97 protein-coding genes, 3 tRNA genes and 1 pseudogene (2 of these 101 cut by a window edge) are annotated in these 114,478 nt (G+C 69.5%); 48 read left to right on the top strand and 53 right to left on the bottom strand.

What is annotated here, in order from left to right; all coding sequences use genetic code 11:
• From ACSYGN_RS25765 to ACSYGN_RS25735, 7 genes are all read left to right on the top strand, one after another.
• On the top strand, positions 1–757 hold the 3' portion of the coding sequence (locus ACSYGN_RS25765) for a DUF5996 family protein (RefSeq protein WP_460403733.1). It extends 179 nt beyond the left edge of the window; only the last 757 of its 936 coding nucleotides appear in the window; its start codon lies beyond the left edge, outside the window; its stop codon occupies positions 755–757.
• A gap of 130 nt (positions 758–887) precedes the next feature.
• Entirely contained in the window at positions 888–1,418 is a 531-nt protein-coding gene (locus tag ACSYGN_RS25760) for a cbb3-type cytochrome c oxidase subunit I (RefSeq protein WP_460399546.1), read from the top strand.
• A 238-nt stretch (positions 1,419–1,656) separates the two neighbouring features.
• Complete coding sequence (locus ACSYGN_RS25755; protein ID WP_460399544.1) at positions 1,657–2,256, top strand: recombinase family protein; 600 nt, start codon at positions 1,657–1,659, stop codon at positions 2,254–2,256.
• A 4-nt stretch (positions 2,257–2,260) separates the two neighbouring features.
• Entirely contained in the window at positions 2,261–4,405 is a 2,145-nt protein-coding gene (locus tag ACSYGN_RS25750; protein ID WP_460399542.1) for a zinc ribbon domain-containing protein, read from the top strand.
• A gap of 56 nt (positions 4,406–4,461) precedes the next feature.
• Positions 4,462–5,526, top strand: a complete 1,065-nt coding sequence (locus ACSYGN_RS25745) for a cbb3-type cytochrome c oxidase subunit I (protein WP_460403731.1) — start codon at positions 4,462–4,464, stop codon at positions 5,524–5,526.
• Positions 5,523–5,936, top strand: a complete 414-nt coding sequence (locus tag ACSYGN_RS25740; protein WP_460399540.1) for a hypothetical protein — start codon at positions 5,523–5,525, stop codon at positions 5,934–5,936. Before ACSYGN_RS25745 ends, ACSYGN_RS25740 begins: the two co-directional genes overlap by 4 nt.
• A gap of 164 nt (positions 5,937–6,100) precedes the next feature.
• Positions 6,101–6,517 carry a hypothetical protein gene (locus tag ACSYGN_RS25735; protein WP_460399538.1) on the top strand — a complete coding sequence of 139 codons (417 nt, stop codon included), beginning with the start codon at positions 6,101–6,103 and terminating at the stop codon, positions 6,515–6,517.
• 169 nt (positions 6,518–6,686) lie between these two features.
• Here ACSYGN_RS25735 and ACSYGN_RS25730 read toward each other — a convergent pair whose 3' ends face one another.
• The 4 genes from ACSYGN_RS25730 to ACSYGN_RS25715 form a co-directional block, all read right to left on the bottom strand.
• Positions 6,687–7,376 carry a response regulator gene (locus tag ACSYGN_RS25730; protein ID WP_460399536.1) on the bottom strand — a complete coding sequence of 230 codons (690 nt, stop codon included), beginning with the start codon at positions 7,374–7,376 and terminating at the stop codon, positions 6,687–6,689.
• 43 nt (positions 7,377–7,419) lie between these two features.
• A complete protein-coding gene (locus tag ACSYGN_RS25725) occupies positions 7,420–8,607 on the bottom strand; it encodes a sensor histidine kinase (RefSeq protein ID WP_460399534.1) in 1,188 nt (395 codons plus the stop codon).
• A 52-nt stretch (positions 8,608–8,659) separates the two neighbouring features.
• On the bottom strand, positions 8,660–10,876 hold the full coding sequence (locus ACSYGN_RS25720) for an MMPL family transporter (RefSeq protein ID WP_460399531.1): 2,217 nt from the start codon (positions 10,874–10,876) through the stop codon (positions 8,660–8,662).
• A gap of 313 nt (positions 10,877–11,189) precedes the next feature.
• Positions 11,190–12,245: a LacI family DNA-binding transcriptional regulator gene (locus ACSYGN_RS25715; RefSeq protein WP_460399529.1), complete on the bottom strand. Its 1,056-nt coding sequence runs from the start codon at positions 12,243–12,245 to the stop codon at positions 11,190–11,192.
• 339 nt (positions 12,246–12,584) lie between these two features.
• Between ACSYGN_RS25715 and ACSYGN_RS25710 the strand changes: the two genes are divergently transcribed.
• The 4 genes from ACSYGN_RS25710 to ACSYGN_RS25695 all read left to right on the top strand — a co-directional run bounded on the left by ACSYGN_RS25710 (position 12,585) and on the right by ACSYGN_RS25695 (position 17,418).
• Positions 12,585–13,895, top strand: a complete 1,311-nt coding sequence (locus ACSYGN_RS25710) for an ABC transporter substrate-binding protein (RefSeq protein WP_460399527.1) — start codon at positions 12,585–12,587, stop codon at positions 13,893–13,895.
• Positions 13,892–14,920 (top strand): carbohydrate ABC transporter permease, encoded by a 1,029-nt coding sequence (locus ACSYGN_RS25705; RefSeq protein ID WP_460399525.1) that lies wholly within the window; start codon positions 13,892–13,894, stop codon positions 14,918–14,920. Before ACSYGN_RS25710 ends, ACSYGN_RS25705 begins: the two co-directional genes overlap by 4 nt.
• Complete coding sequence (locus ACSYGN_RS25700; RefSeq protein WP_460399523.1) at positions 14,917–15,834, top strand: carbohydrate ABC transporter permease; 918 nt, start codon at positions 14,917–14,919, stop codon at positions 15,832–15,834. Before ACSYGN_RS25705 ends, ACSYGN_RS25700 begins: the two co-directional genes overlap by 4 nt.
• Positions 15,835–15,960: 126 nt before the next feature.
• Entirely contained in the window at positions 15,961–17,418 is a 1,458-nt protein-coding gene (locus ACSYGN_RS25695; protein WP_460399521.1) for a glycoside hydrolase family 1 protein, read from the top strand.
• 340 nt (positions 17,419–17,758) lie between these two features.
• On the opposite strand, the gene ACSYGN_RS25690 is transcribed toward ACSYGN_RS25695, so the two are convergent.
• The 3 genes from ACSYGN_RS25690 to ACSYGN_RS25680 all read right to left on the bottom strand — a co-directional run bounded on the left by ACSYGN_RS25690 (position 17,759) and on the right by ACSYGN_RS25680 (position 21,447).
• Positions 17,759–19,225 carry a glycoside hydrolase family 18 protein gene (locus ACSYGN_RS25690; protein ID WP_460399519.1) on the bottom strand — a complete coding sequence of 489 codons (1,467 nt, stop codon included), beginning with the start codon at positions 19,223–19,225 and terminating at the stop codon, positions 17,759–17,761.
• Positions 19,226–19,336: 111 nt separating this feature from the next.
• Positions 19,337–20,743, bottom strand: coding sequence for a HAMP domain-containing sensor histidine kinase (locus ACSYGN_RS25685; RefSeq protein WP_460399517.1), 1,407 nt, complete (start codon positions 20,741–20,743; stop codon positions 19,337–19,339).
• Positions 20,740–21,447: a response regulator transcription factor gene (locus ACSYGN_RS25680; RefSeq protein WP_460399515.1), complete on the bottom strand. Its 708-nt coding sequence runs from the start codon at positions 21,445–21,447 to the stop codon at positions 20,740–20,742. Before ACSYGN_RS25680 ends, ACSYGN_RS25685 begins: the two co-directional genes overlap by 4 nt.
• 198 nt (positions 21,448–21,645) lie before the next feature.
• On the opposite strand from ACSYGN_RS25680, the gene ACSYGN_RS25675 reads away from it, so the two are divergent.
• Complete coding sequence (locus tag ACSYGN_RS25675; RefSeq protein WP_460399513.1) at positions 21,646–22,182, top strand: hypothetical protein; 537 nt, start codon at positions 21,646–21,648, stop codon at positions 22,180–22,182.
• Positions 22,183–22,206: 24 nt separating this feature from the next.
• Here the strand turns inward: ACSYGN_RS25675 and ACSYGN_RS25670 are convergent, their stop codons facing one another.
• Together ACSYGN_RS25670 and ACSYGN_RS25665 are read right to left on the bottom strand one after the other, a co-directional pair.
• Positions 22,207–23,082 (bottom strand): spermidine synthase, encoded by an 876-nt coding sequence (locus ACSYGN_RS25670; RefSeq protein ID WP_460399511.1) that lies wholly within the window; start codon positions 23,080–23,082, stop codon positions 22,207–22,209.
• Between the two features lie 153 nt (positions 23,083–23,235).
• A complete protein-coding gene (locus ACSYGN_RS25665) occupies positions 23,236–23,655 on the bottom strand; it encodes a hypothetical protein (protein WP_460399509.1) in 420 nt (139 codons plus the stop codon).
• Positions 23,656–23,910: 255 nt separating this feature from the next.
• Between ACSYGN_RS25665 and ACSYGN_RS25660 the strand changes: the two genes are divergently transcribed.
• A complete protein-coding gene (locus ACSYGN_RS25660; protein ID WP_460399507.1) occupies positions 23,911–25,389 on the top strand; it encodes a hypothetical protein in 1,479 nt (492 codons plus the stop codon).
• Positions 25,390–25,480: 91 nt separating this feature from the next.
• On the opposite strand, the gene ACSYGN_RS25655 is transcribed toward ACSYGN_RS25660, so the two are convergent.
• Complete coding sequence (locus ACSYGN_RS25655; RefSeq protein ID WP_460399505.1) at positions 25,481–26,077, bottom strand: histidine phosphatase family protein; 597 nt, start codon at positions 26,075–26,077, stop codon at positions 25,481–25,483.
• Positions 26,078–26,500: 423 nt separating this feature from the next.
• Here ACSYGN_RS25655 and ACSYGN_RS25650 point away from each other — a divergent pair, with 423 nt between their 5' ends.
• Genes ACSYGN_RS25650 through ACSYGN_RS25635 form a run of 4 tightly spaced genes read left to right on the top strand, consistent with a single transcriptional unit; the run spans position 26,501 to position 31,491 of the window.
• A complete protein-coding gene (locus ACSYGN_RS25650) occupies positions 26,501–27,445 on the top strand; it encodes a phosphatase PAP2 family protein (RefSeq protein ID WP_460399502.1) in 945 nt (314 codons plus the stop codon).
• Complete coding sequence (locus ACSYGN_RS25645) at positions 27,408–28,538, top strand: hypothetical protein (protein ID WP_460399500.1); 1,131 nt, start codon at positions 27,408–27,410, stop codon at positions 28,536–28,538. The genes ACSYGN_RS25650 and ACSYGN_RS25645 overlap by 38 nt, the downstream gene beginning before the upstream one ends.
• Positions 28,529–30,136 carry a hypothetical protein gene (locus ACSYGN_RS25640; RefSeq protein WP_460399498.1) on the top strand — a complete coding sequence of 536 codons (1,608 nt, stop codon included), beginning with the start codon at positions 28,529–28,531 and terminating at the stop codon, positions 30,134–30,136. The genes ACSYGN_RS25645 and ACSYGN_RS25640 overlap by 10 nt, the downstream gene beginning before the upstream one ends.
• Positions 30,133–31,491 (top strand): AAA domain-containing protein, encoded by a 1,359-nt coding sequence (locus ACSYGN_RS25635; protein WP_460399496.1) that lies wholly within the window; start codon positions 30,133–30,135, stop codon positions 31,489–31,491. Before ACSYGN_RS25640 ends, ACSYGN_RS25635 begins: the two co-directional genes overlap by 4 nt.
• A gap of 21 nt (positions 31,492–31,512) precedes the next feature.
• Here the strand turns inward: ACSYGN_RS25635 and ACSYGN_RS25630 are convergent, their stop codons facing one another.
• From ACSYGN_RS25630 to ACSYGN_RS25620, 3 genes are all read right to left on the bottom strand, one after another.
• On the bottom strand, positions 31,513–32,313 hold the full coding sequence (locus ACSYGN_RS25630; RefSeq protein ID WP_460399494.1) for a DUF5753 domain-containing protein: 801 nt from the start codon (positions 32,311–32,313) through the stop codon (positions 31,513–31,515).
• A 512-nt stretch (positions 32,314–32,825) separates the two neighbouring features.
• A complete protein-coding gene (locus tag ACSYGN_RS25625) occupies positions 32,826–33,281 on the bottom strand; it encodes an NUDIX hydrolase (protein WP_460399492.1) in 456 nt (151 codons plus the stop codon).
• A gap of 144 nt (positions 33,282–33,425) precedes the next feature.
• Positions 33,426–35,183 (bottom strand): recombinase family protein, encoded by a 1,758-nt coding sequence (locus ACSYGN_RS25620; protein ID WP_460399489.1) that lies wholly within the window; start codon positions 35,181–35,183, stop codon positions 33,426–33,428.
• A 517-nt stretch (positions 35,184–35,700) separates the two neighbouring features.
• Here ACSYGN_RS25620 and ACSYGN_RS25615 point away from each other — a divergent pair.
• The 3 genes from ACSYGN_RS25615 to ACSYGN_RS25605 all read left to right on the top strand — a co-directional run bounded on the left by ACSYGN_RS25615 (position 35,701) and on the right by ACSYGN_RS25605 (position 36,892).
• Positions 35,701–36,069 (top strand): hypothetical protein, encoded by a 369-nt coding sequence (locus ACSYGN_RS25615; RefSeq protein ID WP_460399487.1) that lies wholly within the window; start codon positions 35,701–35,703, stop codon positions 36,067–36,069.
• A gap of 138 nt (positions 36,070–36,207) precedes the next feature.
• On the top strand, positions 36,208–36,828 hold the full coding sequence (locus ACSYGN_RS25610; protein ID WP_460399485.1) for a bifunctional DNA primase/polymerase: 621 nt from the start codon (positions 36,208–36,210) through the stop codon (positions 36,826–36,828).
• A tRNA-Lys gene (locus ACSYGN_RS25605) sits at positions 36,819–36,892 on the top strand. Before ACSYGN_RS25610 ends, ACSYGN_RS25605 begins: the two co-directional genes overlap by 10 nt.
• A 185-nt stretch (positions 36,893–37,077) precedes the next feature.
• Here ACSYGN_RS25605 and ACSYGN_RS25600 read toward each other — a convergent pair.
• Positions 37,078–38,331 carry a M6 family metalloprotease domain-containing protein gene (locus tag ACSYGN_RS25600; RefSeq protein WP_460399483.1) on the bottom strand — a complete coding sequence of 418 codons (1,254 nt, stop codon included), beginning with the start codon at positions 38,329–38,331 and terminating at the stop codon, positions 37,078–37,080.
• A gap of 483 nt (positions 38,332–38,814) precedes the next feature.
• Between ACSYGN_RS25600 and ACSYGN_RS25595 the strand changes: the two genes are divergently transcribed.
• The gene (locus ACSYGN_RS25595) at positions 38,815–40,860 is read left to right on the top strand and encodes a putative bifunctional diguanylate cyclase/phosphodiesterase (protein WP_460399481.1); all 2,046 of its coding nucleotides are present in this window, start codon (positions 38,815–38,817) and stop codon (positions 40,858–40,860) included.
• Here ACSYGN_RS25595 and ACSYGN_RS25590 read toward each other — a convergent pair.
• Both ACSYGN_RS25590 and ACSYGN_RS25585 read right to left on the bottom strand, forming a co-directional pair.
• Positions 40,839–41,936, bottom strand: a complete 1,098-nt coding sequence (locus ACSYGN_RS25590) for an LLM class flavin-dependent oxidoreductase (protein WP_460399479.1) — start codon at positions 41,934–41,936, stop codon at positions 40,839–40,841. The two genes, ACSYGN_RS25595 and ACSYGN_RS25590, sit on opposite strands and share 22 nt — an antisense overlap.
• Positions 41,937–42,011: 75 nt before the next feature.
• The gene (locus ACSYGN_RS25585; protein WP_460399477.1) at positions 42,012–42,848 is read right to left on the bottom strand and encodes an aspartate racemase/maleate isomerase family protein; all 837 of its coding nucleotides are present in this window, start codon (positions 42,846–42,848) and stop codon (positions 42,012–42,014) included.
• Positions 42,849–43,273: 425 nt separating this feature from the next.
• Here ACSYGN_RS25585 and ACSYGN_RS25580 point away from each other — a divergent pair, with 425 nt between their 5' ends.
• Both ACSYGN_RS25580 and ACSYGN_RS25575 read left to right on the top strand, forming a co-directional pair.
• Positions 43,274–44,032, top strand: coding sequence for an IclR family transcriptional regulator (locus ACSYGN_RS25580; RefSeq protein WP_460399475.1), 759 nt, complete (start codon positions 43,274–43,276; stop codon positions 44,030–44,032).
• Positions 44,033–44,147: 115 nt separating this feature from the next.
• A tRNA-Lys gene (locus ACSYGN_RS25575) sits at positions 44,148–44,221 on the top strand.
• On the opposite strand, the gene ACSYGN_RS25570 is transcribed toward ACSYGN_RS25575, so the two are convergent.
• The 5 genes from ACSYGN_RS25570 to ACSYGN_RS25550 all read right to left on the bottom strand — a co-directional run bounded on the left by ACSYGN_RS25570 (position 44,187) and on the right by ACSYGN_RS25550 (position 50,098).
• Positions 44,187–45,986: an AMP-binding protein gene (locus ACSYGN_RS25570; RefSeq protein WP_460399473.1), complete on the bottom strand. Its 1,800-nt coding sequence runs from the start codon at positions 45,984–45,986 to the stop codon at positions 44,187–44,189. The genes ACSYGN_RS25575 and ACSYGN_RS25570 overlap by 35 nt on opposite strands.
• Positions 45,987–46,050: 64 nt before the next feature.
• Positions 46,051–46,518 carry a DUF3592 domain-containing protein gene (locus ACSYGN_RS25565; protein ID WP_460399471.1) on the bottom strand — a complete coding sequence of 156 codons (468 nt, stop codon included), beginning with the start codon at positions 46,516–46,518 and terminating at the stop codon, positions 46,051–46,053.
• Between the two features lie 96 nt (positions 46,519–46,614).
• Positions 46,615–47,220, bottom strand: coding sequence for a lytic polysaccharide monooxygenase auxiliary activity family 9 protein (locus ACSYGN_RS25560; protein ID WP_460399469.1), 606 nt, complete (start codon positions 47,218–47,220; stop codon positions 46,615–46,617).
• Positions 47,221–47,415: 195 nt separating this feature from the next.
• Complete coding sequence (locus ACSYGN_RS25555) at positions 47,416–48,612, bottom strand: SPFH domain-containing protein (protein WP_460399467.1); 1,197 nt, start codon at positions 48,610–48,612, stop codon at positions 47,416–47,418.
• Positions 48,613–48,688: 76 nt separating this feature from the next.
• Positions 48,689–50,098, bottom strand: a complete 1,410-nt coding sequence (locus tag ACSYGN_RS25550; RefSeq protein ID WP_460399466.1) for a peptidoglycan-binding protein — start codon at positions 50,096–50,098, stop codon at positions 48,689–48,691.
• Positions 50,099–50,436: 338 nt separating this feature from the next.
• Between ACSYGN_RS25550 and ACSYGN_RS25545 the strand changes: the two genes are divergently transcribed.
• Positions 50,437–50,510, top strand: a tRNA-Lys gene (locus ACSYGN_RS25545).
• 109 nt (positions 50,511–50,619) lie between these two features.
• On the top strand, positions 50,620–51,309 hold the full coding sequence (locus tag ACSYGN_RS25540) for a FadR/GntR family transcriptional regulator (protein ID WP_460399464.1): 690 nt from the start codon (positions 50,620–50,622) through the stop codon (positions 51,307–51,309).
• Between the two features lie 38 nt (positions 51,310–51,347).
• Here the strand turns inward: ACSYGN_RS25540 and ACSYGN_RS25535 are convergent, their stop codons facing one another.
• Both ACSYGN_RS25535 and ACSYGN_RS25530 read right to left on the bottom strand, forming a co-directional pair.
• A complete protein-coding gene (locus tag ACSYGN_RS25535) occupies positions 51,348–52,145 on the bottom strand; it encodes a class F sortase (protein ID WP_460399462.1) in 798 nt (265 codons plus the stop codon).
• Between the two features lie 4 nt (positions 52,146–52,149).
• Complete coding sequence (locus ACSYGN_RS25530) at positions 52,150–52,908, bottom strand: hypothetical protein (RefSeq protein WP_460399460.1); 759 nt, start codon at positions 52,906–52,908, stop codon at positions 52,150–52,152.
• 186 nt (positions 52,909–53,094) lie between these two features.
• Here ACSYGN_RS25530 and ACSYGN_RS25525 point away from each other — a divergent pair, with 186 nt between their 5' ends.
• On the top strand, positions 53,095–53,874 hold the full coding sequence (locus ACSYGN_RS25525; protein ID WP_460399458.1) for an HAD-IIA family hydrolase: 780 nt from the start codon (positions 53,095–53,097) through the stop codon (positions 53,872–53,874).
• Between the two features lie 86 nt (positions 53,875–53,960).
• Here the strand turns inward: ACSYGN_RS25525 and ACSYGN_RS25520 are convergent, their stop codons facing one another.
• The 4 genes from ACSYGN_RS25520 to ACSYGN_RS25505 all read right to left on the bottom strand — a co-directional run bounded on the left by ACSYGN_RS25520 (position 53,961) and on the right by ACSYGN_RS25505 (position 57,610).
• On the bottom strand, positions 53,961–54,776 hold the full coding sequence (locus ACSYGN_RS25520; RefSeq protein ID WP_460399456.1) for an LPXTG cell wall anchor domain-containing protein: 816 nt from the start codon (positions 54,774–54,776) through the stop codon (positions 53,961–53,963).
• Between the two features lie 145 nt (positions 54,777–54,921).
• Positions 54,922–55,530 carry a Fic family protein gene (locus tag ACSYGN_RS25515; RefSeq protein ID WP_460399454.1) on the bottom strand — a complete coding sequence of 203 codons (609 nt, stop codon included), beginning with the start codon at positions 55,528–55,530 and terminating at the stop codon, positions 54,922–54,924.
• A complete protein-coding gene (locus ACSYGN_RS25510; protein WP_460399452.1) occupies positions 55,517–56,239 on the bottom strand; it encodes a hypothetical protein in 723 nt (240 codons plus the stop codon). The genes ACSYGN_RS25515 and ACSYGN_RS25510 overlap by 14 nt, the downstream gene beginning before the upstream one ends.
• Positions 56,240–56,455: 216 nt before the next feature.
• Positions 56,456–57,610 (bottom strand): ROK family transcriptional regulator, encoded by a 1,155-nt coding sequence (locus tag ACSYGN_RS25505; RefSeq protein WP_460399450.1) that lies wholly within the window; start codon positions 57,608–57,610, stop codon positions 56,456–56,458.
• A 112-nt stretch (positions 57,611–57,722) separates the two neighbouring features.
• On the opposite strand from ACSYGN_RS25505, the gene ACSYGN_RS25500 reads away from it, so the two are divergent.
• Both ACSYGN_RS25500 and ACSYGN_RS25495 read left to right on the top strand, forming a co-directional pair.
• A complete protein-coding gene (locus ACSYGN_RS25500; RefSeq protein ID WP_460399447.1) occupies positions 57,723–58,823 on the top strand; it encodes a Gfo/Idh/MocA family oxidoreductase in 1,101 nt (366 codons plus the stop codon).
• Positions 58,824–58,925: 102 nt separating this feature from the next.
• The gene (locus ACSYGN_RS25495) at positions 58,926–59,411 is read left to right on the top strand and encodes a heme-degrading domain-containing protein (protein ID WP_460403729.1); all 486 of its coding nucleotides are present in this window, start codon (positions 58,926–58,928) and stop codon (positions 59,409–59,411) included.
• Between the two features lie 4 nt (positions 59,412–59,415).
• Here ACSYGN_RS25495 and ACSYGN_RS25490 read toward each other — a convergent pair whose 3' ends face one another.
• The 4 genes from ACSYGN_RS25490 to ACSYGN_RS25475 all read right to left on the bottom strand — a co-directional run bounded on the left by ACSYGN_RS25490 (position 59,416) and on the right by ACSYGN_RS25475 (position 62,536).
• A complete protein-coding gene (locus ACSYGN_RS25490) occupies positions 59,416–60,276 on the bottom strand; it encodes a fumarylacetoacetate hydrolase family protein (protein WP_460399445.1) in 861 nt (286 codons plus the stop codon).
• Positions 60,277–60,397: 121 nt separating this feature from the next.
• Positions 60,398–61,126 (bottom strand): YidC/Oxa1 family membrane protein insertase, encoded by a 729-nt coding sequence (locus ACSYGN_RS25485; protein WP_460399443.1) that lies wholly within the window; start codon positions 61,124–61,126, stop codon positions 60,398–60,400.
• A 173-nt stretch (positions 61,127–61,299) separates the two neighbouring features.
• A complete protein-coding gene (locus ACSYGN_RS25480; protein WP_460399441.1) occupies positions 61,300–61,626 on the bottom strand; it encodes a DUF6412 domain-containing protein in 327 nt (108 codons plus the stop codon).
• A gap of 91 nt (positions 61,627–61,717) precedes the next feature.
• On the bottom strand, positions 61,718–62,536 hold the full coding sequence (locus ACSYGN_RS25475; RefSeq protein ID WP_460399439.1) for a class E sortase: 819 nt from the start codon (positions 62,534–62,536) through the stop codon (positions 61,718–61,720).
• 318 nt (positions 62,537–62,854) lie between these two features.
• Between ACSYGN_RS25475 and ACSYGN_RS25470 the strand changes: the two genes are divergently transcribed.
• Positions 62,855–64,330 (top strand): glycoside hydrolase, encoded by a 1,476-nt coding sequence (locus tag ACSYGN_RS25470; RefSeq protein ID WP_460399437.1) that lies wholly within the window; start codon positions 62,855–62,857, stop codon positions 64,328–64,330.
• Positions 64,331–64,398: 68 nt separating this feature from the next.
• On the top strand, positions 64,399–64,956 hold the full coding sequence (locus ACSYGN_RS25465; protein ID WP_460399435.1) for a hypothetical protein: 558 nt from the start codon (positions 64,399–64,401) through the stop codon (positions 64,954–64,956).
• A gap of 53 nt (positions 64,957–65,009) precedes the next feature.
• Here ACSYGN_RS25465 and ACSYGN_RS25460 read toward each other — a convergent pair whose 3' ends face one another.
• Positions 65,010–66,683, bottom strand: a complete 1,674-nt coding sequence (locus tag ACSYGN_RS25460) for an RNA polymerase sigma factor (protein WP_460403727.1) — start codon at positions 66,681–66,683, stop codon at positions 65,010–65,012.
• Between the two features lie 23 nt (positions 66,684–66,706).
• Positions 66,707–67,981 carry an alginate lyase family protein gene (locus ACSYGN_RS25455; protein WP_460399433.1) on the bottom strand — a complete coding sequence of 425 codons (1,275 nt, stop codon included), beginning with the start codon at positions 67,979–67,981 and terminating at the stop codon, positions 66,707–66,709.
• Positions 67,982–68,428: 447 nt separating this feature from the next.
• Here ACSYGN_RS25455 and ACSYGN_RS25450 point away from each other — a divergent pair, with 447 nt between their 5' ends.
• From ACSYGN_RS25450 to ACSYGN_RS25435, 4 genes are all read left to right on the top strand, one after another.
• Entirely contained in the window at positions 68,429–69,448 is a 1,020-nt protein-coding gene (locus ACSYGN_RS25450; RefSeq protein ID WP_460399430.1) for a hypothetical protein, read from the top strand.
• Between the two features lie 96 nt (positions 69,449–69,544).
• Entirely contained in the window at positions 69,545–69,940 is a 396-nt protein-coding gene (locus tag ACSYGN_RS25445) for a very short patch repair endonuclease (protein WP_460399428.1), read from the top strand.
• A 15-nt stretch (positions 69,941–69,955) separates the two neighbouring features.
• Positions 69,956–70,927, top strand: coding sequence for a DNA cytosine methyltransferase (locus ACSYGN_RS25440; protein ID WP_460399426.1), 972 nt, complete (start codon positions 69,956–69,958; stop codon positions 70,925–70,927).
• Positions 70,928–71,022: 95 nt separating this feature from the next.
• Entirely contained in the window at positions 71,023–72,258 is a 1,236-nt protein-coding gene (locus ACSYGN_RS25435) for a DNA cytosine methyltransferase (protein ID WP_460399424.1), read from the top strand.
• Positions 72,259–72,285: 27 nt separating this feature from the next.
• Here ACSYGN_RS25435 and ACSYGN_RS25430 read toward each other — a convergent pair whose 3' ends face one another.
• From ACSYGN_RS25430 to ACSYGN_RS25420, 3 genes are read right to left on the bottom strand one after another with little or no spacing between them, the layout of a single operon-like run.
• Complete coding sequence (locus ACSYGN_RS25430) at positions 72,286–73,167, bottom strand: DUF6339 family protein (protein ID WP_460399422.1); 882 nt, start codon at positions 73,165–73,167, stop codon at positions 72,286–72,288.
• On the bottom strand, positions 73,164–74,156 hold the full coding sequence (locus ACSYGN_RS25425) for a hypothetical protein (protein ID WP_460399420.1): 993 nt from the start codon (positions 74,154–74,156) through the stop codon (positions 73,164–73,166). The genes ACSYGN_RS25430 and ACSYGN_RS25425 overlap by 4 nt, the downstream gene beginning before the upstream one ends.
• Entirely contained in the window at positions 74,153–76,264 is a 2,112-nt protein-coding gene (locus ACSYGN_RS25420) for a helix-turn-helix transcriptional regulator (RefSeq protein ID WP_460403725.1), read from the bottom strand. The genes ACSYGN_RS25425 and ACSYGN_RS25420 overlap by 4 nt, the downstream gene beginning before the upstream one ends.
• Positions 76,265–77,122: 858 nt before the next feature.
• Between ACSYGN_RS25420 and ACSYGN_RS25415 the strand changes: the two genes are divergently transcribed.
• The 5 genes from ACSYGN_RS25415 (at position 77,123) to drmB (ending at position 89,392) form a co-directional block, all read left to right on the top strand.
• Positions 77,123–77,482: a hypothetical protein gene (locus tag ACSYGN_RS25415; protein WP_460399418.1), complete on the top strand. Its 360-nt coding sequence runs from the start codon at positions 77,123–77,125 to the stop codon at positions 77,480–77,482.
• Between the two features lie 93 nt (positions 77,483–77,575).
• On the top strand, positions 77,576–82,363 hold the full coding sequence (locus tag ACSYGN_RS25410) for a DEAD/DEAH box helicase (RefSeq protein ID WP_460399416.1): 4,788 nt from the start codon (positions 77,576–77,578) through the stop codon (positions 82,361–82,363).
• Positions 82,360–84,297, top strand: coding sequence for a UvrD-helicase domain-containing protein (locus ACSYGN_RS25405; protein WP_460399414.1), 1,938 nt, complete (start codon positions 82,360–82,362; stop codon positions 84,295–84,297). Before ACSYGN_RS25410 ends, ACSYGN_RS25405 begins: the two co-directional genes overlap by 4 nt.
• The gene (locus ACSYGN_RS25400) at positions 84,294–87,533 is read left to right on the top strand and encodes a helicase-related protein (RefSeq protein WP_460399412.1); all 3,240 of its coding nucleotides are present in this window, start codon (positions 84,294–84,296) and stop codon (positions 87,531–87,533) included. The genes ACSYGN_RS25405 and ACSYGN_RS25400 overlap by 4 nt, the downstream gene beginning before the upstream one ends.
• Positions 87,534–87,535: 2 nt before the next feature.
• On the top strand, positions 87,536–89,392 hold the full coding sequence (gene drmB / locus ACSYGN_RS25395) for a DrmB family protein (protein WP_460399410.1): 1,857 nt from the start codon (positions 87,536–87,538) through the stop codon (positions 89,390–89,392).
• A gap of 157 nt (positions 89,393–89,549) precedes the next feature.
• On the opposite strand, the gene ACSYGN_RS25390 is transcribed toward drmB, so the two are convergent.
• Positions 89,550–90,176: an ATP-binding protein gene (locus ACSYGN_RS25390; RefSeq protein WP_460399408.1), complete on the bottom strand. Its 627-nt coding sequence runs from the start codon at positions 90,174–90,176 to the stop codon at positions 89,550–89,552.
• Between the two features lie 217 nt (positions 90,177–90,393).
• Between ACSYGN_RS25390 and ACSYGN_RS25385 the strand changes: the two genes are divergently transcribed.
• A complete protein-coding gene (locus ACSYGN_RS25385; protein WP_460399405.1) occupies positions 90,394–91,239 on the top strand; it encodes a helix-turn-helix domain-containing protein in 846 nt (281 codons plus the stop codon).
• Positions 91,240–91,455 carry a DUF397 domain-containing protein gene (locus ACSYGN_RS25380; RefSeq protein WP_460399403.1) on the top strand — a complete coding sequence of 72 codons (216 nt, stop codon included), beginning with the start codon at positions 91,240–91,242 and terminating at the stop codon, positions 91,453–91,455.
• Between the two features lie 42 nt (positions 91,456–91,497).
• On the opposite strand, the gene ACSYGN_RS25375 is transcribed toward ACSYGN_RS25380, so the two are convergent.
• Both ACSYGN_RS25375 and ACSYGN_RS25370 read right to left on the bottom strand, forming a co-directional pair.
• Positions 91,498–91,983, bottom strand: a complete 486-nt coding sequence (locus tag ACSYGN_RS25375; protein ID WP_460399401.1) for an ARID/BRIGHT DNA-binding domain-containing protein — start codon at positions 91,981–91,983, stop codon at positions 91,498–91,500.
• A 113-nt stretch (positions 91,984–92,096) separates the two neighbouring features.
• On the bottom strand, positions 92,097–94,031 hold the full coding sequence (locus ACSYGN_RS25370; protein WP_460399399.1) for an alpha/beta hydrolase: 1,935 nt from the start codon (positions 94,029–94,031) through the stop codon (positions 92,097–92,099).
• Positions 94,032–94,853: 822 nt separating this feature from the next.
• Here ACSYGN_RS25370 and ACSYGN_RS25365 point away from each other — a divergent pair.
• On the top strand, positions 94,854–97,529 hold the full coding sequence (locus ACSYGN_RS25365) for an ATP/GTP-binding protein (protein WP_460399397.1): 2,676 nt from the start codon (positions 94,854–94,856) through the stop codon (positions 97,527–97,529).
• A 250-nt stretch (positions 97,530–97,779) separates the two neighbouring features.
• On the opposite strand, the gene ACSYGN_RS25360 is transcribed toward ACSYGN_RS25365, so the two are convergent.
• From ACSYGN_RS25360 to ACSYGN_RS25340, 5 genes and pseudogenes are all read right to left on the bottom strand, one after another.
• Positions 97,780–98,247, bottom strand: a complete 468-nt coding sequence (locus ACSYGN_RS25360; RefSeq protein ID WP_460399395.1) for a hypothetical protein — start codon at positions 98,245–98,247, stop codon at positions 97,780–97,782.
• 79 nt (positions 98,248–98,326) lie between these two features.
• Positions 98,327–98,551 carry a DUF397 domain-containing protein gene (locus ACSYGN_RS25355; protein ID WP_460399393.1) on the bottom strand — a complete coding sequence of 75 codons (225 nt, stop codon included), beginning with the start codon at positions 98,549–98,551 and terminating at the stop codon, positions 98,327–98,329.
• Positions 98,552–99,119: 568 nt separating this feature from the next.
• Positions 99,120–99,950, bottom strand: a complete 831-nt coding sequence (locus tag ACSYGN_RS25350) for a helix-turn-helix domain-containing protein (protein WP_460399391.1) — start codon at positions 99,948–99,950, stop codon at positions 99,120–99,122.
• The gene (locus ACSYGN_RS25345; protein WP_460399389.1) at positions 99,947–100,468 is read right to left on the bottom strand and encodes a DUF6879 family protein; all 522 of its coding nucleotides are present in this window, start codon (positions 100,466–100,468) and stop codon (positions 99,947–99,949) included. The genes ACSYGN_RS25350 and ACSYGN_RS25345 overlap by 4 nt, the downstream gene beginning before the upstream one ends.
• Positions 100,452–100,661 (bottom strand): annotated as a pseudogene (locus ACSYGN_RS25340) (hypothetical protein). The gene ACSYGN_RS25345 and the pseudogene ACSYGN_RS25340 overlap by 17 nt, the downstream one beginning before the upstream one ends.
• Before the next feature lie 399 nt (positions 100,662–101,060).
• Between ACSYGN_RS25340 and ACSYGN_RS25335 the strand changes: the two are divergent.
• Complete coding sequence (locus ACSYGN_RS25335) at positions 101,061–101,498, top strand: YjdF family protein (RefSeq protein WP_460399387.1); 438 nt, start codon at positions 101,061–101,063, stop codon at positions 101,496–101,498.
• Between the two features lie 237 nt (positions 101,499–101,735).
• On the opposite strand, the gene ACSYGN_RS25330 is transcribed toward ACSYGN_RS25335, so the two are convergent.
• The 5 genes from ACSYGN_RS25330 to ACSYGN_RS25310 all read right to left on the bottom strand — a co-directional run bounded on the left by ACSYGN_RS25330 (position 101,736) and on the right by ACSYGN_RS25310 (position 105,567).
• Positions 101,736–101,885, bottom strand: a complete 150-nt coding sequence (locus ACSYGN_RS25330; RefSeq protein ID WP_460399385.1) for a hypothetical protein — start codon at positions 101,883–101,885, stop codon at positions 101,736–101,738.
• 93 nt (positions 101,886–101,978) lie between these two features.
• Positions 101,979–102,968 carry an ornithine cyclodeaminase family protein gene (locus ACSYGN_RS25325; protein WP_460399383.1) on the bottom strand — a complete coding sequence of 330 codons (990 nt, stop codon included), beginning with the start codon at positions 102,966–102,968 and terminating at the stop codon, positions 101,979–101,981.
• 191 nt (positions 102,969–103,159) lie between these two features.
• The gene (locus tag ACSYGN_RS25320) at positions 103,160–103,594 is read right to left on the bottom strand and encodes a cupin domain-containing protein (protein WP_460399381.1); all 435 of its coding nucleotides are present in this window, start codon (positions 103,592–103,594) and stop codon (positions 103,160–103,162) included.
• Between the two features lie 90 nt (positions 103,595–103,684).
• On the bottom strand, positions 103,685–104,671 hold the full coding sequence (locus ACSYGN_RS25315) for an aldo/keto reductase (protein ID WP_460399379.1): 987 nt from the start codon (positions 104,669–104,671) through the stop codon (positions 103,685–103,687).
• Between the two features lie 2 nt (positions 104,672–104,673).
• Positions 104,674–105,567: a helix-turn-helix transcriptional regulator gene (locus tag ACSYGN_RS25310; RefSeq protein WP_460399377.1), complete on the bottom strand. Its 894-nt coding sequence runs from the start codon at positions 105,565–105,567 to the stop codon at positions 104,674–104,676.
• Positions 105,568–105,719: 152 nt separating this feature from the next.
• Between ACSYGN_RS25310 and ACSYGN_RS25305 the strand changes: the two genes are divergently transcribed.
• From ACSYGN_RS25305 to ACSYGN_RS25290, 4 genes are all read left to right on the top strand, one after another.
• Positions 105,720–106,055, top strand: a complete 336-nt coding sequence (locus ACSYGN_RS25305; RefSeq protein WP_460399375.1) for a carboxymuconolactone decarboxylase family protein — start codon at positions 105,720–105,722, stop codon at positions 106,053–106,055.
• Positions 106,056–106,488: 433 nt separating this feature from the next.
• The gene (locus ACSYGN_RS25300; protein WP_460399373.1) at positions 106,489–107,280 is read left to right on the top strand and encodes an alpha/beta fold hydrolase; all 792 of its coding nucleotides are present in this window, start codon (positions 106,489–106,491) and stop codon (positions 107,278–107,280) included.
• 206 nt (positions 107,281–107,486) lie between these two features.
• The gene (locus ACSYGN_RS25295) at positions 107,487–108,734 is read left to right on the top strand and encodes an RICIN domain-containing protein (protein WP_460399370.1); all 1,248 of its coding nucleotides are present in this window, start codon (positions 107,487–107,489) and stop codon (positions 108,732–108,734) included.
• Between the two features lie 349 nt (positions 108,735–109,083).
• Positions 109,084–110,358, top strand: a complete 1,275-nt coding sequence (locus ACSYGN_RS25290) for an MFS transporter (RefSeq protein WP_460399368.1) — start codon at positions 109,084–109,086, stop codon at positions 110,356–110,358.
• A 221-nt stretch (positions 110,359–110,579) separates the two neighbouring features.
• On the opposite strand, the gene ACSYGN_RS25285 is transcribed toward ACSYGN_RS25290, so the two are convergent.
• Genes ACSYGN_RS25285 through ACSYGN_RS25275 form a run of 3 tightly spaced genes read right to left on the bottom strand, consistent with a single transcriptional unit; the run spans position 110,580 to position 112,456 of the window.
• The gene (locus tag ACSYGN_RS25285; RefSeq protein WP_460399366.1) at positions 110,580–111,170 is read right to left on the bottom strand and encodes a class E sortase; all 591 of its coding nucleotides are present in this window, start codon (positions 111,168–111,170) and stop codon (positions 110,580–110,582) included.
• Between the two features lie 14 nt (positions 111,171–111,184).
• Complete coding sequence (locus ACSYGN_RS25280) at positions 111,185–111,358, bottom strand: hypothetical protein (protein ID WP_460399364.1); 174 nt, start codon at positions 111,356–111,358, stop codon at positions 111,185–111,187.
• A gap of 48 nt (positions 111,359–111,406) precedes the next feature.
• Positions 111,407–112,456 carry a glycosyltransferase family 2 protein gene (locus tag ACSYGN_RS25275; protein WP_460399362.1) on the bottom strand — a complete coding sequence of 350 codons (1,050 nt, stop codon included), beginning with the start codon at positions 112,454–112,456 and terminating at the stop codon, positions 111,407–111,409.
• Between the two features lie 407 nt (positions 112,457–112,863).
• On the opposite strand from ACSYGN_RS25275, the gene ACSYGN_RS25270 reads away from it, so the two are divergent.
• On the top strand, positions 112,864–114,384 hold the full coding sequence (locus ACSYGN_RS25270; protein ID WP_460399360.1) for an AAA family ATPase: 1,521 nt from the start codon (positions 112,864–112,866) through the stop codon (positions 114,382–114,384).
• A 35-nt stretch (positions 114,385–114,419) separates the two neighbouring features.
• Here ACSYGN_RS25270 and ACSYGN_RS25265 read toward each other — a convergent pair whose 3' ends face one another.
• A protein-coding gene (locus ACSYGN_RS25265; protein ID WP_460399358.1) for an inositol monophosphatase family protein crosses the window boundary here: on the bottom strand, positions 114,420–114,478 show its 3' end. It continues 811 nt past the right edge of the window; 59 of the gene's 870 nt are visible here — the last part of the coding sequence; its start codon lies off the right edge, out of view; the stop codon is at positions 114,420–114,422.

The following is a 114,478-nucleotide window of genomic DNA, read 5'->3' as shown; positions in this document are numbered from 1 at the left end:
CGACGGGAATCCGATCTTCGCGATCGACTTCGACTTCGTCGACCACCGGCTCATCGTCACGACGCTGGACGGCGAAGAGCGGTCCTTCCCGCTTCCGGGCCAGTCCGTGGCGTCCTTCCACGACGCGACCCTGGCCGCTCTGAGCGCGCTGGGCGTCCAAGTGGACATCGCCGTTCCCAGGCCCTACGACCTGCCCGACGCCGACCGGCCGTTCGCCCAGGACACCGAGCACGCGACCTACGATCCGGTGGCCGCCAACCGCTACTGGCGGATCCTGAGCCAGGTGGCGTCCGTGCTGGAGGAGTTCGCGGCGGGGTACTCGGGAAAGACCAGCCCGGTGCACCACTTCTGGCACACCTTCGACATCGCCCACAGCCGGTTCTCCGGGCGGCAGATCGACCAGCCCCGGCAGGTCGACCCCGTCACCCGGGAGGCGTACTCCCGGGAACTGATCAGCTTCGGCTTCTGGTTCGGCGACGACACATTCACCGAGCCCGCCTTCTACTCCTACACCGCCCCCGAACCCGCCGGCCTGGCCGAGGAGCCGCTCAACCCCGCGTCCGCACGGTGGCTCACGCGCAGCGACAACCAGCTGGCCGTGCTGCCCTACGCCGCCGCCCGCATCGACCTCGATCCCCGCGCCGCCGTCCTCGCCTTCTACGAAAGCGCCTACCGGGCCGGGGCCGGACGCGCCGGATGGGACATCGCGGCGCTCGCATGCCCCGGAGGCATCACGGACCCGGTCCGGCAGGTCTGACACCCGGACCGGAAAATCGACGGCGGCTTGGGCGGGGCTGGTCAACTGGGCAGTAATCACTCGGCGTCCGCTTGCCCCCGGCCCCTTCCGGTGGAACTTCCTCGGCTGGCACCGCCGTGACCACCGGGAGTTGAGCTTCCGTTCCCCCGACACGGTCGTACTCACCACGGCGCAGCGCACCACCGCCTGGTACTTCTTCGCCATGGCCGGGCTGTTCGTCGTCCAGACACTGGTCGGCGCGGCCGCCCAGCACTACCGGGCGGATCTCGGCACCTTCTTCGGCATCCCGCTGGACAAGTGGCTTCCCTACGATCTGACCCGGACCTGGCATGTCCAGCTGTCCATCTTCTGGGTGGTCACCTCGTTCCTGGCCATCGGCATCTTCATCACCCCGCTCGTGGCCCGTGGCCGGGAGCCGGGCGGGCAGGCGCTGCTGTCCCGGCTGCTGCTCGGGGCCCCGGTCGTGGTGGTCGTCGGCAGCCTGGTGGGCGAACTGGCCAGCCAGCGCAACTGGTTCCACGGTGGCTGGAGCGTGTTCGGCAGTCAGTCGTGGGAGTACCTGGACCTGGGACGGTTGTGGCAGACCCTGCTGATCATCGGTCTGATCTTCTGGGTCGTGATCCTCTTCCGCGGGCTGCGCGGCAGGGTCTTCAACTGTTGAATGCTTTGCTTACGGATCCTTGTTGATGCTGCATAGCAGGGTTGGTGTGGATCTGTGGGTAATCCGGTGATCTGTCATGCGATTGTGTGGGGGTTCATGCTGGTCTGGGCTGTCCGGTGATGATGCGGCCGTAGGGTCCGTGGTCATGGAGCTTCTTCGTTTGGCGGTGGCCGCGCGCAGGGTGGGTGTGCACCCGGGGACGCTGCGGCTGTGAGCGAACGAGGGCAGGGTTGCGGTGGTGTGGGTGGGCCGGGAACGGCGTTTCTCCGTCGAGGCGTTGGACGCGTTGACGGGGAGTGCGGCGTCGGCTGAGCGGCGTGAGGCGTTGTATGTGCGGGTCTCGGGCACCAGTGGGCAGGAGTCGTCGCTGGCTGCGCAGGAGGCGGAGTTGCGGGGCTCGGCTTCGGGTGTGGTGGTCGCGGTGTTCCGGGACCGGGCTTCGGGGCTGCGGGAGTCGCGTCCGGGTCTTGACCGGTTGCTGAAGCGGGCGGCGGCGGGGGAGTTCACCCATGTGCGGGTCACGCATCGTGACCGTCTGGCCCGGTTCGGTGCGGGCTGGCTGATCGAGGTGCTGGCCCATCGCGAGGTGGCGGTCGAGGTCCTGCACGCCAAGGGCACGGCGGGGGGCAGGGAGGAACTGCTGGACGACTTCATGTTCCTGGTGGCCGCCTTCGCCGGACGGATGTACGGGATGCGCTCATGTGAAGCACGGCGACGGCTGCTGGCCGAGGCCGACGAGCGGATCGGCGATCCTGCTTCCGGCACCGGCAGCGGAGGTCCGGGGTGCTTCGCTGCTCCCGAAGCCGAAGCCGTGCGGGCGGAGGATGGCTGTGGCTAGGTTGATGGCGACGGCAACGTGTACCGCTTTTGGTGCCGTCCTGGAGGACGGCGGCCACAGGGTCGGGCAGCGGGTGCTGTGCGAACGGGTGGGTTTCCTGGCCGCCTTGTGCCAGGACCTCGCCGCCCGGCTGGTCGCGGCCCGGTGGGACGAGACAGCGCTGGATGTGCTGGCCGCCGGAGTCGATGAGCGGGGCGAGGCGCTGCCGTCCAAGGGCTGGATGGCCCTGCGCCGCCTGGGCTGGAACACTCCAGGCCCGGCTTCTGCCTGTGCCTGTGCCTGTGCCTGTGCCTCTGCCTCTGCCTCTGCCTCTGCCGAGTGTGGCGGTGTGGGCGGGAGTGTGGGGGTGTTTGTGTCGGACCGGGTACGGCGGGCGGGCCAGGAGCAGGCCGCCCGCGCGCTGCGCCTGGCCCTGCACCGCCGGGCTGTGGTCATGGCACTGCTGGCGACGTGGCCCGCCGATCCCTCCCGGCGCACCCGGGCGGAGTGGGCCGCTCTGCGGGAGGTACTGCCGGCCGGGACGAGTGCGGCTCAGATCCATAACCGGACCCGGCAGATCCGCGACTGGGCCCGCACCCGTGCCGGGCGGCTCCCGTCGGGGCTGTGCGAGCTGGAACAACCCCCTGCGGTGGCCGCTTCGGTGCTGCTGGCGGCGATGGACCGCCAGCAGACCACCCTGGAACGCCTGGATGCGGCCCGGGCCCGGCTGCGGGTGAAACTCCCCCTCACGGCCGCACCCGTCTCCCGCCTCGACTGGGCCTGGCACGTCATCGACCTGCGCCTGCCGCCTGCCGTCGGGCCGGACGCCGTCCTGCACGCCCCGACTCTGCGCCCGACCCCGGCCGGGCGTATCGCGGTGGATCTGCCGCACTCAAGGCCGCTGTCCACCGCCCCGGCCACCGGACACCAGGTGGCGGCAGGTTTCGACTGGGGCGTGAACACCCTGCTCACCGGCACGGTGGGCCGCCTGACCGGGCGGGGCGAGAGCAGGCGGGTGGTCACCGACGGCCGCCCCCTGATCTTCGACGCCACTGCGGTCAGCGCCAAGCTCCACCGGCTGCGCACCCACCGCGAACACCTCGCGGCCAAACGCGACCACTACCAGGCCCTCGCCAACCACCCCGGCGCCCCGCACCCGCACGGGGACGTCCTGCCGGACAAGGCGGCGGTGCTCCAGCGCGAACATGTCCGGGTGTGCGCCCGTATCCGGCACCTCAACGACGCGCTGGCCTGGTCGGCCGCCCGCTGGGCAGTCGACCAGACGCAGGCGCTCGGCGCCACCGTCATCTACCTCGAAGACCTCACCACCCTTCAGGCACGCGGCCGCAGGCGCGGTAACGCCCGGCTGGCGGGGCAGGTCCGCGGCACCGTCGTCGAGGCAATCCGGCACCTGGCCGCCAAGGCGCGCATCGCGGTGGTCACCGTCCCCGCGAGGGGCACCTCCGCCCGCTGCCCCGGCTGCCTCGGCCCGCTCACCCATCATCCCGCCCCCGACCGGCTGGGCGAGCGCGGCTGGAAATGGGCCCACTGCACCGGCTGCCACCTGTCGATGGACCGCGACCACGCAGCCGCCCGCCGCATCGTCTCGCGCGGCCTGCTCGCCCAATCCCACACCACCACCGACCGCGCCACCGGCACCCGCACCATCCGCACCACCGTGGACGGCACCGTCACCTGCGTGCGACGGCCGAAGAAGACCACCCGCCGCCTGCGCCGCGCCCGCAACGCGGCCACCCGGCCCGCCCACGCGCGCGGGCAGAAGACCACTCCCGGCAAGATGCGCCCCACACCGGCCCGGCCCACCCCGGCCCGCCGGTCAAAGACTTCCCGCCGTACGCCCGATGTGCGTACGGTCCCCGCCACCACCCCCACCGGGGTGGTCCAGCGTCCGGCGGGGCATGACACCCAGACCCCCACCCCCCTTTCGGGGCGGCGGGGGCCAGGTCATGAAGTACCCCTCTGCCTTGGGCCGGAAGAGCCCCTTCCGGCCCAAGGCAGACGGCTCTCCCGCGAAACCTGTCGACGGCGCACCCGCGCCGCCGAGCGGACCGGCTTCCACCACCTGCACGCCACCGAAGTCCACACCCTCACCCCGAGGTTCGGACCCCACGACGGCGGCAGACGGCCACGCCGCGCCCGAAAAGCCTGAGTCACCCAGGCACACACAGAGTTTCCGAGACGCTGAGACACGAGAACGTGGCCAACATGCCGTGGGTGTTCTTCCTGGCCGCGCTCGCCCTCCCGGTGTTCTATGCCGTGGGCCTGCTGGCCGGCCCCCGCACGGACTACGTCATCGCCGACTTCTGGCGGTTCATCGTGGTGCACCTGTGGGTCGAAGACTTCATGGAGTTGTTCACCACCGCCACGGTCGCCTATCTGTTCGTCCTGCTCGGCGTGGTGCGCGAGCGGGTGGCCCTCGCCGTGATCTTCCTCGACATCGTGCTGTACAGCACCGGCGGCGTGATCGGCACCATGCACCACCTGTACTTCTCGGGCGAGCCCGCCGAAGTCCTGGCGCTGGGTGCGATGTTCTCCGCGCTGGAAGTGGTGCCGCTGCTGTTCCTGACCGTGGAGGCGTGGACGTTCCTGCAGATCGGAGCGCGCAGGCAGAGCACATCCGTCACACCGTTCCCCCACCGCTGGGCGGTGATGTTCCTGGCCGCCGTGGGTTTCTGGAACTTCCTCGGCGCCGGTGTGTTCGGCTTCCTGATCAACCTGCCGATCGTGTCCTACTACGAGATCGGTACCGGTCTGACGGCCAACCACGCGCACGGCGCGATGATGGGCGTCTACGGCATGCTCGCGGTCGGGTTCTCCGTGTTCGCGCTGCGCTATCTGATTCCCGAGGACCAGTGGTCGGACCGCTGGCCGAAGATCTCGTTCTGGTCGCTCAACCTCGGTCTGCTGTGGATGAACTTCGCCACCCTGCTGCCCACCGGTGCCCTGCAGCTCTACAAGGTGGTGTCCAGCGGATATGCCGACGGCCGCAGTCTGGGCTATCTGCGCAGCGAGCCCAACGCGTTCCTGGAGTGGCTGCGGCTGCCCGGCGACCTGGTCTTCATCATCGGCGGTGCCCTGCCGCTGCTGTGGATGACCTGGCTGGGCGTGCGGCACCGGGTGGGCAGGACCAGACTGCCGGAAGCCCCCGAGGAGATGCTGCTGTTCACCGAGGTGGGGCCGGAAAGGCCGATGGAGTCGGCCGGTGGATCGGTCCACGGCGGGCCTCCCGGGGACACCTTCGGTCCGCCCTCCGGTCCGGTGATGCCATGAGCACCGCCATGAGCGCCGAGATCCTGATCGTCGCGGCGTACGTCCTGGTGCTGCTCGCGGTGGTGGCGGTGCTGGATCTCTACGGCCGCCAGCCCACCAGTGCCTGGGCGTCCCGGGTCTTCGCCGGGTACCGCCGTGCGGTGCCCGAGGCACCCGAGCCGGCCCACCCCGACGACTGGCCGCACTCGGAGGTGAGCCGCTTCCACCGGGTGATCTCGCTGGCCGTCTCGGGGGTGGCGGTCGTCCTGACGACGGCGGAGCTGGTCCGGCACCACAGGACGGCCGAGGCCGCCGTGCTCCTGGCGGTGGTGTTTCCGCACGTTCTGCTGGCCGCACGGCGGGTACGCGGACTGCGACGCAGCGTGCCGGTCCCGACGGCCGGAGCCCCGAGCGGGGGCCCCGGTGAGTGACGGGTTCGAGTCCCGTCACCCGCCCTCGCCGAAGCGACCGGTGACCTGAATATCACTCAGGTCACCGGCCCCTTTCCTGTACGTCACGAGACGGATACATTCCGTCCACGCAGTCTATACGGAGCGCATTATTCCCCCCATCAACCCACGTTCCTGGGGGGAACATGCACACCACCCGCATCGCCGTCACCGCCGCCGTCTCCGCAGCGCTCGCCGTCACCCTCGTCGGATGCAGCAGCAACGACAAGGCCGACAGTTCCAAGAGCAGCAGCACACCGGCCGCCGACAAGATGACGGGCGCCGCCAGCGCCGAGAAGACGTACGGCGTCCCGAGGGTGCCGACGGGGGCCGCGCGGGCCGAGCTGCTCAGCGCCCTCGCCGCCGTCAAACCGGACATCGTGAAGTACGAGGACAAGGCCATCGAGGCCGCGCGGAACCAGTGCGGCGTCATAGGCGACGACAGCGCGAAGTCCGACCAGGCCGCCGCCCAGCGCTTCACCTACAAGGACGTCACGATCACCGAGGCCCAGGGGAAGCAGATCAACACAGCCCTCAGAGACCTGGGCTTCTGCGAGGTCTGAGTCTGCAGAGTCTCCGGTCCGTCTCCGGTCCGTCTCCGGTCCCGGACGGGGCTGCCGCCGTGTCACCGGCCACCGGCGAGGAGCAGTCCCGCGTCGTCGTGCCCGCGGCCGGACCGGTCGGTGTCGTAGTGTCCGCGGCCGAACCGTGCAGTGTCCGCGGCCGGACCGTTCAGCGCGCGGCAGGCGGGGGTTCGGCGCGGACCAGGCCCGTCTGGTAGGCCAGTACCACCAGTTGGGCTCTGTCCCGGGCCTGGAGTTTGGTCATCGCCCGGTGGATGTGGCTGCGGATCGTCAGGGGGCTGACGACCAGGTGGTCGGCGATCTCGTCGTTGCTCTTGCCCAGCGCCGCCAGCGACATCACCTCGCGCTCGCGGTCGGTCAGGGAGGCCAGCTGTTCCGGGGAGTCCGGGCGGCTGGGTTCCGGGGTGGCCAGGAAGCGGGTGATCAGGGAGCGGGTGGCCGTCGGGGAGAGCAGGGTCTCGCCCTCGGCGATGGTGCGGATGCCCGCCAGGAGGCCCTCGGCGCTGACGTCCTTGCCCAGGAAGCCGCCGGCGCCCGCTCGCAGGGCCTTCGCGACGTTCTCGTCGTCCTCGAAGGTGGTCAGGATCAGGATGCGGGTCGCGGCCAGGCCGGGGTCCGCGGCGATCAGGGAGGTCGCCGTCAGGCCGTCGGTGCCCGGCATGCGGATGTCCATCACGATGACATCGGGGTGTTCGGCGCGGGCCAGTTCCAGTGCCTCCCTGCCGTTCGCCGCCTCGCCGACCACCGTCATGCCCGGGTCGGTGTCGATGAGGATGCGGAAGGTGGCCCGCAGCAAGGCCTGGTCGTCGGCGAGGAGGACGCGGATCGGGGTCGTCATGGGGCGCCTTGAATTCAGTTGGATCAGGTGGATTGAGGTGGATTCAGTCTGTGGGATGCAGGGGCAGGGTGCAGCGGACCTGGAATCCTCCCCCGGGGCGCGGGCCCGTGGTGAGGGTTCCGCCCACCGAGTGGGCCCGCTCCCTCATGCCGATCAGGCCGAAGCCCCGGCCGACCGGTTCCACCACCGCCGGGGACGGTGTGTCGTTGGTGATCGTCAGGGTCAGTGCGTGCGGGACGTAGGTCAGTCTCACGTCCGCCCGGCGGGTGCTCGCGTGCTTGGTGACGTTGGTCAGTGCCTCCTGGACGATCCTGAACGCCGTCAGGTCCGTGCCGGGTGAGAGCGGCTGGGGATCGCCTTCCACGGTGACCGTGACGGCCAGGCCGGCGCTGGCGCAGGACGCCGTCAGGTCGGGCAGTTGGGCCAGGCCGGGGGCCGGAGACCGGCCGTCGTCCGACTCCGGTTCGGTGTCCTGTCGTAGCACTCCCACCGTCGCCTTCAGTTCGCGCAGGGCTGCCGCCGTCGTCTCCGAGAGGGCCGTCAGCATCTCGTACGTCTCCGCCGGGTGCGAGTGGTAGAGGTGTACGGCCGTGCCCGCCTGGGCGTTGGCCAGGGCGAGGTGGTGGGCGACCACGTCGTGCAGTTCGCGGGCGATCCGTATGCGCTCCTGGACGACCCGGCGGCGTGCCTCGTCCTCACGGGCCTGCTCCTCCTGCCGGACGCGCTCGGCGGCGTAGGCGCGGCGCACGGCGACGTAGCTGCCCAGGAGCGTGGACAGCAGGACCCAGGCCGCGGGGTTGACCACGCCCAGCATGACCGGGTGGCCCTGGGGATCGAGGAACAGCGCGGTCAGTACCAGGGCCGTGGTCACGAGCAGGGCGGCGTTGCGCGAGGTGGTGCGGTCCGCGCGCAGGCCCAGCAGATACAGGACCGTCATCAACGGGCCCATGATCAGCGGGCTGAGAAGGTAGCCGATCGCGCCCTCGGCCATGGTCAGGGCGCCGACGACGGCCAGCACCGACAGGGGGTACCGGCGGCGCAGGAGCAGTGCCAGGCACGCGGCCGACGACAGCACCAGGCCTGGCCACAGCGGCAGCGGTTTCTCGCTGATCACCGCCGTCATCACGGTTCCCACCACGGTCACCGCGAACAGGAGCAGCAGCGCCACGGCCTCGGTGGCGCGCGGGTGCCGGGCGGCCCTGGCCTTCCAGCTCGTGCTGCTCATGTTCATGGCTCGGTCTCTCCACGCCGGATACGGACACCATTCTGACAAGGGCCGGGGCTCACGCCCGTACCGTCTCCCGCGGCTCGGCCGCGCTGGAGTCCTCGCCCCGCGCGCCGGTCAGTGCCGTGCCCTCGATGTCCACGCGGGGCAACAGGCGGTCGAGCCACCGGGGGAGCCACCACGCCTTGTCGCCGAGCAGGGCCAGGACGGCCGGAACGATGGCCATGCGGACGATGAACGCGTCGAACAGGACGGCGACGGCGAGGCCGAAGCCGACTGTCTTGATCATCGACTCGCCGGAGCCGATGAAGCCGGAGAAGACCGCGATCATGATGACCGCCGCCGCGACCACGACCCGCGCGTTGTGGCGGAAGCCCGAGACGACGGCCTGCTCGGACCGCTCCCCGTGGACGTACGCCTCGCGCATCCGGGCGACCAGGAACACCTCGTAGTCCATGGCCAGGCCGAAGACGATGCCCACCATCATGATCGGCATGAGGCTCATGATCGGACCGGTCTGCTCCACCCCCAGCAGGCTCGCGCCCCAGCCCCACTGGAAGATGGCGACCACCGCGCCCAGGGCGGCCAGCACCGACAACAGGTAGCCGAAGGCCGCCTTGACGGGGACCAGGACCGAGCGGAAGACCAGCATCAGCAGGACGAGGGCCAGGCCCACGATCACGATCAGGTACGGGAGCAGGGCGTCCTGGAGCTTGGTGGCGACGTCGATGTTCATCGCCGTGCTGCCGGTGACCTCGAAGGTGGCGCCGGTGGTCCGTTCCAGGACGGTGCGTTCCGCGCGGATGGTCTGGACGATGTCCTTGGTGTGCTGGTCGTTCGGGCCGGTGCTCGGCACGGCCGAGAGGAGGGCGGTGTCGCCCGCCGCGTTGAACCGGGCGGCGCTCACGGTCACCACTCCGGCCGTGTCCTTGATCCGCTCGGCGATCGTCTTGGCCGCCGCCTGCGGGTCGTCGGCCTTCCTGGCGTCCACGACCACGGTCAACGGCCCGTTGAACCCGGCACCGAAGCCCTCGGCGAGGGCGTCGTAGGCGCGGCGTTCCGTGGTCGACGTGGACTTGGCCTCGTCGCCCGGCATGCCCAGCTCAAGGCTGGTGGCGGGCAGCGCCAGCGCGCCGAGGGCGGTGACGCAGAGCAGGAGGACGGTCAGGGGGCGGCGTACGACGAAACGCGCCCACCGGGAGCCGCCGTTGGTCCCGCGTGCCTGCTTGCGCAGGGCCTTGGGCCGCTTCCTGCGGACCCCGCGCGCCAGCACCGCGTCCGGCCACAGGCCCAGCAGCGCCGGTACGAGGGTGAGGGCGACCAGCACTCCCACGGCGACCGCGCCCGCGGCGCACAGCCCCATCTTCGTCAGCATCGGCACGCCGATGACGGACATCCCGGCCAGCGCGATGATCACGGTGAGGCCCGCGAACACCACGGCGGAGCCCGCGGTGCCGACGGCCAGGCCGGCCGCCTCGCGCGGTGCGCGGCCGTGGGACCGCTCCTCGCGGTAGCGGGAGACCACGAACAGGGCATAGTCGATGCCCACGGCCAGGCCCAGCATGGAGGCCAGCGTGCCGGTGGTCATCGACAGGCCGAACGTGCTGCCCAGGGCCAGGACCGCCGCCATGGAGAGGCCGACGCCGACCAGGGCGGTGAGCAGCGGAAGCCCGGCCGCCGCGAGGGAGCCGAAGGTGATCAGGAGGACGATCGCGGCTATGACGACGCCGATCCCCTCGGCGGGGCCGCCCGCCTCCGGCTGGCTCGACACGGCGGTGCCGCCTGCCTCGACGGTGACGCCCGCGTCCCGGGCGTCGGCGATGGCGTGCTTGAGGGCGGATTTCGCGGAGTCGTTCAGGTCGCCGCTCGCCACGGTGTAGGTGACCGTCGCGTAGGCCGTCGAGGCGTCCTTGCTGACGGCCCCGGCCTTGAACGGGCTGACGACGCCCGCGACCTGCGCGCTCTTGCCGGCCTCGGTGACGAAGTCGTCGATGACCGTTCGCGTGTGCGACGCGGTGACCTTCTGGCCGTCGGGTGCGATGAACACCACGCGTGCGGTGGCGCCGTCCGCGTCGGCGCCGGGGAAGCGTCGGCCGATCAGGTCGAAGGCCTTCTGCGCCTCGATGCCCGGCATGAAGGATGTGCTGCTGTCGTCGGCGGCGGGCGCCTTGACGGCGCCGATGCCTACGGCGACGAGCGCCGCGGTCCACAGCAGGAGGACGGTCCAGCGTCGGCGGAACGCACTCCGGCCGAGTCGACTGAGGAAGGTAGCCACGGCAGTTGCCTCTCCAGGGGCCGGATTCGGGTAGCTCTCGGTGGTCTCTACCTTCGTCCGGGGACCCCGGCCGGGTCGTCGTGCGTACGCCGCGAATGTGCGCTGGTGCGAACAGCCCAGGGCGCGGCAGGTGTCGTACGCCTGTTGGAGATGCGCCTACTGCGCTGGGAGGAGGCCCCGCTTCATGACCCCCGGCTCACGCCCCCGGCTTACGACGCGGACTTACGACGCCAGCTCACGCCGCGCCGCGCGCCCCCGTCCCAAGCCCCCGGCCCCCGCCCCCCGCCTCACAACGCCCCCGCACGCCCCCGCCTCAAGACGACGCCCGCGCCACCAACTGCGTAGGCAGCACCGCATGCCGCCGCTCCAGACTCCGCGAAGTCGCCGGGCGGCTGTCGGCGATGTCGGAGAGGAGGAGGTCGATCATCGCGCGGCCCATCTCCTCTATGGGCTGCCGCACGCTGGTGAGCGCGGGCTCCATGTGGCGGGCGATGGCCGAGTCGTCGTAGCCGACGAGGGCCACGTCCTCCGGTATGCGGCGGCCCGCCTCGCGCAGCACCTGGCGGGCGCCGGCGGCGGTGACGTCGGAGCCCGCGAAGACCGCGTCCAGCGCCGGGCGGCGTTCCAGCAGGCGGGCCATGGCCCGGCGGCCGCCCTCCTCCGTGAAGTCGCCCGGTTCGATGAGGATTTCGTCGGCCTCGATCCCGGCGTCCCGGAGCGCGGCGCGGTAGCCGTCGACGCGGCACTGGGCGCCGTAGACGTCGAGGCGGCCGGTGATGTGGGCGATGGTGCGGCGGCCCCGGGAGAGCAGATGCTCCACCGCCTGCCTGCCGCCGCCGAAGTTGTCCGAGTCGACCGAGGTGAGGGACTCCAGGGCCGAACGCGGACCGCTGATCACCGCCGGGATCTCCAGCTGTTCCAGCAGATCGGGGAGCGGGTCGTCGGCGTGGACGGAGACCAGCAGCACCCCGTCCACACGGTGCGCGGCGAGGTACTGGGCCAGGCGTCGGCGCTCGCGGTCGCTGCCCGCGAAGATCAGCAGGAGCTGCATGTCGGTGTGGGTGATCTCGGCGCCGACGCCGCGCAGCATGTCCGAGAAGTACGGCTCCGCGAAGAACCTGGTCTCCGGCTCGGGCACGACCATCGCGATCGCGTTGGTGCGGTTGGCGGCCAGGGCGCGGGCGGCCGTGTTCGGGACGTAACCGAGCTCTGCGACCGCCGCCTCGACCGCGGCGCGGGTCGTCTCGCTCACCCTGGGCGACCCGTTGATCACCCGGGAGACCGTGCCCCGGCCGACACCGGCGCGCGCCGCGACCTCCTCCAGGGTGGGGCGACGGCTGCTCCGGCCCCGCGCACCGTGGCTTGCCATCAGCTCCGCCTCCCGTCGACCCTGCACTGAGCTGGAATCTAACAGCCCTGCCTGGGCACCGGCGGCTCCCGGTGGGCCACGGGGCGGCCGGTGCGGGGTGCACCGGTGCGGCGGCGGGCGTTAGTTAACAGCCAGATAACTGAACGCGCCTCTGCGCGCCCACTCCCTTGACACCCTCGCGGGAACCGGCGACTCTTCAACTCATCACCTGTGGGAGCGCTCCCACGGTACCTGACACATACACGTCCCGCACGTTCCCCGCCCGAGCCGCAGCGAGAGACAACGGGCCCAACAGTGCAGTTGGCCGGGGGGTCGGCACGTCAGGCAAATGGAGGAGCAATGCGCACGAGTACCCGGCTGGTGGCCTTCGCGGCCGTCGCCGCGTTGACTACGGGCCTGCTGGCCGGTTGTTCCAGCGACTCGAAGGACAGCTCGAACTCGAGCAGCGGCGGTGACGCCAAGGGCAAAACGACGCTGACCATAGGCACCTTCGGTGTCTTCGGCTACAAGCAGTCCGGTCTGTACGACGAGTACATGAAGCTGCACCCGAACATCAGCATCAAGGAGAACGTCACCACCCGGACCGACGTCTACTGGCCCAAGGTCCTCACGCGCCTCCAGGCCGGCTCCGGCACCGACGACATCCAGGCCATCGAGGTCGGCAACATCACCGAGGCCGTCCAGACCCAGGCGAACAAGTTCGTCGACCTCGGCAAGGAGGTCGACAAGTCGCAGTGGCTGGACTGGAAGACCGCCCAGGCCACCACCAAGGACGGCAAGACCATCGGTCTCGGTACCGACATCGGCCCGATGGCGATCTGCTACCGCAAGGACCTGTTCAAGAAGGCCGGCCTGGAGACGGACCGCACCAAGCTCGCCGCGCAGTGGAAGGGCGACTGGGCGAAGTACGTCGACGTCGGCAAGCAGTACATGAAGAAGGCGCCCTCGGGCACCAAGTTCGTGGACTCGGCCTCCTCCGTCTACAACGCGGCGATCAACGGCGCGAGCGAGCGGTACTACGACAAGGACGGCAACGTCATCTGGGACAAGTCCTCCGGCGTCAAGACCGCGTGGAACGTCGCGATGAGCGTGGCCACCAGCAATATGTCGGCCAAGCTCAAGCAGTTCGACAAGCCGTGGGACCAGGGCTTCGCCAACGCCGGCTTCGCCACCGTGGCATGCCCGGCGTGGATGATCGGCTACATCGAGCAGAAGTCCGGTGACTCCGGCAAGGGCAACTGGGACGTGGCGGCCGCGCCGACCGGCGCCAACTGGGGCGGCTCCTTCATCGGCGTGCCGTCGGCGGGCAAGCACCAGAAGGAGGCCATCGCCCTGGCGAAGTGGCTGACCGCACCCGAGCAGCAGGCCAAGGTCTTCGCCAAGCAGGCCAGCTTCCCGTCGACCCCGTCGGCGTACGCGAACCTGAAGCCCGCCGCCGACACCACGACGTACTTCTCGAACGCGCCGATCACGCAGATCTTCTCCGACTCGGCCAACGCCATCCCGACGCAGTACTTCGGGATCAAGGACCAGCCGATCAACACCGCGCTGACCGACGTCGGCATCCTCCAGGTCGAGCAGAAGGGCAAGTCCGCCTCGGACGGCTGGAACGCGGCCAAGGCAGAGATCAAGGACGTGCTCGGCCAGTGAGCAGCTCCAAAGAGGCCCTCGCGCATCCCGCGCAGAGCGCCGACGCCGCGCCCGGCTCCGTGCCGGGCGCGGCCCCGGGCGCTCACGGTCGCGGTACACCGCCGCCGGGTACCGGCTCGTGGCGCAGCCGGCTGTACCGCTGGGACATGAAGGCGGCTCCGTACGCGTTCATCTCCCCCTTCTTCCTGATCTTCGGGGCGTTCTCGCTCGTCCCTCTTCTCTACACCGCCTGGTACTCGCTGCACCATGTGCAGCTGTCGTCCCTGGACACCCAGACCTGGGCGGGCCTGGACAACTACAAGAACCTGCTGTCCTCCGAGTTCTTCTGGAACGCGCTGGAGAACACCCTCACGATCGGCATCATCTCCACGGTGCCGCAACTGCTGGCCGCGATCGGGCTCGCGCATCTGCTCAACTACAAACTGCGCGGCTCGACGGTGTGGCGGGTCATCATGCTCACCCCCTACGCCACCTCGGTGGCCGCGGCGACGCTGGTCTTCACGCTGCTGTACTCGTGGGACGGCGGCATGATCAACTGGCTGCTGCACTTCGTGGGCGTCGATCCGATCAACTGGCGTGAGGCGGACTGGGGTTCGCAGTTCGCGGTGTCGTCGATCGTGATCTGGCGGTGGACCGGCTACAACGCGCTGATCTATCTGGCGGCGATGCAGGCCATCCCGATCGACCTGTACGAGTCGGCGGCGCTCGACGGCGCCAACCGCTGGCAGCAGTTCCGCCATGTGACCATCCCGCAGCTGCGGCCGACGATCCTGTTCACCGTGGTCGTCTCCACCATCGGCGCGACCCAGCTCTTCGGCGAACCCCTGCTGTTCGGCGGGGTGAGCGGCACCAAGGGCGGCTCCGAGCACCAGTACCAGACGCTCGGTCTCTACATGTACGACCAGGGCTGGATCATCGGCAACCTCGGCAAGGCGTCCGCGATCGCGTGGACGATGTTCCTGATCTTGCTGATCATCGCCGCGGTCAATCTGCTGATCACCCGACGGCTGAGGAAGACCCAATGACCGCAACCGAACTGACTCGCCCTCAGCCGGAGGCGAAGCCGGCGAAGACCGGCGGCAGGGCCGATCGCAAGCGCCTGCGGATCATGGGCGCGGGCAAGCAGATGAACGCGGGCCCGGTCACCTACATCGTGCTGACGGTCTTCGCGCTGGTGTCGCTGGCCCCGCTGGTGTGGACGGCGATCGCGGCCTCCCGCACCGACCAGCGGCTCGCCCAGACCCCGCCCCCGCTGTGGTTCGGCGGGAACCTGTTCTCCAACCTGGAGAGCGCCTGGAACGAGGCCGGACTCGGCACCGCGATGGTCAACAGCACGATCGTCGCGGGCACCATCACCCTGGCCACCGTGCTGTTCTCGACGCTCGCCGGGTTCGCCTTCGCCAAGCTGAAGTTCAGATTCTCCAACGTGCTGCTGCTGCTCACCATCGGCACGATGATGATCCCGCCACAGCTCGCTGTCGTACCGCTGTATCTGTGGATGTCCGACCTCGGCTGGTCCAACCAGCTCCAGACGGTCATCCTGCCGACGCTGGTCACCGCCTTCGGCACGTTCTTCATGCGGCAGTATCTGCTCCAGGCACTGCCGACCGAGCTGATCGAGGCGGCCCGGGTGGACGGCGCGAGCAGTCTGCGCGTGGTGTGGCACGTGGTCTTCCCCGCGGCACGGCCCGCGATGGCCGTGCTCGGCCTGCTGACCTTCGTGTTCGCCTGGAACGACTTCCTGTGGCCGATCATCGCCCTCAACCAGCAGAACCCGACCGTCCAGGTCGCGCTGAACTCGCTGGGCACCGGTTATGTCCCCGACCAGTCCGTGATCATGGCGGGCGCGCTGCTCGGCACGCTTCCGCTGCTCATCGCCTTCCTGCTGTTCGGCAAGCAGATCGTGGGCGGCATCATGCAGGGCGCCGTCAAGGGCTGACGCGCCGCATCGCCGCCGGGCTGCCCCCGGGGGCCGGGTCACCGCCGCCCCGGCCCCGCCAGGCCCACCCCCTCTTCCTCCTCTACGACCCCAGGTCCTCACAGGACCCACTATGGGAGCGCTTCCATGCCTGAGTCCGCACAACCGGAGACCCCGGTGACCTTTCCTTCCGCCTTCCTCTGGGGTGCCGCGACCTCCGCGTACCAGATCGAGGGCGCGGTGCGGGAGGACGGCCGCACGCCCTCCATCTGGGACACCTTCAGCCACACCCCCGGCAAGACCGCCGCCGGCGAGACCGGTGACATCGCTGTCGACCACTACCACCGCTTCCGCGACGACGTGGCCCTGATGGCGGACCTGGGCCTGTCGGCGTACCGCTTCTCGGTCTCCTGGTCCCGGGTGCAGCCCACCGGCCGCGGCCCCGCCGTCCAGGTCGGCCTGGACTTCTACCGCCGGCTGGTCGACGAGTTGCTGGAGCACGGCATCAAGCCGGCCGTCACCCTCTACCACTGGGACCTCCCGCAGGAGCTGGAGGACGCGGGCGGCTGGCCCGAGCGCGACACGGCGTACCGTTTCGCCGAGTACGCGCAGATCGTCGGCGAGTCGCTCGGCGACCGCGTCGAGAACTGGATCACGCTCAACGAGCCCTGGTGCAGCGCCTTCCTCGGCTACGGCTCCGGTGTGCACGCCCCCGGCCGTACCGACCCGCCGGCCACGCTGCGCGCCGCCCACCACCTCAACCTGGCCCACGGCCTCGGCACGACAGCGCTCCGCTCGGTGATGCCGGCCCGCAACACGGTGGCCGTCAGCCTCAACTCGTCGGTGGTACGGCCCGTTTCGCAGACCCCCGCCGACCTGGCCGCCGCCCAGAAGATCGACGACCTCGCCAACGGCGTCTTCCACGGCCCGATCCTGCACGGCGCGTACCCGCAGTCGCTGTTCGAGGCGACGTCCTCGGTCACCGACTGGTCGTACGTCCTCGACGGCGACCTCCAGCTGATCCACCAGAAACTGGACGCGCTCGGCCTGAACTACTACACGCCCACCCTGGTCTCCGCGGCCGAGTCCGAAGTCTCCCGGGCGTCCGGGGGATCCGGCCCGCGCGCCGACGGCCACGGCGCCAGCGACCACTCCCCCTGGCCGGGCGCGGACGACGTCGTCTTCCACCAGACGCCGGGCGACCGTACGGCGATGGGCTGGACCATCGACCCGACGGGCCTGCACGACCTGCTCATGCGGTACAGCACCGAGGCGCCCGGCCTGCCGCTGTACATCACCGAGAACGGCGCGGCCTACGACGACAAGCCCGACCCCGACGGCCGCGTCCACGACCCCGAGCGCGTCGCCTACCTCCACGGCCACCTCTCGGCGGTCCGCCGCGCCATCACCGACGGCGCCGACGTGCGCGGCTACTACCTGTGGTCCCTGATGGACAACTTCGAGTGGGCCTACGGCTACGGCAAGCGCTTCGGCGCGGTGTACGTCGACTACACGACACTCACCCGCACCCCGAAGTCCAGCGCCCGCTGGTACAGCAAGGTCGCCCGCACCAACGCGCTGCCGTCTGTGGAGGACGTGGAGTAGGGCCTGGCGTATCCGGCATGATCCACGGGCCAGGCCCTGGCACCTGGCCCCACCGGACCGGGGGAAGCAGGGGGAAGGGCGCGGCACGCTGGGGGGCGTGCCGCGCCCCGCTGTCGTGGCGGTGCGCCTGGCCACCCGGCCACTGCCCGTGCTGGGCGCACCACGGAAAGAGGCGCACAGCCTGTGGCTGTGCGCCTCCTGAACCGACTCCGGCCGGGCTTGCGTCAGTTGACGACTACCAGTCGGTCACCTCGCCGGTCATCCGTGGGGGATCTGTGGGGGATCTGTGGGGGGAGACTGTGGTGGAGATCCGTGGGGAGATCTCCAGGAAACCCGCGGGTCAGTTGTAGGCGTTGAAGGCCTTGGAGAAGGCGCCCGCGTCCTGGACGATCGAGCTGCAGGTGGCGTCCGCGGAGCTCTTGGCGCCGCCGGAGCACTGCTTGTCGCGGGTCGCGGACCACATCGACAGCCAGCCGAGGCCCTTGGACTTGGCGAAGGTCACCAGCTGGCTGGCGTCGTCCACCTTGAAGATCTCGGTGGACTGGTCGTTGACACCGATCATCGGGGTCACCGCGACGGCCTTCCAGGCGGCGCTGTCGCTCAGGCCCAGGACGCTCTTGATCTGCGCCTGGGTGGCGGTGGCGGCCTGCTCGGCGTAGGTGCCCATGTCACCGCTGTACGAGGCGCCGTAGTCCATCGCCATGATGTTGACGGTGCTGATCTTCACGCCGTTGGACTTGGCGTTGGACAGCAGGTTCACGCCGTCCTGGGTCAGGCCCTCGGGCATCACCGGGAGGGTGAAGGAGACGTCCAGGTTGGGGTGCGAGGCCTGGAGCTTGGCGATCGCCTGGGCGCGGCGGGTGTTGGCCGCCGTGTTGGGCAGCGCGGAGCCCTCGATGTCGAAGTCGACCTTGGTGAGCTTGAACTGGTCGATGGCCTTGCCGTACGCCGTCGCCAGCGCGTCGGCCGAGGAGCAGGTCAGGCCCAGCTCGGAGCCGGAGGCGCCGCCGAAGGAGACGCGCACGTCGCCGCCCTTGCTGCGCAGGGTGCCGATCTGCGCGGCCACGGCGTCGCTCGCCACGTCGGTGACGCCGCCCCACTTGGGGGTGCAGCTGCCGCCGTCGGTGATGAAGGCGAGGTTGTAGTTCTTCACCCCGGTCGCGTTGGAGTGCGCGATCAGGTCGAAGGCCGGGTAGAGGGAGGTGTCGACGTACGGCGCGAAGCCGGCCGAGGTGGTGTTGCCGGAGCCGGAGGTCTGGGTGGGGCTCGCGGTGGGGGTGGAGGTGGCCGACTTCGTCGGCGTGGGGGTCGCCGACTGGGTGGGGGTGGCCGTGGGGGTGGCGCTCTGGGTCGGGCGCCCGCTGGGCTCCGGGGTGGCGGTGCTGTCGGTGGAGCACTTCACGTTGTCGATCAGGCAACCGGTCGGGTTGCTGCCGCCGTTGACGACGAAGCCGACGGTGACCGACTTGCCCGTGGCGAGACCCTCGGTGTCCCACTTGGCGTGCTTAACGGTGACGTGCTGGCCGCTGACGCTGTACTCGGCGTTCCACAGCGAGCTGATCTTGTTGCCGGAGGGGAGGTCGAACTCCAGCGTCCAGTCCTTCTCGGTGGAGCTGCTGTTGTTCGTGACGACGTACTGCGCGGTGTAACCGGTGCCCCAGTCGCTGGTCTTGGTGTACGCGGCGCCGATCCCGGCGGCGTTCGCCGTCCCGGTGAGCAGCAGGGCGCCGCCGCCGACGACGGCCGCGGCCACCACGCTGCCGATCACCTTGTTCCTGCCACTGATAATGCGCCGGTGCGTGCTCATCGGGTGCCTGCCTTCGCTCTTCGCTTGGGGGGTGCGACGCGGAGCACGCTAGCGCCCTGGAATCCGGCAAAACGCCTGTTCCAGGCGGTGGTTGAGGATCTTAGGGTGCGCTTAAGGAAGGGATCGGGAACGATTAAAGGTCGAGACCAGTCCTCCCGCCCGGCGCTTCCGTACCGCCCCCCGATGCCCCCTTCGGGCGGGTTTGCGCCCGTCGAGCTGGATCCAGATCCGCACCTCGGTGCCGCCCAGCACGGAGGAGCCGATCCGTACGTCGCCGCCGGTCTGCTCGGCGAGCCTGCGCACGATGTCGAGGCCGAGGCCGGTCGATCCGGCGTGCCCGGAGCCGCTGCCGCGGGCCATGGCCGCCGCCGGGTCGGGTATGCCCTGTCCGGCGTCGGAGACCAGCACGATCACCGCGTCGTCGGCGTTGTGGACGTCGACCGCGAAGGCGGTGCCCTCGGGGGTGTGGCGGAAGACATTGCCGAGCAGCGCGTCGAGCGAGGCGGCGAGATCGGCGCGGGCCACGGGGACCCTGACCGGCCGGTCGACTCCGGCCAGCCGCCATTTGCGGCCCTCGTCCTCGGCGAGCGCCGACCAGAACTCCATGCGCTGGCGCACCACTTCGGCGGCGTCGCAGCCGGCGCCCGGTCCTACGGCGGTGGTCTGCGGTTTGGCCTCGCGGGCGGTGCGGATGATGGTGTCGACCTCGCCCTCCAGCTTGGCGACCGCGGCCCGGGTCTGTTCGGCCGCGGGGGTGTCACCGAGCGAGGCCGCGTTGAGGCGCAGCACGGTCAGCGGGGTGCGCAGCCGGTGGGACAGATCGGCCGCCAGCTCCCGCTCGTTCGCGAGGAGTTGTACGACCTGGTCGGCCATCGAGTTGAACGCCTCGGCCGCCAGCCGCAGTTCCTTCGGCCCCTCCTCGGGCACCCGGGACCCGAGCTTCCCCTCCCCCAGTTCGTGCGCGCCCTCGACGAGCCGCTGGGCGGGCTGCACCATTCGCACCCCGAGCCGGTCGGCGACGGCCACCGAGCCGAGGATCAGCGCGACACCGACGCCGGCGAGCACCGCCCAGGCCGTGCCTACGCCGTTGCTGACCTCGGCCTCCGGGACGTACACCTCGACGACGGCGACGCCGCTGCTCAGCGCGACCGGCTGGAGCAGGGTGAAGCCGCCGGCCACCTCGGTGGTGGAGGCGCGGCCCAACCGCCGTACGGTCGCGATGTCCTTGGCGGCGGCGCGCCGCTTGCCGATCTCGACGGCGGCCACGAGGCCGTCGTCGGTCGCGGGTATGTGCACCGACATACCGGCGTTCGAGCCCGCCGCGGCGACCACCCGGTCCAGTTGGTCGCGGTCGGTGGTGATGGACAGCCCGGGCGCGACCGCCGCGGCCTGCCGCTCCGCGTTGGAGAACGCGCGGTCGCGGGCCATCTCCTTGACGACGAGTCCGAGGGGGACCGCGAAGGCGACCACGACCATCGTGGTGACGGCCAGGCAGACCTTGACCAGTGCCCATCTCATCGGGTGGGCTCCAGTCCGCCGGGCGGCTCCAGCTTCACACCGACACCGCGCAGGGTGTGCAGATAGCGCGGCCGGGCCGCGGTCTCGCCGAGTTTGCGGCGCAGCCATGACAGATGGACGTCGATGGTCTGGTCGTCGCCGTACGACTGCTGCCACACCTCGGCGAGCAGCTCCCGGCGGGCGACGACCACGCCGGGCCGTCCGGCCAGGAAGGCGAGCAGATCGAACTCACGGCGGGTCAGATCCAGTCGGCTGCCGTCCAGTTCGGCCTGGCGGCGCAGCGGGTCGACGGTGAGTCCGCCGACGCGTATCACCGTGGACGGCGGGTCGTCCCCGGCGGTGGCGCGGGAGCGGCGTAGCACGGCCGCCATGCGCGCGGACAGATGCTCGACGGAGAACGGCTTGGTGAGATAGTCGTCCGCACCGGCGTTGAGCAGCCGCACGATCTCCGTCTCGTCGTCCCGCGCGGTGGCGATGATGACGGGGACGTCGGTGATCCCGCGCAGCATCTTCAGCGCCTCGGAGCCATCGAGATCGGGCAGACCGAGGTCCAGAATGACCACGTCGAATCGGAAATGGGCGACCTCGCGCAGCGCTTCGAGCGCGGTGCCGACACTGCGCACCGTGTGGGCGGCGTCGGTGAGATGCCTGATGAGCGCCGAGCGTACGAACTGGTCGTCCTCGACCACGAGCACACTTGCCATGCGCCGCACCGTACGCCATGCAGGCAGCGGGCATTCGCGGGCTGTGGACAACTCGGGGCATGTGCATATGGAGTCGGCGCGGCCCGCTCACGGTCGGCCAACGGCAGGCTCACGCACAGCTTGTGATCGTCTCACGATCGGCTCCGGCCGTGTGCGGTCGTGTGCGATCGATGGTGCGCGTGAGGCAGTATGGCCGCGATGCACAGAGGACTCGTACATGTACTCGCATGGTCGCTCGCCACGGGCGCGGCGGTCACGCTGTCGTGGTGGGGCGTGCACACGGTGATGGCGGGTACGGCCTACGACCCGCCGCGCGCCCTGCCCATCGCGGCGGCCGAGGCGAACACGCCGGTGCCGCTGGTCTCCGCGACGGCGCGGGCGCGCCCGTCGCAGACCCCGAAGCCGACCCGCACCGCGAGCCGCACCCCCAGCCACCCCGCGACGAGTTCGTCCCCCACGGCCACCAAGTCGGCGTCGGTCAGCCCGAGTCCGAAGCCGTCCACGACCGGCTCGGGCCAGGTGAAGGGCTACGACACCGACGGCGGCCATGTGGTCTTCGACATCGGCACGAAGACCGCGACCCTGGTGTCGGCGTCGCCGAAGCCGGGGTGGTCGATGCAGGTGTGGAAGACGGAGTCGTACATCCGGGTGGAGTTCACCTCCGGCGCCGACAACGTCTCGGTCTTCTGCACCTGGCACGACGGCCCGCCGCACGTCGAGATCGGCAACTACTAAGACTTGGGCAGCCGGCGGCATTCGCTAACGGAACACGGAGGGCGGCGGGGCCGGTGAGGCCACCGCCGCCTCGTCCGTGACGGGCCGGGCACCACCGGTGAAGTCGGCGAGCGGCCTGCCGTGCTCGACCCGGGCGGGGTGAGCGCCGGAGGCTGCGCGGCGGGTGAGTTCGGCGAGCGGCAGGGGCAGGTCGGAGGCGATCAGCAAGGCGTTGCCGAAGCGCTTGCCGCGCAGCACGGCGGGGTCGGCGATCAGGGCGAGTTCCGCGAAGCGGGCGGCGGCGGTGGCGACCTGGCCGCGCAGATGGGCCAGCGGCGGTCCGTCGGCGAGGTTGGCCGCGTGGACACCGCCCGGCCTCAGCGCCCTGCGGACCTCGTCGAGGAACTCGGTCGAGGTGAGGTGGGCGGGGGTGCGGGCCCCGCTGAACACATCGGTGACGACGAGATCGGCCCAGCCGTCGGAAACCTTGGCGAGCCCCTCCCGGGCGTCGACCGACCGCACTCTGATCCTGGCCCCCGGGTCCAGCGGCAGCTCCCGCCGCACCAGCCGCACCAGCGCGGCGTCCCGCTCGACGACCTGCTGGCTGGAGCGCGGCCGGGTGGCGGCGACGTACCGGGCAAGGGTGAGGGCACCGCCCCCGAGATGCACGACATGCAGCGCCCTGCCGGGCGGCGCGACGAGATCGACAACATGCCCGAGCCCACGCTGGTACTCGAAGACAAGACGACCCGGATCATCGAGATCGACGTAGGACTGCGGCGCCCCGTCGACGAACAACGTCCACCCCCGAGCCCGATCCCGATCAGGCATCAGCTCGGCAAGCCCCCCGTCAACCTCTTCGACAACGGCCCCCACGGCCCCCTGCCCCCCACGCCGACCACGACCCCTGGACTTACCCACCACGCCATTTTCGCAGCACAGGCCGTGGGTCGCGCGACACGGGAGGCCCCGGCCGCCGGGCGCACTGGGGGTGCAAGGGGCGGAGCCCCTGGGGACGGGAAAGGGTAGGGGCGGCGGGGGCGGAATCCCGTGCGGCCGACCCGGCCGGACGGCTCAGCGGCAGCTGTCCGCCGCAGCGATCAGGCGCGCCGCCTCCCCCAGGGCCCGCCGGAGGTCCGCCGGGTCGGTGGCCGGGTCCGCCGCATCGGGAGGCAGCAGCCAGCCCGAGCCCTCCGCCGGCGCCTCGGGGGCGGCAATCCGCAGGCCCCGGCCGTCGGTCCCGGTGCAGGTGGACCCCGGCAGGTCCCACGCCGCCGCCGTACCCGCCGGCACCACGAAGCCGAGCGTGTCGCAGCCGTCGTCGTGCAGCACCGGCCCCACCGCCTCGGCGCTGCCGCGGCGCAGGATGTCCACCGCCTCCAGGCCCTGCCGCGCGGGCACCGTCACCAGGTCGCACTCAGGCGGCGGCGCCGTGCCAGGCACCGTGCTCGGTGACGTACTCGGCTGTGTACAAGGATCGTTGCTGGTATCCATCCCGGCCTCCACCGCGGAGTCCCTCTTCGGTCCACGGGGTCCAACGCATCAGCCCGTCAACAGCAACGGCGCGCGTCAGCCACAAAGGATGGCACTTCATGGCAGATCCCGGCCGAGATATCCGTTTTGTAGCTAAACCTCGCATGCCGCGCCGTACGCACCGGGTACGTTCTTGCCCGCCGTAAACACGGGACCACACGGACAACTCACCACCGTTCCGGCATGGTTCTACGGTTCGCACGAGAGGACCTGGCCATGGCGTCGTCAACGGAGACCTCGTCACAGCCTTACCGTCCGGCCCGGCCGAATCTCGCCTTCCGGCAGGCGCGCGGACAGCGCTCACCGGCCGAGTTCGCCGCGCTGGTGCGGCGGGCGGCGCGTGAGATCGGCGAGCAGGTCAGCTGTGACGCCCGCTATATCGGCCGGGTCGAGGCGGGTGAGATCCGCTGCCCCAACTACGCGTACGAACGGGTGTTCCTGCACATGTTCCCTGGTAGGACACTCACCGACCTCGGCTTCGCACCCCGCTCGTCGGTCCGCGGCCGCCCGGCGCAACCGGCACGCCAGGCACGACCGACACGACCGGCACAACCAGCGCATCAGGCCGGAGGGCCGTCCGTCTCCGGTACGGGTGAGACACCAGAGGCGTACGAGCCGTATGACACACCGGAGCAGCACCCACCCGACCCCCACGAGAGCCACGAGGAGAGCGACGTGCTGCGTCGCGCATTCATGACCGGCGGTGGCGCCACGGTGGCCACCGCGCTGGGCCCCCTGGGCGGCCCGGGCGGCCTCGCCCACCACGCCGCCGCGGTGGACCGTCCGCCGCGGCCCGGGACGAGCGAGGCCGCGGCCGTCGAGGAGGCCGTCCGCAGAATCCGGCTGCTCGACGACCGGCATGGCGCCGACGGCCTCTACCGGCGCGCGGCCGCCCCGCTGCGCGCCGCCTACGCGCTGCTGGACGCGGGCGCGACCCGGCGCACCACCGCGGACCGGCTCCACTCGGGCGCCGGTGAACTCGCCCTCTCGGTCGGCTGGCTGGCACACGACTCGGGCCGCTTCGGCGACGCCCGCTCGCACTACGCCGAGGCCCTCGCCACCGCCCGGATGACCGGGGACGACGCCCTGGAGGCACACGCGTTCTGCAACACCGCGTTCCTCGCGCGCGACGCGGGCCGCCCCCGGGAGGCGGTGCGGGCGGCCCAGGCCGCGCAGCGGATCGCGCGCCCGCTGGGCTCCGCGCGCCTGCTGTCGCTGCTGGCGCTGCGCGAGGCGGGCGGCTGGGCGGGACTCGCCGACCGCACCGCCTGCGAACAGTGCCTCACGCGCGCGAAGGCGCTCTTCGAGCGGGGTCCCTCGGACGCCGACCCCGAGTGGATGAGCTTCTACGGCGAGGCGGAACTGGCGGGCCTGGAGGCGCAGTGCTGGTCCACCCTGGGCGACTGGCCGCGCGCGGCCCGGCACGCACGGCGCGCCGCCGGGCTCCAGGACCCGCACTTCGCCCGTAACACCGCCCTCTACACGGCCGAGCTGGCCGACGACCTCGCGCGCGCGGGACGCCCCGACGAGGCGGCGGCGGCCGGTCTGCGGGTCATCGGGCTGATGGACCAGGTCCAGTCGTCACGCATCCACACGATGCTCGCGGGCACCGCCCGGGTGCTGCTGCCGCACCGCCGTGCCTCGGGCGTGCCGGGGTTCTTGGAACAGCACGCCACGCTGCCGCTCCCGGCATGAGCGAGCCCCGAGGACACCCCGCGCATCACCGTGCGAAATACCGCACGAAACGCCGTGAGCAACACAACAAAACTGGCTCAGGTAACCCGCGTCACAGGTCCAGATGACCGAGGTCGTTCCAGCTCTCGATGGCCGGCTCGCCGTAGGCCCACCCGAGCACCGACAGGGACGTCGGATTGAGCCGGATCCGGGCGGCGAAATCCAGCGGAAGACCCAGCCAGCGGGCGCCGATGGAGCGCAGGATGTGGCCGTGGGCGAAGACCAGCACGTCACGGTCGGCGGAGCGGGCCCAGGAGACCACCTCGTCGGCGCGGGCGGTCATGTCCCTGAGGCCCTCGCCGCCGGGGACACCGTCGCGCCATATGAACCAGCCGGGGCGGATGTCCTGGATGGCGCCGGGGGTCATGCCCTCGTAGGAGCCGTAGTCCCATTCCATCAGCGAGTCCCACTCGGTGGCGCGGTCGCCGAACCCGGCGAGCGAGCAGGTCTCCCGCGCGCGGGAGAGCGGGCTGGTGCGCACGGCGGCGCCGGGCAGACCGTCGAAGGGCGCCCGGTGCAGCCGCTCTCCCAGCAGTTTCGCGCCGTGCCGGCCTTCGTCGAGCAGAGGGATGTCGGTCCTGCCGGTGTGCTTGCCGGACATCGACCAGGAGGTCTGTCCGTGCCGTGCCAGCAGGATGCGGGGAGCCATGGGAGGGGCCTTTCCGGGAGAGAAGGGGGACGGATGGGGGGCGGAGGGGGCTGGGGGGAGGGGATAAATCGGAAGCGGTGCACCTCCATTCTCGCCCACCCTGGAGAGGGGCAATTCCGCTCACACCGGCGGGGCAACCCCATGGCCGGTCCCGGCGTCTCCAGTGCCGGAGCACGGCACAGGCTCGTGCGCCGACCGCATAGGGTGACACGACCGGCCGTAGGGGCAGGACGAACACGTAAGAGCCCCGAACAAAATGGGCGCCCGGCTCGCGACGCCTGGCACGCACGCTCGCCGCGTTGCCGGAAGGCCCTGGTAGCTCCGCTACGAGGACCTTCCGGCGCCTTGCGATCGCACGCACCAGACGCCGCGAGCTGATCGGACTCCCATTTTGTTCGGGGCTCCAAGGGGGAGGAAGACGGGATGCCGCAGACCGAGACACCGGGCACCGAGGTGGCCCAGCGGACCCGGCTGCGTTGGTGGACCGAGCTTCCGCTGATACTCCTGGTGTACGCCTCCTACTCGGCGGGCCGTCTGCTCGCGCGGGGCGACGTCACCAGCGCCGTCGACCACGGCCTGGCGATCCTGCGCATCGAGAAGGCCCTGCACCTCAATGCCGAGCACCCCCTCAACCGCCTGTTCACGCGCGAGGCGTGGCTCGGCGTCCCGGCGGACTTCTGGTACGCGTCGCTGCACTACCTGATAACCCCCGTGGTCCTGGTCTGGCTGTTCAGGTACCGGACGACGGCCTACCGCGCGGCCCGCACCTGGTTGATGACGTCCACGTTCATGGGCCTGATCGGCTTCAGCCTGCTGCCGACCTGCCCGCCCCGGCTGCTCGACGCGGGCTACGGATTCGTCGACACGATGGCGCAGTACAGCTCGTACGGCTGGTGGGGCGGCCAGGCCAGCGCCCCGCGCGGCCTCGGCGGTATGACGAACCAGTACGCGGCCATGCCGAGCCTGCATGTGGGCTGGGCGCTGTGGTGCGGCGTCATGTTGTGGCGCCACGGCGGCACACGCCTCATGAAGGCGGCGGGTGTGGTGTATCCGCTGCTCACCGCGATCGTGGTGATGGGCACCGCCAACCACTACCTCCTCGACGCGGTAGCGGGCGTGGCCGTGATGGGCGCCGGATTCCTGCTGGCGCCGTCCGTGATGCGGGCCGCGGACGCGGTGCGCGGACACCTCGTCGCACGGTTCAAACCCGCCTCGTCCGGCGCAGGTTCCCCGATTGTCAGTGACGGATGCCAGACTTCCACGGGTGAACGCATTCCACGGCAGCGCGACTCCAGGACCGGTCCCCCGGCCGAGCCCGGAACCGCACCCCATGACGCGGGGGACGAGGCTCCGGCAGCAGCTCGCTGAGCTGCGCGGCCCCGAGGTACCGGCCAGGGCGCTGGACGCGCGTGCCCTCGCGGCGCTCGCCGCGAACCCGGGCTGCCGGCGGCGCGCCCTCCTGGACGGCGCCGGGGTGGACAAGGGCAGACTCGCCCACGCGCTGGGCTCACCGGCCGCCTTCGGGCAGTCCCAGTTCGCCATCACGCGCGGCAATGCGTTCGAGGCCAAGGTCAAGGCGGACGGCGGCACCGAACTGCTGCGCTTGGTGCACCAGCGGCTGGACCCGGCCGCCGAGCCGCCGGGGCGGTCGTACGTACCCGATCTGACCGCCGCGGGCCCCGAGGGCCGTACGAAGCGGACGGCGCTGGCGCTGCGCGAGGCCGTGGAGACCGGCGACTGGACCCTGCTCGACCACCCGATGCTCGCCCTGGACGTGGCGGGCTCCCCGGCCTTCCTGGAGCCGGACGCGGTGGTGGTGCACCCGGACGGCAGCTGGACGGTCGTCGAGATCAAGTCGTTCCCGATGCTGGACGGCTCCGCCGACCCGGCGAAGGTCGGCGCGGCCGCCCGGCAGGCGGCGGTGTACGTGCTGGCGCTGGAGCAGGTCGCCGCGCACATGGACCCGGCCCCCCGGGTCCGCCCGCGGGTGCTGCTGGTGTGCCCCAAGGACTTCTCCAACCTGCCCACCGCGTCCGCCGTCGATGTGCGCAAGCAGCGCGCGGTCACCGCCCGCCAGCTCGCCCGCCTCACGCGCGTGCAGGACATCGCCGACGCCCTGCCCGAGGGCACCTGCTTCTCCCCCGACCTGCCCGCCGACCGGCTGGACGCCGCGGTCGAATCGGTCCCGGCGGCGTACGCGCCCGACTGCCTGGCCGCCTGCGAGCTGGCCTTCCACTGCCGCACCCGCTCCCGCGCGGCCGGAGCGGTCACCGCCCTGGGGCGGTCGGTGCGCGCCGAACTCGGCGGCCTGACGACGGTCGACGACGTCCTGGCCGCCGCGCACGGCACGGCGGGCGACCCGGACGACCCGGCGGTCGCGGCCCTGCGCCGCGCGGCCGCCCTGCGCGCCGAGGCGCTGGCGTACGCCCCGAGCGGCGGCGAGGTGGCCGCGTGTCGCTGATCGCCGCCCTGGGCCGCATGGAAGCCGTCCGCACCGGCCGTGCGCATGCCGGCGCGACCGTCCGGCACCGGCACCTGTCCTTGCGGCCCCTGGTGTTCGTGCCGCTCACCACCGCGGGCGAGGCCGGTGCCCCGCTGGGCGCCCTCGTCGGCACCGACCGGGACGCGCCGCGGCTGCTCGTCGTACCGCAGCCGCGCGACCGCGACCAGCGGTTCGCGTTCCTCGCCGAACTCGCCGACATCGTCCTGCCGTACATCGACGACTTCGCCACGTCCGTGGAGGCGGCCGAGCGCACCGAGGCCGACCCGGAGACCGGCAAGCGGGTCAAGGTCGAGGTCGAGCTGTGCTCCGACGCCCCGCAGCTGATCGTGCCGAGCCGCTCGGGCGCCGATCTCGTACGGCTGCTGGGCCGCTCCATGCGTTTCCGCCGCACCGCCGAACAGGACCCCGAGACGCCGTACCCGGCACCGCCCCGGGTGCCGCTGCTCGGGCGCTGGCTGACCCACTTCGGCGAGCGGGCCCGGGTGCCGGGCTCGTCGCTGCTGCTCGCCCTCACGGACGTGCTGGGCCGGCACTGGACCACCGGGCAGTCCAGCCTGGAGGACCAGCATCTGGGCGCCCTGCTCGCCTGGATCGACCCGCCCGAGGGCAGCACCGGCGCGGCGGCCGCCCTGCGCGCGGAGCTCGAACGGGACACCGACGGCCAGCTGACCTGCCCGCCCGCGGGCCCGGCCACCGACCCGGCGTTCGACAACAAGCTCCTCGCCCCGGCGATCGAGCGCTACGACCGTGCCCGCACCGCCCTCGCCGCCGCCGAGGACGGCCTGGCCGCCGACCACCGCCTCGCCGCACTCACCGCCGCCGAGCGCGACATCCGCGATCTCGTCGAGAGCCGCACCCTGCCCACCTGGCGGGCGGTGTGGCACGGCGTGGACCTGCTGCACGCGCTGCCTGAGGGCGCGCATGTCGCCGACCGGTGGACCCGGGACCGCTGGTCGTTCACCGCGCACCGCGACCGCGTGCTGGCGGGCGAGCCCCCGCAGCCGCGCCGCGACGACGCGGTCACCGCGGCCAACAAGCTGGCCGCACGCGAGCGCGAACAGGCCCGGCTGGACGCCCAGGAGGCGCTGGACGACCCGCTGGTGATGGCGGGGCGGCGGCTGGCCGGGGAGGCGTTCGCGGGCGAGGTCATCGACGCCGTCATGGCATACAGCGAGGGCAAGCGCCCCAGCCCGCGCCCGCTGGTCACCGTCCGCACCGACGACCGGCCGCATCTCGGGGAGCGGGTGAAGGTGTACCGCTCGCTGGGCGGCAAGCCGCAGTCGGCGGAGTTCGTCGGCCAGGCGGGCGAGGGCGGGGGCGAGGGGCTGGTCGTGCTGCGGATCCTCGACAAGATGGGCCGCGGCAAGGAGCCCGAGGCCGGGTCCGTCCCGGAGAAGGGCGACCGGGTCTGCTTCACCCTCTTCGAGCACGAGCAGCGCGGCGGCGCCAAGCTGCCCGACCCGGAGAACACCCCGTGGACGCATGGCGGGCCGCCCGGTGAGGCGGCGGCGGTGGCGGAGGCGGCCGATCCGCTGACCGAGGAGGATGTGCTGTGACGACGACGGCCGAGGCTGATGCCGCTGCCGCTCTCGACCCCGGTGCCGCGGCGGCTCGGGCGACGGCCGGGATCCTCCGCGACACCCTGCACGGCTCGGCTCGCGGGGTGGTCGTCGATTCCCCGCCCGGCGCCGGCAAGTCCACCCTCGTGGTGCACACCGCGCTCGAACTGGCCGGTGCGGGCCGCCCGCTGATGGTGGTCGCGCAGACCAACGCGCAGGTCGACGACCTGGTCGTACGCCTCGCCGAGAAGGAACCCGACCTGCCCGTCGGCCGTCTGCACAGCAGCGACGCCGACCCGTACGACAAGGCGCTGGACGAGCTGCCGCAGGTCCGGACGTCGCCGAAGGCGGCCGACCTCGCCGGGCTCCCGGTGGTGGTGTCCACCGCCGCGAAGTGGGCGCATGCCACGGTGGACGAGCCGTGGCGGCACGCGATCGTCGACGAGGCGTACCAGATGCGGTCCGATGCGCTGCTGGCCGTGGCGGGGCTGTTCGAGCGGGCGCTGTTCGTGGGCGACCCGGGCCAGCTCGACCCGTTCTCGATCGTGGGCGGCGAGCAGTGGGCGGGCCTGTCCTACGACCCCTCGGCGTCCGCCGTGTCGACGCTGCTGGCGCACAACCCCAGCCTGCCGCAGCACCGGCTGCCGGTGTCCTGGCGTCTGCCTGCATCGGCGGCGCCGCTGGTCTCCGACGCGTTCTACCCGTACACCCCGTTCCGCAGCGGCACCGCCGAAGGTGACCGGCGGCTCGCCTTCTCCGCCGCCTCGGACGGCTCCGGTCCTGACCGGGTGATCGACGAGGCCGCCGCGTCGGGGTGGGGGCTGCTGGAACTCCCCGCCCGCCACACCCCTCGCACCGACCCGGAGGCGGTACGGGCGGTGGCGGTGGTGGTACGGCGCCTGCTGGACCGGCGGGGTTCTACGACGTCGGAGCGGGGTCCGCTGGCCGCTCCTCTGACGGCGGACCGTATCGCCGTGGGTACGGCGCACCGGGATCAGGCGGCGGCGATCCGGGCTGCGCTGGCTGAGCTGGGCGTCACTTCGGTCACCGTCGACACGGCCAACCGGCTTCAGGGGCGGGAGTACGACGTGACGGTCGTGCTCCATCCGCTGTCCGGGCGGCCCGATGCGACGGCGTTCCACTTGGAGACCGGGCGCCTGTGTGTCCTGACCTCGCGGCACCGGCACGCGTGCATCGTCGTCTGCCGGGCGGGCGTTCCGGAACTCCTGGACGACCATCCTTCGGCGGAGCCCGTGCCGCTTGGGGTGACGGTGAAGTTCCCTGACGGCTGGGATGCAATGTTTACCACATACCTTCACCTCCTGGAGCACCGTGTGTCCTGGGGTCCCTGAGCTGCGATAACGCGCAGGCAGTCAGTCCAGGGACGCCAACGCGCCCGCTATGAGAGCACGTGCAGCCGCTCCCCTCACGGCTTCCTGTGACAGCCGTTCAAAGGCTCGGCTGTACAGCTCCGCCTGGCTGGGCTGCATGAGGGTGGCGGCAGCGTCCAGGGTGTCCGCGTGCACCCTGGCGTCGTCGAAGATCGTGAAGGTGGGTATGGGCCACACGGCTCGTTGAGCTGAGAACGGAATGAGCCCTACAGCAACGTTCTGGAGATCCATAACCCCGAGCAGGTGACCAAGCTGTGCCGCCATCGTCTCGGCGCTGCACAGCCGGTACCGCAACACCGACTCCTCCAGTACGAACGAGAACCGGCGTACGCCGTTGCTCAGCACCTCGTTACGCCTCATACGGGCCGCCACGGCATCGCTCACGTCGTCCGGAGTCCCCCGGAAGTGTGCGATGGAGGACAGCAGGGCAGCGGCGTATCCAGGTGTCTGGAGGAATCCGGGGATCACGTCGGAGACGTAGACCCTGAATATCTTTGTTTGTTGGTACAGATCCCCAGTGGACTCCTGCAAACGGCGGAGACCGCTTCGCTGGAGTCGCCTCCACTGCACATGAGCATCTGCGGACTGTCTATTGGCAGCGATCAAGTCGGGGGCCTGGTCATCGGCGGCGCAGGCTCGGCACCACGCTTTGATATCCGCGTCGGAGGGAGGGGTCTTGGCGTTCTCGATACGGGAAGACTTCGACTCCGACCAACCGCACTTGACGGCGGCCCTCCATGACCTCGGCCTCGATCTGCGGACGCCTGGCCAGCACGTAGTCACAGACCGTGGAGTAGGACACCAGGTCGAAGCCATGCTCCTGGGCGAGACGCTGATGGATCCGGCGGGCTGTGTGCTTCTGCTTGCGCGGCGCACTCGCGTCCTCCCGCAGCATCTCGTCGATCCACGGCTTCGCCGGATCGAGGACCGCGGCCCGGGGCACCGGTTTCTTCCGCGGCGGCGGAACCGCAGACAGCAGGGCCTGCCTCACCGTCCGGCGGTGGACCCCGTACTTCTCTGCCAGAGCCCGCTGCGACAGCTCCGGATCAAGACGCTTGTCCCTCCGGATCACAGCAAACAGCGCCGCCCGCGACAAACCCATCCCGGCCTCCCGGCACGACCGTGATCAAGCACCACGGCCTCCGACATGACCGTGATCGACGCACAAACCCTGCCGTCGCCGGGCGGACGGACCAGTGCATTCACTCCAAAGAGGGCACGTCGCGGACCTGTCGGCCGATCCACCGGCGAACAGCGCCGCCTGCCGGGCAGCCGGTTCGGATGTTGATCGCGCCTCAGTGCTGGATCAGGCCGCCGACCGGGACGGCAGCGACGTGGCCGGTCGCCGGAAACGTCTGAGCCAGGGCGAGGCCGACATCGACCAGCGATGACCGGCGCAGGCTGGCGACCTCGGAGACCGGAGTCCAGACCGACTCGACGGTTTCGCCGTTCGGCTCAGGCCGGAGCTGGCCGCCAGTGATACGGACCTGGTAGAAGACACCGACATTCTGGTGCTCGATTCCCGCACGCGCGACGGCTGCGGGGATCACCCTGGAGTCCACGCCCAGCAGGCGCTCGACCACCGCTGAGCAGCCGGTCTCCTCAGCAACCTCCCGGACCACCGTGTCAAACGGATCCTCCGCGTGCTCGACCCTGCCGCCCGGAAGAGTCCAGTTGTCCGACGCGTGATGGGCGAGCAGTACCCGCCCGCCCTCGATGCACACGGCGTACGCCGCCAACCGGAAACTCATTCCCCTCGCACCTCCCACCGGACCCTATCCCGCCATCCAAGATCGATGCGGCGTCATAAGCGCAGAGTGGAGCCAGATCAACTTCTTACGCCTGGGACCACTTCAGTTCCGTGTGGTGGAGCCCAAAGAAGTGCTTACAGACACCTACGGCTCGGGGTCGAAGCCATCCCTGTACTTCTCGTGCTTCAGTTCCTCCAGGTCAGTCAGTTCGCCGATCAGCTCATCGAGCATGGTGCAGAAAGCCGCGTAGGCGCCCTGCTCGTACTCTTCGTCGTCGCTCGACGCCCAGTTGCCCTGCAGAGCACCACTCGCCCGCTCTTGCAGGTCCTTCGGGGTGATGAGGCCGATGGAGAGCCCCATCTTGGGGCTACCTACGAGGAAGATCCGGAAACCGGCTTTGCGGAGGAACGGGCCACGCTCCTTCCATTCGGCCATCTGCCCCCACTTCGCGCGGTAGGTCTGGCCCGTGCTCGTCTCCTCCCAGCGGCCCGGGACGAAGGGTTCTTCCTGAAGCGTCGCCAGGTTCGTGGCGTGACGCTCCAGCGTCGTCGTGAGCGCCGTGACGGCGGCTGCCGAGGAGGCTTGGGCGATGGCCTGGGAAAGGTTCTCCATCGCCGCCTCCAGCTCCTTGATCTGAGCCCTGTTGTCCTTGCCGGGGACGTACGAGCGCTCAGTGATGTACTGGTCTCCCAGCTTGGAGAGGAATGACTCCTCTACAGCCCGATAGATCTCTTCCTGTGGCCACGACGTGGAGAACCGGCACGCCTCACCGTTGGACCAAGAGGCACAGCGGAAATACCGGTGCTTCTTGGTCTCGCCTGTCCGCAGGGTCACAAGGGAGCTGTTCTCGTACATTTTCATGCCGCACGGGCAGTACAGGACTCCCGTCATGGGGGACGCGTTCGACTTGATCCCCGCCCTGTACTTGCCCAGGTCAGCGACAGCGATCTGTAGCTTGTCGAACTCCTCGTCCGTCAAGATCGGATCAGCCCAACGGACGGGCAGCCCGTCTCTGAGCAGCGGCTCACGCTTGTGCATGGCCACGCCCTTGAGCGTGGGCTTCTTCAGCATCTTGCCTAGAGTGGACGTGCTCCACTTGGTCCCCTTGATGTGCGTCTTGACGCCCACCTTCTTCTCTTCGGCGTTGATGCTCCGCTGGTAGTCCTGGGAGGTCAGGACACCGCGCGGGCAGTCGCACTGCGGCGTCTCGCTCCACTGGTCGACGCAATCCGCGACATGCCGGGGGCGAGCGTTCCACTCAGTGCAGAGCTGGCCCATGGACCATCCCTGCTCCGCGATACGTTCGTACGCTTCCCGGATGAGGGGGCCGGTCACCGGGTCGATCACGAGCCTGAACCGCTGCTTGCCGTTGTGGTCCATGACGATCGGCCGATAGCCGAAGGGCCACGTGCCGCCGCCCCACAGGTTTGCGTCCCGGTAGTACTGCGTCTGGTTCCGACGCTTCTTCACGATGGCTTCGCGGTACTCCTGGGCCTGGGTCGCCTTGATGTAGGCGATCATCCGGCCTGTGGGCGTGTGGATGTCCAGGCTCGGGTCATCGATGCAGACGATCTCCTTACCGCCCTTGTGGCAGCGCTCCGCGAACCTGTCCCAGTGGTGCTGATCCCGGGTGATCCGGTCCAGCGACGTGACCATGATCGCGTCCCACTCGCGCCAGAGCGGGTCCCTCATCCACCAGCCCAGCTTCGGCCGGTCGTCCAGGTTAACCGCGCCGGAGACACAGGCATCCTCGACTTCTCCAGCCACGGTGAACCGAGCCTCAACAGTGGCCCGGTCCAGCTCCTCCCCCTGGCGCAGTAGGGCGGAGCTGTCCTCGGTGTCACGGCTGATACGCCGCACCTTGAGGACTCGCATACCGGGCAAGAGACGTGTGCTGGACATAGCCTCACCTTCCGTTACAGGTGCCCCCGGGGCAGATTTGGTGATCCTATCTTCCCAGAGCTGGGAGGCGAATCACTCCGTGCTGGCTCGGCTGGGGGAACACCGGGTGGTGTGGCGGGGGTGAGGTTCGACTCCGTCGGGGGTCGTGAGCGCTTCCGGCTGCGCCGTCTGGTGCGGGTGGGTGGGGGTTGATCGCGCAGTTCCCCGCGCCCCTGAGGTGAGTGGGGGCTGGCCGCGTACTTCGGCTGCGCCGTCCCGTGTGGGTGAGTGGGGGCTTGGCAGGTCGGGTGAAGTCGGATGCGGTTCGGGAGCGCCCTGAAGGGGCGCGGGACCTTATCGACATGCGGCTCCGCCGCGTGGGCGCGACCAGCCACAACGGTGCCGCAGACGACAGCGGACAGACCGCACATCGCGGCACTCACAGCGGAGCGCCCCCTTGCGGGGCGCGGGACAATGGACGGTGGCCGTCGTTCAGGCGGTGCTGATGGATCGATGAACCGTACGAGGAGGACACGACATGGCGGAGCCCACGCCGCGTCGCAAGGAACCGCGGCTACGCCCCGCGCCCCTGCTCTTCGAGCCGACAGCCGCGGCCGAAGACCCCGAGCACTTCTTCGACCTCGAGTCGATCGAGGATCCCCGCGCGCTGCTGAGCCGTGCCACCGAGCTGACGCAGGCCTTCCGCGCGGCAACCGACCGTGCCATGGAGTTCCAGGCCATGGCCGCCGCCCAGCTCGCCGACCCGCGCCGCTTCGACCGGCTGACGCCCGCCGACATCGCCGAGCGGGCCGAGTGGACCGAGGACTACGCGAAGAAGATGGTCGAGTACGGACGGGACCTCATGCGCGGTGCCACGGAGGGGGCGGAGACCGCCGACCCCGTGTGAAGCCCGCATGGCCGGGCAATGGCCGGCCATGGTCGGCAATGGCATATGCCGGGCGGAAGATACCCTCCCGCTCCCCCTCCTGTCCCGTTTTTCGGCGAGGGCCGGGAACCGGGTACCCACCGGGGGTAGACATCCGGCATGACCAGCACGAGCCGCACGAGCCGCACGAGCCGCACCCCCGACGTCCCCTTCCGTCTGCCGGACCGCGAGTCCGGTGTCACCTGCGACGGGGCTGTCTGGCTCGCGTCGGCGGGAACCTACCCGCGCAGCACCCTCGCCCTCTGGCGGGAGCGGCCCGACGCCCCCGTGGTGCTGCCGTGCGGCACCGTCTTCGACGTGGTGAGCGCCCCCGCCGTCTTCGGGCGCCGGATGCTCGACCGGCTGTGGGGCGAGGGGCCCGGCTCCGGCCCCGTCGCCGCCTTCCGCGGCCGTGCGCTGATCTTCGCCGCCCCGGGTTCGGCCCAGCGGCTGCCGTCCCTGCTGTCCTGGGAGGAGTGGGGCCGCACCGGCGCCGTACCGCCCCTGCTCTGCCTCGGCACCGGGGACGCCGTCACCCTGCCCGCGCCGCTTCTCGACACCCTCTCCACCAGCGGCGATGCCCGCTGGCTCGTCGGCGCCGAGACCCTTCAGCCCTGGCTGCCGGGGCCGGAGGTGCTCCTGTGGGCCGCCGTCCGCGCCGCCCGCTCCGATCCCCGGATATCGATTTTTCCTCCCCCCGACCAGGGTGCTAATGTCTACGACGTCAGCAGGCGCCGCTAGCTCAGTTGGTTAGAGCAGCTGACTCTTAATCAGCGGGTCCGGGGTTCGAGTCCCTGGCGGCGCACGATGACGATGGCGAGCCATGTTCGCGGAGAGCGCGAACCGGGTTCGCCATCTCTGTTTTTGCGCGGCTTCGCCGCGCGTTGTGGGGGCTTCGCCACCCACACCCCCCTTCAGGTCAGCGCCGTGAACGTGTCTTGAGGGGTTCTGGACTCCCCTCACCCAAGCCTCCCTCGCCCCGGCGCACTCTCAGTCCCCCGTGATCGTCACCGGCCACTCCCCCCACGCCGTCCGCGCCCCCACCGCCACCTGCACCCCGTCGCCCGGCACCGTGAACGTCTCACCGGAGGCCACCGGTGCGTCGGCGAGGGGCGGGTAGACCGAGGTCTCCCAGCATGCCTCGGTGCGCGGGTGGGCGTCGATCACCTGGACCGGGCCGCCGCCGGACGCCTTCCCGCCGCGCACCCGGTACACCAGCACGCCCTGCCGGCAGGTCGCCTCGTCGTTGCCCGTCGCCTCCCGCGCTTCGAGGGCGAGGGCGCTGTCCACGCCGGTGCGGACCACCGCCAGCTTCACCCCGTGGCCGGGGACGGCGTACCGGCCGACCAGGACGGCCGGGGTGACGGGGGTGGGGGCCGAGAGGGGTTCGAGGGTGAGGCGGACCGGGCGGGTGCCGCGGATGACACAGGCCACCTGGCGCGGCTCCAGCCAGCCCAGCTTCCACTTGTGCCAGCCGAACAGGTCCGGGGACAGTCCGAACTGGCTGCCCATCAGGTCCCAGTCGCCGACGTACGTGTCCCAGTCCCCCTTGCCGTCCACCGGCCGGTGGTAGAGGTCGGGCAGGTCGAAGACATGGCCCGTCTCGTGGGCCAGGACCAGGGGGTCGGGCGGATGCCTCTCGAAGACCGTGACGACCCGCCGGATGTCCGTGCCGTCCGCCCGCAGCGGAGTGTCCAGGTTGACGACCTTCGTCGCGTCGGAGTCGACGCCGGGCGCGTCCGGGTCGGCGACGAAGTACACGATGTCGTAGCGGGAGAAGTCGACCTCAGGGTCGGACACGGCGAGCGCGTCGTGGAGGTAGGCGGCGCGGTCGGTGGCGTCCCAGTCGCGCTGTATGGCGTACGACTGGGACGACCGTGGCATCCGCAGCCAGTGCCCGAGCGGATGCGGGCGCACGGTGGATCTGCCGTAGGAGGCGCGTTCGAAGAAGCGGCTGGTGGCCGGGAAGTGGTCGGCGGTCAGTTGGGCGGGGGTGGCGCGCGGGACGGAGTCCGGGAACGAGAGGAAGACCAGCACGGCGTCCAGCGGCCGGTCCGGGCGTACGTAGGCGGTGTTCCAGGTGTCCAGGCCCTCCGAGTGGTGGGCGTCGGTGCGGCGCAGGGCGCACGGCGAGAGGGCGAGGGGTTCGGCGGCCGAGGGACCGGTGATCAGGGAGGTGGCGACCAGTGCCGACATCGTGGTGCCCACGGCGACGAGTCCCTTGAGGGGGAGCTGACGCGGCACGGGCACCTCCGGATGCGGTTCGCGGGACTCCGCATCCAGCCTTTGTGACGTTCGACCCCTATGCCCTGTTTGTCTGCACCGGAAGGGTGAGCGGGGCGCGGACGGGCGACCGCACGCGGGCTCGCACGGCGCGACACCCCGAAACACTCACGGAACGTCACAACCGATCCGACGGCTGAAGAACCCGCCCATTGGCGGGCAGAAACGATCTGGCGGCGGTACCGGTAGCCCCCGATCCTCGCCGAGTCGCTGAAAGGGCCCAGGATCAGCCTCTATGATCGGCACACTTTCCTGCACGGACCGAGAACGACTGCACTGCGGGAGCGAGCGGTGAGCGGAACGTCCGAAGGGCCTGCGCCCTCGGCAGACCCCGTCCGGCCGACCGTCACAGACAGTGACGCGGTCGCGTCTCCCGGTGCCGTGCCCTCCGGTGCCGGTGCCATGCCCTCCGGTGCCAGTGCGGTGTCCCCCGGTGCCGGTGTCATGCCCGCAGGTGCCGTATCTCCCGGTACGGGTACGGGACCGCCCGACCCGTACCGCACGGCGTTCGCCGCCGCGCCCCTCGCGATGGCCGTCCTCGACCGCGCGGGCGTGGTCACCGGCGCCAACGACACCTTCGGCACCCTCCTGGGCGCCGTGCCGGGCACGCTGACAGGGCGACCCGCCGCCGATCTGGTCGACCTGTCGTCCGACCCCCGCACCTGGCTCGCCTACCGCGAGGTGCTCGGCGGCCGGGAGAACCGGCTGCGCTGCACCCGCCGGCTGAAGCAGCCCGACGGCCGCTCCCTGTGGGCGCAGATCACCGTGGAGCCGCTGCCCGGCAGCACCGAGGCCGTCCTGCTGTCCGTCGCCGACATCAGCGCCCGCCGCGAACTCCAGGCCCGGCTGCGGCACTTGCAGATGCACGACCCGGTGACCCGGCTGCCCAACCGCACCCTGTTCTTCGAGCGCCTGACGGCCGCGCTGGAGCCGGAGTCGTACGAACTGGGCGGCACCGGCCGGATCGGGCTGTGCTATCTGGACCTCGACGGGTTCAAGGCGGTCAACGACACCCTCGGCCACCACGTCGGCGACCAACTGCTCGCCGCCGTGGCCGAACGGCTGACGCGCTGCGCCGGGGAGGCCGGGTTCGCCAGGTCCGGCGCGCCGCTGGTGGCACGGCTCGGCGGCGACGAATTCGCCCTGCTCGTCGAGGACTCGACCGGCACCGACCAGCTCGCCGACCTCGCCGAGTCCGTCCTCACCGCCCTCCAGGCGCCCTTCGACCTGTCCGGCCGCAAACTGTTCCTGACGGCGTCGATCGGCGTCGTCGAGCGCCACGCGACCGGGACCACGGCCACCGCCCTGATGCAGGCGGCCGACACCACGCTCTACTGGGCCAAGGAGGACGGCAAGTCCCGCTGGACCCTCTTCGACCCCGAGCGCAACGCCCACCGCGTGACCCGCCAGGCACTCGCCTCCACCCTCCGACCCGCCATCGAGCGCGGCGAGTTCGTGCTGGAGTACCAGCCGCTGGTCGGTATGGCGGACGACCTGCTGCACGGTGTCGAGGCGCTGATCCGCTGGAACCACCCGCAGTTCGGCACACTGGCGCCGAATCGGTTCATCGCGATCGCCGAGGAGGACGGCGCGATCGTGCCGCTCGGCCGGTGGATCCTGGCCGCCGCCTGTCACCAGGCGCGTCGCTGGCAGCTCGAACGCCCCGACGAGCCACCGATCTTCGTCAGCGTCAATGTGGCAGTCCGTCAGGTGTGGGACTCCGACCTGGTCTCGGACGTCGCCGAGGTCCTCGCTGAGACCGGCCTCGCCCCCCGGCTGCTCCAGCTCGAACTCACCGAGTCGGCGGTCATGGGCTCGGCGGGCCGCCCGCTCCAGACCCTCCGGGCGCTGTCCGAGATGGGCGTGCGCATCGCCATCGACGACTTCGGCACCGGCTACTCCAACCTGGCGTACCTCAGCCGACTGCCGGTGTCCGCGCTGAAGCTGGACGGGTCGTTCGTCCGCGGCTTCCAGTACGAGGACGACGGCGGCGAAGGCGGCGGGGCCCACAACAACGGGGGCGGGAGCGGCAGTTCGGAGACCGGCCGGGGTGCGGACACCGCCTCCGGCGCGGGTCGGCCGCCGAACCCGGCCGACGTGGTCATCGTCGAGGCGATGGTCCAGCTCGCCCACCGGCTCGGTCTGACGGTCACCGCCGAGTGCGTGGAGACCTCCTCGCAGGCCACCCGGCTACGCAGGATCGGATGCGACACCGGCCAGGGCTGGCTGTACTCCCGGCCGGTGCCGCCGGACCGCATCTCCGAGCTGCTGGCCGGCGGCCCCGTGACCGCCACCGCGCAGACGGCTGCCGTAGAGACGACTACCGCACAGACGGCTGCCGCACCGGCCGCCGCGGCGCAGGCAGCCGCCACCGTGCAGACAGCCGCCGCCACCGTGCAGACAGCCGCCGCCACACAGACGACCGCCATCGCATCAGCCGCCGACCAGGCCGCTGCTCAGGCCGCTGCTCAGGCCGTCGGCAACCCGTAAGCGTCCGCGACGAGTTCGAAGGACCGCAGCCTGAGTTCGCCCCGGTGGGCGTGCGTGGTGAGCATCAACTCGTCGGCGCCGGTGCGCTTCTGGAGCTCGTCGAGCCCGGCGCGCACCTCGTCGGCCGTGCCGTGCACGATGTTCGCCGTCCATGACGTGACGAACTCCCGCTCCATCTCGGTGAGTTCACGTTCGTACGCCTCCGCCTCCTCGGGCGCCGGGAAGAGTCCCGGGCGGCCGGTGCGCAGCCGGACCATGCTGACGCCGGTGGCCAGCACCTGGCGGCGGGCCTGCCGCTCGTCGTCGGCGGCGAACGCGGACACGCCGATCAGGGCGTACGGCTCGTCGAGGACGGCGGAGGGGCGGAAGGAGTCGCGGTAGAGGTCGAGGGCCGGGACGGTGTTCTGTGCGGAGAAGTGGTGCGCGAAGGCGAACGGCAGGCCGAGCGTCGCGGCGAGCCGGGCGCTGAAGCCGGAGGAGCCGAGCAGCCAGATCGGCGGGCGGTGCGGGGACTGGACGCCGCCGGGGGCGGTGCCCTGCACCGGGCCGGGTATGGCGTGGATGCGCCGGTAGGGGTGGCCGTCGGGGAAGTCGTCGTCCAGGAAACGGGTCAGCTCGGCGAGCTGCTGGGGGAAGGCGTCGGCGGTCTCGTCGAGGCGGTCGGCGCGGCGCAGGGCGGCGGCGGTGGCGCCGTCGGTGCCGGGGGCGCGGCCGAGGCCGAGGTCGATCCGGCCGGGGGCCATGGCCTCCAGCGTGCCGAACTGCTCGGCGATGACGAGGGGCGCGTGGTTGGGCAGCATCACGCCGCCCGAGCCGAGCCGGATGCGGTCGGTGTGGGCGGCGAGGTGGGCGAGGATCACGGCGGGCGAGGAGGAGGCGACGCCCGGCGTCGAGTGGTGCTCGGCGACCCAGTACCGGTGGTAGCCGCGTGTCTCGGCGAGCCGGGACAGCTCGACGCTGGTGCGCAGCGCGTCGGTGGCGGTCCGCCCGGCGCCTACGGTGACCAGGTCCAGCACGGAGAGGGGGACGGGGGCGGTGCCGTGTGCCTCGCCCCGGATCTCGTCGTCTGCCGTCACGGTGGGTGCCTCCTGCGGTGGGCGTCGCTCGTGTCTTCAGGTGCGGTCGAGACGGTAACAGGAGGGAGTCTCCGGTTATTCCCGGGGCGGTACCTGCACCTGCACCAGCGGTTCGCGGGTGAACAGCGCGCCGAGCAGCGGTGCGTTGAGCCTGCGGCCGGCCAGCCGGAGCGCCTCCCACACCGTGACCTGGTTGGCCGTGAGGACCGGCTTGCCGAGCGCCCGTTCCAGGGCGGGGATGTGGGCGACGGTGCCCAGTCCGGTGTCCGGCAGCAGCAGGGCCTGGGCGGAGGGGTGGTCGGCGGCACGGGCCAGGGCGAGCAGCTCGACCTCGCCCACGTCCGGCGTGCCCGCCTCACCCACGTCCGGCGTGCCCGCCTCGCCGCCCGTACCCGGTGCGCCCCCTGCGGCTGCGGCGGCATGCACGCCGGTCACCTCGGCACCTCCGGCGCGCAGGAAGTCGGCGAAGCGGGCGGCGGCAGCAGCCGGGCCGACGGTCGCCACGGCGACCCGGCGGGTGCCCAGCTCGCGCATGGCGTGCACAAAGGCGAAGCAGGTCGAGGAGGCAGGCATACCGGCCGTCCGGGCCAGGGCGGCCGTCTGGGCGTGGGCACCCTCCCAGCCGTAGCACGCACTCCCGCCGGTCGACGCCCAGACGACGGCCTCGGCACCCCCGAGCCGCAACTGCTCCGTCGCGACCGCCAGCCGCTCCGGCGCCCCCAGCAGCCGTACGGCGTCGTCGTCCGCACCCGCAGCGTCCTTGCCGTCCTTGCCGTCCTTGCCGGGCTCCGTCCCTGCGACATGGACGACATCGAGCCGGATGTCACTGCCGAGGAGCTGCTCGATGCGCGGATAGTCGTCCTCCCCCGCACGGCCGGTGCGGCCGGTGCGGAGGAATCCGAGTGCGGTCATGGCGGCCCTTCCTGCCGTGCGCCGGTGTCCTGCTGTTCTTCTGATGCCCCAGGCGGCGCGGGACGTGCCCCGGAATCACCTTCCGGCACCCGGGTTCCCGGCGCACGCGGTCGACGGGTGCGAGACGATCGCGAGTCGATCACGGACCATCGCGAGACGATCGGGAGAAGCCGGGCGTGTCCCCGTGCGCCGGGCCACCAATCCGCCGTGCTTGCCCAGGGCATCCATCTGTAATTGCAGGAACCGGTCGTGGCAACAACCGAGGTCGCCCGGCCTTCGCCTGCCGCTGGCATATGCCGCTGTGTCTGCGCCGCAGATGGGAGGGGTGCGATCTCGCCAACAGCCGCCCCTGATGCGGCTCTTGCCGGTTATCGTGGAGAAGTCCACTGTCCGGAAACGGCCCAGAGGCGACCGCAGGGGGAACCGTGGCGCTCAAGCACGAGCCGACCGCGCCGTACCACTCGGCCCAGGACGCGCTGCGCGTCCTGGAGGCGGTGGCGCGGCACTCCGCCGGTATGACCGACACCATGATCGCCCGCCGGACCGGCCTCGGCACCCAGCGTCTGACCGCGCTGCTGCGGATGCTGCGCCGGGAGGGCTACGTCGAGCAGGTCACCGGCGGCGCGTATGTCGCCGGGGCCGCGCTCACCCGGCTGGGCGCCGCCCGGGGCCGTGACCAGGCCCTGCGCGACAATCTCCAGCACACCCTGGACCGGCTGCGCGACTCGGTGGGCGCGGCCGTCTACATCAGCCGGTACGTCGACGGCGAGGTGAAGGTCACCCACTGCGCCGAGAGCCCGGCCACCCCCGCGGCGAACGAGTGGGTGGACTTCCGGTTCTCCGCCCACGCCACCGCGATGGGCAAGAGCCTGCTCGGCCAGCTCGACCACAACGCCCGCCGGGACCATCTCGCCCGGCACAAGCTGGCCCGGCTGACCTCGCGCACCATCACCAGCGACAGGCTGCTGCTCTCCCGGCTGGACTCCCAGCCGCCGACGGTGCCGGTCCTGGACCTCCAGGAGTACGCCGTGGGCACGGTGTGCGCGGCGGTGCCGATCACGGCGGGCTCCTCGGTGGGCTGCCTGGCGCTGTCCATGCCGGTCGAGCACGTCCACCGGCTGCGCCAGGCCGCGGACACCCTGAACCGCAGCGCGGCGCCGGTCCTGCTGTCGCTGGCGATCTAGGAACCCGTGCTGACCGCCGGTGGTCAGCGGTCCCGAGCGGTGGTCAGGAGCACCCCTCGGGACCAGGTAGTATTTTCTTCGTCGCCGACCGCGGAAAGCGGACGGCGGGAGTCATGCGCCGCTAGCTCAGTTGGTTAGAGCAGCTGACTCTTAATCAGCGGGTCCGGGGTTCGAGTCCCTGGCGGCGCACAGGTGAGGGGCCTCTCGTGGGAGCGAGGGGCCTCTTCACGTCGTAGCCCTCACCCATCCCGGCCAGGTCGGCCTGGTCCTCCGCGGTCAGTCTGCGGTACGCCCGCTCCCCCGCCGGCCGCCACCACACCGGGTCGGCGCAGCGGAACCCCTCCTTCCTGAGCAGCGCACGGTGGATCTTGTTGGTCGCGGTGACCGGCATCCGCGGCACGACCCGTACGAAGCGGGGTGCCATCTTGGTGCCCAGGTCGGGCTGGGCCAGCAGGAAGGCGGCGAAGTCCGCCGCGTCGAAACCACCCCCGGAACCACCCCCGGAACCGCTGCCAGACCCGCCCCCGGGACCACCCCCGGAACCGCTGCCAGACCCGCTCCCGGATCCGTCCTCGGAGTCCCGGCCGAAGTCACCCGCCAAGGTCGCCATCACCTGGTCGCCGGTCACCGGGTCCGGCACCGCGTACACGGCGACGGCGGCGGCCCCGGGGTAGCGGGCGAGGATCGCCTCGATCATCGCGGCGGCCAGATTCTCCCCGTCGACCCGTATCCGGTCGTCGGTACGCCCCGCGAAGTACAGATAGCCGTCCCGGTCCCGGAAGAACAGATCCCCGGTCCAGTACCAGCCGCCCCGCCGCCGCTCGGCCTCCGCCACCGGATTCCGCCAGTACCCCTCGAAGGGGTTCGGCGCCCGGTTCACCAGCTCCCCGATGGCTTCCTCCCCGTTCAGCAACCGCCCCCCGGAGTCGAAGACGGCCGCCGGACACTCCCGGCCCGACTTCTGATCGAGTACGACGAGACCGGGCGCCCCCTTCCCCACCGCCCCGTCCGGCGTCCCCGGCGACCACTGGATCGCCGCCCCGCCCTCCGACGACCCGTACCCCTCCACCAGCCGCACCCCGAACCGGTCCTCGAACGCCGCCGCGTCCACGGCCCCGGCCTCCGTCCCGAACCCGAGCCGCAACGGATGGTCCCGGTCGTCGGACCGCGGCTCGGTAGCGAGGATGTACTGCACCGCACGCCCGACGTAAGTGAAGTAGGTAGCCCGGTACCGCCGTACGTCGCCCAGGAACCCGGAGGCCGAGAACCGCCGCCGTAACGCCACCCCGGCGCCCGCCATCAGCGCGGGCGCCCAGTCGGCGATCACGGCGTTGCCGTGGAACATCGGCATGCAGATGTAGTGCACGTCGTCGGGCCCGACCCCGAACTGCTCGACGAGCGACCGCCCGGCCGCCGCCAGCCGTCCCTGCGAACAGAGCGCGGCTTTCGGGGCACCCGTGGAACCGGAGGTGAAGTAAAGGAGGATCCGATCGGCGGGGGTGGCCCGGGAGGGGTCCGGGACGGCGCCGAGGTAGGGGGCGAGGAGAGCCGCGTACTCGGGTTCGTCGGTGACGAGGAGGCGGACACCGGGGAGTTCGAGCCCGGCGAGGAGGGGCAGTTGAGCCCGCTCGGTGACGAGGACGGGGCACTCGGTGTGCAGGATGTCCCGGGCGAGTTCGGGGCCGCGACGGGTCGGATTGACCCCGGCCACGGCGGCTCCGGCAAGGGCGGCGGCCCCCAACCAGAGCGGGAATTCAGGTGTGTTGTCGAGGAGAACGCCGATGTGGGACACGGCACGGGGAGGCAGCAGATCCGCGAGCAGCGCGGCCCGGGCAGCCGCCCCTCCGGCCACTTCGTGATGGGTGAGCACCTGCTCCCCGCACCACAACCCCGCCCGGTGGTCACCCCACCGGGCAGCCACGGCTTCAGCGATCGTGCCCCCATGGAAGGCCATGGAGAAGCAGATTAATTGACACTCCGTCAGATCGACACCCCTCAGGAGCGCAGGGCACTCACGGTCAGAAGTCGTCCCACGCCGAGAAGATGGAATGCGCCGACACCATGAAGCTCAGAGCCGCCAAGATGAACACCACGAAGAACGCCACCGTGCACCCCGTCCCCACAGCCAACCGCCCCTGCGCAGGCGGCTCCACCGTCGCCGCCGAGGGGTTCTCCGGCAGGTAGTACACCGTCACGAAGTCCCCCTCGAGGACAGTCGACGGCCCGCCTGTCTCGTCGATGCGGACAGCCTGCCCCTCGGCCGTGACGAACTCGTACACATGGTGGAGCGTGGTCGACACCGACATCTCCCCATGGCCGCCGCTGGTCGTCGTGTACGACCGCAGACAGCGCCCCTCGGCCGTACGCCCGTGCCGCCACGCCCGGCTGATCTCGCTCGACCGTCTCAGTGTCCTGACCAGCCCGAGGACCCCGAAGGCGACCATGATGCCGGGAATGAGATAGAAGAACGCTTCCCCCGCGTCCATAAAGCCCATGGGGATCCCCCGCTTCCGAACACCGGTCCGGATGACCGGTGTCCGGGAATGTACCCCTCCGGACTGTGGAGGGTCCTCAAGGAAACCTCAGAAGGTGACGTCCGAGCAGGCGTAGAACGCGTTCCCCGTGTCGGCGATCGTCCACACCGCGAGGATGACGTGGTGGCCGCTCAGCCCGGTCGGCAGGGTGCCGCTGTGGCTGAGCGTGGCCGGCGGGCGCTGGCCGTTGTAGGGGACGGTGAGGAACGGGGTGGTGTTGAGGTCCGAGCGGGACAGGGCGTGGTTCTGGTTCCAGCCCTGCTTGGTGACGTAGTACCTGAAGTCGGTCGTGGCGTGCATCGCGGTGAACTGCCAGCGGAACGTGTAGGTCTGACCGCCGGTCAGTCCGGTGGTCGGCCACGCGGTGCCCGCCGGGGTGCGCGGCGAGCTGAGCTGGCTGAACCGGCTCACACCGCCGTTGCAGATCGTGCCGTCGGCCGGCCCCGCGCTCGGGAAGCCCTTGGGCCCCTCGACGCTCTGCGGCTCCCACTGGATGTCACCGCAGTTGGGCACGGTGCCGTTGGCGCAGAGCTTCTGCCTGCTGATGGGGAGGTCGGTGTAGCCGTGGCTGCTGGCGCTGCCGGTGGAGAGGACGAACACTCCGGCGGTGGTGAGGCCCAGCACCGCCGCGTACAGCTTGGTCTTGGTGCGCATACTGCCGCTCCTGGAGAACGTGGGGGTGTTCACTGAGCTGTGCGGTTCTTGCGCTTCTTGCCGGGGCCTCGCCGGTCTCGCGGGACCCGCGGAGACCCACGGGACCGGCCAGGCTTTCAGGTCTAGACCAAGCCTCAGATTATGGGCGCACCTTGAACATGTCCATACCAATCCACATGTCCGTACCGGTCCCCATCACGGTGTGGACTCGGTACGCCCCGCGCAGAACGCCACCGTGAGGTCCCGCACCAGCGACTTGCGTTCGTAGTCGTCGAGTTCGACCAGGCCGCGCATGGTCAGCCGGGTCACCGTGTCCTCCACCGAGTCGACGACCGAGCCCAGCATGTCCGCCCGCTGCCGCGCGTCCAGCGCCGCGATCCGGCGCCGGTTCATGGCGGCGGCGACCTCGGGGGCGTACTCGACCCGGACCGGGCGCACCGAGAACACCTCCAGTCCGACCGGCGCCGCGTCCGCCGCCACCAGCCGGGTCAGCGCGTCGCACGCCGTCTCCGCCGCGCCCTGCGCCCCGCCGCTCTGCGCGCCGCCGCCCGGCGGCTCCACGGGGATCCGGGCCAGGGCCGCCTCCACGCACTCGCGCAGATAGGTCTCGTGGTCCTCGACCCCGAGCACCGCCCGCGCGGTGTCCCGCACCCGCCACACAACGAGCACCACCGCCCGCAGCGCCACCCCGTTGCCGTCGGCCCCCGCCATCGGCTCGCTGCGCCAGTGCCGCAGCCGTACGTCCACCCGCCGGCGCAGCAGCAGCGGGTTGACCCACAGCAGACCGGTGCGCCGCACCGTGCCCCGGTAGCGGCCGAAGAGGCCGAGCACCCAGGCCCGCCCGGTCCGCCCCCTGGCCAGGCCGCCGAAGCCGAACAGACCGAGCGCCCCGGCCCCGGCGTACGCCGCCCACTGCGCGGGACCGAGCCCCGCGCCCGCGTACGCCGGCAGGCTCAGCGCCTCCAGCGCGAGCGGCGGGAGCACCCCCGCCCACCAGGACGCGGCCACGCACCCGGCGACCCCGCCCGCCCCGGCGAGCACCCCGGCCGCGCCGGGCAGGACCCGCGCCGGAGTCTCGGCGAGACCGGGTTCGACCTGCGGCACCGGACGCGGCTTGGCGGGCCCCGGGCGCCGTAGCCTCGGCTGCTCGCCGGTGCCCTGCCGGCGCCCGACCACGGTGGGCCGCAGCGGGAGCGGCGCCGGGGCGGGATCGTCGCGGAACAGCAGATGGACGGGGATCTCGGTGGTCGCCTCGGTGTGGATCAGCCGGGGGACCCCGGGAGCCGCCGGGCCGGTGCTCCCCGGGTCCCCCTGGCCCTCCATGCCCTCCGTGCCCCCCGGCCCGTCCGGACCGGGTGCGGACCCGGGGGTGTGTGAAGTGGTCGTACTCATGCGTGCCTCCAGCCTCCGCGCCAGATGCGTCACCAATCGGACAGTGCTTGGGGCGCCTCTGAGCCGCCCCCGTCGGTCATGAGAACAGCCGTCGCCAGGTCTCCGGCCCCGGGTAGCCGTCCGCCGCGCTGCCCCGCCAGCCCTGGGCCTGCTGGAACACGGCCACATTGCGGCGGTCCGCCTCGGTCCAGTTCCTGCCGGGGCCAGAGGTGTAATAGCGGCCGTACCCCTTCAGCATCAGCTGCCTGCCCAGCTGGTAGACGTGGGTATTGGCCGCGCCGGGCCGGAACATCTCCCGCCCGGGGAAGGCAGGCACGCCAGTCGGCCCGAACGCCGCGAACGCGCCGGACGCGCCGGACGCCCCGGACGCCCCGGACGCCCCGGACGCCCCCGGCGAGGAGGACGGCGGTGCTCCGGCCTTGCCGGTCACGATGCCCTTGCCCTGGCCGGTGACCAGCAGATCCCAGGTGCGCGGCCCGGGAAGCCCGTCGGCGGCGGTGCCGGTCCATCCCTGGGCCTGCTGGAAGGCGTGGGTGGCGCGCATATCGGCGTCGGTCCAGCGGGGGCCCGGACCGGTCGTGTAGTAGGAGGCGGCGCCGCGTGCGACGAGCATCCGGCCGAGCCGGGTGACGTAGTCGTTGTCCGCGCCGGGACCGAAGGAGGCGGCGCCCGGGTAGGCGGTGGCCTCGCTGCCCGCATCCTTGTCCGTGCCGGAGGCCTGGGCGCCTGCCGTCTCGGCCTTGATCCCCTTGTAGCGGTAGGGGACATAGTCGTCGGCGTGGCTGGTGTACGGGTAGGGGGTTTCCTTGCTGCGGGCGTGCGGCGGGGTCTGCTCGTAGGCGAGGTAGTAGGTGCGGCTGGAGTCGGTCCAGCCGCCGAACAGGGTGACGTGCGAGCCCGTCTCGGGGTCGGCGAGATTGTGGAAGAGCAGCATGTCGCCGGGCTGGAGCTCGTCCTTGGTGATGCGGTCGCCGTACGCGCCGAGACTGCCGGTCCACTCGTTGCCGGGCAGGTTCCAGGCCATCGAGACGAAGCCGGAGCAGTCCTGGCGGTATCCGTCCGTCCAGTAGTCCTCCATGCTGTACGGGACCTGCGCGGTGACCCAGGTCTGGGCCCGCTTGATGATGTCGGTACGGGTGGTCTCCGGCACGGTGGTCGCGGCCGGGGGCAGCGCCGAGACACCGCCGGGACCGTGCAGCGGGGCCCGGTTGCCCTGCGGGGTGGCGGGCTCGTCGGCGGTGATGGGGGTGCCGGGGTCGGACGGGGCGTGGGGAGCGGCGAGGGCGGGTGCCGCCTGGCTCGCACCGAGGGCGGCGGTGGCCGCGGCGGCGACGATCAGGCTCCGCTGGGCGGCGACGGGAGCGGCCGTACGGAAGCGGGTGGGGGAAGGGGGCAGGGTCGGGGGCAGGGTCCGTCTCCACTGGACGCACCCGGGGCAGTCGCAGTCGCTCGTGGGATCGAATTCCTCGAAGGCCGGACGGTCCATGCGTTGCCCCTCACGCTTCCGGATGGAGATGCTGAATTTGAATTGTCCACATTCATGCACATTCGACAGTGTCCAACCGGTCCACCGGAACCGCATGCTGACGGTCCGAATGATGTACGGCGGCGGTGCGGCTCACCGTGCGGCGGCCGGTTCGGCCCACCGCGCTGCGGCCACCGGCCGCACCGGCCGCACCGGTGCGGCGACCGGTTCGGCTCACCGTGCGTCGCCGCGGACGCCCGCGTACGGCGCCTGCCGTCATCCCTCAGCCACCGGCCGCCGGTCGCCGGTCGCGGGTCGGAAGCACCCCCGTACGTCATGTAGAGTTTCCACGTCAGCAGGCGCCGCTAGCTCAGTTGGTTAGAGCAGCTGACTCTTAATCAGCGGGTCCGGGGTTCGAGTCCCTGGCGGCGCACGACGACGATGGCGAGGCTGGTTCGCGGTGACGCGGATGGCCTCGCCATCGCTGTGTTCCCCCGCCCTCACCATGTCCGCTCCCCTCTTTGGCCGGATACCCTCTGGCCATGGCGGCGCGAGACCTGCAGGAGCGGATCAAGAAGCTCATCATCGACCGCAGGCTGCCCTCCGGGGCCCCGCTGCCGACCGAGCCCGAGCTGATGGAGTTCCTCGGCGCCAGCCGCAACTCCGTGCGGGAGGCCCTCAAGGCGCTCCAGGCGATGGGCATCGTGGAGATCCGGCACGGCTTCGGCACCTATGTCGGGCCGCTGTCGTTCGCCCCGCTGATCGAGGGGCTCGCCTTCCGTACGGTCGCCGGGCATCACCGGGGCGAGGACTCCCTGCTGCAACTGCTGGAGCTGCGCGAGGCGATGGAGGCGGGCCTGGTCTCCCGGCTGGCCGGGCGGATACCCGCGGCGGATCTGGCCGAACTGGACGCGCTGGTCGACCGTATGGAGGAGGAGACCGTACGCGGCACCGGCCTCGCCGAGACCGACCGCGCGTTTCACGCCACCCTCTACCGAGGCCTGGACAACGCGCTGCTCGGCGAGGTCCTGGAGGCGTTCTGGGACGCGTTCCACCAGGTCCAGCGGGACCTCACACCCGTGCCACACGATCCGAAGGCCACCTGCCGGCAGCACCGGGAGATCGTCGAGGCGGTCCGCTCCGGGGACGCGGCGCGGGCGGAGGCGGCCATAAGGGACCACTTCGACGACATCCGCACCCGGCTGTCCGTGACCGGGGCGCGCAACCACTGAGGTACGCAGATGCCCTACCTGTGGTTTAGGCGTACGGGTCAGCCGCTGGTGCCCGTGAGGTAGGCGGACACGACCACGTTGGCCGAGTAACTGCGGCTCGCGCGGTCGAAGACGCCGCCGCAGGTGATCAGCCGCAGCTCGGCCCGCCCCGGCTGCCGGGCGCCGTAGGCCTGGCGGGCGTCGAAGCGATCGCGGGCGAGGACTCGTACGTCGTCGACGGTGAACTCGGCGACCTTGCCGTCGTCCCGGACCACCCGGACCCGCTGGCCGGGGCGCATCGTGCTGAGCCGGTAGAACACGGCGGGCCGGGTCTCGGTGTCGACGTGCCCGACCAGCACCGCGGGCCCGACGGCCCCGGGTCCCGTCCCGGCGGCGTACCAGCCGACGACTCCGGCCTGGTCGAACGGCGGCGGCTGGACGGCACCCTGCGCGTCGAGGCCGCGGGCGACGACGGGAGCCTGGACTCCGAGGGCGGGGATGTCGATGCGCTGGGGTACGGCGCTCTTCAGGGGCGGTGCGGCGGGCGGAAACCGGAGCTCCGGGGCCCCTGTGGTACTCGGGGCCCCTGTGGCATTCGGGGCGCTGGTGGCGTCCGGGGCACCGGGGACCGCGGGGGCGTACGGGAGTCGTCCGACGGTGGCGATGTCTCCGGTCGCGGTGGTCGCGGTGGTCGCGGTGCCCGTGGCGTGTTCCGGCACGTCGGTGAGCTGGAGCCCCCAGAGCCACAGCCCGCACAGCAGCACGGTCCAGGTGAGGACGGTCAGGAGACGGCCGGTGCCGCTCCCGGTGCGGGCGCCGGTGCGGAAGGCGGGCGGTTCGCGGTCGTCGTCGGGCACGGGTTCAGTCCGAGTCGCGGCGCCGCCGGGACCCGCGCAGCGCCACGGCCACGGCCGCGGCAGAGGCCAGCACCAGGCCGGTCGCGGACTGCGCGGCGTCAGGTCCGGAGGCGCGGGAGCCGTCGGTGTCGTCCACGGCGGCTACAGCGTCCACGGCTACGAGGCCTGCGGTGCCGCCACCGCCGGCGGGGACGGGGGCCACGGGGGAGGCGGGGGTGAGGGGAGCGGCGGGGGTGGCGGGGGCGGGCTCGGTGGACGCCGTAGCCGGAGACGACACGGTGGGCGCCGTAGACGTCGTAGCCGGAGCAGAAGCCTTGGACGCCGCAGACGCCGCAGACGCCGCAGACGCCGTAGATGCCGTAGATGCCGAGGACACCGAAGCCTGAAAAGCCGCAGGCGCGGCCACCGTCAGCGTCCCCTTGATCCGGACGACCCCGCAGACGACCTGCACCGTGTACTTCCCCGGCCGGGCGGAGGAGCGCACCCGGCTCTCCCCCACCAGCGTGCCGTCCGCCCCGGCCAGCCGGGCGTCGGTGACGAAGGCGTCGGACGTGGCCGTGGCCGTGCGCTCGGCGCAGCCGCTGACCGCGAGGACGATGTCGGAACCGGGGGCGGGTGAGACCGGGGTGACGAAGACACCCGGAGCCTCGGCGGCGGGGGCCGCGACGGCCGCTTCCGGGGTCAGGGTCACGGCGGCAGCGGTGAGCGAGGCGAATCCGGCCCCGCAGAGTGCGCTACGGAACGTGAAGCGAGGTGAACTCATCGTGAACCTCCAGACACTGTGAGCCTCCCTCACCGCCCTGGCGCCCGCATCCGCAGCGCAGCAGGGCTGCTCCGTACGGGTCGTTTTTCCGGCGCACCGGTTTCCGATCACCCCGCGCGGCTCCGGATACCCTTGGACCAGCCCATAGAGCACCACCAGCACCACGTCCGGCAGGAGAAACCCCGTATGCCAGAGCGCAAGCCGATCGAGTCATGGCTCACCGACATGGACGGGGTGCTGATCCACGAAGGCGTCCCCATCCCCGGTGCCGACGAGTTCCTCAAGCGTCTCAAGGCGTCCGGGAAGCCCTTCCTCGTCCTGACCAACAATTCGATCTACACCCAGCGCGATCTGCACGCCCGGCTGTCTCGCATGGGACTGGACGTGCCGATCGACAACATCTGGACGTCCGCCCTGGCCACGGCGCAGTTCCTCGCGGACCAGCGGCCCGGCGGCACGGCGTACGTCATCGGCGAGGCGGGCCTGACCACCGCGCTGCACGAGGTCGGCTACATCCTCACCGACACCGAGCCCGACTTCGTGATCCTCGGCGAGACCCGCACCTACTCCTTCGAGTCCATGACGAAGGCGGTACGGCTGATCAACGACGGCGCTCGTTTCATCGCCACGAACCCCGACGAGACCGGCCCCTCGACCGACGGCGCCCTGCCCGCCACGGGTGCGGTCGCGGCGCTGATCACGGCGGCGACGGGCAAGAAGCCGTACTTCGTCGGCAAGCCCAACCCCCTGATGATGCGGGCCGGGCTCAACGCGATCGGGGCCCACTCGGAGTCCAGCGCCATGATCGGCGACCGGATGGACACCGACGTCCTGGCGGGCCTGGAGGCCGGGATGCGGACCTTCCTGGTGATGACCGGCGTGACCCAGCCCGACGAGGTGGACCGCTATCCGTTCCGCCCGTCGAAGATCGTGAACTCGATCGCGGATCTGATCGACCGCATCTGATCAAAGTTTTTGATCGTACGCAACGGTCCTTAATCGTACGTATGTGATCGCTGCGGTCGCCGGCATCGGCCCCGCAGCCCCGCACCTCACCGGCGCCGCCGGAAGTGGAACAGCGCCCCTCCCACGGCGAGCAGCGCGGCGGCGAGCGCCACGGCGGCCCGCTGGGCGGAGCCGAGGCCCGTACGGGCGAGTTGCTCGGCGGCCTCGGCGAGGGCGAGCGGGCTGCGGGAGGCGGTCGGGGCCGGGGATGCGGTGGCAGCCGAGGCCGGGTCGGAATCCGGATCGGCTTCGGGATCGGCTTCCGGGTCAGCCTCGGGGTCGGCCTCAGGGTCGGTCGCGCGAGCCGGTTCCGTGTCGACGCCGAACCGGTAGGCCCCGGACTGCCCGATCCAGTCGCCGTCGTCCCCACGGCGCCTCACGACGGCGGCGCTGGCGGTGACCCGGTCGGGTGCGGCGTCGGCGGTCAGGGCGAGGGTGACCTTGACGGTGACGGTACGGCCGGGCTCGACCGTGAATCCGGGGAAGCCGTCGTCGAACGCCCCGATCAGCTCGTCCCGGTCGGTCGTCTCGAAGCGGACGGGGTGGGCGCGGGGGCCGTCGTAGAACTCCATGCGTGCCTGGCCGGGCCTCAGGGCACGGCTGTCGTCGGTGAGGACGACGACGGGGTGGACGGCGGTGCAGGGGCGGTCGGTGGTGTTGGTGAGGTCGAGGTACCAGGTGCCGGGGGCGCCGCCGGCCCGGTAACTGGCGGGGCCGCCGTGGATGCGGGTGGTCAGGGGGAAGTCCCGGCGGCCGTCGGCACAGTCGGGGACGGCGCCGGATTCGGCGCCGGCTGCTGCGGGGGCCGGCAGGAGGGCGGCGGCTGCTGCCAGGCAGAGGGACAGGGGCGTAGACGGTCGCATGAACACATGACCATGTCGGCGAAATCCGCCCGGACGAAGCCGCCCCACCGACCACCCCGGCAAATCCGCTCAATCAGCGGATGCCCGAAGCAACCAAAAGGGGGTCCAGCCTGGCGGAAGTTGTCGGTGCACCCCCACGAACGCTTCAGTGTCGGCGGCGGTTGAGCACCCCGATGAGAGTGGCAAGGTCGGCGGCACCGGCCGGGTCATCCGCGTAGCGGGTGGTCTGGAGGGGGCCGACCTCAGGAAGGACAATGTCCTCCCGCGCCAGAACATGGACCAAGGTCAACAGCGCGGCGCGGGCATTGCCATCGGTGAAGGGGTGGAAGAACGCCACATCGAGGTAGGCGCGGGCCGCGCGGGCCGCCAGCGGGATGTCCGGGTCGGTCGTCTCGTTCAGGCAGGAATCGAAGTCGGCCTGTGTGTGAGGGGTCAGACCGTAGCGCTCGCGGCCGGCCTTCGCATAGGCGTCGCTCACGCGGAACGGTGCCCCTGTTGCAGCGAGGACTTCGCGTTGCCAACCGGCCAGCAGGGCGAAGTTCAGCGGGGTCTGGCGTGCGGCATCTTCTCGGGCCAGGGTGTGTGCGGCGAGTAGACGTTCGGCGCGAATCGGGTCGCGTCGGCGCACCGGACCCTCGCACCAGGACCGGAACCCATCGCGGTTGGGCGAGACCCGCTGCAGGGTCGGTGCGCATTGCCAGTCGGCCTCACGGCGCACGCGCAACCAGGCCGAAAGGCTGTCAGTAGCGGTCATGGAACTCCTCCAGCGCAGCCCTCTCACGATGGTCCTGGTATGGGGTGTGGCCGGTGAGGCCAACGGCCAGATCCTCGCCGACGGATTCGATCAGCGTCCGTTCCGGGGTGACCCAGCTCTTGAACCGGCCACCGATCGCGTTCTCCACTGCCTGCGCGGCTTCGGCCCGGTCCATGCCGGTGATGGTGAGGAACCAGCCCAGGACGATCGAGGTCTGGCCGCGCCAGGCGTTGTCCGCGCCCGAGTCCAGCGTGTGGGTCACGAGCCGGACGCAGGCCCGCTCCAGGTGCCAACTGCGATCCTCGGGTGAGGCGTCCGGCGGCGGCGCCAGTTCGGTGAAGCGCTGGGCCGTTCGCTCCAACCACACCCGCCACTCCAACAGCGCGGCCACGACACGTTCTGCGGTCTCGTCGGGGGTCGTCACCGAGCTTGACCCGCTGACCCAGTTACCGATGGGCCCGCCGTGGCGGTAGCACCAGCTCCATCCCCAGGCCCAGGTGCCGTATCGCTCCCGGATGATCGCGTCCACCTGGCTCTCGCACCAGCGTTCTCCCTCCCACCAGCCAGCCATACCGGAGAGCACGGGTGGCACCCACTCGCGGACCAGCGAGCGGAGGTGCTCCTCCTCGTCCTCGTCCCAGGCGAACGAGTGGCGGGCAGGGTCGAACTCATCCCAGTCCCGAATGCCCTCGTAGGTGATGGGGGGCACGCGGTTGTCGGGGAAGGGCAGGGTGTCACGGTTGTACGTCAGGGCTGGCCACTCTTCCTGTCCGATGTGATCGACCCATCAGTCTCGGCTCAAGGCCCCTGGGACCGCGAACGGTTTTCGGACCGCGTCGGCTTGTCCGTCATGCCGCGATGACCGAGCGGACATCTACCCCCAACCCCCTTCGCACGTCACCCGTCACCCGTCACCCGGCAGCCGTCACCCGGTCGCCGCCCTCCCGAACAGCGGAGCAAGCAGCAGCTGAGCCGCGCCCTCGGCGACGGCCCGCCCGCCACCGGGCGCGATCCGCACCGGTACGGCCCCCTCCGGCGCCCCCTCGCGCCGGGCCCGGGCGGCGAGGACGGCGGCGACGCCCTCGACGAACGGCTCGGGCGAGGCGGCGACGGTACGGCCGCCGAGCAGCACGAGGTCGATGTCGAGCAGCCCGACGAGATTGGCGGCGCCCGCACCCAGTACCCGGGCCGCCTCACCGATGTCGCCGCGTGCCACGGCGGCCAGGCACAGCGCCTCGACGCAGCCGCGGTCGCCGCAGGTGCAGGGCGGCCCGTCGAGCTGGATGACCTGGTGCCCGAACTCCCCCGCCCCGGTGCGCGGCCCCCGGTGCACCCCGCCGCCGATCACCAGCCCGGCGCCGAGCCCCGTGGCGAGGTGGAGGTAGGCGAAGGTCCCACGCTCGCCGCCGAGGGCGAGTCCGAGGGCGGCGGCGTTGGTGTCCTTGTCGACGACGACCGGCACCCCGAGCCGCCCGGCGAGCGCGTCGCGCAGCGGGAACCCGTCCCACTCGGGAAACCCGGTCACCCGGTGCAGCACCCCGCGCACATGGTCGAGGGGCCCGGGCAGCGCCACCCCGGCCCCGAGGACCGCGAGAGCCCCGCCCCTCGTGAGCGCATCCACCTCCCCCACGACCGCCGGGATCACGGCATCCGCCCCCGCCCCGAGGTCGAGCCCGGCACGCCGTTCGTCGACCACGGCCCCGCGCAGATCGACGAGGACGGCACGTAGCTCGTCGCGGTCGAGATGGACCCCGACCGCGTACCCGGCCTCGGGCACGAGCCGCAGCACCGTACGGGGCTTGCCCCCGGTGGAGGCGCGGCGTCCGGCCTCCTCCGCGAGCCCTTCCTCCCGCAGCCGGGCGGTGATTTTGCTGACGGCCTGAGGGGTGAGCCCGGCGCCCTCGGCGAGTTCGAGCCGGCTGATGCCGCCGTCACCGGCGGTGCGCAGCAGGTCGAGCACGAGGGCGGTGTTGTGACTGCGGAGGGCCAGCAGATTGGCCCCCATGGACCCGCCGCCGACCCCCAAGGACCCGCTGCCGACGCCCACGGACCCGCCACCGAGGGTACGCACCCTCACCATCCACCCCACATCCCGATTCCATCGCATCGCATCGCATCGCATCGCATCCGCTGAGGGAACCCATTCTCCCCCAGACTTGCACTTTGGCAACAGTGTTGCCAAAGTGGTGCCCATGACGACTGCCGATGCCACACCGCCCCCCACCCCTCCCACGTCCCCCCTCCGCGTGGGCCTGATCGGCTACGGCCTGGCAGGCTCCGTCTTCCACGCCCCACTGATCGCCGCCACCGGGGCACTGACCCTGGACACGGTGGTCACGTCGAACCCGGAGCGCCAGGAACAGGCCCGTGCCGAGCACGGCGACGTGCGCGTGGCGGCGACGGCCGACGAGCTCTTCGCCAAGCCCCACGAGCTGGACCTGATCGTGGTGGCGAGCCCGAACCGCACCCACATCCCGCTGGCGACCAGGGCCCTGGAGGCGGGCCTCCCGGTGGTCGTGGACAAGCCGATCGCGGGCACGGCGGCCGAGGCACGCACCCTCGCCGCCCTGGCGGCGGACCGCGGCCTGCTCCTCTCGGTCTTCCAGAACCGCCGCTGGGACAACGACTTCCTGACCCTGCACAAGCTGCTGGACGAGGGCGAGCTGGGTGACGTATGGCGGTTCGAGTCGCGGTTCGAGCGGTGGCGCCCGCAGCCGAAGGGCGGATGGCGCGAGTCGGGCGACCCGGCAGAGATCGGAGGTCTGCTGTACGACCTGGGCAGCCATGTGGTCGACCAGGCGCTGGTCCTCTTCGGCCCGGTCGAGCAGGTCTACGCGGAGTCGGTGATCCGGCGCGCGGGCGCGGCAGCGGACGACGACACCTTCATCGCCCTGACGCACACGAACGGCGTCCGCAGCCACCTCTTCGCCTCCGCGACGGCGGCCCAACTGGGCCCGCGTTTCCGGGTGCTGGGCTCGAAGGCGGGCTACGTCAAGTACGGCCTCGACCCCCAGGAGGCGGAGCTGCGCGAGGGCAAGCGCCCCGGCCCCGGCTGGGGCGAGGAGCCGGAGGCGCTGTGGGGCAGGGTGGGCTCCGGCGAATCCCCGCTGTCCGGCGGCGGCACCCCGCAGCCGACGCTCCCGGGCGACTACCCGGCGTACTACGAGGCGGTGGCGAAGTCCCTGACCGAGGGCGCCCCCAACCCGGTGACGGCGCTGGAAGCGGCGGCGGCGCTGGAGGTACTGGAGGCGGCACGGCGTTCGGCGGCGGAGGGCGTGACGGTACGCCTGTAAGCACACAGGTAAAAGGCCGTCCACCCGCCGAACCACGAAACTGACCCCATGAGCACGCACAAGACCCCGCCCCCGCCCCCGACCCCGAAGGCACAGCACCTGATGACCCCGAGGATCACACCCGAGCTGACCCCGACCGTGGAGGAACTCGAAGCGCAGGAACGCCGCCTGGTGTTCCGGCATTTCACCTACGACGACGCCTGGGCCCTCGGCTCCCGCCTGGTGGAGCTGGCGAGGGAACGCCAGGCACCGGTGGCGATCGACATCCACCGGGCAGGACAGCAGCTCTTCCACGCCGCCCTACCCGGCTCGACCCCGGACAACGACGCCTGGATCACCCGCAAGCGCCGGGTGGTGGAGCGCTACGGCTGCTCGTCGTACCTGGTCGGCACCCGCTACCGCGCCAGGGGCACCACCTTCGAGGACTCCTCCCGCCTGAACCCCGACGAGTACGCGGCCCACGGCGGCTCGTTCCCGATCCACATGGAGGGCGCGGGAGTGATCGGCACGGTGACGGTGTCGGGCCTGCCCCAACTGGAGGACCACCGGCTGGTGGTGGCGGCGCTGGAGGAGTTCCTGGACATCTGAAGCGCTACGCCTGTTTGAGTTCCTGCCGCTGCCGCCCCAGCCCGCCGATCTCCAGCTCGACCACATCACCGGCGCGCAGGTACGGCTTGGGCTCGGGCTGCCCGAGCGCGACCCCGGCCGGCGTACCGGTGTTGATGACATCACCGGGGTAAAGGGTCATGAACTGGCTGACATATCGCACGACTTCAGCGACCGGAAAGATCTGCTCGGCGGTGGTGCCGTCCTGCTTCAGCTCCCCGTTGACCCACAGCTTGAGCGAAAGGTCCTGCGGATCGGCAATCTCGTCCGCAGTGACCAGCCAAGGCCCGAACGGATTGAACGTCTCGCAGTTCTTGCCCTTGTCCCAGGTCCCGCCGCGCTCGATCTGGAACTCCCGCTCGGATACGTCGTGCGCCACCGCATACCCGGCGACATGCGCGAGCGCCTCCTCCTCCTGGGACCCGAGGTAGCGCGCGGTACGCCCGATGACGACGGCGAGTTCGACCTCCCAGTCGGTCTTGGTCGACCCGCGCGGCACGAGCACGGTGTCGTCCGGACCGACGACGGTGTCCGGCGCCTTGAAGAAGATCACGGGTTCGGCGGGCGGCTGGGCACCGGTCTCACGAGCGTGGTCGTGATAGTTCAGCCCGATACAGACGATCTTCCCGATCCGCCCCACCGGCGCCCCGATCCGCAACCCGTCGGGGTCGAGCACCGGCAGCTCTCCACTCTCTGCCGCGGCGCGAACCCTCCCCAGAGCGGCATCGTCGGCGAGCAGCGCCCCGTCGATGTCGTTCACGACACCGGACAGATCCCGCAGCACCCCGGCCCCGTCGAGCAACGCGGGCCGCTCCGCCCCGGCCGTACCGACTCGCAGCAACTTCATGTTCGCCATCTCCTTAGCAGCACAGACACCCCACGGCACCCGACAAACCCGCGGCAGCCAGCCCCGGCCACCCCTCAGTCATCGGATGACTACCGATCTTCCAAGCTACCCGTCGCACCGGTCAGCGGTACAGCACCGCGCGCTCGACGGCCGTCCAGGTCGTGCTGGTGACGACGTACAGCGCGGCGGCCAGCGGCACCACGGCCACGGTCACCAGCGTGAAGAACGACATGAACGGCGCCACCTTGCCGATCGCGCCGAGCCCGGGCACCTGCTGCCCGCCGTCGCTCACCGGCACGGACTCCCGCGCGAGTCCTCCGAGGGCCGTCATCCGCTTGGTACGGCGGAAGTTGAAGGTGGCGACGGCCGCGACGACGGCGAACAGGCCGAGGTAGACCATCCCCGCCGCCCCGAGCAGCCCGCCGCCGGAAAGGGCGTCGGCCCAGCGGTCACCGAGGGGTGCGGCGAAGAGCTGGTGCGTCAGAAGCTCGTTGGCGTGTCCGCCGACGGTCGTGTTGGAGAACAGGTGGTAGAGCAGGGCGAAGGCAGGCAGTTGGAGCAGCCCGGGCAGACAGCCCGACAGCGGCGACACCTTCTCCTCGGCGTGCAGTTCGAGCACGGCCTTCTGGAACTTCTCCGGGTTCTTCTGATGCTTGGCGCGCAGCTCGGCGATCTTCGGCTGGAGCGCGGCCCGGGCACGCTGCCCACGGGCGGCGGCCCGGGACAGAGGATGCACGAGGAGTCGTACGAGCGCGGTGAACAGGACGATCGCGGCGGCTGCCGCGGAGGCGTGGAACAACGGCTGGAGCAGATCGGCGAGTCGCTCGACCAGCGTGGCGAAAACGGACATGGGTGAGCCCTCCGGGGGTCTCGTCGTGCCGGGAATCACAGAGCCCGCGCGGATCCGTGAGGGATTCAGCGGGATCGGCGCGGTGGTGCGGCATGACGACCCGCGCAGGGCCGGGAGCTGGTCCAGACACCGGACACCGGACAGAGCCGGGGGAAAAGGTCGGGAAAGAAGCCCTACGCGACGGCCGTCGGAAGGGCGTCACCGGGTGCCCGAGGACGGGGCCGCCCGGAGGCGTCGGGATCGCGCTGCGGCAGGAACGCCGTACGCCGGGCCCGGTCACGGATAGCCGTACGCACTCGCGTCGGCGGCACGGCCGGTGCGCAGCGAGCGCCGAGCAGCGCGCGGACGGCGAGAGCCGACCCGACTGCGGCGGTCGCGGCGAACGCGACGGATGCCCCGCCGGACAGGCCACTGCCGTCGAGCAGGGCCGGCTGGAGGAACTGGAGAACGAGGAGCAGCAGCACTGCGGCAGGGCGCAGACCGGTCCAGCTACGCACCATGCCTCGCCCCCTCTCCATTCTGTTGCCGTTATACCTGACGAGCAGGACAGCCAGGACAGTTCCCAGCCGCCGTACCCCCCGATTGCCGTGTTCAGCGTGGCCGCGTCGAAGTGAGGGTTCCCCACACGACGAGGCGGTAGCGGGAGGTGTATTCGGGGGTGCACGTGGTGAGGGTGAGGTAGTGACCCGGCTGGGTGTAGCCGTACGACGGCCTCACCTCAGAGCGCGGTACGGGGCGCAGCACGCCGGAGTCGCGGGCGGAGGTCTGCGGGAGGATCTTGCCGACGGTGTACGTGTAGACAGCGGACGCCGTCTCGATCTCCACGACGTCCTTCACGCGCAGCCGGTTGAGGTACCGGAAGGGCTCGCCGTGGGTGTTGCGGTGCCCGGCGAGTGCGAAGTTCCCGGCCTGGCCCGGCTGTTGGGTGCCGCGGTAGTGACCGACGTAGCCCTTGTTGAGAACGTCCCGCTTACTGGTGCCCTCGGCGACGGGGGCGCGCAACTGCAGCCGGGGGATGACGATGACGGCGTAGGCCTGGGAGACCCGCGGCAAGCCCGAGGCCGCCAGCCCGCCACCGTACCCACCGGACCCACCGATCCCCTGCCGCCCGCCCGAACCCGCACCCACACCCGCCGTCGCCCCCGCCGCGGTGGATCCACGACCCCCACCACTCCCGGAATCCGCACCCGCGGCACCATCCCCGCGCTCCCGCCCCCACTCCCGCTCCAGCGCCTGCACCTTCCGCTCGGCCCCGGCCCGCGCCTCCCGGTTGGTCCACCACAGCTGATGCACGACGAGCAGCAGCACCAGCACCCCGGCCGTGACGAGCAGTTCACCCCCGCTCCACAGCACGCGCCGCCGCAGCGCACGCCGCCGCCGATCCCTGTGCTGCACGATGCGAACCCGCATACGGCACCTCCCCGGAACCCCGGCCAGCCGCTGCCGCTGCCGCACGATAAGGGCTGCCACCGCAACTAACCACCCCCACAACCCGGTTGCCGCAGGCCCCTCCCCCACCCCCTCCCCCACCCCCTCCTCTCCCCCTTCTCCTCCCCCTTCTTCTAACCGTTGGAAGAATGATGGAGAAAGCGCTGTCATCCCTCTCGACAACCCCACCCGTCACACCCGATGCTTCCTGAGGGCACGCGGACGGGGGAACGGAGGACCGTGACGGTCAACGCCGTCGCGGGGACCGGTACTTGAGCCGCACGGAGAGGCAGAACAGCCATGATCCGACGCAGAACACTGCTGACCGCCGCAGGCGGAACGTTGCTCGGAAGCGCCCTGGCGACCGGCACGGCACGCGCGGACGCGACGATCGCCGTCAACCCGTCGACGACGTACGGGACATGGGAGGGCTGGGGCACCTCCCTGGCCTGGTGGGCGAACGTCTTCGGCACGCGCACCGACTTCGCCGACATCTTCTTCACCACCAACTCGGTGACGTACAGCGGCACGACGCTCCCGGGCCTGGGCCTGAACATCGCCCGCTACAACGTCGGCGCGTGCAGCTGGAACAGCGTGAACGGCGAGAGCATGGTGGCGTCGGCCAACATCCCGTCGTTCAAGCAGATCGAGGGGTACTGGCAGGACTGGAACAACGAGGACCCGACGTCGTCGGCGTGGGACTGGACGGCGGACGCGACACAGCGCGCGATGCTGGTGAAGGCGACGGCGCGCGGCGCGACGACGGAACTCTTCGCCAACTCGCCGATGTGGTGGATGTGTTACAACCACAACCCGTCGGGAGCGGCGGGCGGCGGCAACAACCTCCAGACGTGGAACTACCGCCAGCACGCCTCCCACATGGCGGCGGTGGCCCTGTACGCGAAGTCGAACTGGGGCGTGAACTTCGCGACGGTGGAGGCCTTCAACGAGCCGAGCTCGAGCTGGTGGACGGCGACCGGCACCCAGGAGGGCTGCCACATGGACGCAACGGTCCAGTCGGCCGTGCTCCCCTACCTGCGCAGCGAGTTGGACAAGCGCGGCCTGTCGGCGACGAAGATCTCGGCATCGGACGAGACGAGCTACGACCTGGCCCGCACGACGTGGAACTCCTTCTCCTCGACCACCAAGTCGTACGTCAACAGGGTCAACGTCCACGGCTACCAGGGCTCGGGAGGCCGCCGCGACCTCCTCTACTCGGACGTGGTGACGACGGCGGGCAAGGCCCTGTGGAACTCGGAGACGGGCGACAGCGACGCCACGGGCCTCACCCTGGCGAGCAACCTGCTCTACGACTTCCGCTGGCTGCACCCCACGGCGTGGGTGTACTGGCAGGTCATGGACCCGTCGTCGGGCTGGGCGATGATCGCGTACGACGCGAGCACGCTCCAGCCGGGCGCCGTACAGACGAAGTACTACGTGATGGCGCAGTTCAGCCGCCACATCCGCCCGGGGATGACGATCCTGGACACCGGCGTGAGCTACGCGGCAGCGGCCCTGGACAAGACGGCGAAGCGGCTGGTGATAGTGGCGGCGAACACCTCGTCCTCGGCCCAGACCCTGACGTTCGACCTCTCGAAGTTCACGACGGTGGCAGGCGGCACAGGCGGCCTGGTACCCCGCTGGAACACGGTGACGTCGGGCGGCGGCGACCTCTACACGGCGCACTCGGACACGTACGTGAGCGGCAAGACGCTGAGCGTGCCGTTCGCAGCGGGGGCGGTGCAGACGTTGCAGGTGGACGGCGTTTCGGCATAAGGCGTTACAGCGTGAAGCCGTGATCATGTCCACGGCGTAAGGCGTCACGAAGTGACTAGGGTTCTCGTATGAAGGTCATTTCTTCAGCGCCCCTGCGTGGACGCGAAACTAAGCGTCGGTTTATCCCTATTGTCACGTGTGTGGTCGCCGTCGCGCTGGTCGCAGCAGAGGCTTACGTCTGGCAGCGGTCACGTAACAGCTTGCACGATCTGCCCAACTACGCCGCATTGGGGCTGACGTGTCTTGCGATAGGCGCCGGAGGGGCAGCCTGGGGCGTGTGGGCCGCACGCTCCCGGCTGCAAGGCCGCCTGGCGCGACCACTCGCGACGCTGGGCGTCATGGTGCTTGCCGTGGCGCTGATGTCGGCGACGATGCACGCCTGGGCTTACACCGTCCCCACGGGCCGCTACGCCCGTTCCTATGGAGGGGCTGATCGCTGCCTGGCCGATACCGTTTACGCGAGCTCACGTGTCCACATCTCGGTGGGGCTTACAGACAAGCTGACGGCCAAACCCTTCCCGACCGACGCCACCCACCCCAAGCTGCACTTCCGGCACGGGTCAAAGGGCCGCCTGTCCCCCGCGGACAACCAGACCCGGCAGATCCTTGAGGAACACGGCTGCTGATCCGATCGAGCGGGCTCCGGGCGGTCATGCTCGACGGCGCAGGGGGTAGAACGCTAGGCCTTCACCTGCGACTTCTGACGAACCGTCGCCGCATCGGACGGGGTCTCGCGCGTGACGTACTGGGGAATCGGTGTCGTGTCCTTTCCGGTGTCGCGGACGAGGCCGTAGCGGATGGCGCCCTGGGCGGGGCCGGTCGTGACGTCCTTGGTCACGGCGTCCCGGTTCGAGGGGAAGACGATCAGGCCGTAGTCGCAGCCGCGTTCGTTCTGGGTGAGGGTGACGGTGCCGTCGAGGTAGAAGTACTCGTTCTGCCACATCTGCTGGGTGCCGGTGGGCAGGACGGCGTATCCGACGCCCGGCCCGCCCATGCCGGAGGTGTAGCCGTCGGCGTTCGCCGCGAAGGTGTCGTCCATCCGGCGGCCGCCCCCCGAGGCCACGTGGAACAGCTTTCCCTTGAGGCCCGTCCAGGCCGGCATGACCACGGCGCCGGGCCGTGACTTCGGGGAGATCTGCCAGCGCACCAGCACATAGCCCCGGCCGCTGAGCGTCACGCTGTCCCCGCGGTGCTGCATCACGGCCTTGGGTCCGCCGGTACTGGTGATCCCGGTTTCGGGGCGGCGCGGCAGGTCCGCGGGCCGCCTGTCCGGGTCCGGGGCCTTGTCGACGGCGTCGACGACCGTGCCGTACAGGCCCTGCGGAGTGCTGCCGGCGGACGGTGACGGGCTCGGTGGCGCGGAAGGGCTCGGTGTCCTCGGCCGTGAGGTGCTCGACGCGGTGGGCGACGCGGTGGGCGGCGCGGCGGCCTTCGGCGGTACCGCGTCCGGCTGGGTGACGACGTACGCGCCGCCCGCGACGATGGTCGCCCCGGCCGTCATGGCGACGGCGGGCTTGGTGAGCGCGGCGACGACCTTGGCGGACCAGCCGACGCCCTTGGCGGCGGTCGTCGCGGCGACCGCCGTCCTGCCGCCGAAGGCGAACGAGAGCGTGAAGCCGACCGGGATCGGAACGAGCGCGAGCCCGACGAGCAGCCGTTCGGCCGGTACGACCGCCTCGCCGGGCGCGGCGCAGTGGCGGCAGCCCCGGATATGCCGGGCCAGCCGTTTGCGCCACACCGAGTCGGGACGCCCGTCCCAGCGGGCGGTCAGCTCGCGCCGGTCGGGGCAGGACGAGTCGAGGGCCCGCACGATGCCGCGCGCGGCCTCCAGGCGGGCCTTCATCCGCTGGACACGTACGGCGGCGTGCTGGCGGCTGATGCCGGCGGCCGCCGCCAGTTCGCGCCGGCTGAGTTCGCCCGCGACCTCCAGCCACCACAGAGACAGCAACTGTCTGTCCTCGTCGTCGAGCCAGCGCACCGCCTCCGCCACCTCGCGCCGCTGTCCCTCCAACTGAAGCCGCAGCACGGTGAGTTCGGCGAAGTCGGTGGCCTCCTGGGCCGCGTCGTCGGCCAGCGACTCGGAGGTCCGCCGCCGGGCCCGGTCGCGTATCTGCCGCATGGCGATGGCGACGAGCCAGGAGCGGAAGCTGTCCGGATCACGGAGTGTCCCGAGGTTGTCGACGGCTCGCAGCATCGTCTCCTGCACGACGTCGTCGACATCGGCATGACCGTTCAGCGCGCGGCCGACGATGTTGTAGACCAGCGGCAGCCAGCCCTCGACGAGTTCGTCGAGCGCGCGCCGGTCGCCGGACTGCGCCGCCGCGATCGTCGTACGCCACTGCCGCCCGTCCACGTACGTCCCTTCCCGCAGAGATGTCACTTGGCGTAGAGCAGCGTCCCGAAGCCGAGTTGGTCGAAGCCGCCGCTGTTCGGCCCGTAATCGCCGCCTCCGCCTTCCGCACGCACCTTCTCAGCCATCGCCGTGACGTACGGAACGGAGAGCCGACGGCGGCGCGCGTAGTGATAGTGCAGGATCTCCCAAACGGGACGAAGCTCCCCGCGGGCTTTGTCGGAAATCACAGCCTGCTCGTTGTACTTGCCGTTCCCGGTGCCGCTGCGCCAGGCGTACTTGGTGAAGGGCACGCTTCCGCCGAGGTTGTACTTGGCGACGTACTCGGCGGCCTTCATGAAGCGGCTGTCGTCGTAGCCGTAGAGGTCGACGCCCTGGTTCCAGGCCATCTCGCAGATCGCGCCCATCAGGCCGATGCCCATCACGGTGTGCCCCTGGTCGCGGCCGGACTCCTGCCACTGGGCGAGGCCGTCGGCCTCGTGGACGAAGGGGACGGCGTTCCCGATCGAGCCGTTGCCCGCGCCCTTCCTGAAGTACTCGACCGCGCGGTCGAACAGGGCCTTGTCGTCGCAGAGGATGCCGATCGCCATGATCGAAGTCACGTTGCACAGGTCCCAGTTGGCCCAGTAGTTGGTGATGACGGCGCCATTGTGGTGGGTGAGGAAGTCCTCGTTCATGGGGTGGAAGACCTTGAGCATCATCTTCTGGAAGCGGGCCAGCTCGAAGCCGCCGTAGTCGCGCACCAGCTCGGCGGCGTTGGCGAACTGGTAGCCGTAGAGCCCGGCGGCCAGGAACCGGTCGGCGTTGCCGGTGACCGTGGTGAGCGTGGCCGACCAGGCGTTGAGGATCGCGACGGCCGCCTCGGCGTGCTCCTTCGTGCCCGCGATCTTCCAGCGCAGGGCGTTCTGGTAGGCGGCGTGGATGTCGTGGTAGAGGGGCGCGTAGTTCTGGCCGGTGCCGCCGCGGACGACCGTGGCCTGCGGCCTGGGGGTCCAGGTGCTCGCGGAGTGCCGGTTGGCGGTCAGCCGCTGCCAGCCCGCCGTCCAGGGCTCCCGGCCGGCGGCGACGCGGACCTTGGCCCGGTTGAGGTCGCCGGCGTTGTGCAGCATCCCAGGGTGCGCGAAGACCGGCTTCGCGGCGGACTCACTGGGCGACGGGGAGGCACCGCTCTGCGCCGCGTCGGCAGAGTCACCCCTGCTCAACGAGATCGCGACCCCGCCGACGGTTCCCGCGGCGGCGACACCGGCGGCGATCTGGAGGACGCTGCGACGGCTGATGCGGTGCTTGTTGTGCTCTGCCACGGGTAACTCCTGTGCGGATGGTGGGGCGTGTGTGGTGCGTGGGCGGTGACGTGTGCGCTGGTTGTGCTGCGAGTGCTGCGAGTGCTGCGAGTGCTGCGAGTGCTGCGAGTGCTGCGAGTGCTGCGAGTGCTGCGAGTGCTGCGAGTGCACAGGAGACGGACGAAGGGCTTCCGCGATAACAGTTTTTTCCGTGAAGACGGTCGCCCTACGGAAACCTCTGACAACACCCCTGCCCCGTACGGCAGTTGGCCGGGGTCCGGGCCAGGGTCGGTGCTCTCCTGTTCAAGATCCCCCAGCCGAAATCTGGCTCACCCGTCCACAACCTCCCGGGACAGAACACCTAGGGCGCTACTGGTCAGCCAGGGCTCAGGAAGGTGTCGAGCCGGGCAAGTGCGCTGGCCTGCAGATATCACACCTTTGTCAGCGCACCGCGTTACGGTGTCCCCCATGCGCCCCGACACGCCTGCCGAGAACGTCGACCACACCGCCGAAGCGGCACGCCTGGAGCGGTCCGCCGGCTTGTATCCCGAGGACGCCGAGGCCCTGCTCCTCCAGGCCGCGGCCCACCTGGAGCTGGCCGGCGACCGCTCGGCCGCGACCGCGCTCTACGACCGCCTGCTGTCCGGGCCCGTCCCCTTGGAGACCCCCACTCTGGTACGGGCGCTGAAGGCGTCGAACCTGTGGGAGTACGGCCATGAGGCGGAGGCGAGGGCGATCATCGAGGGAGTCCGCACCTCCGCCCCCCGCGACCCGGCCCCCTGGGTGATCGTGGCGGAGGCCCTGGAGTCGCACGACGAACTGGAGGCGGCGCAGGAGACGTTCACGGCGGGAGTCACCCTGCTCCTGACGGACGTACCGAAACCCCCGTACGCGACGCGCCCCCTCCTCTTCGGCCGCCACCGGGTACGCCGGATGCTGGGCGCGCTGCACGACGAGTGGGACATGCTGGCGGACACCCTGCATTCGTCCCAGGTCTCCCTGGACGAACTCCACGACCCGAAGCGCGTATGGTCTCTCGGCTCGGACGACCCGGCAGAACTCCAGGCCGAGTTGAGCCGCCTCCGCGCAGAACTGGACACCTACCGCGAGGCCTTGTCCCACCCGTTCCCGGTGGCGGTCCTGCACTGGCCGTCGACGGAACTGACGGAACTGCTAACGGCGTACCCACCCCTGTCCGAGGAATACCCCTCCCACCCCGCCCACCTGTCGACCATAGAGTCCTCCCTACGGGAGCTGTCAGCCTCCGGCACCGCCAACTTGGGCATCGTCACGGGAACGGTCCCCTCGTACGAGGCGTTCGCGGCGTCGGAGGGTTCCTCTCCGGCGGAGGGAGCGCTGCTGCCGCAGTATGCGACGACCTTGGCGGCTCGGGGGCGGGCGGTGGCGTGGCCGCCGGAGCGGGGGGCGGGGTGTTGGTGCGGGTCGGGGGTCGCCTACGGCGGCTGCCACGGCGACCCGGAGGCCTGAGGCCGAACAGGGATCACCACACCATCACGCACATCGAACGAACTCCGATACAGAATGAACACTGTGAAGCCGTCGTCGCCCGCTGTCTCCGCACGTATGAGCAGGCAGGTCAGCAAGGACACGGCCGCCGAACTCGCCGTCCGACGGCTGCTGCACGCGGCCGGTCTGCGCTATCGCGTGGAGTACCCCGTGCCGGGGATGACCCGGCGCCGGATCGACGTGGCCTTCACGTCGGTCAAGGTGGCCGTCCTGATCGACGGATGCTTCTGGCACGGCTGTCCCCTGCACGCGACCCAGCCGAAGTCGAACGCGGACTGGTGGCGGCAGAAGCTGGACCGGAACATGGCGCGTGACCTGGAAACTACCGCGCATCTCGAGGCCGCCGGGTGGGAAGTCCTGCGCTTCTGGGAGCACGAGACGGCCGAGGACGTGGCTCTGCGCGTCGCCGCGGCGGTGGAGCGGCGTAGGGCCGCCGGACAAAGACGAGGATGAGGGGGGACCTGCTCCATGAGGGCGCTGACGTTCGTCGACGTGTGCTCGGGGGCCGGTGGGCTCGCCCTAGGGCTGGAGCGTGCCGGTTTCGAGGCGACGCTGCTGCTGGACGAGGACGCCGACGCCTGCCGTACCCTGCGGGCCAACCGACCGCACTGGAACGTGCTCGAGGCCGATCTTCTTGACTTCGATCCCAGTGAGCACCGTGAGTGCTACGACGTGGATCTTCTGTCGGCGGGGCCGCCGAGGGTGAAGTCGAACGCCACGGCCGCGCGCACCGAGTCGGGCGCGGAGGAACGGCTGTTGAAGGCCGCAGTCTTTCTCGCCCACGCGATCAGGCCCCGGGCGGTTCTGGTCGAGAACGTGCCCGGTCTCGCGGACCCGGAGAAGTTCTCGGGCTTCCACGACTTCGCCCGCGCCGAACTGAAGCACCTCGGTTACGAGTTCAGCTGGTTCGTCCTCAACGCCGCGGACTTCGGAGTGCCGCAGGACCGCAGGCAGGGGATCTTGGTGGCCCTGCAGAAGGAGTGGTTCCCCGCCTTCCGGGCGCCCTCCCCCACCGTGTCGAGGCATGTGCCGGTCGGGACGGCCCTGGGGTCCTCCATGGGGTCACGCGGCTGGGAGGACGCCGATCGCTGGGCGGCCCAGGCGGTGTCCGTGGCACCGACGCTGGTCGGCGGGTCGAAGAATCGCGGCGGGGCCGATCTGGGACCCTCCGGGACCAAAAGGAAATGGGCCGGCATGGGGGTCAACGCCCACTCGCTGGGCGACAGAATCCCCGGCCCCGACTTCCACTGGGACCCCGCACTCGGAAGGGAGGGCATGGTACGGATCACGGTGGACCAGGCGGCTCTGCTCCAAGGCTTCCCCGCAGAATGGGAGATCACCGGGAAGAAGACTGCCCGCTACCGGCAGATCGGCCATGCCTCACCGCCGCCGGTCGGCGAGGCGCTCGGCTCGGCGATCGCGGACGCTCTACGGTCGTGAGCGATGATTCCGCTGGTCAGAGCAGTCGAGGCGGGACCTCGACCAGCCTCGCGATCAGGGGAGCCGCTGGTTCCCCGGCCGGCTACACTCCCCCCATGACCCACGCACCCCATCCGTACGCAGGCCCCGATTCCCCCGTGATCGTCGATCTTTTCGCGGGACCGGGGGGGCTGGACATCGCGGCCGAGGTGCTCGGAGTACCCGCAATCGGTATCGAATGGGATAGATCAACCCGCGCCACCCGGCACGCCGCCGGTCTCCGCACCACCGCGGAGGGCGACGTGGCGAAGATGAACCCGCTGGATCCGGAGGTGGGCTCGGCTCGTGTCCTCACCGGAGGCCCGCCCTGTCAGACCTACTCGGTGGCTGGCAACCGGGAGGGTCACAAGGCGCTCGACGAGGTGACCGACCTCGCCGAGCGCGTGGGGGACTGCCACACGGTCGCAAAGCTGGAGAAGACCTGGGCCGAGGTGGAACGCAGAGCAGTCGAGCTGGCGTGGGCCGACGAACGCACGGGGCTGGTGCTCCAACCCCTGCGGTGGATCGTCGAGAAGCGGATCAAGTCCGTCCCCTACGAGGTCGTGATTCTGGAGCAGGTCCCGACCGTCCTCCCCGTGTGGAAGAAGTACCGCGAGATCCTTCGCGAGCTGGGCTACGACGCGGAGTGCGGCATCCTGCACACCGAGGAGTACGGGGTGCCGCAGACGCGCCGCCGCGCAGTGCTGATCGCCCGTCACCGGGGCGACGACGGCGGCCATGGGGTGGCCTTCCCGCCGCTGACGCACCAGCGGTATCACAAGGGGGCGCAGCGTCTGTCCGCCGCCCGGGCGGAAGCCGCGACAGAAGCGGCCGACCCGGGGCAGAAATCGCTCTTCGACGGCCCGGACCTGGGTGCCCGCCCGGTACGGCCCTGGGTCTCCATGGGCGACGCGCTCAAGGAGTCGCGCTCCACGGACTTCGTCGTCCGCTCCAACTACGGCTCCGGGGGCGACCCCAAGAAGCGAGGACTCCGCACCTCCCACTCGCCCGCCGCCACCGTCACCGGCAAGGTGCGCCGCAACACGCTGTTCGACCTCAAGGGCTTCAACGCACAGGGCGAGCCCGAACTGGGGCCGGAACAAGACCGCTTCACGTTCCGCGAGGCCGGCCTGCTGCAGACTTTCCCCGCGGAGTACCCCTGGCGGGGCACCGACGTGGCGCAGCAGATCGGCAACGCGATCCCACCGCTCCTCGCCGTGAACGTCCTGTGCGCCGCCCTGCGGCTGGACGACGGCCACAAGGAACGCGCCGTCGAGGCGCTGCGGTCCTGGCGGCCTCCGCAGCCGCAGTAGGAGCCGCAGCCGCAGTGGGGGCGCGGATCAGTCGTCCTCCATGTCCTCCTCGCTCGCTTCCTTGCCCCGCACGGGCGCGTCCGCGAAGAGTTCCGTGAAGTGTTCCGTGAGACGTTCCACCGACGTCTCCGGGGCCCGCTCCTCCACAGGCCCGACGGGGAGGGAGTGGCGGTGCACCGTGACACCCGTCTCCGCCTCGTCGATCCATCTCCGCACGGCACCTGTGTCCCGCTCCGCGTCCGGGGCGATCACGTCGTACATCAAGGTCGCGGCGGCCGCGTTGACGGCCTTGCCCAGGGCGTTCGCGTCGCGGCCCGTCCGCACGACCTCACGCCGCATCAGGTGGACCAGTGCCTGCGCGGTGGGCCGATGGTCGATGACATCCAGCCTCAGCACCGTGTTCAGCATGTCCTGGTTGCCGCAGGCGATCTCGACGGGTTCGTAGTCGGGCCCGTCGCGGAACAGTTCGGCGGACCACCAGAGCCGGGCGAACGCCTGCTTGTGGTACGGGCCCTTGAAATAGCGCGCGTTGACGGTCTTCCGCTGCTCGGAGAGGTGCCGCCAGACCACGAAGTCGGGGGCGACCCCGAGGGCGAGGTAGTTCCACAGCGCGGGGTCCGCGGCCTCGGCACGCGTCAGGCGAAGGGTCGCGTGCAGTCGGGGAGCGAGCCAGGCGTCCGCCTGCGTCGGGCGGTCGTCCCGATACACGTACATCGCGTCCTCGATCAGCTCCCGTACCGCGCGCAGTCGCCATCGCGGGCTCTCGGGCAGCGGCACGGCGGCCTCGTTGAGCGCGATCACCGGGACGTTGTCCTTCCCCGCGAGGAGGCCGTCCGTGAGGAACCGCACGGCCTCCTCGTCGGAAAGCCGGGCTAGATGTTCCGGCAGGTAATCGGGGGCCTGGGTCATACCTCGTCCTCACGCTTGAGCTTTTCCAGACTGCGTACCGTGTCCGAGAGTGCCCTGGGCAAGTCGGCCCTGCGCATTGCCGCGTACTGGATGCGCGGTTGCAGCTCGGTCCATCCCGTCGGGCCCGTACGGCGGCGGTGCACCTCGCGCAAGGCGTCCTCCAAGGTCCTATCGGGCACGACATCGGGAAGCATCTCCCTGAGCACCTCGCCCTGCCAACCGTGCGGGAACAGCGGGGTCCCGTCGTCCTCCATCTCCAGGTCGCCGACGGCCGAGTGGAAGACAGCGATCCACACGTCGGCGGCCATCTGGGACACCATCATCTCGTTCACCAGCGCCTCGGGGCCCCGCCCCTCGGCCCCGAGGACGTCCGTGATGCCCGCGAAGTCGGTGTTGATGTGCACGGTGGGCAGCATCCCAGACGCGTTCACGATCCACGGAGCGTCGGTGAACTTCCGCAGCCAGCCCGGCCCCTTGGCGAAGCCGACCTCCTTGATGTCAAAGCTCTGCTCCCGCGCCGGTGTGTCGCTCCTGGCATCGACGATCCAGTCGTCGGCCGCCTCCGCGATGATCCGTCCCTGCACTCCGTCGACCGTGGCCACCACCTGGACCGTGAGGGTGGCGCGGTCGAAGAGGTCGGTACGCAGCACGTGCAGATCGCCGCGCCACTCGCGTCCGCCCTCGGCCTCGGGGGCGAGCTTCACGGTGACGCGGGTGTTGGTGGTCCTGTCGGTTAGCACGGCGACCACCACGACGTCTGACCAAGGGCCGTCCGGTTCGGTGGCCTTCGAGGGGATCGTGGCCGAGACGGTCAGCGTGGCCGTCTCCCAGTCCTCCGTGTCGGCCAGGCCGAGGACGACGACACGCTCGACCACGGAGCGTGCCCGGGAGTCGAGCCGTTCACGCGACTGCTCGAGGGCCTTGACGCTCGCCGCGTCCACCCGCAGGGAGACCGTGCCGCGGAGCCGTTCGTACGGGAACACCTTCATGACAGCGACTCCCCTTCCCCGGTGCGCAGTTCGACGACGAGACCGCTCAGGCTGGTCCGGACGGCGTGCGTGGTGGGATCGGTGACGCCGCGGAACACGGCGGAGCGTGCCTCGTCGAAACGCAGTGCGCCGTCCACCACTTGGCAGTTCTCCACGCCTTCGAGCTCCGACCAGGCGACGGCCGGACGTGGGCCGGAGCGCACGTCGAACTTGGCCACCGGCACCAGTCGCCAGGAGTGGCCACCCGCGGGGATCCGAATCTCGCCGGTCACCTCCCAGGCCCCGTCGTCGTGCACCTTGGCGTCCAGATCCTCCAAGACGGGCAGGGTGGCCGCCGAGGGCCGACGCGCCTTCTTCTGAGCGCCGACGGTCAGTTTGGGCGCCAGACGACCGCCGCCCGCCTTGGACTTCTTCTTGGGACGGGCCACCAGCTCCTTGATCGCCGCGTTGGTGTCCCGGGTGAGGGCCGCGATCCTCCGGTAGGCCGAAGGTGAGTAGGTGAGGTTCAACTCCTCCGTCTGTCCCCACTTGTTGTGCTCCGGAGGTTCGGCGGCTCGCAGGAACTCCTCTGCCTCGACGCCGAACGGGGCCCGCGGACCCGCGGCCGTGCCGGCCAACAGGACCGCCTGGAAGGGGTTGACGGACAGCGGCAGGCCGGGAACCGCCGCATCCCGCACCGTCATGCGGTTGCCGCGCATCGCCGCGACGCGGTTCGGCTTACCGTCCGGGTCCTCGGCGTCCGTGACCAGGAGCACGGCGCGGTGCTCTCGCTGGGAGGCCCGTCCGCCGCCCTTGGCCGGCAGGTTGAGCGGCACGGTGACGGCGGCCACCTGCCCGGACTCCGTGAGTTGCTCCACGGTCGTGCCGTCGAGGTACGCCTTCAGGGCGCGGGTGCGGGACGGTTGGGTGACCGTGGGATCCACACGCTGATCCGCGATGACCACCTCGCCGTTCCGCATGGTGCGCACGGAAGCTTCCAGCAGAGGCAGTTGGTCTCCGCCGCCGGTCATGGCGGCCCAGAAGTTCCTGCCCAGCGCTCGCAGGAGCCTCTTGTGCATCAGCACGATGCCGTCGTCCTCATCGTCCTCGTCGCTCTCGTCCGCGAGGCTCGCCACGTCGTGGGCCCCCACGATCAGGAACGAGGTACCGGGCTCAGCACTCTCACGGGTCAGATGGAGGGACTCGACCTGATCCTCGTCCGCCCACCAGGAGCGGGCCACGGCGGCGCCCTCGGACTCCGGATCGGGCCGCCCCAGCCACGCCGGCCCTGCCCAGGGCCGACCGTGGACCTCGCGCCAGGGCAGGTCCAGGCGTCCGATCAACCGGCGCTCGGTGCGGCCCTCGTGCGGTTCCGACAGTGTGGAGTTCATGAGCACGAGGCCCAGTCGGCTCGTGGCCCACAGGGTGGCCTTGCCCAGGCCGTACGAACCGCCCGCCGAACCACCGGACTTGTGGCTGTCGAGCTGACGCCTCACCACCGCGGCGAAGCGACCGTCGCCGTAGTCGTCGCCCGTCAGACCGGCGGCGTTGTAGTCGTCGACGCGCAGCAGGACGAGCCGGTCGCGCTCGTACATGTCGCGCACCCCGGCGTCGATGGTCCGGCCGACCTTCTGCTGCTGGGCGGCGGCTGCCTCGTAGTGGGGGAAGAGGTCGTCCCACAGGATGGCCTCGCGAAACTTCGCCAGGGTCTCCCCGGTCAGCTCGTGCAGGGTGTAACGCACGCGCACCGGACGGCCGTTGTCCCGGAGACGCTCGTCGAGGCTGTTCTGGCAGGTCTCCCGGGCCAGCACGGACACGTCGGCGTCGAAGGCGAACGCGGCGGCGTTGCCCAACTCCCGTCCGCCGTCCAGATGTCCGGGGCGGTGGTACCAGCGGACGGGCAGGCCGGCCTGGGTGTCGCTGGTACGGGTGTGCACCGTGGCCAGATCAGTGTTCAGGGCCCGGGCGATGCCCGCGATGGTCTCGGGACGCGGCGTGGCCCTCCCGGTGATCCACGCCGAGACCGCCGCGCGCGTCACGTCGACGGCTTTGGCCAGTTCGGTCTGCGTCATGTCGGCGAGCTTCAACTGCCGTGCCAGCCATGGGCCGAAGTCCTCGGTTGCTTCCACGGTCACCTGCTCTCGGGTCGTGCGCGTACGTGGGCGGCCAGGCCACCATACCTGGGCATTTGACAGAGTGACCACTGTCAAACAGCCTTTGACAACCTTCTCCGCGGCATCGAAGTGCATTCAAGGTGCAACAGGCCCCATTTCACCCCCTTCATCCCCTTACGTCCCGCCAATGAACACCTCCCTCTCGAACCCCCTTGCGGACTCCCGACACAACCGCTACGGTCTTTCCCAGCGGCCCCACCCGTTCGGTGGAATGAGAATCCCCGAAGCCTTGGTAGAAGTGTGCCGTCTTCGCATTCGACGCATTTCCGACGGTTCACAACAGTCAGTGCGCAGCACCTTTCGCGTGCCCGATGTCGCTCTTTCCCGGACCCCTCACACAAACCCCGCGTCCAATTGTCCGTATTGTCATGTCTCTAACGAAATCCCCTTTCGTCTCTTCATGAAAAGCGCGTGACGCACGCCGGAACCGCCGTCACCGCGGCAGCGTCCGTCCCAACAACCGCACGAGTCACAGCCCGACTCCCCACCGGCCGGGCGCCCGCTCCACCCGACATCCCCAACGACGTCGTTCCACCAGGCCGTTTCCTTCAAGGATCGGAGCCCCGTGTCACCCGAACCGAAGCCTGTGCTCGATACCGTGCTCGATCAGTCCTCCCGCGTTCTCCAGGCGTACGCCGTCGATCCGGGACTCGAACCACGCCCCCAGTTCTGGGGGAAAGCTCTGTCTCGAACCGGATGTGGAGGCTGCACCGACGCAATGTCTGTACGCCGCATGGTGGGGCTTGGAGAAGAAATGGCCTAGCTGGGCCGAGCGTTTCCGTAACAGATTCCGTACAGGGGGGCAAATCCGTGATGGACTTCAGCGAGGAAAGAATCACCTGGATCCTCAGGACGTACGACAGCATTGAGGATCCCGAACAGCGCACCGATTTCTTGGCCGCGTTCGGTATTGCCATGGAGCAGATTCAGCGATGGCGTCGCTGGCAGGAGCGCGAGGCGGCGAGGGGAGCGCGTCCGCATCCCTCGGCCGCACGAGACGCTGGCGTCGAGATCTTCCGCCCGACCAGGCGCCGCCCGCGCTCGGGTCGTCGCGCCCTGACGGCCCCGCCGGGCGGCCCGCAGTCCGCCTCCGTTCGGCACCGCAGGCGCACGCGTTCTCGTGAGGTGCGCGTGACCATCAGCCTCGTCATCGTCCTCAGGTTCGAGAAGTAGTCGCGCGTTCTTACAGCGTTGGTCGCCGGCCGGACGTGCACCGGCCGGCGACCCCTACCTCGTCCCGTCGAAGCATCACTGAAGCAGGTATTCATGAGCGACCAGCAGTCCGGCATCACCTCCAACTCCCCTGTCATCGCAAAGGTTCTTGAGCAGTCGGCTCGGGTTCTGGAGACTTATCGAGTCGATCCTGGACTCGTGCAGGAGCATGCGAACAACGAGAGGCGCATCACCCAGGGTGGTTACGGCGACCGACAGTTGTTCGAGCTCGTTCAGAACGCCGCGGACGAGATTGCTGCCGCACCCGGCGGGAAGCTCCATGTGGTGCTGACAGCCGACTACCTCTACTGCGCGAACGAGGGGTCGCCGGTCACGCCGGAGGGCGCCGAGACAATTCTCCGCATGAGCGTTTCCCGGAAGCGCGGTGGGCAGATCGGCCGCTTCGGAGTCGGTGTCAAATCCGTCCTCTCCGTGAGCGACACCCCCGAGTTCTTCAGCCGCACCGGCAGCTTCGGGTTCGATCGGGTCTGGTCCGCGGAAGAGATCGCGAAGGCCTTGGGGGCGGAGGGAGCGCTGGACATGGACACCCCCGTGCTGCGCATGGCTCGTCCGCTCGACATGGACCAGGAGCGCTCCGACGACCCGATGCTCGACAGCCTGCTCCGCTGGGCCACCACTGTCGTCCGCCTCCCCCTGCTTCCTGGCGCTGCCGAGCGCCTGGGGCACGACATCGCCGGGCACAGGTACCGTGACGGAAGAACGGTCGACGGGTTCCCCACCGGATTCCAGCTCTTCTCCTCCCACGTCGGCCAGGTCCTGCTGTTGGACGACCGTCCCAGGCCGCCGGTGCGGCGCGAGATCACGGTGGAGAACGACGGCATTCACCGGACGATTCGGGAGATCCGTCGAGGCGCGAAGCCGTACATCGCGCAGTGGAGGGTCTACGCCCTCGAACACATTCCGACGGCGGAGGCACGCAGCAGTGCGGGAGAACTCCATGACCGCGGAATCATCGACGTCTCCTGGGCGGTGCCCGAGTACACCGTCAAGGACGGGCTGTTCACCGTGCCCCCGGGGCGTGGCGAATTCTGGTCCTTTTTCCCGACCAAGTACCCCGTCTCCCTGACCGGCTACCTCAACGCCGCGTGGAAGACCAACGAGGACCGGCAGAACCTGCTCGACGGCAGCGCGTTCAACCGCGAACTGCTCCAGGTCGCGGCCCGGCTCATCGTGGGCTCCCTGCCTCAGCTCGCTCCCGCGGAAGACCCTGCCGCTTATCTCCCGCTGCTCCCGGGCAGGACCAACGAGTTCATCAACTGGGCCGACGACTACCTGCTCCGTCAGGTCTGGCAGACGGCGTCGCAGCGCCCCTCGCTGCCCGATCAGAATGGTGAACTGCGCGTTCCGCGCGAACTCCTCATCCACCCCAAGGGCCTCGACGCGAGCTGGCTGCGCATCTGGGCCGAGTACCCGGGGCGTCCGACGAACTGGGTTCACTGGTCCGTCGACGCGACCGATCTGCGCCACGGCAAGATGGAACACATCCTGAGCGTGGAGAAGCAGAAGGCCGAGGACGTCAAGACCTGGCTCGAGGCGCTCGTCGTCGACGGTTCTCCCGAGGCGTCCTGTCATGCCATTCGGATCCTGTCCGCGATGGTGGCCAAGGACCAGGGGGATCGACGTACCTCGGACTCCCCGTTGACGGCGGCGGCTCGACAGTCCCGCATCGTTCTCACGGAGTCCCACGGGATGGTCGCACCCGGCGCCGGAAAGGTCTACCACCGGACGTCCGAGGACGACCTCCGAGACGACATGGTCTACGTGGACACGCGGATTTCCGACCTGCCGGAGATGGGTCGTCACCTGCACGCGGTCGGAATCCGGGTGGCGGACGCCCAAGGGCGCTTCCAGGGAGTGCTGGACCAAGGCTTCGCGGACTACACGAGCCATTCGTGGTCGAAGTTCTGGGTGCTGCTGCGCAGCGCGGGGGGCAACGCCCAGGTGGAGCGTATCCGTGCAAAGTCTCCGAACCCGCTCGGCGTGCTCCAGGTGCGTACCGTGGACGGGCGTTTCCGTCCGATGCGCGACTGCCTGCTGCCGGGCCCTGTCGTGCCCGGTGACGGAAGCCGGGACCGGTCGATTGCGGTGGACCTGGAATTCCACGCGGCCGATCAACCGGTGTTCCGCGACCTCGGGCTGCACGACCGTCCGACATCGGGGCACCGCCCTGATGGTGAGGCCTGGTTCGAGGAATACCAGCAGGCCGTCCACGACGCATACCTCCGGAAGCTGCCTACGAACGCTCCTCGCACTGCGCGAAGCCGCCTCACGCTGGAGGGTGCTCCCCCTGCCGGTCCCCTCCACCTGCTCAGTCTGCTCTCGGAGGAGGGGCGCGCCGCGTTCGTGGCAGCGATCCCCGACGCGGGTGTGGTGGAGAGTTGGACTCGGCAGTACGGCGCTCAGAGCAGTACCCGTACGCCTGTGGTCTCCCCGTTGCGGTGGATGGTGAACAAGTACGGCCTGGTTCGCACCTCCCAGGGTCTGACCCGGATCGCCGAGGCCGTCGGCCCGCAGCTGAAGGAGTACGCCGGTGTCCTTCCGGTCGCGGAAATCAGTCCGGAGAAGGCTAGGAGACTTCGGATGCCCACCGTGGCCGACGAGGTTCCTCGCGCGCGGTGGGGCAAGCTTCTCGATCGCGTGCTGGAGAGCGAGGACGACGCCTTCGTCGGTCGCGCCTACGCCCTGCTGCTGCGAGTCGGCCTGGAGTTTCCCGAGGGGGTCTCGACACGGTGCCGGATCGGGAGTTCCTGGGGGTTTCGTCCCGACGCCGACATCGCCGTCGCGACGAACGAGGCCGACTACAAGGAGCTGATCCGTGAGCAGCTTCCCGCCTTGTTGGTCGCCGACAGGTCGGATGCGGCGACTGCGAAGCAGATGATCGAGGAATGGGGGATGCTCAAGGTCGCCGACGTCATCACCAAGAGCATCCGCAAGGTCGCCAACGGCCCTGCGGTCCCACTGAACGACGAGTTCCCGACCGTGCGCGCGCGGATCGGCAACGCGGTCCAGGGCCGGAAGATCCAGCGCTGCACCGAGCTGGAGCAGACCACCCGCACGCCTCTCGGGAACACCTTGATCCCTCTGTCGGCGGCCAAGCAGGGTCACACCCTGCTCGTGCTGGACTCCCTCAGCCGTCAGGAGGTCCTGGAAGCGGCGGACAAGGAGTTCGGCTGGAACATCGGCCCCGCAGGCTGTCGACAGGTCATCGACCTCCAGACCCGTCAGGAGCAGAACCTGGAGGTCCGCGCCCGGCTGCGCGAGGTGCGCGAAGCCGAGAGCATCATCGACAAGATCGCTCTGCTGATCAGCGAGGAGCAGCTCCGCGGTGAGTTGCCGCCCGGGCTCATCGCCAGCGAACTGAGCGAGCAGGGTGTGGAACCGGATGCGCGACGCGTCGCGGAGATGGCCTTCAACGCCCACGGCGAGTCCGTTCTGCGTATCCACGCACGGGATCTGGCCATGGAGTTCCCCGGCATCGCGCCCACTTCCTTCACCGGTGGTTCAAAGGCGCTGAAGTTTGTCACGGACCTCGGCTTCCCGGACTCCTTCGCAGGGGCCAGGGTCCCGGCGCTCGACCCGCGTCTCGAGGTGGAAGGGCCGTCCGAGTTCCCCGCCCTGCACGACTATCAGGAACAGTTGGCCCGCGCGCTCTTCAACCTGCTGGACAACCCGATGCCGCAGCGTGGCATGTTGAGCCTGCCGACCGGCGCCGGCAAGACACGGGTCACGTCCGAGGGCGTGATTCGATGGATCCGCGAGCAGGGCCGTCTGCGTGGCCCCGTGCTCTGGATCGCGCAGACCGAGGAGCTGTGCGAGCAGGCCGTGCAGAGCTGGAAGTTCGTCTGGTCGAAGGTCGGCGCGGAGATGCCGCTGGTGATCAGCCGGTTGTGGTCGTCCAACGAGGCGACGCGAGTGGACGGGCGTCCCCATCTAGTCGTGGCCACGGACGCGAAACTGCAGATCTGCTTGGAAACTGACGACTACGACTGGTTGCGTGATGCGGCTCTCGTGATCGTCGACGAGGCGCACGGCGCCATGTCACCGCGATACACGTCGATCCTCGAGCAGTTGGGGCTCACGCACCACCGGACCAGCCGTCACCTGATCGGCCTCACCGCCACGCCCTACCGGAACAACGAGGAACTCACCCGGCTACTGGTCCAGCGCTTCGGGAGCCGGATCGACACGGGTGTCTTCGACGGTGACCTCGCCGCTGCGATCAAGCAGCTGCAGCATCTCGGTGTGCTGGCACAGGTCGAGCATCGGGAACTGGCGGGTGCCACGATCCAGCTGAGCGTTGACGAACTGAGCCGGTCCGAGCAGTTCGCCGGTCTCCTGCCCAAGGGGGCGGAGCAGCGCCTGGCGGACGATCACGAACGCAACCAGCGCATCGTGGACGAGATCGCCGCCATGCCCGCCGACTGGCCGGTGCTGGTGTTCGCCACCTCCGTCGCGCACGCCAAGTTCCTCGCGGCCAAGCTGGGGGACCGCGGGATCAAGGCCTCCGCGATCGATTCCGCGACGCCCGCAGCCGAGCGTCGCAAGCGCGTCGACGACTTCCGCAAGGGTGAGATCCAGGTGATCACCAACTACGGCGTACTCACCCAGGGCTTCGACGCGCCTGCGACACGCGCCGTCGTCGTCGCCCGTCCGACCTACAGCGCGAACGTCTACCAGCAGATGATCGGCCGTGGACTGCGCGGGCCGCGCAACGGCGGCAAGGACACCTGCCTGATCCTGAACGTCCGGGACAACATCACCAACTACGGTGAGTCCCTTGCCTTCACCAAGTTCGAGTACCTGTGGGGAGCAGAGCGGTGACGTCGCCCATCCTGGAACAGCACCGGCTCACTCCGGACCAGCAGGCCGTGGTGGACCAGCCGTGGGACGCCCGAGTGCTGGTCACCGCCGGAGCCGGCGCGGGCAAGACCCACACCCTGGTCCGCCGTCTGGACGTGCTCGTGGAACGGGAGGGGTTGGAGGCCGCTGAGATCCTTGTGCTGAGCTTCTCCCAGGCCGCAGTGCGGGAACTGCGCGAGCGCGTCGACCGACACGGAGATGCCGCGCGCCGGGTCCGTGCCCAGACCTTCGACTCCTGGGCCGCGTCGTTGCTGGCTCGGGCGTATCCGAACACGGATTGGAGGGGAACCACTTTCGACCAGCGCATCGAGGCGGCCACCGAGGCCATCGGGCAAGGTGCGGTCGAGGACAGTGAGCAGGGGCCGCCCGGGCACGTGGTCATCGACGAGGTGCAGGACCTCGTCGGGGTACGCCGCGAAATGGTGGAGGAACTGCTCGACCGGTTCTCCCGCAGCTGCGGCTTCACCGTCGTCGGCGACGCGGCACAGGCGGTGTACGGATTCCAGGTGTCGGACCCGAAGCAGCGCGCACAGGAGATGAACTACTTCTTCGACTGGGTGCGCGCCTCCTACGGGGAGGACCTGGTCGAACTGCACCTGGGCGACAACTTCCGGGCCCGCACACCCGAGGCGCGGGTCGCGTTGCCGTTCGGCGCCGCGCTCCAGCAGCTCCCCGGCGACGCGGTGGAGGCCGCTGCGGAGGGGGAGCGGATCCACTCCGAGCTGCGTGCCCGCCTGATGGAAGCCCCGCACTTCGGTGAGCTGACGGAAGCCTTCGTCCAGGACTCCCTTCGTCATTTCCCCGGTACCACCGCGATCCTGTGCCGGGACAACGGGCAGGCCCTGAGAATGTCCGAGCTGCTGGCCGAGGCCGACGTCCCACACACGTTGCAGCGGTCCGCCCAAGACCGCCCGGCCCCGGCCTGGATCGCCGGCCTGCTTGGCGCGACCGGCGCGTCCTCCCTCACCCAGGAGCGGTTCGTCGAACTCCTGGCGGATCTGGAGTTGCCGCCCGAGGTCACCTCGGACGCACTGTGGCGCTCCCTGCGCAAAGTCGCCAGGGGCTCGCGCGCCACCCTGGACATCCCCGCTCTGCACCGCGCGGTCGCCGAGGGCCAGCTGCCCGACGAGCTCACCGCACCCGAGCCCGCAAGCCTGGTGATATCCACGGTGCATCGAGCGAAGGGACTGGAGTTCGACCGCGTCCTGATCGTCGAACCTCCTCAGCTCGTCGCACCCCGCCGCACGGCGAAGAAGAAATACGACTACGACCCGCCCGCTGAGGCACGGCTCCTGTACGTCGCCATGACTCGGCCCCGTGACGACCTGTATCGCCTCGACGCACCCGCCACTTGGTTCCTGCGCAAGGACCAGCGCCTGGACCGGTGGTACGTCGCTGGCCGCAACTCCTGGGCACGTAACGGCATGGAGGCCCTCGGGCAAGACGTGTGCCACGAGCACCCGCCGGGGGTGCACGGCATCCACGAGGATCCGGTGGCACTTCAGAAGTACCTTCGGCATGAGGCGAAGTCGGGGGATCCTGTGGATTTGAAGTTGCTGCACCACCTTCCCGCAGCCGAGGACCAGACCCCGCCCTACGGCGTTGTCCATGCTGGCCTCCCGATCGGCGAGGTCTCTGAGCGGTTCCGCCGCGATCTCCATCGACTCCTGCGCCGCAACGCGGCGTGGGAGGTCCGCAACTGGCCCCACCTCATCACCGGACTCCGCCTGGATGGTGTGGAGAGCGTCGCTGGAAGCACCGCCGCCAGCACCCGTGCCGGCCTCGGGGCGCACGGGTGCTGGCTCGCACCCCGAATCAGTGGCCTCGGACGCTTTCGGTGGGCCGCCGACACTGAATCCAACGACAGTACGTTTTCAGGAGACAGCGACTCGTGAGTACGACGGATTACAAGGCTCACTACGAGCTGCGCGACACCCTCCTCGACTCCCTCCGCACCGACCTGCTGGGACCGGTCGGCGGAGAGCACGAGATCCTTAAGGATGACGCTCCGATCACCGTCTACCCGGTTGGCGTGCTCTTCCCCCAGCCCGAGGACGACGAGGCACGGGCGGAGAACTCCGACGCGGACTCCGAAGTCGACGGCCAGGACGAGGCCCCTCTCACCGCTCGACGGGACGGCGAGGAGGCGTCCCAGGACCTCGGCGTTGCCCTGGCCAATATCCGCAGGCCCTCCTCGATGGGCTTGACCTTCGCTGTGGACCCCGCGATCAGCGGCAGCATCGTGTTGACCGTCCGCGCGGCCACGTATGCTCCCGAGGACTCCGAGGGCAACCCGATCGCGGCCCGCCGCACCGAGGTTCGCAGCACCGAGGAACAGCGGGAGCACTGGCGTCGCGTCGCGTTGCGTCTGGCCCCGGTCGTCGTGGACGTCACCGTCCCCCGCGTCCACGAACCCGTCGCCCTCCACCCGGGCTTGGAGCTGCGCGTTGTGACACGCCCGGCGACCGGACCGCACGGGACGGTGACGGTGACCGTCACCGTGGTCAACAGCCTGCGAGTGGGCAGGTTCGACCTTCGCGACGCGCACTGCTTCTACCAGCCCGTCCTGGAGGCCACCGCCCCGCACGACGGCTCTGCCCCGTTCGTGGAGCGCCCGGCCGCTCTCGGCGCCGTCGACAAGGAGCAGGCGCTCAGCCGCCTGCTCCACCGTCACGCCCCCAGTTTCGCGACCGGCCACGGCTGCGCCGCCCACTGGGACTGGACCCCACCGCCGATCGGCGAGAACGAACACGACCGAGCTGCCGTGGCTGCTGTGCGCACCGAGTTCGTCCCCTCCCACGAGGTGCTGCTCACCGACTCCAACCCTGAGATCGACGACCGCGCACTGACCATGCAGGGGCTGGGCACCGCACCCGACGTCGATATCATCGCCGCGCTGCGCGGGCTGCTGGTCGGCTACGAGGCATGGATCGACGCTCAGACGGCCCAGGCGGAGCCCCTCCGCGGCAGCGAGCACGAGGAGGCCGCCCGGGAACAGCTCGCGCTGTGCCGCCGCGCGCTGCAGCGTATGCACCGCGGTGTGGACCTGCTGGCCGACCCCCGCCGACCCGAGATCATGAAGGCGTTCCGGCACGCCAACCTCGCCATGGCGGAGCAGCGTGCCCGCACCTCGTGGATCAAGGACGGCAAACCAGGAACCCCCGCCGTCGAGAAGGGGAAGTGGAGGCCCTTCCAGATCTCCTTCCTTCTGCTGTGCCTGGAAGGCATCGTGGATGCCAACCACACCGACCGCGGCATCGCCGATCTGCTCTGGTTCCCCACCGGCGGCGGCAAGACCGAGGCATACCTCGGCCTGATCGCCTTCACCACCTTCCTTCGCCGCATGCGCGATGGCGCGGCGGGCGCCGGAGTCACGGTGCTCATGCGCTATACGCTCCGACTGCTGACGCTCCAGCAGTTCGAGCGCGCCGCCGCGCTGATCTGCGCGATGGAGCGCATACGCGCCATGGACCCGAAGACCTTGGGCAGTGAGCCGATCTCCATCGGCATGTGGGTCGGAAAGTCCGCCACTCCCAACACTCTGGACGCCGCGGCCAGGAAGCTCACCGAGCTTCGAGCCGCTCCCGGCAAGCGCCTGGAGAAGGAGAACCCCGTCCAGCTGGAAACCTGCCCTTGGTGCGGCGCCGCCCTGGACGCCAAAGACTACGAGGTCGAGGAACACCTCCTGAGGATGGCAATCCGCTGTCCGGACTCGATCTGCGACTTCCACTCCGGCCTGCCGGTCCACCTCATCGACGAGGCGGTCTACCACGCCCGCCCGACTCTCATCATCGCCACTGTCGACAAGTTCGCCGCCATGCCCTGGCGGCCCGCGACAGCAGCCCTGTTCAACCGGGACCGCGAGGACGGCACCAAGCCGCCCGAGTTGATCGTCCAGGACGAACTGCACCTGATCTCGGGCCCGTTGGGCACGCTCACAGGCCTGTACGAGACCGCCGTCGACGCCCTCGCCGACCAGCCGAAGGTGATCGCTTCGACCGCCACGATCCGCCGCGCCGACGAGCAGGGCAACCACCTGTTCGGTCGCGAGGTCAGCCAGTTCCCGCCAGGGGGATTGGACTCCCGGGACTCCTGGTTCGCCGTGGAGACGCCCCGGGACCGCAAGGCCGCCCGACGCTACGTCGGCCTGTTCACGTCCAGCACCAGCCAGTCCACCCTGCTGATCAGGGTATACGCCGCCCTGCTCCACCGGGCGTTCACCTGCGAGGCACCGGACGAGGTGAAGGACGCCTACTGGACCCTGGTCGGCTATTTCAACAGCCTGCGCCTGCTGTCCGCAGCGGAGCTCCAGGTGCTCGACGACGTCCAGGACCGTTTGGAGTACCTAGCCACCCGCGACGGCGTCAAGCCCCGCCGGATCGACGGCCTCACCGAGCTCAGCAGCCGGGCGAACGCCAGCGACATCCCCAAGCGACTCAAGGAGGTCGAACGGCACCTGCCGATGTCGGACGTTCTGGACGTGCTGCTCGCCACCAACATGATCTCTGTCGGCGTGGACGTGGACCGACTCGGCCTCATGGCCGTCATGGGCCAGCCTCAGACCACCGCCGAATACATCCAGGCGACGAGTCGCGTCGGGCGCCGCCACCCAGGCTTGGTCGCGGTCATGCTCAACTCCACCCGCTCACGCGACCGCTCGCACTACGAGAGTTTCCAGCACTTCCACTCCGCGCTCTATCGGGAAGTCGAGTCCACCAGCGTCACCCCGTTCTCCGCCCGAGCCCGCGACCGCGGACTGCACGCAGTGATAGTTGCTCTCGCCAGAATCCTGCTGCCCGCCGCCCGTCCCAATGAAGCCGCACGCGACATCGACACCTTCGTCGACGATCTGAAGGCCCTCGTCCGCCCGGTCGTCCTCGCCCGCGTGGCCACGGTCGACACCACCGGGACCGAGGTACAGCCCACGGCCCGCGCTTTCGACGCCTTCGTCTCCTGGTGGCAGACCGAGGCAGCAGAACGGCCGAACCTGGTCTACGAGGCTCGGCGCAGCAGCGGCATCCCCGCCCTGCTCAGCGGATTCGACGACGACCCCAACGACACGGCCGGTTGGCCCACCCTGTGGAGCCTTCGCGACGTCGACGCCTCGTCCACCTTCTTCCTGGAGTCGTGACAATGAGCCCGTTCCCGCCCCGCACCCGTCGCCGCGGCATGGGCACCGCCCCTGTCCGCACCGCGCGCAGACTCGGCGAGATCCGCCGGGCCCAGTTGATCACCACCTACGGCGTGGGTGCCATGATCGCGGTGGAGAACGAGTCCTTCATCGTCTCTGGACTCGCTTCCTGGAACGTCTCCGAGGCACCTTGGATCTGGGAGCCGCGCCTCGCTCGGCCGCTCGGTGTCAAAGGCTTCCGCCTCCCTCCGGCGCCCGACCCGGACCTGGCAACCGACGGCGTGCGCGCCGCTCGGTTCCCCCTCATGTACTCCTGTCCCGAGTGCCGGGCGCTACAGCCGTTCCGCAAGTTCAACTCCCCGGCGGGCAAAGCCGAGTGCTCGATCTGCCAGGAGGACCTCGTTCCCTCCCGCTTCGTCATGGCCTGCACCCATGGGCACCTCGACGACTTCCCGTACTGGAAGTGGGTCCACCGCGGCACCGAATACGCCGGCGGAGGCCTGTGCGGCGGCGAGCTGAGGTTCCGCGCGGACGGCTCCACCGCCTCGCTGCGTGCCGTCCTGATCAGTTGCAGCTGCGGCGCGAAGGAGGTCTCCATGGAGGGCGCTTTCCGGCGGCAGGCACTGAGGAACCTCGGCGTCCGGTGCTCGGGCAGGCGTCCGTGGATCAAGGGGGCTCCTGTGGAGTCCTGCCAGGAGCCACCACGCACCCTCCAGCGAGGTTCGTCGTCGGTGTGGTTCCCCGTCGTCCACTCGGCCCTGTCCATCCCGCCGTGGAGCGAGGGGCTCACCAAGGTCGTCGCCCCCATCTACGACAAGTTGAAGGACGAGAGCCCGGGGGACATCCGGGCGTACCTCCGGATCGAGAAGATCCTCGACCACCACCCCGAGTACACCCCCGACGAGGTCGTCGCTCTGGTGGAGAAACTCAGACGCGAGGACGCCGAGCTCGCGGCCGAGCCCGTCGTGGAGAGCTCCGCCCGCGAAACGATCTACAGGGAGGAGTACCTCAGCCTCCAGAAGGACCACCCCGAGCGGGAGGAAGCCGGAAACCAGGACTTCGTCTGCGAGCCGCCAGACGCCAGCAACTCGGCGCTGCAGGAACAGTACGGACTGGACCAGGTCATGCTGGTCAAGCGACTGCGCGAGGTTCGGGCCCTGCAGAGCTTCACCCGCGTCGATGAGCCCAGCACAGCGGACGACGTCCACCGTCGCGCCCCCCTGTCGGCAGCAAAGCTCGACTGGCTCCCAGCCATCGAGGTCAGCGGCGAGGGAGTCTTCCTGCGCCTGGACGACAACCAGCTCAAGGAATGGGAGCAGCAGCCCAGTCCCCTCGCCCGGGCACAGCGCATTCGCGAAAGTCACACGGCGTGGCTGCGCAAGCGAGCCGGCGACTCGGAGAAGCCGGTTCCTGTCTCCCCGGTCTCCCCTCGGTACCTCCTGCTGCACACGCTCGCCCATGTCCTGATCAACGAGTGGAGCCTGGACGGCGGCTACCCGGCCGCGTCGTTGCGTGAGCGGCTCTACGCGGGCGACGACATGGCGGGCATCCTCATCTACACCGCCACCAGCGACTCCGCGGGCAGCCTCGGCGGTATTGTCGCCCAGGGAGAACCCCGTCGCCTCGAGATCGCCCTGCGCTCTGCGCTGCAGCGCGCCGAGTGGTGCTCCAACGACCCGCTCTGCATGGAGTCCGAAGCCAGCGGCACGGACAGCCTCAACCTCGCTGCATGTCACGCCTGTGTGCTGCTCCCGGAGACGAGCTGCGAGACCAACAACACCCTCCTCGACCGCGCCCTGCTGATCGGCACGCCTGACGATCCCGGCCTGGGATTCTTCGCGGATGCGGTGAACGACTGACGTCGTCTCTCGGATAACCGAGGCGGGAAACCGGTGACGTGGTTCTCGGGCTGGCCCAGCCCGGTGGGCGAACCAGAACCACGTCACCGGCCGCTCTACACCGAATCGGCCACACCGGCGACCAGCCCGGCATCCACCACCCCGTCCCTCCAACGGTCTAGGCCGCCTCGGCCTCGTAACACATCTGGGCCCGGTCGAGGATGTCGTCCGGGTCACGGCCCTGGGCGGCGGTCCAGTGGAGCAGATCAGCGATCAGTTTGACCGCGGACTCCTCCATGCCGAGATCTCGCTTCCCGGCCTCCGGGGAGCGTTCACCGCGGCCGACCTGATAGTTCTCAAGCATCTCCGCGGCCCGCTCAACACGGCGGCAGCCTTGCCCGCCACCCAACGAAACCTCGCACCATACGGACTTGCCACCTGCCGTCAGGACGGAACCCCAGTCCACCGCAAGCGAGTCGAGCAGTTGGAGCCCGCGCCCGCACTCCTCGTCGCGCGTAGCCGCCTTGAGCGCCGGAACCGCGCTGCTCTTGTCGTGGAGTTCGAGCCGCAGTCGCTCGCCCCTCCACTCCAGGATCAGCGCCGCCGATGCCCCAGCGCCGACGTGCTTGACGACGTTCGTCGCCAACTCCGTGACGAGCAGTGCGGCCTCGTCGTGGGCCACCGGCACACCCCAGCGGCGGAGCTGTGCGACGGCGGCTCTCCTGAGCGTCCCCACTTCGGCGGGCGCCGCCTCGAACGGCAGGACGCAGCGGAGCCGGGGTTCGGTGACCTCGCAGCCGTACATGACCACTTCTCCCTCCCAGGCCACGCATGTGCTGCGCCCACCGTGTCCGCACGGCTGCACTGCGTAGCGATCCGACGACGAGCATGACACAGAGAACTCTTGTCGTGTGAATTCTCTCCTGACTCGATCGAGTGAATCCGCTGGTGAGCGGCTTGCCCACTCCATAGCCTGTGGGCATCTTCCGGGCTGCCGCCCGGTGCACGGCGAGGGAGCCGCATTGTCGGAACGAACCACCACACGGCGTCGCCAACTCGGGGCGACCATGAGGAAGATGCGAGCTCGCAAGGGACTCACGCTGGAGGAAGCAGGCCAACTGGTCGGGGTGTCCAGGGCAACGGTCAGCCGGTATGAGACTCAGGCCGGCCCGGTGAAGTGGATCGTCATCGACGCCCTGTGTCGTGCATACGGAGCAACTGACGTCGAGCGTGATGCCGTTGTCCGGCTCGCCAAGGACGCCAAGCAACAGGGGTGGTGGAGGTCGTTCGCCGACTCCATTCCGGAGAGCATGAACCTACTGCTCACGCTGGAGGACGATGCCGTGAGGGAAAGCCACTTCTCGTGTGTCTACATCCCCGGACTCCTCCAAACGCGCGCGTACAGCACCACATTGCAGAAGGCCAATGAACTCTCGCTCGAGCCGCGTGAGATCGAACGATACGTCGACATCCGCATGAAGCGGCAGGAGATCCTCACCCGCCCGAACCCGCCGCACCTGTGGGCGATCCTCGACGAGTCCGTGATCCGCCGCGTCGTCGGTACACCGCAGATCATGCGGGAGCAGTTGGATAGGCTACTGGAAGCGGCAGAGTCGCCCAACATCACCCTTCAGGTGCTGCCGTTCTCCAAGGGTGCTCACGGTGCCGCTCTGGGCAGCTTCGTCATCATCGGCGGCCCCGAGCCGGCCCTCGATGTGGTGTACGTCGACTTCCACGCGGGCTCCCTGTTCCTGGAGAAGGATGAGGAACTTGACCGCTACAGACTTGCGTTCGAGTACCTTCAGGCACAAGCCTTGGACCTCGAAGCTTCGTTCGCCATGATCCATGACACTCGCGAGGAGATGTGAATGTCCATCGACCGTCAGCCACCCCGCGAGCCCACCTGGTTCAAGTCGTCATACAGCGGCGCCAACGCCACCGAGTGCCTGGAAGCCGCCTTCGTGCCGTCGGGCCTACTCCTCCGAGACTCGAAGCAGCCGACGGTGGCGCAGATCCAGATATCCGCAGGGGCATGGCACGGTTTCACGGCAGGCATACCCAGCCCGCACCAGAACGAGCGATAACAGAGCGGGATCGGCACCCTGCCCGCCTCGCGCGCCACCTGCTCAGCTCTTGTCCCCGGGTGAAGCTGAGGCGATCGGCGTGGTTGACGACCAGAAATCGGAGTGCACGTTCGGGCGGGGAACGGGGTAGTCGTAGTTGGGTCCGTTGGGGTGCGTGGTCGGGTCTCCCACCTTGGAAGGTTTAGCGCAGGGGGAATCCACCTCGAATGCGACTTGCCCTGATCCACCCACAACCAGAGAGATTCCAAATCCATCAGCCGACTGAGCGAAAATAGCAGGAAATCTCTCACTCTTGTTCACGGACTTGATTCTGTACCCACTCTTCTCCCAGAAACGCTGCACCACCCCGAGGAAGTTCCCTCGCCGTTCCTTGGAGATGATCGTCATCACTGTACGCGAGCGGGACACATCGCAAGCACCCGTGGACGTCCCACTGTGTGTCCAGTGCACCTCGGGCTTGATAGCGTCGAGGGTGGCATCGAGCATGGTATCCGCACGATCCGCCGCCTGCTGCATGGTGATACTCATGGTCGGTCCTCGCTCCTCGTTTGAAACCCGGTTCTCCGAGCTATGCGACCCGGCGCACGCGGCCAGCAGAGCGGCGGACGCAACGATACCCGGCAGCATCCTCCACGGTTTCGTCATCGCGGCCGCTCCACTTGAATTTCATCGGCATGCCCCGAAACAATCAGGGCGATGTTATTTGCGGACACTTTGTCTTTTTCCGGATTGAAGTAATTCGAGTGAGCCGGCGCCGGATCGTGAAGTGAGGGCATCGGGCCGGGATCAACCTGGAAACGGCGTGCGCCAAAGTCCTTACTCGCCGGGTCGGTCCCGAACCAGATATCGTCAGGATCAGAAACGCTGTGCCCGATATGGTAGCCGACGGTACCGCCCATACCCGCACCCCCCAAGATCCCCGTCACTTCGTCTATCGGGTTTCCCGACAGGTGTCCCAGCAGGGCTCCCTCAACCGCGCCGACATACGAGCCTCCTGCTATTCCAGCCGCTTCTCTGTGGTTGGGAAGTTTGGTCACGGGGTCGTGTTCTGCTGCTCCTACGAAGACATGGTTACTACCGATGTTCAGATCTGCGGCCTTGTCCGCTCCAGTGCCGGGACTGCCGACGAGGATGATGTCGTCGGCACCGGGGATGCCGCCATGCTGCTGCGCCGCCTGCCCAACGGTGAGAGAACCGTAGGAGTGACCGATGGCAGTGATGTGGGGGTCAGCATGCTCATTCGTGGCCGAGATGCCCGCCATGAAATTGTTGTAGGCACTCGCCCCGACTTTCGCGTCATGCGTGGACACTACGTCTAAGTTGTGCATGAGCTCTGATGCCGGCATCTGCGGGGCGTCGTATCCCAGCCACACGATCGAAGCGCTCGACGGATCGAAAAACTGAGCATCCTTCGCCGTATCGCGTGCTCTCTTGAGATCATTACGGGCGAAGTCGGTATCGAGGCCCGTCCCGAGACCCGGAACGTACGCCGAAACGTTCTTCGCCGCATCGGGGTTCCCGTAACTGACGATGGCTCTACCGTTGCCCTCGTCTCCGATTCCGAGCAGGTACATCGGTGGAAATTTTGGATCGGGGTACCTGAGTTGATTCTCGATCGACTTCAGTCCGTCCAGCATCGTCTTCGATTTCGCGTCACCCTTTTCTGAGAGTTTCCCGATGAGCAGGTCGATGTTCTCGCGGTTAGCCTCGTCCCTCGCTGCAGCCGGAATACCGTCAAGATTCCCAATCACGTCCGGGTAAACCGCCAGGTATTCTTCCCTCTGCTCCTGCGTGAGGTGGTTCCACCATTCCTTACGATCAGCGGGCGGCTTGTCGAGGGGGATGTTCTTCCTGAGCTGATCTTCTTCAGCAACGCCTACGGCCCCGGCGTCTGCAGCAGCGTCCGCCCAAGTTTTCACGTCAACCTTCAGTCCAGGACCTGCCGTCAGTTTGATAAGCACGTGTTGATAGCGCTCGTCAATCTCCCTCGCCTCGCGCAGGGCACGCGCAATGCGGTCGGCAATGTCCTGTGCTTTGGCGCGGTTGCGGTTGGTGCCGATGACGTTCGTCGTCCCAGCACCGACATCGGGCGTGTACAGTCCGTGCGCATCCGGCGGGTACAAGCCTTTGTTGGCTGCCGTGAGCGTGCCGTCGCTGCCCACAGCTGTCCCGCCCGGGATTTCTTCCCCCGTCACCTCACTCGTGCCGTCGGCCGGGTAACTGATACTTCCATCGTGATGCACCGTGTAGCAGTGGCCCGAGGCATCTTCCAACGCGAACTTCAACTGCCGCTGAGGCGCGGAAAGTTCTGAAGACAGACCGTTCACTGCCGAACGGATCAGGCCGCACTCGGCGTGGATGTAGCGGTAGTTGTCGCTCAGACGGTTCAGGCGCTTGATGGCCGCGTTCGCCGACTCACCCTTCTGGGTCTTCCCCAAGCGGGTGACCATCTCCACATCCACGCGTTCGCCCGCGGCGTCCGCTTGGCGCGAGGCCTTCGCCCAGCCATCGGCCGCATCATCGAGCTCCGACAACTTGAGATCCCGGAGTTCCTGCCAGGTCAGCTGCGATGTCATCCCTTCTTCCCCCCTTCCGGAACGTGCACGGCCCGAGCCTTGGCCGCCACGGCGCCGTCGGTCTCACCCAAGTCTCGAGCGACGGAGCGCAGGTTGGGCTCCAGGGACCCACACTCGTCCCGTACCGCGCTCAGTCGCTCCTCCCAAGAGGCGAGCACGGCCTTCAAGGCTGCCAAGCTGACCAGACCTGAAACGCCGGTCGCCACTCCGGTGTGACAGGACCGCAAGCTCTCTTCAGCCGACGCAGTGCCGCGTTTCAGGTCGCCTGCAGTGGCCGCGGCCTTAGTCCACGGTCCTTTTGAGTGCCGCAGAGTGCCCGTACGGCCACTCGTGCCGGTCTTCGACGTATCCGTCGCGGCGCTGCCACCGGCGTCAGCCGCCAGTTGGTTCAGTTGCATGTGGGTTGAGTGTCGCTCGGCTGCAGCAGCCTTGATCTGTTCCCACTCGTCCCACGCCACCTGGGGCCCCTCTCTCCCTTGAACGCCTCCGTAGCGTCGGCTGGCTGCCGCCGCGAACCTCACGTGTTGCCGCGACGCACTGTATCCGCGCAACTCGCCACTGCGACTGAGTACCTGTACTCAAATCCATGAACGTGACCTGTCTGCCGCCACGCACACCCCAAGGCCATCGAGCGAAGCGGCACGATGTGCGCGACTGGAGCAGCACATGATGAGTCCGGACGGGATCAGTCACCTGCTGCACCGCTCGTTCATGGCGAGGCAGAAGCCTGTAACCACATCCGCAGGCTCGACTGATTGCGGGCTTGCCAGGCTGTCCTCAAAGCGGCATAGATTGGCCCCAGTTGATCGTCAGGGGGAAACGGTGGCAGGGCGGGACCTTCGAACTCTGTTCAGCTCGAACGACCGGAGCATCGCCGCCAATGAGGCGTTCACGAACCGGCAGGCACAGTGGCGAGCGGTGACGGCTGGCCTCGCCGAGCATGTACGACACGTGATCCGCGCGGACTTCGATGTGGAGGACCTGGAAGCTCCCCGCCGTAACATCCTCGCGTTCCACGGCGTGGGCGGGATCGGCAAGTCCACGCTCTCCCGCAAGATCGAGGCATCGCTCACCAGCGGCGAGCACCGTCCTGTGCAGTGGGATTCGCCGACCCACCCCGAGGAGCGGACGCTACCGGTCCGCATCGACCTCGCGCGCGCCGCGGGCATGGACTTCGAACGCGTCATCCTCACCATCCGCCTTGCCGTCGCCGCGCTCGGCCGGCCGATGCCCGCCTTCGACCTCGCCCTGCGCCGATACTGGGAGCACCATCACCCGGGCGAACCGATCGAGGACTATCTGCGCAGGGGTGGGCTGCTGAGCCGTTTCAGCGCCGCTGCCGCTCTACCGCAGCAGATGCAGTCAGCCCTCAGCGACGTCGCCCAGGCCCTGCTCCTGCCCGGCACCGTCGGGAGCGCGCTCGGGCAGGGGGCCGGAGCGCTCATCAAGGCGTTGCGCGAGCGGCGCCAGTCCGTACGCGCCCTCGCCGACTGCTCGCGCCTGGCCGACCTCCTGGAGGTCGAGCCTGACCTGGAGGCCCTCAGCTTCTACCCGCACCTGCTCGCCTGGGACCTCGCCCAACTCCCGGCCAGTGGGAGCGCGCTGCCCGTGATCTTGCTGGACACGTTCGAAGACACCGGCGACCGCACCCATCGTGACTTCGAGCGCCTGCTCCAGCGCGTCGTCTGGCTGATGCCCAACGCGTTCTTCGTCGTCACCGGACGCAACCGCCTGCAGTGGGCAGAGACCAGCCTGGAAGGGCAACTCGACTGGGTAGGACCGAACGCCTGGCCCGGGCTCGTCCCTGCCGACGCCGCATATACCCGGTCGGATGCCTCCGGCCGCCAGATCCTGATCGGCGACTTCTCCCCGGAAGACTGCGAGGACTACCTGACCCGCAGGCTCAGCCGCGACGGGCAGCCGCTGATCGACGAACCGGTCCGCCGGACCATCGCCGAGCGCTCCCACGGGCTCCCCCTCTACCTGGATCTGTCGATCATGCGTTACCTGGAGCTACGACGCGGCGGCAGGCAACCGCAGGTCAGCGACTTCGACCACGGCTTCCCCGCCCTGATCACCCGTACCCTCAGCGACCTGACCGCCGAGGAGCGTCACGTGCTCCGCTCGGTCAGCTTGCTCAGCGCATTCTCCGTACCCCTGGCCACCAAGGTCGCCGGGATGGACCACGATGCACCCGCCCTGCGGCTGATTGAGCGTCCCTTCGTCCGGGAGTCCCCCTCCGGTGCGTGGCCCTTCCACATCCACGAGCTCATCCGCTCCGCCATCCGCAACGCGGAGGACGGCACTGATGACCGTTGGTCGCAACAGGACTGGCAGCGGGCGGCCCATCGCGCGTTCCACGCCTTGGAAGCGGAATGGCGCCAGGATCTGAGACGCGACCGAACCGTCCTGGTCGGCTGCCTCCAGCAAGGTCTTTTCCCAGCACGGGACTTCGGTCTCGATCTCGGCTGGCTCGGCGATGCCTCATTCCAGTACGTGGCAGATTCTGTATGGGAACCACTCCTGCTGCCCGCTGCGAGTGACACGTCGTCGGACGGCCCGCAGACTGCCGCGGATGCCCTGGTGGAAACGCTGAGTGCCATCGCCCGCCGCCAGCACGAGCACCGCGAGCGTACGGCCGGTCGGCTGTCGGCCGTCCTGGCATCGGGGCTGCTCCCCGATGAGCTGGTCGAGCTGGTCACGTACTACCTGGCGAAGGCCCAGCGCGACCTCGGGCTGACCGATGATTCGCGTCGCGGCATGCAGCACGTTGCCTCCGCTGGCGGTCGGCTCGCCTTCGCCGCCGGACGCGGCCTGGCACATCTGAGCCGGCTGTCCGGGGATTTCCCCGCGGCGGTGGATACCGCCGGGAGGCTGGGCTGGGAGGGACGCCACCAGCGAGTGCTTGGAGATGTGTGGTGGGTTCAGGGAGACATGGACCGGGCGGCAGCCGCCTATCGCGCGGCCCGGAGCGAGGCCGAGCAGAACGGTGCGGTCGGCGAGACCGCAATGTCCCAGGCGCATCTCGCCTTCGCGGTCGCCTTCGCCGAACCTGTTCAGGCCGACGACGAGCTCGACCTGGCGGACCGGTTGTTGTCGCGCCTCAGCCTGCGCTCCACCGAGATGGCCACTCGCATCACCGCGTTGGTGCGCGATGCCGGGTACGCTGCAGACGTACCGGACCGGGCCGCCGTCCTCTTCGGCGAAATCGGCGTCTCCGGAGTCTCCTATGCCGCACCCAAGCTCCAACTGGCCTTGTGCTTCCACCATGCCGTCCTCGACGCTCGCGATGAACTCGCGGCCGGAATCTCCCTCCTGCGGGAGCTCACTCGCAGCGGCGACTACGCGTACTATGTCGAGATCGCGCACTTCATGGCCGGTCTCCCGCTTCCTCCAGGCTCTGCACGAGCACGGTGGATCGACGGGGAGCAGAGGACTCGCGAACGATGGCGCGGCCTAGTTACGACACGCCGCGATCGCCTCGGCGCGGCGAGGTGATCCTGCCAATCGGACGGAAGCGGCTTGCTTCCCTCGCCGATGTGCTTCCACAACAGCACGGCGCGGCACGGGAACTCCACGAATACATCCGCACAGCGCTCGCCGCCTGATCAGCCCTTGGAATGGATGCGTTACACCAGAGCAGGCCTCTCTGACATCGTCGGGTGCGACGCCCCGAACCCCGCCCGGTTGGCGGTTAACGCCGCGCTGAGACGCAATCGGCGACCGGGGCTCGGGGTCATGGCCTGGCCTACCGGACGGGGCACGCCAGTTCAGGCATCGAGCGATTCGGGGAACACGTCACCAGCGCCAGATGCAGATACGAGGGGAGTTCGAGATAGAAGCCCAGTGACACATCCGTGCCGAATTCCAGCCGCTCAGCAGCGGAGTTGACCAGCGCAACGCAGTGGGCGGTATCACGATCCTTCGCCGAGGCGAACCTGGGTACGTACTCAGCCAACCGCGCGCCGAGCCATGAGGCCGCCTCCTTCGCCTCGTCCCACGTGCCCCGGACTACTGAACGGGGTTTGATGAGCCAGTACGCCGTTTCCAGGGGCGGGAGGTCCGACATGGGGAACTCTGCGGCCACCTCGCGGTAGCGCTGGATCAGTTCGGGCTTGCTTCCGGCCGGTGGCGGATCGGGATGCGGGGGCCGCCGTAGAGCCTCGTTGTCGAAGCGCTCTTTCGGCCCGGTCCACAGATAGCCGTGGTGATGCACCAGTCGTTCCCGTTTCGAGAAGTGCCAGCCGGGCCGACGGGCGGGGGATGGACCCGGCCCGGCTGGCGGGAGGGGAGGATCAGACGTTCAGGCCGAAGCGCGCCGGGTCAATGCCGGCCACCTCCAGTTCCTCCGTGGTGAACCGCAGCGGCTGAGCGTCCGGCCGCTTGCTGTCGCCCAGGGCCCACGCGTCCTCACCGATCCGGGCCAGGGTCACGCACCCCTCGGAGCAGGGGCCGCCGCACGCCTTCACGAACGAGGAGCCGCTGATGTCGAGCGCGTACAGGTCATTTCCGTTCTGCATCACTGCACCTTCCTGCTCAACTGATCGCGGTCATGGCTGACCGCCGCCGCCCGTTCGGGCGGGAGTTCAAGGGAATGGGCCACGTTTCAGCGGCCGGAGCGCCTGCCGGGCCCCGAGCACCGCGAGCACCGCGAGCACTGGCACGGTGGCCACGCAGAAGTAGCCAGGGGCGGTAGGTCGTCCTCTGCGAACACGGCCCGCTCGCGCTCCCAGGTCTGCCCCGAATCGAAAGAGACGCGAATCGTCATGAGGGGATGCCTGGCGAGCACCTGAGCGTACGTTTCCCTGCTCACGAGGCGTGCGCCTCACCCTGGTGCTGTCGCAGCCTCACGTTGGCGTCGGAGGCAGCGCTGTAGTCGCCTGTGGATCGCGCGTTATCGCGGCTCACACAAATGCCCAGACACGCAATACACCCTGGTACTGCTTTCGGCTCCGAGGGTAGTTCCGTCAGCACGTACCCTTGGGGCTTTTTCGTACCATCCATCGATCCTCCCGGCCTCATGACACCTATCCATGATCTACCGGGTTGCGGATTTCACCGAGCGTTATTCCCGTTCTGGCCTAAAGATCACCGGTAAGCCTCTGCCCATTGCTGAAGCAGAATCCTGGCTTCTTCGTCGAAGAGAGCGTGACCTTCGAAGAGCGAGAACACGGCCAGGTACTCGGAGACGTCGCGAGCGTCCCGGAAAACCATGCGACCTGTAAAATTCTCAACCGTGGCAAGCCGGCCGTCGTACACCGTGAATGTGTTCATAGGCCCGCGAGGTGTGACTGTCCCTGTCGGGATGACGCCGATACGAAGGTTCGGCAAGCGAGACAGTGATATAAGACGGTCGATCTGCATTGCCATGACCGGGGGCGGAACAATGGCCCACTTTGCGGCCTGTTCGGTGAGGATAAAAGTGAAGGACTTCGACGTGTCGTAGAGAACCGTCTGGCGTTCCAGCTTGCGGGCCACCGTCTTGGAGGGATCGCCCGGGGTGTGACTCAGGCTGGCACGGATGAACTCTGGGGTTGCCAGCAGGCCCGTAATCATCGAGGGCAGGAAGTATCGAAGGTCACTTGCCTCAGACTCCAGTGAAGCCAATTCCGTCTGTCGCTTCTCCATGCCGCGACGCCATGACGAGCGTTTGTCCTGCCATTCAGTATTCGCGATGCGTGCGACAGCCGTGATCTCTGCGACTATTTCAGGTGGAGCATCGAGCGCTTGAAGGATGCGCTCGACGTCTACGAGCTTCGGCGTCTTCTTGCCGGTCTCGAACTTACTGATCTGACTTTGAGACATGTTGCAACGCCGAGCGAGCCGGTCCCCAGTGAGACCGGCCCGCTTGCGAAGCTCGCGGAGCTTTTCCGCCAGGTCGGTCCTGGACTGACCTAGCTGCTCGGGCTCGAACGTCACCCAGATTCTTTCACGTACTCGGAAAACGGTACGGAGTGAGCAAGGGCAATTCGCCTCCACTCCAGGTACGGAGTGATATCGCCCGTGAACAGCTCTCGGTTGATCTGTGTACCGTCCGGTCTGAAATTCAAGTGGACGATTCTTGACTCATCGAACATCCACCAGTCAGTACCCGACAGTGGGAGTTCGTAGTCGTTCTGGGTCACGTCCAGGATGCGGATGTCTTCCCCGGCGTTGATATTTCCGGGAATTCCCCAAGCAAACTGGTAGCGCTGGTAGTCCGTCAACGGCTGACGGACGATCCGCACTCGGCCGATGGCACGCCCCGATGCCACGAAACCCCGTACCCGGTCATGCCACCGCGAGTTGTGGTCAACGGGCTTTGGCTCACCTCGGAGGAAGCGAGCGACGTTCTCAGCCTCCTTGTGCATGGTGTAGGTGGGTTGGGCCTCGAAGCGCCACGCCGTCCGTTCGTACGCGTCGAACGTCGTCCGCCACTCGTCACCATCCAAGAGCACGTACAGCCTCCCTGAGTACCGCCTCCGGGATCTCCACCAGTGCCTCCCCCTCCGGCGGCTGGAAAGCGCTGGACGAGTTCCCCTGGACCACGATGGATCCACTGGCCGTGCGGTAGACGTTCGGTCAGTCATCGTCGTCGCAGTCGGGCCCGTTGATGCTGCCCGTCAGTCGCGTCAGATCGCTACGCGCCATGGTGCCCCCTTTCCGCCTGGCCCCGGTTGGGGTCCCTGCTCGACGACGCTACGGAGCGCGTTGCCCGTCGTCCATGCCGACTCTGAAATATTCCCGATCCGGCATAAATGATCCTGCCCTCTCGCGCGGTTGCGGGCCTGTGCGCCTACAGACCCGCCTCCGCCACAACTCCCGTACGCCTTCGCGATCGAGGTCCCGCTGTTGTCGAGCGTGTACAGGTCGCTGACGGCGCTGATCCCCCGGGCCGGAGTAGCCTGATCCTGCGCACGCAAACGCTGTCCGGTTGGTAGCCCGGACGCTGTCGTCATACGGCAGTCTGTAGCCGCCCTCTCCAGGGATGTCCGGTGTGCCGGAATCCGGCCTCGTCAGGCCGGTGGCTGGCACGTGCTGGAGAGTTTTATGACTACCTCAGTGACCATGACAGTCTTCTTCGATGCCCCGTTCTGGGTCGGAGTCCTTGAGATCGCCGAGGCGGGTGAGGTCCGCGCCACTCGGCATGTGTTCGGTGGTGAACCCACGGACGCCGAGCTGTATCAGTTCCTGCTACGTCATGGGACAGCGCTGCTGGAACGTGCGCACGCCAACCCTGCGGTTCCCGTGGAGAGCCGGCGCCCGGTGCGGCACAACCCGAAGCGAGCCGTGAGGCTGGCCGCCCGGGAGGCAGCCAGAGTTGCCCAGGGGCGACACAGCACCGCGTCTCAGGAAGCGCTGCAGCTGGAACTCGAGCAGCGCAAGTCGTCGGCCGCAGCCGAGGCCAAGACGCGAAGGCAGGACGAGGCCGAGCACAAGTACGCCATGGCGCGGGCCAAGCGCAAGCGCCGGAAGCGCGGGCGTTGAGAAGACAGACGCCGATGACGCGGCCGACCCGTCTGTACTCCTCGCCTTCGATTCCTTATGCCGGGAAGGCAGTTCGGAGGACCGAGCGGGCGCGCCCGTTCACCGCGAGGAACGCCGGTCGCACTGAACACTGAGCACTTGAGTTGGCGCCGCTCGCCAACTCAAGTGCTCATAGTGGGAGCCTTCGCTGCGGCGGGCCGGGATGGTCGTCCGCCTCCAACCGGCACTCATCCGGCGTCACTTGCCGCTGAAGACGGGGAACGCGCTGTGTTCGCCGTAGTCCACGTCGGACAGGCTCCGTAGGGCGTCCATGTCTTCGCCCGAGATCTCGAAGTCGACCCCGGTGTTGGAGCGCATGTGCTCGGGAATCTCGATGTCGGCGTACACACGTATGTGCTCACCTGCGTACGGGCGAATGTGCCCAACCGGTTGGCTGCGTGTTGCCGGTCCAGCCGCCGTGATCGCGTGCCGGTGGGGGCGTCACCGCAGCGTGATGTCCTCGCCGACTGACTGCTCGCGGGCGGAGGCGACGACCAGGGCCGTGGCCGCCGCGTCCTGCGCTGCCACGCCGACCGACTTGTAGAGGGTGATCTGGTCCGGTGCGGTGCGCCCCGGTCTGCTGCCGGTGATGAGTTCGCCCAGCTCGGCGTGCACGTGATCGGCTGTGATGAGGTTGTCGCGGATCGGCATGAGCAGGTCGTTGCTGCCCGCAGGGAACGGTGCGAGCACGGCCTGGCGTGATTCGACGCACACCAGTGCCTCGGTGACCGTGGCGTCGTCGATCTCGCGGCCGACCGGGTTGTACCCCACGGAGGTGATGTGCACTCCGGGTGTCAGCCAGGAACGGCGGATCACGGGTTCGACGGCGTGGGTCGTCGCGGCGGCGATGTCCGCGCCGTCGAGTGCCTCGGCGTAGCTGGACACCGCCTGGACTTCGCCCTCCAGTACGGCTGAGAGCTCCTCGGCCAGGGCAGCCGCCTTCGCCGGATCCCGGCCGGCGACACGGATCCGCCGGATCGGGCGGACCCGACAGATCGCGCGGGCGTGAGAGCGGGCCTGCACGCCGGTGCCCAGCACTGCTAGCACTGTCGCGTCCTCGCGGGCCAGCAGCTGCGCCGACAGCGCGGAGCAGGCACCGGTCCGCGCTGCGGTGATGGCCGTACCGTCCAGCAGCGCAGCGGGCTCGCCGGTGTCCGGATCGAACGCCACGATCAGCGCCTGATGCGTAGGCAGCCGCACCCCGTCGTTGTGCGGGAAGAGGGACACCAGCTTGGTCATGAGCACCCCGGCCGACGGGAGGAAGCCCGGCATGGCCGCCAGGAGTCCATCGCGTTCGGGCACCTGGGCGGCGACGCGGGCAGGTACCGAGGCGCGGCCGGCACTGAGGTCCGCCATCGCCGAGGCCAGGGCATCGATCAGCGAGTCCACGTCGAGCAGCGCCTCGACCTGCGAGCGACCCAGAACAAGCATGCGCCTCAACCTCCTGATGCCGGTCATCCGGCCGGCGACCGCACAGTGAAAGCGTCAACCGCAGCCCCCCACCGCCCCGGCCAGGACACGCCGTCCTTCCTGAGCACGTTCATCCGTACGCACCTGAGCACATCAGCGTGTACGCCGACACTCGACGTTGTTGGACAGCGTGTAGGTCTCGTCCAGGATGGTCATGCGTTTGCTCCGTTCTTCGGCAGCTCGCCGTACGCCTCGTCGGTGACGGGCTCGAGCCATTCGTTGCTGACGTCTTCGCCCGGGGTGATGAAGGCGACGTGGGAGAACCACGAGTCGGCCTTCGCGCCGTGCCAGTGCTTCGTGCCCGCCGGGACACGGATCACCGTTCCCGGTTCCATGCTGACGGGGTCCTCGCCCTCGGCCTGGTACCAGCCGCTGCCCGCCGTGCACAGCAGGATCTGGTCACCGCCGCCGCCCGTGCCGTGGTGGATGTGCCAGTTGTTGCGGCAGCCCGGCTCGAAGGAGACATTGCTGACGGGCACGCTCCCCGAGGCGAGCGGAGCCAGGTAGCTCTGGCCGATGAAGTACTGCGCGAAGGCGTCGTTCTTCTCCCCGAGCGGGAAGACCTGGTCAAATCCGTTGCCGGTCATTTCGTTCTTTCCTTCTGTTTCAGCGCGTCCCGCCGGGCGCGGGTGCGGCAGCGGCGTCATGGGTCCAGCCGGCCAGGCTGCGCAGCATCCCTAGCGATTGACGTAGGCCATGTGCTCGGCGTTGTAGCGATCGCCGCTGACGCCGACCCGCTGGGCAAGGCCGTCGAGGCCCGCGACCTCGTCCGCGGACAGCCCGACGGCCGTCGCGGCGGCGTTCTCCTGGATGCGTGCCGTGCGGCGGGTGCCGGGGATCGGCACGATCCATGGCTGCTGCGCGAGCAGCCAGGCAAGGGCAATCTGGCCCGGCGTCGCGCCCTTCACTTCGGCGAGTTGCCGGACATGGTCGACGAGTGCCTGGTTCGCGGCCAGGTTCTCCTCCTTGAAGCGCGGAACCCGGTGGCGGATGTCCCCGTCGGTGAAGGTCGTGGACGTGTCGACGGTGCCGGTGAGGAAGCCCTTGCCCAGGGGGCTGAACGGCACGAACCCGATGCCGAGCTCGGCGAGCGTGGGCAGCACCTCAGCCTCGGGGTCCCGTGTCCACAGCGAGTACTCGCTCTGGACTGCGGTCACGGGGTGGACGGCGTGTGCGGCGCGGATGGTGGCGGCCGAGGCCTCGGAGAGCCCGAAGTGCCTGGCTTTCCCCTCGGCGATCAGCTCGCCGACCGTGCCTGCGACGTCCTCGATCGGCACACCGGGGTCGACGCGGTGCTGGTAGAACAGGTCGATCGCGTCGGTGCGGAGCCGCTTCAGAGACTCCTCCGCGACGTGGCGGATCTGCTCGGGACGGCTGTTGAGGCCGATGCTCTGGCCGTCTTGGATGTCCCATCCGAACTTGGTGGCGATCACGACCTGGTCGCGGATCGGCTCCAGCGCCTCGCCGACCAGCTCCTCGTTCACGTAGGGCCCGTAGACCTCGGCGGTGTCGAAGAAGGTCACGCCCTCGTCGACCGCGGAGCGCAGCACTGCGATCATGTCGTCGCGGCTGCCGGGGTTGGGGCCGTAGCTCTGGGACATGCCCATCGCGCCGAGCCCGATCGCGGAGACCTCAAGGCCTTGTCCGAGTGTTCTGGTGTGCATGGTCATCTCTCTTGGATCGTGGTCGGGCGTCCGGCGCGGGGCTGTACTGCGGTGGACGTCGCGGCGAGGCTCGCGAGCAGTTGCAGGCGCTCCTGGCTGGGCGAGCCGGGCTCTGCGGTGTAGATGAGGAAGGACAGCCCGGGCTCGGCGGTCAGCTCCATCCCCTCGTAGGTCAAAGTGAGGTCGCCGACCTCGTGGTGGTGGAACTCCTTGGTGCCCGATCCGTGGCGGCGCACATTGTGTGCTCCCCACCGCGTGCGGAACGCGTCGCTGCACGTGGACAGCTCGCCGATCAGGTCGTGCAGCTGCTTGTCCCGGGGATCCCTGCCGGCCTCGGTGCGCAGGATCGACACGGTGACGTCCGCGGCCGCCTCCCAGTCGGGGTAGAAGGCCTTGGCCCGTTCGTCGAGGAAGCAGTACCGCGCCAGGTTCTCTTGCCCGGGGCCGTCGAACACCTCGTCGTAGAAGGCCCGCCCGAGGGCGTTGGTGGCGAGGACGTCCATCCGTCCGTTGCGCACGAACGCGGGCCCGAGGGCGATGGCGTCCAGCGCACGGGTCAGGCTGTCCCTGGGCACCCACTTCTTCGACCTGTTCCTGCGCACGGTCCGGGCCGCGCCATTGGCTGCCCGGGCAAGGTCGAAGAGGTGCTCGCGCTCGGCGTCGTCCAGCTGCAGCGCCCGGGCGACCGACTCGAGGACGGCATCGGAGACGCCGGCCAGGTGGCCGCGCTCGATCTTGGCGTAGTACTCCGGGCTCACGTCCGCGAGCATCGCCACCTCGCCGCGGCGGAGGCCCGCCACCCTCCGGTGCCCGGAGACCGTCAGCCCAGCCTGCTCGGGAGTGAGGTTCGCACGACGGGACATGAGGAACTCCCGCGCTTCGTTCCTGGCTTCCATGCACTCCACGCTAAGGCGCGAAGCCCCTGTGAGGGATGCCCTGCCAGTACGTCCTTCACCGGGGACTCCCTCGCTCGGCATGCCTGGCGATGTCATTGGCATTGCACCTTCAGAGATCGACTGACGGACGTCGCCGCAGGCAGGGAGAGATCATGGCCGAGAACACAAGCACCGGCTGGACCGGCGGGAAGAATGCCTTCGGCGACTTCGCCCCGGGGATGGTCCATTACACCGACAAGATCCTCTTCGACGAGGTCTGGGAGCGCCAGGGCCTGTCCAAGCGCGACCGCAGCCTCGTCACCATCTCCGCTCTGACCGCGCTCGGGAAGGTGGGCCAGCTGCCGTTCCACCTCGGCTTCGCCCGCCAGAACGGCGTCACCGACGAGGAGCTGCAGGAGGCCCTGCTGCACTTGGCGTTCTACTCCGGCTGGCCCAACGGCATGGGAGCGACGAGCGTGCTGCAGAGCATCGTCGAGCCGCAGGACTGAGCCTGCCCCAGGCACGGCCGCCGCGTCGGCCGGATGGTCGGCGACGGCATCCCCGATCCCCGCTCGCGGCCTCGGGCGGCGCTATCGCGCTCAGCTGCCAACTAGCGTGCTCAAGCGCCAACTATCCCGCTCAGTCACATGAATGGGCCGAGGACAAGGCGTTCCGAGCGAGGTTCGAACTCGAAGTCGCTGCCGCGCGGATGGTCCCGAACGAGGCTCACGACCCTTGAAATCTGGTTGAGCGGTGGGAAAATGCGTTGGAGGGATGGTGATCGGGCTGCTAGCTTGCGGTTGTCCGTGACGCCGTCCGAGGAGGTGAGACCCATGAACGCTGTATCGACGTGGGTGCTCCCCCTTCCCGTCACGGCCGGCGATTGACGTAGGTGTCGCCGGGAGCGCCTCGACAACAAGGCACTCCCGAAAGGCAACACCTATGCATTCTCTGCACCATTCTCTGCACCATTCTCTGCAGTTCACCGCCGAGTCGTCGTCGAACGGCATGGTCGAACGCGACTTCGCCCTGGGCGACGTCCCCGGAGTTCTCTGGTCACCGGCCTCCGGCGCGGCCGATCGTGCGCCGCTGGTCCTGATGGGTCACGGCGGCGGGGCCCACAAGAAGCACCGGGCGATGGTCGGCCGCGCCGGCCGCCTCGTGACCGGCTGCGGCTTCCATGTCGCCGTCATCGACGCGCCCGGTCACGGCGACCGGCCGCGCACCGCGCAGGACGAGCAGGAGATCGCCGAGCTGCGCAAGGCACAGGCGGCGGGCGCGCCGGAAGGCCCGATCATCGTCCCCTACAACGCCCGCCTGGCGGAGCTCGCCGTGCCCGAGTGGCAGGCGACCCTGGACGCCCTTCAGGAACTTCCGGAGATCGGCGCCGAGGGGCCGGTGGGCTACGTCGGCATCGCCATGGGCACCGCGATCGGGGTGCCGCTGGTGGCGGCCGAGCCCAGGATCACGGCCGCTGTCTTCGGCATGATGTGGCCCGATGCCCTGTTCGAGGCGGCGAAGCAGATCACCGTCCCGATCGAGTTCGTCCTGCAGTGGGACGACGAGCGCATGCCGCGTGAGGCCGGCCTCGCGCTGTTCGACGCCTTCGCCTCGAAGGAGAAGACGTTGCACGCCAACGCGGGCTCACACTTCGAATTCCCCATGTTCGAGGTCGACAGCTCGGTCCGGTTCCTCGCCCGGCATCTCGGCCGGACGGTTGCCTCACCGGCCTGATGAGGTGAGCGGCAGCGGCGTCCGGTCTGACCATCGGGCGCCGCTGCCCGGACGGGATCGGCCCGCGCGGCAGAACGCCCAACCGCTGGACCGGACCAAGCTCTTGACGGGCACTTACCTCACTACTTAAATCAAGAAGCGACGCCTTCACCCCCCACCCTGGCGGGCTCATCCGTGCGCCCGGCCGCCGTATGGAAGGAAGAGCCGTGGCCTCCCCACGCCTGCTCCGCAGATGTCTGTTCGCCGCCCTGTCCGCCGCACTGGTCGCGTCCGCCGCGACCGGCGCGGCGCAGGCGGGTCCGCAGGATGCCGCCCCCGCCGCCGCGACCGCCGCCGCCGCGGTGGCCTTCTCCGACAACTTCGACGGTGCCGCCGGTTCCGCGGTCGACTCGTCGAAGTGGCAGATCGAGACGGGCGACAACGTCAACAACCACGAGCGGCAGTACTACACGTCGGGCAACAAGAACGCGGCCCTGGACGGCCAGGGTCACCTGGTGATCACCGCGCGGAAGGAAAACCCGTCGAACTACCAGTGCTGGTACGGGACCTGCCAGTATACCTCGGCCCGGCTGAACACCTCCGGGAAGTTCAACGCGCAGTACGGGCACGTCGAGGCGCGGATGAAGATCCCGCGGGGGCAGGGCATGTGGCCCGCGTTCTGGATGCTGGGCACGCCGGTCAACTGGCCGGACTCGGGCGAGATCGACGTCATGGAGAACGTCGGCTACGAGCCCTCCACCGTGCACGGCACCATCCACGGCCCCGGCTACTCGGGCTCGGGCGGCATCGGCGCGGCCTACTCGCTGTCCAACGGCCAGGCCTTCGCGGACGCCTTCCACACCTTCGCGGTGGACTGGGCGCCCGACTCGATCACCTGGTCCGTGGACGGCAACGTCTACCAGCGGCGCACCCCGGCCGACCTCGGCGGAAAGACGTGGGTGTTCAACAAGCCGTTCTTCCTGATCCTGAACCTGGCCGTGGGCGGCTACTGGCCTGGTGACCCGGACGGCTCCACCTCGTTCCCGCAGCAGCTTGTGGTGGACTCCGTGTCGGTGACGACCGGCAGTACGTCCACCGGCGCGGCGATCAAGGGCCTGGCCGGCAAGTGCGTGGACGTCGCCGGGGCGAACTCCGCCAATGGGACCGCCGTTCAACTCTACGACTGCAACGGCACCGCTGCCCAGCAGTGGACCGTGGGCTCCGACGGTACGATCCGCGCGCTCGGCAAGTGCCTTGACGTGACCGGCAACGGCACCGCCGACGGCACCACGGTCCAGCTCTGGGACTGCACCGGCGGCCCCAACCAGAAGTGGGCCGTCAGCGGCGCGAACGACATCGTCAATCCGCAGGCTGACAAGTGCCTGGACGTGACCGGCAACAACTCGGCCAACGGCACCCGGCTGCAGATCTGGACCTGCACGGGTGGCGCCAACCAGAAGTGGACGGTCGGCTGACACCTCGCCCGCGACGCCGGGCCGGTCCAGCGGGTCCCCCGCGAGACCGGCCCCGCTTGCGGAGCTTGCGGAGTTCGCGGGGCTCGCGGGGCTCGCGGGGCTTCTCCGCTGGGGCGGCAGCCCGTCGGGGTTGTGAGTGACCCGTGTAACTACGTCATTTGATCTTATTCCGGGTCTGGCTCGCTAAGATGATCGACGAGTTGAGGCGCTGGCCCTGCGCTGGCGGGAGTGGGGGACTGCCGTCTCGGCGGGCAGGGACGCCAGGGAACCGCGAGCACGCCTCCGTGCACCTCTACGGCTCTCCCACGACCGTGATCCAGCGGCCGTACCCGACTCGCTGGAGGTCGTCGTGGCCACCGAAGAAGAGACAGCCCGGCCCGACGGCACCGCCGTTCCGGCCTATCGCGACGGCAACGTGCTGCGCTGGCTCACCGCGTACACCGCATCCCTCGTCGGCGACAGCGTGTACTTCGTCGCGCTCGGCTGGTCCGCGCAGAAGGTCGCCGGGCCGACCGAGGTCGGACTGGTCATGGCCGCCGGGGCGTTGCCCCGGGCGGTGCTCATGCTCGCCGGGGGTGTGGTGGCCGACCGTGTCGATCCCCGCCGGGTCGTCCTCGGGAGCGACGCGGTGCGCTGTCTCCTCATTCTCGCGGTGGCGGGCAGCATCGCGTTGAGTTCGCCCGCCTTGTGGATCCTGGTGGCCGTGGCGCTCGTGTTCGGTGCCGTCGATGCCATGTTCGTGCCCGCCGTCGGTGCTCTCCCGTCGCGGATGACGAGTCCTGAGCAACTGGCCCGAGTCACCGGGATGCGTGCGCTGTCGATGCGCCTCAGCCAGGTCGTCGGGCCGCCGATCGGCGGCCTGGCCATGGGGCTCGGGGGCGCGGCGAGCGCCTTCGGGGTCGCCGGGCTGCTCTTCGCGCTCTCCCTGCCGCTCCTGCTGACCGTACGGGTCCGGCCCGTCACGGGCGACAGCCCCGAGTCGGAGCAGTCGGGGTCGGCGAAGGAGAACCTGCTCGACGGGCTGCGTTACATCCGTCGCCACCGGCTCATCGGACCCCTCGTCATCGTCAGTGCCATCTGCGAGTTGGGGCTCACCGGCACCATCAGTGTCGGCATGGTGCTCCTCAACGCCGAGCGCGGCTGGGGGCCTTCGGGCTACGGCCTGATCGTCAGCGCCTTCGGTGCCGGAGCCACGGCAAGCGCCACGCTGCTCACTGTCGCGGGCTGGCTGCCCCGCGCCGGGCTGATGATGGCCGGGACGCTGCTCGTGGGCTGCGCGGGTGTGGCCGCTGTCTCGTTCATTCACACCCTCTGGATCGCCGTGGTCGTGGCCGCGCTCATCGGGCTGAACGCCGGCGTCTTCGGCAGCCTGGACAACGCCCTCATCCAGACCTCGGCCGACCCCGCGTATCTCGGCCGGGTCACCGCCGCCATGATGCTCACCCTGGTCGGTCTCGCCCCGCTCAGCTACCCGCTGGTCGGCGCCGCCATCGGCGCCTGGGGCGTGGACCGGGTGTTCATGGGCTGCGGCGCCTTCGCCAGTCTGAGCGCCGTGATCGCCCTGGCCTCCGACGCCGTACGGCATGCCGAACTGCCCCGGAAGAAGTCGCCGGCGACCAGCTAGCCAGGACCCGCTCGCGTTCTTTGTCTTCGTGCAACTCGCCGCCCAGCGGCGGGATCTGCCGCTGGGCGACCTTCCCGGGCTCTACGGCATCGGTCCGGTGCACGACCACGCCGTCTGACGGCACCTGCCAACTGTCCCAGCAGGGGTCCACGCACTGGAGATCACAGGAGGTCCGGCCCCTCACGGCTGGACGCGGCACCACAGCCGATGGCGCCCAGTGATCATTTCTCCAGTTCGCCCCATGCCACGAGCCGGTGGGTGTATGTGCCGTTCCAACCGCGGTCCGTGCAGGTGGTGAGCGTGATCCGAGCCTTGTCCGGCCTGGCGCCCGGCCTGTTGGGAACGGGAAGCACGACGCCGATGTCGGTGGGCTTGACGACCTGGGTCCGGGTGACCCGGTAGGTGTATGTCTTACGGTGCCAGTCGACCTTGATTTCGTCGCCTTTTGTCAGGTCCGGCAACCGATGAAACGGCTGCCCCCACCCCGTGCGGTGGCCGGCGATCGCAAAGTTGCCTCTTTCGCCCGGCATGGCTGTGCCTGGATAGTGCCCGGGGCCCTTCGCAAGAGCGCTCTGGGACACGCCCTCAACGATCACGGGGTCGTAGCCCGAGCCGAAGCGAGGAATCCTCAGCGTCGCGAGCGCACCGCCTTCGTGAGGGACGTCGGCCGACGGCTGGATCTCCTTGCGCAGTACCTTCTGGGTGGCTCTGTACTGATGGTCCGAGTGCCAGGTCTGGAGAAGCATGAAGCCTCCCAGGAGCAGACCGGCGAGTATCAGGCCGATACCCAGAAGTTGACTTGCCTTTTTCATGTCTGGCCCGGGGGTCAGGAGTCGTCATCGAACTTTCGGGGAAACAGTCGCAGAACAGCGAATCCCGCCGAGATCAGAACGAACACGACCATCCAGAACCAGATGCTGTCGGGGCCGCCGGTGACAGGCAGTACCCCTGCCGCACTGGTTCCTCCCGCGGTGGCGCCTGCGGCTGCATAGTTCGCCATGAATTTCCTCCTCTGTCTGTTCGGTCTCTTTTCAGGGACCGTTTGAAATTACCAGTTTCGTTCTCGCTGAAGAGCTGTATCGACGAGCGCACGGAGGTGCACTCCCTGCAGAAACAGGTCGTAGAACCATTCCGGTACGACCAGCATCGAGGCAATCGACACGCGCCAACCCCTGGATTTTGCGGTGATCGCCCGCTCAATGGCGTAAAAAGCGGTGAAAGCTATCCAGAACGGAGCAATTTTCAGGCCCGATCCAGCTGCGAGGAACCACAGAACCGAACCCAGGTACACGGTCGACACGGATACCCCGAGGAATGCCACGACCTGCCTGACCCAACCTTCTGCGGTGTGACGAGTCATGCCGTAGCCGATCAGATTCTCGAGCGCTCCGCGCTTCCAGCGAAGCCGCTGCTTCGCAAGGGCTCGCCATGTTTCCATGACTTCGGTACTCATGGTCGCGCGGGCCGGAGCAACGATACGGAATCCGAGATGCTTCAGTGCGAGCGTGAGCTCGTTGTCCTCGGTCAGTGCCTTCGTGTCGTACACTCCGTCGGCCGGGGGCAGAAGGCCCGATTCGCGGGCGGCGAGCACACCTTTCAGAGCACCGGCCTTGAAAAGGCAGGCGGTGCCTGTCAGACAAAGGACCTTGCCGTTCTTTCGTGCTGTGTCGCGAGCGTACCGGGCGAACTCGTTGCGCTGGAAGACACCACAGAGTCTGCCGCCCGAGCGACCCCGGAAGTTGCCGCCCACCGCGCCGTAGCCCTGCTCCATCTTCCGTGCGGCCACCTCGATGAAGCGAGCATCCAGATAGGTGTCGGCGTCCTGGATGAGGATTGCGTCGTCGTCTGCCATGTCCGGCAGCAATCTGTCCAGTGCTCCATTGAGATTGCCGGCCTTCTTGTGCCTGTTGGCGACCGAATGCCAGACTTCGGCACCGGCCTCTCGGGCAATTCGCTCCAGGTCTTCGGTTCGACCGCGGTCCTGGTGTGGATCCAGGGTCACGATGACGCGGTCCGCAAGACGTGTCTGCGCCTGCAGCGCATCGAGGACGTGGGGCAGGGAATCCGTTTCCCTGTAGGCGGGTACGAGCACCGTCACACTGGGGACTCCCGGCTCCGGTTGTGGGCCAGGGGGGCTCTGAAACGGCCGGTTGCCACTCGTCGTCATATCGATCCCCACGTGATCCGTGCGGCTGGAAGGCCGTCTTCTCGTCGCCTCGACCGCGTCCTCTGTCTGTAAGTTTACGGTGTATCCATACATAGGATACTTAGAGCGTAGTGTCAAGATTGGACCCGTATCACCGCTCGGGCCGCCCGTACCTGCCGGAGTGTCTGCCCTGCTGATCGAGCGCCTGACGGGCACCAAGACCGGTGCGCCGCTGCTCAGCCTTCTCCGTCTCGGGAACTCGCCGACTCAGTTGTCGTTACACACATCGACGAAATCCGTCGAAGTAGACTTGTACAAGTTCTAGGCATCTCGATCTCTTCGCGAGTACGGAGTCCCCCATGGCCGAGGAGTTGCCCAAGCCCCCCGACGTCGTCGACCGCGACCGTGAGTGGCGGCTGCTCACCGACTTCGTCCGTGACCCGGCGCCCGCCCTGCGGCTCGGGATCGTGTCCGGGCGGCGGCGGCACGGGAAGTCGTATCTGCTGCGAGCCCTCACCGAGGCCGTCGGCGGGCTGCACGTCACCGCTGTCCGGGAGGAAGGGCGGCTGCCCGCGCTCCAGCGCTTCACCGATGCGATCGCGGCCCATGCCGGGCTGCGGTCGGGGACCTTGCGGCTCACCGACTGGTATCAGGTGCTGACCAACGCCCTCGACGTCGTGACCCGGCAGGCCTCGACGCCGCTCCTCGTCATCGACGAACTGCCCTATCTGCTCCAGCACTCGCCCGAAGTGCCTGGCATCCTTCAGCAGATCTACGACGAGCGGCAGCGGGGCGGCGTCGGCAGCGGGGCCCGGATCATCCTCTGTGGTTCTGCCATGAGCGTCATGCACGAACTGCTCTCCGGTACCAAGCCGCTTCGCGGGCGGGCCGTCGTCGATCTGCGGCTCGGTGCCTTCGACTACCGTGCCAGCCGTGAGTTCTGGCAGATCGAGGACCCGCTCACCGCTCTGCACGTCCACGCGGTCCTCGGTGGCGCGCCCGGGTATCAGCCCATCGCCTCCCGGCCGGGGCCGAGTGACGGCTTCGAGCGCTGGCTCACCAGCACCGTCCTCGACCCCGGGCGCGCCGTCTACTCACGTACCGAGACCGAATATCTGCTGCGCGAGGATCCCCGGATAACCCAACACACCCTCTACTACGACATCCTCACCGCCATCGCCCAAGGCGCCTCCACCCCCACCAAAATCGGTTCCGCCCTCGCCCGTCAGCGCAACGCCGTCGCCCACCCACTGGACGTTCTGAAGTCCACCGGTTACGTCCAGCGCGAGCAGGACATCCTTCGGCCCCGCCATCCCGTCATCACGCTCACCGACCCCGTCATCCGCTTCAACCAGCTCATCACCCTCCCCCAGGCCGCGGCGATCGAGCAGGGCTTCGCCGAGCAGGCCTGGCACGCCTCCGCGCCCACCTTCAACTCCAAGATCCTGGGCCCTCACTTCGAGGAGCTCGCCCGGATCTGGACTCTGCGGTACGCCCACGCCGTACTGCCCGGCGGGCTTCCCGGACCCATCGGCACCACCGAGGTCCCCGACCCCGCCGCCCGCACCAAACACGAAGTCGACGTCCTCGCCCTCGCTCTCGGCGAGCGGCCCCAGGCTCCCCGGGCGCGCATCGCGCTGCTCGGCAAGGCCAAAGCCACCCTCGCCCGGCGCGGCACCGGCGACCTCGAACGGCTGGAGCACATCCGCCAGTTGCTCACCGAGCAGGGTTACGACACCTCCCGCACCGTCCTCGTCCTGTTCTCCCTGCACGGGTTCTATCCGGACGTCGTGCAACTCGCCGTCCAGCGGCGGGATCTGCTGTTGGTCGATCTTCCCGGGTTGTACGGGGTCGGGCCCGTGCTCGGCATCGGGAGCTGATCCTTGGCTTCCCGCACGGTCGCAGGCCTGTATGCCTACAGACCGACCTCCCGCCACAGCTCCCGCATCTCCGCCGCCGCTCCCGGCGCCGTCA

The sequence above is a fragment of the Streptomyces sp. YIM S03343 genome (assembly GCF_054729195.1).
This window is presented reverse-complemented; position numbering and strand designations above follow the sequence as displayed.

Coding starts and splice junctions, on each gene's coding strand:
- ACSYGN_RS25375 (WP_460399401.1), bottom strand. CDS start 91,983: ATGAGTATCACCATGCAGCAGGCGGCGGATCGTGCGGATACCATGCTC.
- ACSYGN_RS25650 (WP_460399502.1), top strand. CDS start 26,501: ATGCCGCAGACCGAGACACCGGGCACCGAGGTGGCCCAGCGGACCCGG.
- ACSYGN_RS25445 (WP_460399428.1), top strand. CDS start 69,545: ATGAGCAGGCAGGTCAGCAAGGACACGGCCGCCGAACTCGCCGTCCGA.
- ACSYGN_RS25530 (WP_460399460.1), bottom strand. CDS start 52,908: ATGAGTTCACCTCGCTTCACGTTCCGTAGCGCACTCTGCGGGGCCGGA.
- ACSYGN_RS25740 (WP_460399540.1), top strand. CDS start 5,523: ATGAGCACCGCCATGAGCGCCGAGATCCTGATCGTCGCGGCGTACGTC.
- ACSYGN_RS25560 (WP_460399469.1), bottom strand. CDS start 47,220: ATGCGCACCAAGACCAAGCTGTACGCGGCGGTGCTGGGCCTCACCACC.
- ACSYGN_RS25540 (WP_460399464.1), top strand. CDS start 50,620: ATGGCGGCGCGAGACCTGCAGGAGCGGATCAAGAAGCTCATCATCGAC.
- ACSYGN_RS25585 (WP_460399477.1), bottom strand. CDS start 42,848: ATGACCGCACTCGGATTCCTCCGCACCGGCCGCACCGGCCGTGCGGGG.
- ACSYGN_RS25700 (WP_460399523.1), top strand. CDS start 14,917: ATGACCGCAACCGAACTGACTCGCCCTCAGCCGGAGGCGAAGCCGGCG.
- ACSYGN_RS25430 (WP_460399422.1), bottom strand. CDS start 73,167: ATGACCCAGGCCCCCGATTACCTGCCGGAACATCTAGCCCGGCTTTCC.
- ACSYGN_RS25505 (WP_460399450.1), bottom strand. CDS start 57,610: ATGGTGAGGGTGCGTACCCTCGGTGGCGGGTCCGTGGGCGTCGGCAGC.
- ACSYGN_RS25515 (WP_460399454.1), bottom strand. CDS start 55,530: ATGACCGCTACTGACAGCCTTTCGGCCTGGTTGCGCGTGCGCCGTGAG.
- ACSYGN_RS25565 (WP_460399471.1), bottom strand. CDS start 46,518: ATGGACGCGGGGGAAGCGTTCTTCTATCTCATTCCCGGCATCATGGTC.
- ACSYGN_RS25610 (WP_460399485.1), top strand. CDS start 36,208: ATGACCAGCACGAGCCGCACGAGCCGCACGAGCCGCACCCCCGACGTC.
- ACSYGN_RS25570 (WP_460399473.1), bottom strand. CDS start 45,986: ATGGCCTTCCATGGGGGCACGATCGCTGAAGCCGTGGCTGCCCGGTGG.
- ACSYGN_RS25550 (WP_460399466.1), bottom strand. CDS start 50,098: ATGGACCGTCCGGCCTTCGAGGAATTCGATCCCACGAGCGACTGCGAC.
- ACSYGN_RS25655 (WP_460399505.1), bottom strand. CDS start 26,077: ATGGCTCCCCGCATCCTGCTGGCACGGCACGGACAGACCTCCTGGTCG.
- ACSYGN_RS25475 (WP_460399439.1), bottom strand. CDS start 62,536: ATGCGGGTTCGCATCGTGCAGCACAGGGATCGGCGGCGGCGTGCGCTG.
- ACSYGN_RS25520 (WP_460399456.1), bottom strand. CDS start 54,776: ATGCGACCGTCTACGCCCCTGTCCCTCTGCCTGGCAGCAGCCGCCGCC.
- ACSYGN_RS25485 (WP_460399443.1), bottom strand. CDS start 61,126: ATGTCCGTTTTCGCCACGCTGGTCGAGCGACTCGCCGATCTGCTCCAG.
- ACSYGN_RS25615 (WP_460399487.1), top strand. CDS start 35,701: ATGGCGGAGCCCACGCCGCGTCGCAAGGAACCGCGGCTACGCCCCGCG.
- ACSYGN_RS25315 (WP_460399379.1), bottom strand. CDS start 104,671: ATGCACACCAGAACACTCGGACAAGGCCTTGAGGTCTCCGCGATCGGG.
- ACSYGN_RS25285 (WP_460399366.1), bottom strand. CDS start 111,170: ATGAAAAAGGCAAGTCAACTTCTGGGTATCGGCCTGATACTCGCCGGT.
- ACSYGN_RS25710 (WP_460399527.1), top strand. CDS start 12,585: ATGCGCACGAGTACCCGGCTGGTGGCCTTCGCGGCCGTCGCCGCGTTG.
- ACSYGN_RS25660 (WP_460399507.1), top strand. CDS start 23,911: ATGGCGTCGTCAACGGAGACCTCGTCACAGCCTTACCGTCCGGCCCGG.
- ACSYGN_RS25470 (WP_460399437.1), top strand. CDS start 62,855: ATGATCCGACGCAGAACACTGCTGACCGCCGCAGGCGGAACGTTGCTC.
- ACSYGN_RS25525 (WP_460399458.1), top strand. CDS start 53,095: ATGCCAGAGCGCAAGCCGATCGAGTCATGGCTCACCGACATGGACGGG.
- ACSYGN_RS25680 (WP_460399515.1), bottom strand. CDS start 21,447: ATGGCAAGTGTGCTCGTGGTCGAGGACGACCAGTTCGTACGCTCGGCG.
- ACSYGN_RS25690 (WP_460399519.1), bottom strand. CDS start 19,225: ATGAGCACGCACCGGCGCATTATCAGTGGCAGGAACAAGGTGATCGGC.
- ACSYGN_RS25500 (WP_460399447.1), top strand. CDS start 57,723: ATGACGACTGCCGATGCCACACCGCCCCCCACCCCTCCCACGTCCCCC.
- ACSYGN_RS25625 (WP_460399492.1), bottom strand. CDS start 33,281: ATGAGTTTCCGGTTGGCGGCGTACGCCGTGTGCATCGAGGGCGGGCGG.
- ACSYGN_RS25380 (WP_460399403.1), top strand. CDS start 91,240: ATGTCCATCGACCGTCAGCCACCCCGCGAGCCCACCTGGTTCAAGTCG.
- ACSYGN_RS25735 (WP_460399538.1), top strand. CDS start 6,101: ATGCACACCACCCGCATCGCCGTCACCGCCGCCGTCTCCGCAGCGCTC.
- ACSYGN_RS25675 (WP_460399513.1), top strand. CDS start 21,646: ATGCACAGAGGACTCGTACATGTACTCGCATGGTCGCTCGCCACGGGC.
- ACSYGN_RS25335 (WP_460399387.1), top strand. CDS start 101,061: ATGACTACCTCAGTGACCATGACAGTCTTCTTCGATGCCCCGTTCTGG.
- ACSYGN_RS25370 (WP_460399399.1), bottom strand. CDS start 94,031: ATGACATCGCAGCTGACCTGGCAGGAACTCCGGGATCTCAAGTTGTCG.
- ACSYGN_RS25390 (WP_460399408.1), bottom strand. CDS start 90,176: ATGTACGGCTGCGAGGTCACCGAACCCCGGCTCCGCTGCGTCCTGCCG.
- ACSYGN_RS25440 (WP_460399426.1), top strand. CDS start 69,956: ATGAGGGCGCTGACGTTCGTCGACGTGTGCTCGGGGGCCGGTGGGCTC.
- ACSYGN_RS25715 (WP_460399529.1), bottom strand. CDS start 12,245: ATGGCAAGCCACGGTGCGCGGGGCCGGAGCAGCCGTCGCCCCACCCTG.
- ACSYGN_RS25745 (WP_460403731.1), top strand. CDS start 4,462: ATGCCGTGGGTGTTCTTCCTGGCCGCGCTCGCCCTCCCGGTGTTCTAT.
- ACSYGN_RS25355 (WP_460399393.1), bottom strand. CDS start 98,551: ATGCAGAACGGAAATGACCTGTACGCGCTCGACATCAGCGGCTCCTCG.
- drmB (WP_460399410.1), top strand. CDS start 87,536: ATGAGCCCGTTCCCGCCCCGCACCCGTCGCCGCGGCATGGGCACCGCC.
- ACSYGN_RS25305 (WP_460399375.1), top strand. CDS start 105,720: ATGGCCGAGAACACAAGCACCGGCTGGACCGGCGGGAAGAATGCCTTC.
- ACSYGN_RS25685 (WP_460399517.1), bottom strand. CDS start 20,743: ATGAGATGGGCACTGGTCAAGGTCTGCCTGGCCGTCACCACGATGGTC.
- ACSYGN_RS25415 (WP_460399418.1), top strand. CDS start 77,123: ATGGACTTCAGCGAGGAAAGAATCACCTGGATCCTCAGGACGTACGAC.
- ACSYGN_RS25280 (WP_460399364.1), bottom strand. CDS start 111,358: ATGGCGAACTATGCAGCCGCAGGCGCCACCGCGGGAGGAACCAGTGCG.
- ACSYGN_RS25620 (WP_460399489.1), bottom strand. CDS start 35,183: ATGTCCAGCACACGTCTCTTGCCCGGTATGCGAGTCCTCAAGGTGCGG.
- ACSYGN_RS25450 (WP_460399430.1), top strand. CDS start 68,429: ATGCGCCCCGACACGCCTGCCGAGAACGTCGACCACACCGCCGAAGCG.
- ACSYGN_RS25270 (WP_460399360.1), top strand. CDS start 112,864: ATGGCCGAGGAGTTGCCCAAGCCCCCCGACGTCGTCGACCGCGACCGT.
- ACSYGN_RS25310 (WP_460399377.1), bottom strand. CDS start 105,567: ATGGAAGCCAGGAACGAAGCGCGGGAGTTCCTCATGTCCCGTCGTGCG.
- ACSYGN_RS25555 (WP_460399467.1), bottom strand. CDS start 48,612: ATGAGTACGACCACTTCACACACCCCCGGGTCCGCACCCGGTCCGGAC.
- ACSYGN_RS25730 (WP_460399536.1), bottom strand. CDS start 7,376: ATGACGACCCCGATCCGCGTCCTCCTCGCCGACGACCAGGCCTTGCTG.
- ACSYGN_RS25435 (WP_460399424.1), top strand. CDS start 71,023: ATGACCCACGCACCCCATCCGTACGCAGGCCCCGATTCCCCCGTGATC.
- ACSYGN_RS25320 (WP_460399381.1), bottom strand. CDS start 103,594: ATGACCGGCAACGGATTTGACCAGGTCTTCCCGCTCGGGGAGAAGAAC.
- ACSYGN_RS25750 (WP_460399542.1), top strand. CDS start 2,261: ATGGCGACGGCAACGTGTACCGCTTTTGGTGCCGTCCTGGAGGACGGC.
- ACSYGN_RS25465 (WP_460399435.1), top strand. CDS start 64,399: ATGAAGGTCATTTCTTCAGCGCCCCTGCGTGGACGCGAAACTAAGCGT.
- ACSYGN_RS25490 (WP_460399445.1), bottom strand. CDS start 60,276: ATGAAGTTGCTGCGAGTCGGTACGGCCGGGGCGGAGCGGCCCGCGTTG.
- ACSYGN_RS25695 (WP_460399521.1), top strand. CDS start 15,961: ATGCCTGAGTCCGCACAACCGGAGACCCCGGTGACCTTTCCTTCCGCC.
- ACSYGN_RS25495 (WP_460403729.1), top strand. CDS start 58,926: ATGACCCCGAGGATCACACCCGAGCTGACCCCGACCGTGGAGGAACTC.
- ACSYGN_RS25300 (WP_460399373.1), top strand. CDS start 106,489: ATGCATTCTCTGCACCATTCTCTGCACCATTCTCTGCAGTTCACCGCC.
- ACSYGN_RS25325 (WP_460399383.1), bottom strand. CDS start 102,968: ATGCTTGTTCTGGGTCGCTCGCAGGTCGAGGCGCTGCTCGACGTGGAC.
- ACSYGN_RS25665 (WP_460399509.1), bottom strand. CDS start 23,655: ATGGATACCAGCAACGATCCTTGTACACAGCCGAGTACGTCACCGAGC.
- ACSYGN_RS25725 (WP_460399534.1), bottom strand. CDS start 8,607: ATGAACATGAGCAGCACGAGCTGGAAGGCCAGGGCCGCCCGGCACCCG.
- ACSYGN_RS25425 (WP_460399420.1), bottom strand. CDS start 74,156: ATGAAGGTGTTCCCGTACGAACGGCTCCGCGGCACGGTCTCCCTGCGG.
- ACSYGN_RS25410 (WP_460399416.1), top strand. CDS start 77,576: ATGAGCGACCAGCAGTCCGGCATCACCTCCAACTCCCCTGTCATCGCA.
- ACSYGN_RS25645 (WP_460399500.1), top strand. CDS start 27,408: ATGACGCGGGGGACGAGGCTCCGGCAGCAGCTCGCTGAGCTGCGCGGC.
- ACSYGN_RS25480 (WP_460399441.1), bottom strand. CDS start 61,626: ATGGTGCGTAGCTGGACCGGTCTGCGCCCTGCCGCAGTGCTGCTGCTC.
- ACSYGN_RS25595 (WP_460399481.1), top strand. CDS start 38,815: ATGCCCGCAGGTGCCGTATCTCCCGGTACGGGTACGGGACCGCCCGAC.